This window comes from Streptomyces sp. NPDC019531 (assembly GCF_044903305.1).
In the GTDB taxonomy this organism is placed as follows: domain Bacteria; phylum Actinomycetota; class Actinomycetes; order Streptomycetales; family Streptomycetaceae; genus Streptomyces.
The window spans coordinates 1-106058 of the sequence record NZ_JBJDQL010000034.1 but is presented as its reverse complement, the minus strand read 5'-3'; the positions used below and the strand labels follow the sequence as shown (position 1 = coordinate 106058).

General features: G+C 70.4%; 92 protein-coding genes, 1 tRNA gene and 3 pseudogenes. 47 read left to right on the top strand and 49 right to left on the bottom strand.

Going from position 1 to position 106058, the window contains the following annotated elements; all coding sequences use genetic code 11:
* Together ACI2L1_RS32065 and ACI2L1_RS32060 are read left to right on the top strand one after the other, a co-directional pair.
* Positions 1-919: hypothetical protein (locus tag ACI2L1_RS32065; RefSeq protein ID WP_404742910.1), on the top strand; the 919-nt coding region annotated here is incomplete at its 5' end.
* A gap of 51 nt (positions 920-970) precedes the next feature.
* Positions 971-2428, top strand: a complete 1458-nt coding sequence (locus ACI2L1_RS32060; protein ID WP_404742909.1) for an arabinose isomerase — start codon at positions 971-973, stop codon at positions 2426-2428.
* A 325-nt stretch (positions 2429-2753) separates the two neighbouring features.
* Here ACI2L1_RS32060 and ACI2L1_RS32055 read toward each other — a convergent pair whose 3' ends face one another.
* A complete protein-coding gene (locus ACI2L1_RS32055) occupies positions 2754-2957 on the bottom strand; it encodes a hypothetical protein (RefSeq protein ID WP_404742908.1) in 204 nt (67 codons plus the stop codon).
* 538 nt (positions 2958-3495) lie between these two features.
* On the opposite strand from ACI2L1_RS32055, the gene ACI2L1_RS32050 reads away from it, so the two are divergent.
* Genes ACI2L1_RS32050 through ACI2L1_RS32040 form a run of 3 tightly spaced genes read left to right on the top strand, consistent with a single transcriptional unit; the run spans position 3496 to position 5674 of the window.
* Positions 3496-4569 carry a Rieske 2Fe-2S domain-containing protein gene (locus ACI2L1_RS32050; RefSeq protein WP_404742907.1) on the top strand — a complete coding sequence of 358 codons (1074 nt, stop codon included), beginning with the start codon at positions 3496-3498 and terminating at the stop codon, positions 4567-4569.
* Positions 4566-4739: a hypothetical protein gene (locus tag ACI2L1_RS32045; protein WP_404742906.1), complete on the top strand. Its 174-nt coding sequence runs from the start codon at positions 4566-4568 to the stop codon at positions 4737-4739. The genes ACI2L1_RS32050 and ACI2L1_RS32045 overlap by 4 nt, the downstream gene beginning before the upstream one ends.
* A complete protein-coding gene (locus ACI2L1_RS32040) occupies positions 4736-5674 on the top strand; it encodes a PDR/VanB family oxidoreductase (RefSeq protein WP_404742905.1) in 939 nt (312 codons plus the stop codon). Before ACI2L1_RS32045 ends, ACI2L1_RS32040 begins: the two co-directional genes overlap by 4 nt.
* Here ACI2L1_RS32040 and ACI2L1_RS32035 read toward each other — a convergent pair.
* Positions 5589-6458, bottom strand: coding sequence for an IclR family transcriptional regulator C-terminal domain-containing protein (locus ACI2L1_RS32035; RefSeq protein WP_404742904.1), 870 nt, complete (start codon positions 6456-6458; stop codon positions 5589-5591). The genes ACI2L1_RS32040 and ACI2L1_RS32035 overlap by 86 nt on opposite strands.
* Positions 6459-6663: 205 nt before the next feature.
* Here ACI2L1_RS32035 and ACI2L1_RS32030 point away from each other — a divergent pair, with 205 nt between their 5' ends.
* Genes ACI2L1_RS32030 through ACI2L1_RS32015 form a run of 4 tightly spaced genes read left to right on the top strand, consistent with a single transcriptional unit; the run spans position 6664 to position 10023 of the window.
* A complete protein-coding gene (locus ACI2L1_RS32030) occupies positions 6664-7635 on the top strand; it encodes an ABC transporter substrate-binding protein (RefSeq protein WP_404742903.1) in 972 nt (323 codons plus the stop codon).
* Positions 7632-8405, top strand: coding sequence for an ABC transporter permease (locus tag ACI2L1_RS32025; RefSeq protein WP_404742902.1), 774 nt, complete (start codon positions 7632-7634; stop codon positions 8403-8405). The genes ACI2L1_RS32030 and ACI2L1_RS32025 overlap by 4 nt, the downstream gene beginning before the upstream one ends.
* Positions 8402-9181 carry an ABC transporter permease gene (locus ACI2L1_RS32020; RefSeq protein ID WP_404742901.1) on the top strand — a complete coding sequence of 260 codons (780 nt, stop codon included), beginning with the start codon at positions 8402-8404 and terminating at the stop codon, positions 9179-9181. Before ACI2L1_RS32025 ends, ACI2L1_RS32020 begins: the two co-directional genes overlap by 4 nt.
* Positions 9182-9207: 26 nt before the next feature.
* Positions 9208-10023: an ABC transporter ATP-binding protein gene (locus tag ACI2L1_RS32015; RefSeq protein ID WP_404742900.1), complete on the top strand. Its 816-nt coding sequence runs from the start codon at positions 9208-9210 to the stop codon at positions 10021-10023.
* Here the strand turns inward: ACI2L1_RS32015 and ACI2L1_RS32010 are convergent.
* Together ACI2L1_RS32010 and ACI2L1_RS32005 are read right to left on the bottom strand one after the other, a co-directional pair.
* A pseudogene (locus tag ACI2L1_RS32010) lies at positions 9992-10290 on the bottom strand (hypothetical protein); the annotation flags it as partial. The gene ACI2L1_RS32015 and the pseudogene ACI2L1_RS32010 overlap by 32 nt on opposite strands.
* 191 nt (positions 10291-10481) lie before the next feature.
* Positions 10482-11132, bottom strand: coding sequence for a hypothetical protein (locus ACI2L1_RS32005; protein ID WP_404742899.1), 651 nt, complete (start codon positions 11130-11132; stop codon positions 10482-10484).
* Between the two features lie 224 nt (positions 11133-11356).
* Between ACI2L1_RS32005 and ACI2L1_RS32000 the strand changes: the two genes are divergently transcribed.
* Together ACI2L1_RS32000 and ACI2L1_RS31995 are read left to right on the top strand one after the other, a co-directional pair.
* A complete protein-coding gene (locus ACI2L1_RS32000; RefSeq protein WP_404742898.1) occupies positions 11357-12013 on the top strand; it encodes a helix-turn-helix domain-containing protein in 657 nt (218 codons plus the stop codon).
* Positions 12014-12045: 32 nt separating this feature from the next.
* On the top strand, positions 12046-12576 hold the full coding sequence (locus tag ACI2L1_RS31995) for a toxin-antitoxin system, toxin component (RefSeq protein WP_404742913.1): 531 nt from the start codon (positions 12046-12048) through the stop codon (positions 12574-12576).
* Positions 12577-12588: 12 nt separating this feature from the next.
* On the opposite strand, the gene ACI2L1_RS31990 is transcribed toward ACI2L1_RS31995, so the two are convergent.
* Positions 12589-13611 (bottom strand): alpha/beta fold hydrolase, encoded by a 1023-nt coding sequence (locus ACI2L1_RS31990; RefSeq protein ID WP_404742897.1) that lies wholly within the window; start codon positions 13609-13611, stop codon positions 12589-12591.
* 215 nt (positions 13612-13826) lie between these two features.
* Here ACI2L1_RS31990 and ACI2L1_RS31985 point away from each other — a divergent pair, with 215 nt between their 5' ends.
* Entirely contained in the window at positions 13827-14066 is a 240-nt protein-coding gene (locus ACI2L1_RS31985; protein WP_404742896.1) for a hypothetical protein, read from the top strand.
* Positions 14067-14086: 20 nt separating this feature from the next.
* Here ACI2L1_RS31985 and ACI2L1_RS31980 read toward each other — a convergent pair whose 3' ends face one another.
* Both ACI2L1_RS31980 and ACI2L1_RS31975 read right to left on the bottom strand, forming a co-directional pair.
* A complete protein-coding gene (locus ACI2L1_RS31980; RefSeq protein ID WP_404742895.1) occupies positions 14087-14767 on the bottom strand; it encodes a 4'-phosphopantetheinyl transferase in 681 nt (226 codons plus the stop codon).
* Entirely contained in the window at positions 14764-15624 is an 861-nt protein-coding gene (locus ACI2L1_RS31975; protein ID WP_404742894.1) for a metallophosphoesterase family protein, read from the bottom strand. Before ACI2L1_RS31975 ends, ACI2L1_RS31980 begins: the two co-directional genes overlap by 4 nt.
* A gap of 265 nt (positions 15625-15889) precedes the next feature.
* Between ACI2L1_RS31975 and ACI2L1_RS31970 the strand changes: the two genes are divergently transcribed.
* Positions 15890-17020, top strand: a complete 1131-nt coding sequence (locus ACI2L1_RS31970; RefSeq protein ID WP_404742893.1) for an ATP-grasp domain-containing protein — start codon at positions 15890-15892, stop codon at positions 17018-17020.
* A gap of 163 nt (positions 17021-17183) precedes the next feature.
* The gene (locus ACI2L1_RS31965) at positions 17184-18860 is read left to right on the top strand and encodes a carbohydrate binding domain-containing protein (RefSeq protein ID WP_404742892.1); all 1677 of its coding nucleotides are present in this window, start codon (positions 17184-17186) and stop codon (positions 18858-18860) included.
* Between the two features lies 1 nt (position 18861).
* On the opposite strand, the gene ACI2L1_RS31960 is transcribed toward ACI2L1_RS31965, so the two are convergent.
* The 5 genes from ACI2L1_RS31960 to ACI2L1_RS31940 form a co-directional block, all read right to left on the bottom strand.
* Complete coding sequence (locus ACI2L1_RS31960; RefSeq protein ID WP_404742891.1) at positions 18862-19737, bottom strand: sulfotransferase family protein; 876 nt, start codon at positions 19735-19737, stop codon at positions 18862-18864.
* Between the two features lie 154 nt (positions 19738-19891).
* The gene (locus tag ACI2L1_RS31955) at positions 19892-21142 is read right to left on the bottom strand and encodes an alpha-L-fucosidase (RefSeq protein WP_404742890.1); all 1251 of its coding nucleotides are present in this window, start codon (positions 21140-21142) and stop codon (positions 19892-19894) included.
* Between the two features lie 4 nt (positions 21143-21146).
* Positions 21147-24191, bottom strand: a complete 3045-nt coding sequence (locus ACI2L1_RS31950; RefSeq protein ID WP_404742889.1) for an alpha-mannosidase — start codon at positions 24189-24191, stop codon at positions 21147-21149.
* A 76-nt stretch (positions 24192-24267) separates the two neighbouring features.
* The gene (locus ACI2L1_RS31945) at positions 24268-25605 is read right to left on the bottom strand and encodes a 6-phospho-beta-glucosidase (RefSeq protein ID WP_404742888.1); all 1338 of its coding nucleotides are present in this window, start codon (positions 25603-25605) and stop codon (positions 24268-24270) included.
* A 151-nt stretch (positions 25606-25756) separates the two neighbouring features.
* Complete coding sequence (locus ACI2L1_RS31940) at positions 25757-26521, bottom strand: DeoR/GlpR family DNA-binding transcription regulator (protein WP_404742887.1); 765 nt, start codon at positions 26519-26521, stop codon at positions 25757-25759.
* A 127-nt stretch (positions 26522-26648) separates the two neighbouring features.
* On the opposite strand from ACI2L1_RS31940, the gene ACI2L1_RS31935 reads away from it, so the two are divergent.
* From ACI2L1_RS31935 to ACI2L1_RS31905, 7 genes are all read left to right on the top strand, one after another.
* Positions 26649-27686 (top strand): carbohydrate kinase family protein, encoded by a 1038-nt coding sequence (locus tag ACI2L1_RS31935; protein WP_404742886.1) that lies wholly within the window; start codon positions 26649-26651, stop codon positions 27684-27686.
* A gap of 66 nt (positions 27687-27752) precedes the next feature.
* Complete coding sequence (locus ACI2L1_RS31930; protein WP_404742885.1) at positions 27753-29039, top strand: ABC transporter substrate-binding protein; 1287 nt, start codon at positions 27753-27755, stop codon at positions 29037-29039.
* On the top strand, positions 29039-29989 hold the full coding sequence (locus ACI2L1_RS31925) for a carbohydrate ABC transporter permease (protein WP_404742884.1): 951 nt from the start codon (positions 29039-29041) through the stop codon (positions 29987-29989). The genes ACI2L1_RS31930 and ACI2L1_RS31925 overlap by 1 nt, the downstream gene beginning before the upstream one ends.
* 14 nt (positions 29990-30003) lie before the next feature.
* Entirely contained in the window at positions 30004-30843 is an 840-nt protein-coding gene (locus ACI2L1_RS31920; RefSeq protein WP_404742883.1) for a carbohydrate ABC transporter permease, read from the top strand.
* Complete coding sequence (locus ACI2L1_RS31915; protein WP_404742882.1) at positions 30840-33764, top strand: glycoside hydrolase family 2 TIM barrel-domain containing protein; 2925 nt, start codon at positions 30840-30842, stop codon at positions 33762-33764. The genes ACI2L1_RS31920 and ACI2L1_RS31915 overlap by 4 nt, the downstream gene beginning before the upstream one ends.
* Positions 33765-33795: 31 nt before the next feature.
* Complete coding sequence (locus ACI2L1_RS31910; RefSeq protein ID WP_404742881.1) at positions 33796-35619, top strand: LamG-like jellyroll fold domain-containing protein; 1824 nt, start codon at positions 33796-33798, stop codon at positions 35617-35619.
* A 22-nt stretch (positions 35620-35641) separates the two neighbouring features.
* On the top strand, positions 35642-37312 hold the full coding sequence (locus ACI2L1_RS31905) for a histidinol-phosphatase (protein WP_404742880.1): 1671 nt from the start codon (positions 35642-35644) through the stop codon (positions 37310-37312).
* 90 nt (positions 37313-37402) lie between these two features.
* Here the strand turns inward: ACI2L1_RS31905 and ACI2L1_RS31900 are convergent, their stop codons facing one another.
* From ACI2L1_RS31900 to ACI2L1_RS31885, 4 genes are read right to left on the bottom strand one after another with little or no spacing between them, the layout of a single operon-like run.
* Positions 37403-37858, bottom strand: coding sequence for a MaoC family dehydratase (locus ACI2L1_RS31900; RefSeq protein WP_404742879.1), 456 nt, complete (start codon positions 37856-37858; stop codon positions 37403-37405).
* A 14-nt stretch (positions 37859-37872) separates the two neighbouring features.
* Complete coding sequence (locus ACI2L1_RS31895) at positions 37873-39378, bottom strand: long-chain fatty acid--CoA ligase (RefSeq protein ID WP_404742878.1); 1506 nt, start codon at positions 39376-39378, stop codon at positions 37873-37875.
* Between the two features lie 10 nt (positions 39379-39388).
* Entirely contained in the window at positions 39389-40264 is an 876-nt protein-coding gene (locus ACI2L1_RS31890) for an amidohydrolase family protein (RefSeq protein ID WP_404742877.1), read from the bottom strand.
* Entirely contained in the window at positions 40264-41181 is a 918-nt protein-coding gene (locus tag ACI2L1_RS31885; protein ID WP_404742876.1) for an SDR family NAD(P)-dependent oxidoreductase, read from the bottom strand. Before ACI2L1_RS31885 ends, ACI2L1_RS31890 begins: the two co-directional genes overlap by 1 nt.
* 195 nt (positions 41182-41376) lie before the next feature.
* On the opposite strand from ACI2L1_RS31885, the gene ACI2L1_RS31880 reads away from it, so the two are divergent.
* Both ACI2L1_RS31880 and ACI2L1_RS31875 read left to right on the top strand, forming a co-directional pair.
* Positions 41377-41796, top strand: coding sequence for a MarR family winged helix-turn-helix transcriptional regulator (locus tag ACI2L1_RS31880; protein WP_404742875.1), 420 nt, complete (start codon positions 41377-41379; stop codon positions 41794-41796).
* Positions 41793-42545, top strand: coding sequence for an IclR family transcriptional regulator (locus ACI2L1_RS31875; protein ID WP_404742874.1), 753 nt, complete (start codon positions 41793-41795; stop codon positions 42543-42545). The genes ACI2L1_RS31880 and ACI2L1_RS31875 overlap by 4 nt, the downstream gene beginning before the upstream one ends.
* A 350-nt stretch (positions 42546-42895) precedes the next feature.
* Here the strand turns inward: ACI2L1_RS31875 and ACI2L1_RS31870 are convergent, their stop codons facing one another.
* Positions 42896-44656, bottom strand: coding sequence for a sulfatase-like hydrolase/transferase (locus ACI2L1_RS31870; RefSeq protein WP_404742873.1), 1761 nt, complete (start codon positions 44654-44656; stop codon positions 42896-42898).
* Between the two features lie 249 nt (positions 44657-44905).
* Between ACI2L1_RS31870 and ACI2L1_RS31865 the strand changes: the two genes are divergently transcribed.
* Positions 44906-46102 carry a sensor histidine kinase gene (locus ACI2L1_RS31865; protein WP_404742872.1) on the top strand — a complete coding sequence of 399 codons (1197 nt, stop codon included), beginning with the start codon at positions 44906-44908 and terminating at the stop codon, positions 46100-46102.
* Complete coding sequence (locus ACI2L1_RS31860) at positions 46099-46767, top strand: response regulator (RefSeq protein WP_404742871.1); 669 nt, start codon at positions 46099-46101, stop codon at positions 46765-46767. The genes ACI2L1_RS31865 and ACI2L1_RS31860 overlap by 4 nt, the downstream gene beginning before the upstream one ends.
* Here the strand turns inward: ACI2L1_RS31860 and ACI2L1_RS31855 are convergent.
* On the bottom strand, positions 46764-47171 hold the full coding sequence (locus ACI2L1_RS31855; protein ID WP_404742870.1) for a VOC family protein: 408 nt from the start codon (positions 47169-47171) through the stop codon (positions 46764-46766). The genes ACI2L1_RS31860 and ACI2L1_RS31855 overlap by 4 nt on opposite strands.
* Positions 47172-47366: 195 nt before the next feature.
* Between ACI2L1_RS31855 and ACI2L1_RS31850 the strand changes: the two genes are divergently transcribed.
* From ACI2L1_RS31850 to ACI2L1_RS31840, 3 genes are all read left to right on the top strand, one after another.
* On the top strand, positions 47367-49472 hold the full coding sequence (locus ACI2L1_RS31850) for an MMPL family transporter (protein ID WP_404742869.1): 2106 nt from the start codon (positions 47367-47369) through the stop codon (positions 49470-49472).
* Between the two features lie 179 nt (positions 49473-49651).
* Entirely contained in the window at positions 49652-50887 is a 1236-nt protein-coding gene (locus tag ACI2L1_RS31845; RefSeq protein ID WP_404742868.1) for an Ig-like domain-containing protein, read from the top strand.
* A gap of 449 nt (positions 50888-51336) precedes the next feature.
* A complete protein-coding gene (locus ACI2L1_RS31840; protein WP_404742867.1) occupies positions 51337-52722 on the top strand; it encodes a glycoside hydrolase family 16 protein in 1386 nt (461 codons plus the stop codon).
* Positions 52723-52778: 56 nt separating this feature from the next.
* Here the strand turns inward: ACI2L1_RS31840 and ACI2L1_RS31835 are convergent, their stop codons facing one another.
* The 4 genes from ACI2L1_RS31835 to ACI2L1_RS31820 all read right to left on the bottom strand — a co-directional run bounded on the left by ACI2L1_RS31835 (position 52779) and on the right by ACI2L1_RS31820 (position 57193).
* Complete coding sequence (locus ACI2L1_RS31835; protein WP_404742866.1) at positions 52779-53801, bottom strand: TolB family protein; 1023 nt, start codon at positions 53799-53801, stop codon at positions 52779-52781.
* Positions 53798-55108 carry an MFS transporter gene (locus ACI2L1_RS31830; RefSeq protein ID WP_404742865.1) on the bottom strand — a complete coding sequence of 437 codons (1311 nt, stop codon included), beginning with the start codon at positions 55106-55108 and terminating at the stop codon, positions 53798-53800. Before ACI2L1_RS31830 ends, ACI2L1_RS31835 begins: the two co-directional genes overlap by 4 nt.
* A 5-nt stretch (positions 55109-55113) precedes the next feature.
* Positions 55114-56004 carry an alkaline phosphatase family protein gene (locus ACI2L1_RS31825; RefSeq protein ID WP_404742864.1) on the bottom strand — a complete coding sequence of 297 codons (891 nt, stop codon included), beginning with the start codon at positions 56002-56004 and terminating at the stop codon, positions 55114-55116.
* 271 nt (positions 56005-56275) lie between these two features.
* On the bottom strand, positions 56276-57193 hold the full coding sequence (locus ACI2L1_RS31820) for a helix-turn-helix domain-containing protein (protein ID WP_404742863.1): 918 nt from the start codon (positions 57191-57193) through the stop codon (positions 56276-56278).
* A 146-nt stretch (positions 57194-57339) separates the two neighbouring features.
* On the opposite strand from ACI2L1_RS31820, the gene tkt reads away from it, so the two are divergent.
* The 8 genes from tkt (at position 57340) to ACI2L1_RS31780 (ending at position 67892) form a co-directional block, all read left to right on the top strand.
* The gene (tkt, locus tag ACI2L1_RS31815; RefSeq protein ID WP_404742862.1) at positions 57340-59415 is read left to right on the top strand and encodes a transketolase; all 2076 of its coding nucleotides are present in this window, start codon (positions 57340-57342) and stop codon (positions 59413-59415) included.
* A gap of 19 nt (positions 59416-59434) precedes the next feature.
* Positions 59435-60580 carry a transaldolase gene (tal, locus tag ACI2L1_RS31810; RefSeq protein WP_404742861.1) on the top strand — a complete coding sequence of 382 codons (1146 nt, stop codon included), beginning with the start codon at positions 59435-59437 and terminating at the stop codon, positions 60578-60580.
* Positions 60577-62112 carry a glucose-6-phosphate dehydrogenase gene (zwf, locus tag ACI2L1_RS31805; RefSeq protein WP_404742860.1) on the top strand — a complete coding sequence of 512 codons (1536 nt, stop codon included), beginning with the start codon at positions 60577-60579 and terminating at the stop codon, positions 62110-62112. The genes tal and zwf overlap by 4 nt, the downstream gene beginning before the upstream one ends.
* Positions 62109-63044: a glucose-6-phosphate dehydrogenase assembly protein OpcA gene (gene opcA / locus ACI2L1_RS31800; protein ID WP_404742859.1), complete on the top strand. Its 936-nt coding sequence runs from the start codon at positions 62109-62111 to the stop codon at positions 63042-63044. Before zwf ends, opcA begins: the two co-directional genes overlap by 4 nt.
* Before the next feature lie 161 nt (positions 63045-63205).
* The gene (pgi, locus tag ACI2L1_RS31795) at positions 63206-64852 is read left to right on the top strand and encodes a glucose-6-phosphate isomerase (RefSeq protein WP_404742858.1); all 1647 of its coding nucleotides are present in this window, start codon (positions 63206-63208) and stop codon (positions 64850-64852) included.
* A 1-nt stretch (position 64853) separates the two neighbouring features.
* Positions 64854-65732: a phosphogluconate dehydrogenase (NAD(+)-dependent, decarboxylating) gene (gnd, locus tag ACI2L1_RS31790; protein ID WP_404742857.1), complete on the top strand. Its 879-nt coding sequence runs from the start codon at positions 64854-64856 to the stop codon at positions 65730-65732.
* Between the two features lie 7 nt (positions 65733-65739).
* Positions 65740-66327 (top strand): histidine phosphatase family protein, encoded by a 588-nt coding sequence (locus ACI2L1_RS31785; protein WP_404742856.1) that lies wholly within the window; start codon positions 65740-65742, stop codon positions 66325-66327.
* 101 nt (positions 66328-66428) lie between these two features.
* Positions 66429-67892 carry a membrane-associated oxidoreductase gene (locus tag ACI2L1_RS31780; RefSeq protein ID WP_404742855.1) on the top strand — a complete coding sequence of 488 codons (1464 nt, stop codon included), beginning with the start codon at positions 66429-66431 and terminating at the stop codon, positions 67890-67892.
* A gap of 7 nt (positions 67893-67899) precedes the next feature.
* Here the strand turns inward: ACI2L1_RS31780 and ACI2L1_RS31775 are convergent, their stop codons facing one another.
* The gene (locus tag ACI2L1_RS31775; protein ID WP_404742854.1) at positions 67900-68775 is read right to left on the bottom strand and encodes a shikimate dehydrogenase; all 876 of its coding nucleotides are present in this window, start codon (positions 68773-68775) and stop codon (positions 67900-67902) included.
* Positions 68776-68903: 128 nt separating this feature from the next.
* Here ACI2L1_RS31775 and ACI2L1_RS31770 point away from each other — a divergent pair, with 128 nt between their 5' ends.
* Entirely contained in the window at positions 68904-69569 is a 666-nt protein-coding gene (locus ACI2L1_RS31770) for a TetR family transcriptional regulator (RefSeq protein WP_404742853.1), read from the top strand.
* A gap of 103 nt (positions 69570-69672) precedes the next feature.
* Here ACI2L1_RS31770 and ACI2L1_RS31765 read toward each other — a convergent pair.
* Positions 69673-69846: pseudogene (locus ACI2L1_RS31765) on the bottom strand (VOC family protein); the annotation flags it as partial.
* 336 nt (positions 69847-70182) lie between these two features.
* Here ACI2L1_RS31765 and ACI2L1_RS31760 point away from each other — a divergent pair.
* Both ACI2L1_RS31760 and ACI2L1_RS31755 read left to right on the top strand, forming a co-directional pair.
* On the top strand, positions 70183-70728 hold the full coding sequence (locus ACI2L1_RS31760) for a hypothetical protein (protein ID WP_404742852.1): 546 nt from the start codon (positions 70183-70185) through the stop codon (positions 70726-70728).
* A 293-nt stretch (positions 70729-71021) separates the two neighbouring features.
* On the top strand, positions 71022-71744 hold the full coding sequence (locus tag ACI2L1_RS31755) for a dienelactone hydrolase family protein (protein ID WP_404742851.1): 723 nt from the start codon (positions 71022-71024) through the stop codon (positions 71742-71744).
* Between the two features lie 139 nt (positions 71745-71883).
* Here ACI2L1_RS31755 and ACI2L1_RS31750 read toward each other — a convergent pair whose 3' ends face one another.
* The gene (locus ACI2L1_RS31750; RefSeq protein ID WP_404742850.1) at positions 71884-72333 is read right to left on the bottom strand and encodes a PPOX class F420-dependent oxidoreductase; all 450 of its coding nucleotides are present in this window, start codon (positions 72331-72333) and stop codon (positions 71884-71886) included.
* 156 nt (positions 72334-72489) lie between these two features.
* Here ACI2L1_RS31750 and ACI2L1_RS31745 point away from each other — a divergent pair, with 156 nt between their 5' ends.
* The gene (locus tag ACI2L1_RS31745) at positions 72490-73716 is read left to right on the top strand and encodes a serine hydrolase domain-containing protein (protein WP_404742849.1); all 1227 of its coding nucleotides are present in this window, start codon (positions 72490-72492) and stop codon (positions 73714-73716) included.
* Here ACI2L1_RS31745 and ACI2L1_RS31740 read toward each other — a convergent pair whose 3' ends face one another.
* From ACI2L1_RS31740 to ribA, 5 genes are read right to left on the bottom strand one after another with little or no spacing between them, the layout of a single operon-like run.
* Positions 73717-74877 (bottom strand): saccharopine dehydrogenase family protein, encoded by a 1161-nt coding sequence (locus tag ACI2L1_RS31740; protein WP_404742848.1) that lies wholly within the window; start codon positions 74875-74877, stop codon positions 73717-73719.
* On the bottom strand, positions 74870-75934 hold the full coding sequence (locus tag ACI2L1_RS31735) for a saccharopine dehydrogenase (RefSeq protein WP_404742847.1): 1065 nt from the start codon (positions 75932-75934) through the stop codon (positions 74870-74872). The genes ACI2L1_RS31740 and ACI2L1_RS31735 overlap by 8 nt, the downstream gene beginning before the upstream one ends.
* Positions 75931-77064 (bottom strand): NAD(P)/FAD-dependent oxidoreductase, encoded by a 1134-nt coding sequence (locus ACI2L1_RS31730; RefSeq protein WP_404742846.1) that lies wholly within the window; start codon positions 77062-77064, stop codon positions 75931-75933. The genes ACI2L1_RS31735 and ACI2L1_RS31730 overlap by 4 nt, the downstream gene beginning before the upstream one ends.
* A complete protein-coding gene (locus ACI2L1_RS31725; RefSeq protein ID WP_404742845.1) occupies positions 77061-78023 on the bottom strand; it encodes an ornithine cyclodeaminase family protein in 963 nt (320 codons plus the stop codon). Before ACI2L1_RS31725 ends, ACI2L1_RS31730 begins: the two co-directional genes overlap by 4 nt.
* Before the next feature lie 45 nt (positions 78024-78068).
* Positions 78069-78728: a GTP cyclohydrolase II gene (ribA, locus tag ACI2L1_RS31720; RefSeq protein WP_404742844.1), complete on the bottom strand. Its 660-nt coding sequence runs from the start codon at positions 78726-78728 to the stop codon at positions 78069-78071.
* Positions 78729-78766: 38 nt separating this feature from the next.
* Here ribA and ACI2L1_RS31715 point away from each other — a divergent pair, with 38 nt between their 5' ends.
* Positions 78767-79519, top strand: coding sequence for a creatininase family protein (locus tag ACI2L1_RS31715; protein ID WP_404742843.1), 753 nt, complete (start codon positions 78767-78769; stop codon positions 79517-79519).
* A 113-nt stretch (positions 79520-79632) separates the two neighbouring features.
* Here ACI2L1_RS31715 and ACI2L1_RS31710 read toward each other — a convergent pair.
* The 5 genes and pseudogenes from ACI2L1_RS31710 to ACI2L1_RS31690 all read right to left on the bottom strand — a co-directional run.
* Positions 79633-80808: pseudogene (locus ACI2L1_RS31710) on the bottom strand (YbhN family protein); the annotation flags it as partial.
* Positions 80805-81812, bottom strand: coding sequence for a class I SAM-dependent methyltransferase (locus ACI2L1_RS31705; RefSeq protein WP_404742842.1), 1008 nt, complete (start codon positions 81810-81812; stop codon positions 80805-80807). The gene ACI2L1_RS31705 and the pseudogene ACI2L1_RS31710, both read right to left, overlap by 4 nt.
* Entirely contained in the window at positions 81809-82993 is a 1185-nt protein-coding gene (locus ACI2L1_RS31700) for a glycosyltransferase family 4 protein (protein ID WP_404742841.1), read from the bottom strand. Before ACI2L1_RS31700 ends, ACI2L1_RS31705 begins: the two co-directional genes overlap by 4 nt.
* Positions 82990-83388, bottom strand: a complete 399-nt coding sequence (locus tag ACI2L1_RS31695; protein ID WP_404742840.1) for a 6-pyruvoyl trahydropterin synthase family protein — start codon at positions 83386-83388, stop codon at positions 82990-82992. The genes ACI2L1_RS31700 and ACI2L1_RS31695 overlap by 4 nt, the downstream gene beginning before the upstream one ends.
* Positions 83389-83504: 116 nt before the next feature.
* Positions 83505-84485, bottom strand: a complete 981-nt coding sequence (locus ACI2L1_RS31690) for a zinc-binding alcohol dehydrogenase (RefSeq protein ID WP_404742839.1) — start codon at positions 84483-84485, stop codon at positions 83505-83507.
* A gap of 122 nt (positions 84486-84607) precedes the next feature.
* Here ACI2L1_RS31690 and ACI2L1_RS31685 point away from each other — a divergent pair, with 122 nt between their 5' ends.
* Positions 84608-85399, top strand: a complete 792-nt coding sequence (locus ACI2L1_RS31685; RefSeq protein WP_404742912.1) for a CDP-alcohol phosphatidyltransferase family protein — start codon at positions 84608-84610, stop codon at positions 85397-85399.
* A gap of 65 nt (positions 85400-85464) precedes the next feature.
* Here the strand turns inward: ACI2L1_RS31685 and ACI2L1_RS31680 are convergent, their stop codons facing one another.
* Positions 85465-85914, bottom strand: a complete 450-nt coding sequence (locus ACI2L1_RS31680; protein ID WP_404742838.1) for a GNAT family N-acetyltransferase — start codon at positions 85912-85914, stop codon at positions 85465-85467.
* A gap of 83 nt (positions 85915-85997) precedes the next feature.
* Here ACI2L1_RS31680 and ACI2L1_RS31675 point away from each other — a divergent pair, with 83 nt between their 5' ends.
* The gene (locus ACI2L1_RS31675; protein WP_404742837.1) at positions 85998-86771 is read left to right on the top strand and encodes a tyrosine-type recombinase/integrase; all 774 of its coding nucleotides are present in this window, start codon (positions 85998-86000) and stop codon (positions 86769-86771) included.
* Between the two features lie 121 nt (positions 86772-86892).
* On the opposite strand, the gene fusA is transcribed toward ACI2L1_RS31675, so the two are convergent.
* From fusA to ACI2L1_RS31660, 3 genes are all read right to left on the bottom strand, one after another.
* Positions 86893-88929 (bottom strand): elongation factor G, encoded by a 2037-nt coding sequence (fusA, locus tag ACI2L1_RS31670; protein WP_404742836.1) that lies wholly within the window; start codon positions 88927-88929, stop codon positions 86893-86895.
* A gap of 336 nt (positions 88930-89265) precedes the next feature.
* Positions 89266-90375 carry a serine hydrolase domain-containing protein gene (locus tag ACI2L1_RS31665; RefSeq protein WP_404742835.1) on the bottom strand — a complete coding sequence of 370 codons (1110 nt, stop codon included), beginning with the start codon at positions 90373-90375 and terminating at the stop codon, positions 89266-89268.
* Between the two features lie 97 nt (positions 90376-90472).
* A tRNA-Leu gene (locus ACI2L1_RS31660) sits at positions 90473-90560 on the bottom strand.
* Positions 90561-90728: 168 nt separating this feature from the next.
* On the opposite strand from ACI2L1_RS31660, the gene ACI2L1_RS31655 reads away from it, so the two are divergent.
* Positions 90729-91163: a PAS domain S-box protein gene (locus tag ACI2L1_RS31655; RefSeq protein ID WP_404742834.1), complete on the top strand. Its 435-nt coding sequence runs from the start codon at positions 90729-90731 to the stop codon at positions 91161-91163.
* A gap of 60 nt (positions 91164-91223) precedes the next feature.
* Here ACI2L1_RS31655 and frc read toward each other — a convergent pair whose 3' ends face one another.
* Both frc and oxc read right to left on the bottom strand, forming a co-directional pair.
* Positions 91224-92480 carry a formyl-CoA transferase gene (gene frc / locus ACI2L1_RS31650; RefSeq protein ID WP_404742833.1) on the bottom strand — a complete coding sequence of 419 codons (1257 nt, stop codon included), beginning with the start codon at positions 92478-92480 and terminating at the stop codon, positions 91224-91226.
* A 79-nt stretch (positions 92481-92559) separates the two neighbouring features.
* Positions 92560-94308 (bottom strand): oxalyl-CoA decarboxylase, encoded by a 1749-nt coding sequence (gene oxc, locus ACI2L1_RS31645; RefSeq protein ID WP_404742832.1) that lies wholly within the window; start codon positions 94306-94308, stop codon positions 92560-92562.
* Positions 94309-94563: 255 nt separating this feature from the next.
* On the opposite strand from oxc, the gene ACI2L1_RS31640 reads away from it, so the two are divergent.
* On the top strand, positions 94564-96138 hold the full coding sequence (locus tag ACI2L1_RS31640) for a FadD7 family fatty acid--CoA ligase (RefSeq protein ID WP_404742831.1): 1575 nt from the start codon (positions 94564-94566) through the stop codon (positions 96136-96138).
* A gap of 88 nt (positions 96139-96226) precedes the next feature.
* Here the strand turns inward: ACI2L1_RS31640 and ACI2L1_RS31635 are convergent, their stop codons facing one another.
* The 5 genes from ACI2L1_RS31635 to ACI2L1_RS31615 all read right to left on the bottom strand — a co-directional run bounded on the left by ACI2L1_RS31635 (position 96227) and on the right by ACI2L1_RS31615 (position 102359).
* Complete coding sequence (locus ACI2L1_RS31635; RefSeq protein ID WP_404742911.1) at positions 96227-97159, bottom strand: LysR family transcriptional regulator; 933 nt, start codon at positions 97157-97159, stop codon at positions 96227-96229.
* 83 nt (positions 97160-97242) lie between these two features.
* Complete coding sequence (locus ACI2L1_RS31630) at positions 97243-97455, bottom strand: formate dehydrogenase subunit delta (RefSeq protein ID WP_404742830.1); 213 nt, start codon at positions 97453-97455, stop codon at positions 97243-97245.
* A gap of 1 nt (position 97456) precedes the next feature.
* A complete protein-coding gene (gene fdhF, locus ACI2L1_RS31625; protein ID WP_404742829.1) occupies positions 97457-100273 on the bottom strand; it encodes a formate dehydrogenase subunit alpha in 2817 nt (938 codons plus the stop codon).
* Positions 100270-101883, bottom strand: coding sequence for a formate dehydrogenase beta subunit (locus ACI2L1_RS31620; protein ID WP_404742828.1), 1614 nt, complete (start codon positions 101881-101883; stop codon positions 100270-100272). Before ACI2L1_RS31620 ends, fdhF begins: the two co-directional genes overlap by 4 nt.
* Positions 101880-102359: an NAD(P)H-dependent oxidoreductase subunit E gene (locus tag ACI2L1_RS31615; RefSeq protein WP_404742827.1), complete on the bottom strand. Its 480-nt coding sequence runs from the start codon at positions 102357-102359 to the stop codon at positions 101880-101882. Before ACI2L1_RS31615 ends, ACI2L1_RS31620 begins: the two co-directional genes overlap by 4 nt.
* A gap of 274 nt (positions 102360-102633) precedes the next feature.
* Between ACI2L1_RS31615 and ACI2L1_RS31610 the strand changes: the two genes are divergently transcribed.
* Positions 102634-103323: a GntR family transcriptional regulator gene (locus ACI2L1_RS31610; RefSeq protein ID WP_404742826.1), complete on the top strand. Its 690-nt coding sequence runs from the start codon at positions 102634-102636 to the stop codon at positions 103321-103323.
* 27 nt (positions 103324-103350) lie between these two features.
* On the opposite strand, the gene ACI2L1_RS31605 is transcribed toward ACI2L1_RS31610, so the two are convergent.
* Positions 103351-104199, bottom strand: coding sequence for an acyl-CoA dehydrogenase family protein (locus ACI2L1_RS31605; protein ID WP_404742825.1), 849 nt, complete (start codon positions 104197-104199; stop codon positions 103351-103353).
* A gap of 165 nt (positions 104200-104364) precedes the next feature.
* Between ACI2L1_RS31605 and ACI2L1_RS31600 the strand changes: the two genes are divergently transcribed.
* Entirely contained in the window at positions 104365-105057 is a 693-nt protein-coding gene (locus ACI2L1_RS31600) for a GntR family transcriptional regulator (RefSeq protein WP_404742824.1), read from the top strand.
* 39 nt (positions 105058-105096) lie between these two features.
* Here ACI2L1_RS31600 and ACI2L1_RS31595 read toward each other — a convergent pair whose 3' ends face one another.
* Positions 105097-105618 (bottom strand): beta-class carbonic anhydrase, encoded by a 522-nt coding sequence (locus tag ACI2L1_RS31595; RefSeq protein ID WP_404742823.1) that lies wholly within the window; start codon positions 105616-105618, stop codon positions 105097-105099.
* A 30-nt stretch (positions 105619-105648) separates the two neighbouring features.
* The coding region (locus ACI2L1_RS31590; RefSeq protein WP_404742822.1) for a CoA transferase at positions 105649-106058 on the bottom strand (410 nt) is incomplete at its 5' end.

The following is a 106058-nucleotide window of genomic DNA, read 5'->3' as shown; positions in this document are numbered from 1 at the left end:
GGACGGGGGTGAGCGCTCGGCCAACCCGTACTCCGCGGGACCGATGTTCACCCTCTCCGAGCAACCCATGGACTACCGCACGCTGGCCGCGATCTACCTGGCCATCCGCGCGGAGGCCTCGCGGCGCGGGCTCCAGGTGAACCTGCTGGAGTATCTGGAGCCCGGACCGGAGTTCTGCGTCAGCGAGTGGAAGACCGTACGGCACCCGGAGGTGGCCGCCGGCACCGCCGACGCCGGCGGCCACCTGGTGCCCGGCGTGATCGACGTGACGGCCCCGCTCCTCGCCGACGCCCGGCCTTACGCCGCCTTCCCCGGCGGCGTTCCGGGCGGGTTGCCGGCCGGGGACTTCGTCGCCGCCCAGACGGCCGCGTTCGTCGCCGACTTCGGGCTGGACGGGGTCATGCTCGGCAACCAGTTCGGCCTGGTCGGTTTCTGGCATCCGGACCAGGCCCCACCTCTCACTCCCCACCGGTCCGCCGGGATCGAACGGTTCTTCCTGCGCCTGCGCGAGGCCATGGGGAACGGGCTCGTCTACTGGATGGACACCTACTGGCGGGCCGAGGTGGAGCGGTCGGCCTGGGGCATGACCGACGCCGCCTACCGGACGCTCGACGCCATCCTGGTCAGCACCTTCGCCGTGCTGGTGGAACGTACCGAGATCGTGCCCAACCTGCTGAGCAAGGCCGCGCTCGGCGGACCGCGGTCGCTGCTCGGACTGGACTTCGTCGACCCCTGGTACTGGTACCGCACCTACCTCGACGACCGGCGCACCTACCTCTACCAGCGCGACGTGCTGACCGCGCACGCCGAGGCGATCGGCGGTGTCTCCTTCTTCGCCAACGACACCTTCGGCCACTTCGTACCGGAGCCCGAGCTGTCGCTGACGCTGGAGGTGGTGAGGAAGGCCGAGTACAGCTGAGCCGAGGTCCACGCCCGCTCTTTTTGAATCGCTACGAGACTGTGAGGCACGATGACTTCCCTGTTCGAGCCTGGGCCCGGCACCGGCGGTCTCCCCCGGATCACCCCCCGGCCGACCCGCGTCGGACTCGTCTCCGGCGGACTCGGCGCGTACTGGCCGCAGTTCCCCGACCTGCTGCCGCAGCTGCGGCGGTCGGCGGACCGGGTCGCCGAGCGGCTGGCCCAACTGGACTGTGAGGTCGTCGACGTCGGCTTCATCTCGGACGCCGAGGACGGTGCCCGCGCGGCGGAACGGCTCCGCGCCGCCGGCTGCGACATCATCCTCGGCTTCCTCACCACCTACATGACCGCGACCATGCTGGTCCCGGTCGCCCAGCGCAGCGGCGCCCCCGTGCTGTTGCTGAACCTCCAGCCGACCGAGGCGATGGACCACGAGACCTTCGACACCGGGCAGTGGCTCGCGTACTGCGGGGCATGTCCGCTGCCGGAGATGGCCAACGCGTTCCGCCGGTGCGGGGTGCCGTTCCGGTCGGTTTCCGGATACCTGGAGGAGGAGGCCGCCTGGACGAAGATCTCCTCCTGGGTCCGGGCCGCTGGGGTGCGTGCCGCGCTACGGCACGGGCGGCACGGCCTGCTCGGCCACCTCTACCCCGGCATGCTGGACGTGGCCACGGACCTCACGCTGGTCCCGGCCCAACTCGGCGGGCATGTCGAGGTGTTGGAGATCGACGACCTGCGGGTACGGGTCGAGAAGGTGAGCGACGCGGAGACGGATGCCCGGGTCGCGCTGGCCCGGGAGGTGTTCACCCTCGACGACTCCGTCCAGGAGGACGACCTGCGCTGGGGTGCGACCGTGTCCGTCGCACTCGACCGGCTGGTCGAGGACTTCTCCCTGGACAGTCTCGCGTACTACCACCGCGGTCTCGACGGCGAGACCCACGAGCGGGTGGCGGCCGGCTTCATCCTGGGTGCCTCGCTGCTGACCGCGCGCGGCATCCCGGCCTGTGGCGAGTACGAGCTGCGCACCTCGCTCGCCATGCTGGTGCTCGACCGGCTCGGCGCGGGCGGCTCGTTCACCGAGATCCAGGCGCTCAACTTCACCGACGACGTGGTCGAGATGGGCCACGACGGCCCCGGCCACCTCGCGATCAGCGACGGGCGCCCGATCCTGCGCGGACTCGGCGTGTACCACGGCAAGCGCGGCTGGGGGGTGTCCGTGGAGTTCGACGTCAGGCATGGCCCGGTCACCGCGTTCGGCATCGGGCAGGAACGCGACGGGACGTACCGGTTCATCGCCTCGGAGGGCAGGACCGTACCCGGACCGCTGCTGCGGATCGGAAACACCACGTCCCGGGTGGACTTCGGCTGCCATCCGGGCGAGTGGACCGACGCCTGGTCCGCGTCCGGGATCGCCCACCACTGGGCGCTGGGCACCGGGCACCGCATCGGCGAGCTGCGCGCGGTCGCCGACCTGCTCGGGCTCGACCTGGTCGACGTGAACCCGCGCTGACCGACTCAGGCCCGCCGCCGGCACCTCCCCTGCCGGCCGTCGATCGTGAGGCGTGTCGTACCAGCGGCTCCTCGACCCGCGGACACGGTCCACGGCCGGCGCAGGCGGCGGCACGATCGCCCCGTCCCCTCACGCGCGGTGCGGGGACGGGGCGATCGTGCGTTCTCAGCCGGCGGGCGCTGGACAGCCCATCCGGCTCATGCGGGGTCCCCGCCCTTGTTGAGCCAGGCGCGCACCGACCCGTCGCCCGAGACCACGAGGTAGTCGGCCTTGTTGTCGCGGTTGATGTCCGCCAGGCGAAGGCTCGCCCGGGACGCTCCGACCCCTACGGCGAAGACGCCCCGGTTGGTCCAACCGCCGCGGCCCTCACCGCCGTTGTTCTGATGGAGCCACTCAGCAGTTCATCGTCCTGGTGGAGCCCGTCGAGGAGCTGCTGGGTGTTGGTCGGGGCGAGCCCCTCGGCGTCATAGTTGATCACCACATCGCCTTCGGCGACGGTCACCGCCGCCACTTTGCCCGGCTTGTCCACGCATTCGATGCGGATGCTGGCGCACCCCCGGCGGCGGCCGGTTCCGGCTGCGTGCTCGTGGGTCCTGCCGGCGCACATGGCGCGGACTGGAACGCGGGGGCTGTCTTCATCTGCGCCGCGATCGTCAACGCGTTGAGGCTTCCACCCGTCAAGGCGCCCGCCGCGGCGAGGGAACACGCGAGCCCGACCGCGATCCATCGGATGGTTACGCCCAGACTTCGCAGCCTGGGTCTTCGTCTTCGCTTCAACAATGCCTTCTGCCTCTCATGAGGGCAGCGCGCCCGCGATCCGGATGCCCGGCCGACTGAGCCGCCGCCGCGGACACACGGCCGCCCACGATTCGCACCGGCCCTTGGCACTGACTCGTCCTCGGCTCGCAGGGCGGGCACAGCGACACAGCCTCCCCCCGTGAACGGCGATCAGCGCCAGTCCGAGCAGGTGATTCACCGAACTCCTTCCGTAAGACGGAAGAGGTCTTGCGGCGCTGTCCCGGCTCTCCGGACCATGACCTCACCGCAGACAGACGGGAGCCGCACGCATGCCTCACACCACCGCCTTCGCCAAAAACCAGTGGTACGTCGCCGCCTACAGCCATGAGGTCGGGCGCGAGGAACTGCTCGGCCGGACGATTCTCGGTGAGCCGCTCGTGTTCTACCGCACGGAGGAGGACGGCACACCCGTCGCGCTCGCCGACCGTTGTGTGCACCGGCGGTTCCCGCTGCACGAGAAGCCCAGCCGGCTCGACGGCGACCGGCTCGTGTGCGGGTACCACGGGTTCACGTACGACACGACGGGCACCTGTGTGTACGTGCCCGGTCAGAAGCGCGTGCCGCGTACCGCCCGCGTCGCCTCCTACCCCGTCGTCGAGCTGGACTCCCTGGTCTGGGTCTGGATCGGCGACCCGGCCCTCGCCGACGCCGACACCATCCCGCGGGCCAGGCACCTCGACTCCCCCGGCTGGGTCACCGTCCGCGGCATGGAGCCGATCGACGCCGACTACGGTCTGTTGGTCGACAACCTCCTCGATCTCTCCCACGAGACGTATCTGCACGGCGGCTACATCGGCACCCCCGAGGTCGCCGAGACGCCGATCACCACCGAGGTCGACGAGGGCGCCGGCATCGTACGGGTGAGCCGGCACATGGACGACGCCGAGTGCCCGCCGTTCTACGCCAAGTCCACCGGCATCGAGGGGCGGATCACCCGCTGGCAGGACATCGAGTACCACGCGCCCTGTCTGTACCTGCTGCACAGCCGCATCGCCCCGGTCGGTGTGCTGCCCGAGGCCGACGGCAGCGACCCGAACGGCTTCCACACCGAGATCACGTACGCCATCACGCCGTCCGCCGACGGCAAGGTGTACGACTTCTGGATGGTCTCCCGCGACTGGGCGACCGAGGACGCCGAGGTCACCGAGTTCCTGCGGGGCAACAACCACACCGTCGTCATGCAGGACGTCGACGCGCTCAATCTGCTGCAACGGACGCTCGGCACCGAGCGCACCGGCTACCAGGAGCTGAGCATCAACATCGACACCGGCGGTCTCGCCGCCCGCCGTATCCTCGCCCGTCTCGTCGAGGAGGGCGACAAGCCCGTGGAGAAGGTCCTGTGAGTGCCGCGCCCACCGGGGAGATCTACCGCATCGACTGGCTGCCGGGCACCGACACCCTGCACGGCACCTGTCACTGCGGCCGCGAGCACACCTCGCAGGACCCGATCGAGATGTGGGAGTGGATGCTCGCCCACCCCCAGGGACACGAACCGCGAGGAAACAGCTCATGAGTGACGCCTACGAAGCCGAACTCGTCGTCGACCGCACGGACTTCGCGGCGGATGGCGTGCTCGCCCTCACCCTGCGCCACCCGCTGGGCGAACAGCTCCCGGCATGGGAGCCCGGCGCCCATATCGACGTGCTGCTCGGGCCCGGCCTGGAGCGGCAGTACTCCCTGTGCGGCGACCCCGCCGATCGCACCGCCTGGCGGATAGCCGTGCTGCGCGAGCCGGACGGACGCGGTGGATCCGCCCATGTGCACGAGCAGTTGGAGCAGGGCGGCAAGGTCCGGGTGCGCGGGCCGCGCAACCACTTCGCTCTGCGGTCCGCGCCCCGCTACCGCTTCATCGCGGGCGGCATCGGCATCACCCCGATCCTCCCGATGCTCGCGGCGGCGGAGGACGAGGGCGCGGAGTGGACGCTGCTGTACGGCGGGCGGACGCGCAACTCCATGGCGTTCACCGGGGAGTTGAGCCGCTACGGCGACCGCGTCCGGGTCGCTCCGCAGGACGAGACCGGTCTCCTGGACCTCGCCTCGGTGCTGGACGGCGTCTCCGAGGGCACGCTCGTCTACTGCTGCGGTCCCGGTCCGCTGCTCGACGCGGTGGAGGAGCGCTGCCCGGCCGGACTGCTGCACGTGGAGCGGTTCACGCCGAAGGAGCAACCGGCGGGCGAGAACACGGAGTTCGAGGTCGAGCTGGCGCAGACCGGGACCACCGTCACCGTCCCCGCGGACGTCTCCGTGCTCGACGCCGTCCGGGCCTCCGGTGTGGAGGTGCTGTTCTCCTGTACCGAGGGCACCTGCGGCACCTGTGAGACCGATGTCCTCGAAGGCACCCCGGATCACCGGGACTCGGTGCTCACCGACGAGGAGCGGGAGGCCGGGGAGACGATGATGATCTGTGTGTCCCGGTGCCGGGGGAAGAAGCTCGTACTGGACCTGTAGTCGCGAGGCCTTGGGTCATCCCCAGGTCGGCCTCGATGCCGGCCACGGTCTCCAGCAGCGCCGGCAGCAGGTCCCGCCGGGCCGCGGCGAGTGTCGTACGGCCCGCCTGCACCGGGATGTTGACCGCCGCCACCACCTCGCCGTCCCGGTCCCGCACCGGGGCGGCGATCGAGCGCAGCCCCTCCTCCAACTCCTGGTCGACGACCGCGTATCCCTGCCGCCGCACCCGCTCCAGTTCCGCCCGCAGGAGGTCGGCGGAGACGATCGTGCGGGCGGTGAGCGGGACCCACTCGACGCGGGCGAGCCGCACTTCGAGCTCATCCGCCGACAGGTGCGCGAGGATCACCCGCCCGACCGAGGTGACATGGGCGGGGAAGCGGGTGCCGACGGTGATCGCCGCCGTCATGATGCGGTGCGCGGGCACCCTGGCCACGTACACGATGTCGTCGGCGTCGAGCACGCACAGGGACGACGACTCCCTTGTGTTCTCGACCAGTTGCTCCAGATGCGGTTCGGCGATCTGGGCCAGCGAGAAGCTCGACAGGTAGGAGTACCCGAGCTCCAGGACCCGCGGGGTGAGCCGGTAGGTGCGGCCGTCGGCGCGGACGTATCCGAGGTCGGCCAGCGTCAGCAGGAAGCGGCGGGCCGCCGCGCGGGTCAGTCCGCAGACGCGGGCGACCTCGCTGAGGGTGAGTTCCGGGCGGTCGGCGTCGAAGGCGCGGATGACGGCGAGGCCGCGCTCCAGGGACCGTACGAAATGGGGGGCGCGGTCCGCTCGTTGCATCGTCGCCTCCGGAGGGACGCACGAGGTGCGCTGAGCGCGTAGGCTAGGCGCACACTTCGATAACTGTCAACAATATTGTTAGCCAAAGGCATTGACCCTGCCTCGCCAGACCAATACCTTTCGCGCTGAGCACCACTGTGCGGTCTGCGCACAGCCTGTCGGAAGCACGGCCTGTCGGAACAACGAAGTCTGCACAGGAGGAGCCATGCGTCGTCTGCTCGCCGCCCTTGCGGCCGGAGCATTCCTGGTCACCGTGTCGGCCTGTGGCTCGTCCGGCGACTCGGGGGCCTCGGACGGGGGATCGTCGTCCGGCGGGACCACCACCGTCAAGCTCGGCCTCATTCCGATCGTCGATGTCGCGCCGGTCTATCTGGGCCAGAAGAAGGGCTTCTACAGCAAGCACGGACTGAAACTGGAGATATCGACCGCGTCGGGCGGCGCGGCGATCGTGCCCGGAGTGGCCAGCGGGCAGTTCCAGTTCGGGTTCTCCAACGTCACCTCCCTTCTCCTCGCCCAGTCGTCCGGGGTGCCGATCAAGGCGGTCTCCAACGGCATCGCCTCAACGGGCGTGGACGGCAAGGACTTTGCCGCGATCACCGTGAAGAAGGGCAGCTCGATCAAGTCCGCGAAGGACCTGGAGGGCAAGAAGGTCGCCATCAACACCCTGAAGAACATCAACGAGTCCGCGGTGCGCGAGTCGGTCCGCAAGGCCGGCGGCGACCCGGACAAGGTCAAGTTCGTGGAGCTGGCCTTCGACCAGATGCCCGCCGCCCTCGACAGCGGCCAGGTCGACGCGGCCTGCGCGGTCGAGCCCGCGCTGGCCACCATCAAGGGCCAGGGCGGCCAGGTGATCGCCTCCCCGATGGTGGACGTTGCCGCGAACACCACGGTCGCCATGTACTTCACCTCGACGCAGTACCAGCAGCAGCACGCCGACGTGGTGAAGCAGTTCCAGGAGGCCACCGCCGAGTCCCTCGCCTACGCCGACGCCCACCCGGACGAGGCACGCCAGATCATCACGACGTACACCAAGATCCCGGCGTCGGTGCTGGAGCAGGTGATCCTCCCGAAGTGGCCGGCCGAGCCGAACAAGGCCTCGATCGAGGCGCTGGCGAAGCTGGGCGAGGAGGACGGGTTCTTCAAGAAGACCCCCGACGTGGACGCGCTCCTTCCGTGAGGTTCCAGAACGCGGCGCTGGGCGCCGCCGGGCTCGCGGCCTTCCTCGCCCTGGGCGAGGCGGTGCCGCGGCTCGGTCTGGTGAAGGAGGAGTACTTCCCGCCGACCAGCCGGATCGCGCGCGCCTTCGCCGACGAGCTCTCCGACAACACCTTCTGGACGGCGCTCGGCGACACCCTCACCGGCTGGGCCCTGGGCCTGGCCATCGCCGCCTCGGCGGGGATCGTGGTCGGGGTGGTCGTGTCGGTCGTGCCGTATCTGCGCGAGGCGACGGCCTCCACGATCGAGTTCCTGCGCCCGATCCCCTCGGTCGCCCTCATCCCGCTGGCGGTGCTGTTGTACGGCAGCGAACTGCGCTCGGTGCTGCTGCTCGTGGTGTACGCCAGCTTCTGGCAGGTCCTCATCCAGACGCTCTACGGCGTCCAGGACGTCGACCCCGTCGCCGACGAGACGGCACGGTCGTACGGTCTCGGCACCTGGGCGCGGGTCCGGCACGTGCTGTGGCCGACCGCGCTGCCGTATGTGATGACCGGTGTCCGGCTGGCCGCCGCGGTCGCGCTGATCCTCGCCATCACCGGTGAACTCGTCATCGGGGCACCGGGGTTGGGCGCACGGATCGCGGTCGCACAGAACTCCCAGGCGGTGCCCGAGATGTACGCGCTGATCGTCGTGACCGGTCTTCTGGGGCTGCTCATCAACGTCGGCGCGCGTACCGTGGAGCGACGGGCGCTGGCCTGGCACCAGTCGGTGCGCGGGGAGGTGGCGGTGTGAAGCGCTTCGCACTCCAGTTGGCCTTCGTTCTCGCGCTGCCCGCGCTGCTGGTCGCGGGCTGGTGGCTGGCCTCGGCCGACAGCACCAACGTCTTCTGGCCGCCGCTGCGCACGATCATGCAGACCTTCCCGGACGTGTGGACCGGCGAGCGGCTGCGCGACGACGTCCTGCCGAGCATCTGGCGGCTGACGGCCGGCCTCGCCCTGGCCGCCGTGGTCGGGGTGGCCCTCGGCACGGTCATCGGCTCCTACCGGCGGGTGCGGGCGGTGTGCGAGCCGGTCCTGGAGTTCCTGCGCGCGGTCCCGCCACCGGTCCTTGTGCCGGTCATCATGCTGTTCGCGGGCATCGGCGACACCATGAAGGTCACGGTGATCGTGAGCGGCTGTGTGTGGCCGATCCTGCTCAACACGGTCGAGGGGGTCCGCGCGGTCGATCCGGTGATGGTGGAGACGGCCCGCTCCTACGGCATCACCGGGCAGTCGCGGCTGCGCCATCTGGTGCTGCGCTCGGCGAGTCCGCAGATCTTCGCGGGCCTGCGCCAGGCGCTGTCGATCGGCATCATCCTGATGGTGATCAGCGAGATGTTCGCGGCCAGCAACGGCATCGGCTTCACCATCGTCCAGTTCCAGCGCAGCTTCGCGGTCCCCGACATGTGGACCGGGATCATCGTGCTCGGTCTGCTCGGCTATCTGCTGTCCGTCGTCTTCCAGTTGGTCGAGCGGCGGGTCCTCGCCTGGTACCACGGCCTGCGCGCCTCGGCCCGGCGGTCCCCGTGAGTCACCCGAACGTGAAAGGGCGGTCCATGCTCGACGTACGCGGCCTGAAAAAGGTCTACGAAGGGTCAGGGCGCCGTGTGGAGGCGGTGCGGGACCTCACCTTCACCGTCGAGGCGGGCGAACTCGTGTGTCTCGTCGGCCCGTCGGGCTGCGGCAAGACGACCCTGCTGAAGTGCATGGGCGGTCTGCTCACCCCGACAAGCGGCGAAGTCCACCTGGGCGGGCGGAAGGTGAGCGGTCCCCCGCCCGGGATGGCGTTCGTCTTCCAGGAGTACGGGCGCAGCCTGTTCCCCTGGATGCGGGTCGCCGACAACGTCGAACTCCCTTTGAAACAGAAGGACTTGACCAAGTCGAGGCGACGGGAGCTGGTCACCGACGCGCTGGAGTCGGTGGGCCTGTCCGACGCCGCCGGGGCGTACCCCTGGCAACTCTCCGGCGGTATGCAGCAGCGTGTCGCGATCGCCCGCGCCCTGGCGTACGAGCCCGAAGTCCTGCTGATGGACGAGCCGTTCGCGGCGGTCGACGCACAGACCCGCGCCGACCTGGAGGATCTCGTACGACGGCTGTGGCGCGAGCGCGGCATCACGATCCTGTTCGTCACCCATGACATCGACGAGGCGGTGTACCTGGGTGAGCGGGTGATCGTGCTCTCGGCCTCCCCCACGGTCGTGCGGGAGCAGCTCAAGGTGGATCTGCCGGACGAGCGGGACCAGTTGCACACGCGTGTGGCTCCGCGCTTCGCCGAACTGCGCACCCATGTGTACGAACAGATCCAGGCGGCGAAGCGCGGAGTGGTTCAGGACGCCGCGGTCACGAAGTCCGATACGCCTCCACTTCGCTGAACTGCCCTCGGGCCAGCCGGTGTTGGCGCTGACGGTGAGGCGGAGACACCTCAGGCCGGTGTCACCGGGCAGGGAGACGGTGGCCGTGTTGCAGGGCGTGCAGACGCCCTGGGAGCCGGTCGCGGGCGTCGGGCGGCCCTTGGCGAGGTTGCGGTTCGGGTCCGGGTCGGGGTTGCCCTGCCCCGGCTGCGGACAGGTCGAGCAGTCCGACCATGTGCCGCTCCAGCCGGAGTTGCCGCCGCCGTCGACGACGGCGACAGACGGGCTTCCGTCACGCCCGACTGGCGGTCGCCAAGTCGATCGACGGCCGCTGCGCCACGTGGACACGCAGACACGTGGATCGGAATCACCGAGCGCAGAGCGAGCCGGGACGGCGGCCCCGTGGAACGACTCCGCTCCACGGGGGCCGACAACTACTGACGGAGCGCCGTCGGCGACCTGAACGCCGGCGGTGCCCGTCAGGACTGAGGGGTGGGTACCACGCTGAGGTGGGTCGCCGTGCGGCGCGGGCGACGGCGGGTGGCGGCCGGACGAAGGACCAGGGTAAGCCGTGAGTAGCCCAGGTCGCGCAGGGTGCGCGGGGTCTCGTCGACGACCCGGCAGTCCGTGGCGCCCCAGCGCGGATCGGGGTGCACCAGGGGGCGTACGGCGCCGTCGTGTTCCACGGCCTGCTCGCCGACCGCGCGGATCCAGTGCGGCAGTCCTTGCCGGTAGGCGGCGTCCATGATCGGGTCCTGGGCGATGTCCCGGCGGATCGCCTGGAGCCCGTGGTCGTGGCCGTGGCGTTCCACCGCGGCCGCGAAGTGCGCGAGCATCGGCAGGCACCAGCGCGACTCGTGCTCGCCGAGGACGGTGCTCGCGTCGGGATGGAAGAGGACGAACCTGAGGAAGTTGTCGCCCGGCATGGCGGTGGGATGCGGGCCCATGGCACGGAAAAGTGACGCGAAAGCGGTGTTGGCGAGGACGACGTCCCAGCGGTGGTCGAGGACGACGGACGGGAAGGGGACGGCTTCCAGGAGCGTGGCGTAGTCCTGCAGATACGCCTGGGCTTCGAGCCCTTCGGGGACGGGCCGCAGTTCCGACCACTGCCCGCCTGCCTGATATGCCATCGGGAGGTCACCCCTCTTGCCTATGCGGCCTTCACGCGGCGCCTTGATCCTGCTTCCCCGAAGCGAGGCGTGTCAACTATCGTGGCATTCCGTGCCTGTTGACGGCTGAAATTGGCCACAGTTGTGGCGAGACCTGGATGTGAGTTCGAACAACGGGCTACTCTCCGGGAAGTTCACGGCGACGGCCTGTGAGAAGTCGGGTGAGAGACGTAGGAGATCTGTCGGTGTCGGATGGCTTCGAGAGCCCGGACGACGCGGCAACGGTCGTACTGACGGCCGTCGTCGCCCGCGTCACCGCACTCGCCGACCGGCTCGGCGTGCCGCACGCGCAGGTCTTCGACACCGGGCGCCTGTCGGTCGCCTCCGGTGTCCCCGAGCCCGTGGTCAAAGCCCTGCTGAGCGGGCGCCCGGCTGGTGAACCGGATGTCCAGGCACGGTTCCTGCAGCGGCTCGACCTGCTGCGCCGCACCCGGCTCAAGCCCAACGGACGCAAGTACACCCAGCAGGAGATCGCCGACGGCGCGGGCATGTCCCGACAGCAGGCCGGCGCCCTCATCAACGGCGACCGGCGGCCCACCATGGAGCACTGCGACGCCATCCAGCGATTCTTCCGCGTCCACGCCGGTTTCCTCACGGCCGAGGACCCCGAGGCGCTCGCGGGCGCGCTCCAGCACACCGAGCAGGAGCTGCTGCACAAGCTCGCCGACCGGGAGCGGGAGGCCGCGGCGGCTGTCGGCGACCCCCTGGAGCGGCTGTTGCAGGACCACGGCGTCCGCGGGATCGCCTGGCGGGCCGCGCAGCTGCCCACCGACCAGCACCGTGACAAGGTCGCCGAGTGGCTGGACATGCTCCTGGAGAGCGTCAAGCGGCCCGAGTCCTGATCCAGGGGAGAACTGTGGGCATCGGTAAGCACATGCGCCGCCTCAGCGGCGAGTTGGTGGCCGAGCTGGAGCTGACCGCACCGGCGCGGCCCGAGGACCTGTACGGCGCCCTGTGCGACGCGATGAGCAGACGCCGCGGCCGCCCCGTCCACTTCCGTACGGCGCCCTTCCCGCCCGGCACGGCCAGTGGGCTGTGGCTCGACATGGCCGACCAGGACCTCGTGGTGATCGAGGAACGCACCGCCCCCGACCACCAGCTGGTCATCCTCGGCCACGAGCTGTGGCACATGAACGCCGGCCACTGCTCCCACCACGTGGAGGGCGCCGCGGTCGCCGCCCGCCTCCTCAACGACGACGCCGATCTCCAGGCCACGGTGCGCAAGGTGGCCGCCCGCAGCCGCTTCGAGCTCGACGACGAGCGGGAGGCGGAGAGCTTCGGTCTGCTGCTGGCCAGCAAGTGCCGGGCGCTGCTGGCCGGTTCGTCACTGCGAGGCCCGGTGCAACGGGACCACCTGGCCGGACGTATCGAGACGTCGCTGGGTTACCTGGGCCCGCAGGGCTGAGGCGCGCGGAGGTCAGGTCGCGCTGCGTTCGCTCGCCTCTCTCAGGTTCCGCTCCACGGCCAGGGTCCGCGCGTCGCCCGGCCGCCCCCCGCACAACAGGTCCCGCCAGTGCTCCCGGCTCCAGTCCGCCGGGGCGGTGGTGGCCGTGAACTCCTCGACCAGCGCGACGAACCGGGCCGGGTCGGTGTGGAACGGGAAGTGGCCCGCACCCCCGAAGATCTCCAGGCGGCTGCCGGGCATCGCCGCGTGCGCCCCGAAGGCGTGCCGGACCGGCACCACGCTGTCCCGGTCGCCCCACAGCAGCATGGTCGGCATGCCCTCGGTGAGATAGCAGCGGTCGAGCATGGTGACGACCTGGCCGCGCCAGTCGACGACCGCGCGCAGGGTGCGGATGAAGGCGTTGCGGGAGGTCTCGTCGGGGAGGGCGTCGACGAGGTTCAGCAAGTCCGGGGCGTCCTGGCCGAGGTCGGTGTCCAGGAGCTTCATCAGCCGTACGGCGAGGCCCACTTGGAGCCGCATGCCGGGCAGTCGCAGCGAGGACAGCATGAGGTGGGCGCCGGGCAGGGACACCAGCCGCAGCACGGGGTTGACCTCACGGCCCACCCCGCCCGCGCTGACCAGGATGAGCCGCTCGGTGCGCTCGGGGAACTGGTAGGCGAACTGCATCGCCACTCCCCCGCCCAGCGAGTGCCCGACCAGGGTGGCCGACTCGATGCCGAGAGTGGTGAGCAGATCGCGTACACCGTTGGCGTAGGCGGCCACCGAGTAGTCGGCGCGCGGCTTGTCGGAGTCGCCGTGGCCGAGGAGGTCGGGGGCGATCACGGTGTGGCTGCGGGCGAGGTCGGGGATCAGCTCGGCCCAGGTCGCGGAGGAGTCCCCGATGCCGTGGATGAGCACGAGCGGCGGCCCTTCGCCTGCCATGCGGAAGGCACGGCGGTAACCGTGCACCACGCGGTACCGCAGCTCCAGTTCTCCGTCGCCCACCGAGCGCAGCGGGACGGCGCGCACCGAGCGCCGATGCGGGTCGTCGACCATGTACCCGCCTCCCGTTCCCTTGGCCGTGACAAGGCGGCCGAAAGCCCTTCCTCCCAGCGTAGGACCGCATTCCCCACGGTGGTTTCGGTGAGGTTTCGCCTCCGCTAAGCGGGCGAACGGCTCGCCGTGGAAGCCGGATTGTCAGTGGCGGACGGCAAGCTGGAGACAGACACCCGTGTGGGGTGCGACCGACGCCGACTTGGGGAGAGCCGCCGATGCCCACCGCCGTACTGACCGACCGTGAGCGCACCGCCGTCCAGGCCTATCTGCGGCTGCTGCACACGGTCCGTGCCGCTTTCGACACCGCGTCAGGACCGCCCGACACCGCCAGGCCACCGGTTGTCCCGCCGGCGGTCCTCGCCGAGGCCGACCAGGCCCTCGCGGCCGCGGGCCTCGCGGGCAACGAGGAGGAGTTCTTCGGTCTGCTGCGGAGCTGGTGCCCGCCGGAGCCTTAAGCGGGGCGGGTGCCGTGCGCTCAGGCGTGCGGCACCGTCACCGAGGTCGCCACCAGGCCCTCCTGGACCCTCCAGCGACCATCGAAGACGCCGAGCCGCTCCCCGCCCACCAGCGGGCCGGGGACGAGGAGTTCGGCGCGCAGGGTGCCGCTGAGGGGCTTTCCCGGGTCGACGGCGATCTCGATGTCGGCCTCGGAGAAGTCCAGCCACTTGCCGGTGAGGGGGAACCACGCCTTGTAGACGGATTCCTTGGCGCTGAACAGCAGCCGGTCCCAGTGCACGGCGGGGTGTGCTTCGGCGAGTTCCCGCAGTCTGACCCGCTCGCCCGGCAGGGAGACGCTCTCCAGCACGCCCTCCGGGAGGGGCCCGTGGGGTTCGGCGTCGATGCCGAGGGAGGCGAGGTCGGTGGCGCGGACCAGGGCGGCGGCGCAGTAGCCGTCGCAGTGGGTCATGCTGCCGGTGATCCCGGCCGGCCACCGCGGGGCTCCGCGTTCGCCGGGCAGGATCGGCTGCGGCGGCACGCCGAGCTTCTCCATGGCCCGGCGGGCGCAGGCCCGTACGACGGTGAACTCGCGGCGCCGCTTGGCGACGGCCGGGGCGATGAGCGCCGCCTCCTCGGGGTAGAGCACCGCGTGCTCCGGCTCGTCGCCGCCGTACACCTCGACGGCCACCACAGAGTCCGGCAGGAGTTCCTCGATCACCGTGCGCCGACCTCCCTGGGCACGATCCGGCGCAGTCGTCCCGGCGGGTCCGGCCGCTGCCGCCACTCCCGTGGATAGCCCACCGACACCTCCTCGAACCGGACACCCTCGTGCCAGGTGGTCCGGGGGATGTGCAGATGACCGTAGACCATCGTCTCGACCCGGAACCTGCGGTGCCAGTCGGCGGTCAGTGTGGTGCCGCACCACATGGCGAACTCGGGGTGCCACAGGACGTCCGTGGGGTGCCGGTCGAGCGGGTAGTGGTTGACCAGGACGGTGGGCAGGTCGTCGGGGAGCTCGGCGAGTCTTCGCTCGGTCTCGGCGACCCGGGCCCGGCACCAGGCCTCGCGGGTCGGGTAGGGGTCGGGGTGCAGCAGGTGCTCGTCGGTGCAGACGATGCCTGTGCCGTGGGCGTACTCAAGGCCCTGTTCCTTGGTGGCGCAGCCGGCCGGGAGGAACGAGTAGTCGTACAGCAGGAAGAGCGGGGCGACGGCGACGGGGCCGCCGGGGCCGTCCCAGACGGGGTAGGGGTCCTCGGGGGTGAGGACGCCGAGCTCCCGGCACATCTCGACGAGGTGCTCGTAGCGGGCGACCCCGCGCAGGGTGACGGTGTCCTTCGGGTGGGTCCACAGTTCGTGGTTGCCGGGGGCCCAGACGACCTTGCGGAAGCGGCCGGCGAGGGTCCCCAGCGCCCAGCGGACGTCGGCGACGGTCTCGGCCACGTCGCCGGCCACGAGGAGCCAGTCGTCGTCGGTCCCGGGCCGCATCCCCTCGACCAGGGCACGGTTCTCGGGATAGCCGATGTGCAGGTCGCTGATGGCCACAAGCTGTGCGGCACCACCGGCCGTAGACGTCACTTCCCGCCCCTTCCGAGCACCCGGGTGTGACCACGAGAACACATTTGGTTTCCTGGTACAAGAGTGGATCGCGGCCGTGCGACTTCATGATCGGAAAATCCGTAACACGTGCGTTGCACGCGCACCCCCTTTGAAGCCGTATGATCGCCCCACCACCACCGCTCTGAACTTCCCTTCGCACGGGGCGGTTTGGTGACCCTCCAACCACCCTGCCCGGGCACGGGCCCACTCCGCCCTGCCCCAAAGCGCCCGAAAGGCGGCATGCATGCTCTCTCGCGTACGCGTCTGGCTCAACCGCACGTACGCGGAGAACGTGTTCTTCATGGATCAGCTGCGGCGAAATCCCAGCGATCGGGCCGTCGAGATCCACGCGACACACGGCGACGCCGACTCCCCTGTCCTGGCCGCCGCCGACACCGCCGAACTGGAGCCCGAGGGCCTGTCCCCGGCCGCCTACGTCGAGTTCGCCCTCGACCAGTGCCAGCGCCGCGGGATCGACGTGTTCGTGCCCCGGCTGCAGCAGGCCGCGATCGTGGCGCACCGGGCCGACTTCGCCGCGGTCGGTACGGCGCTGCTCGCGCCGCCGCCGGAGGGCGTGGCCGTCTTCCACGACAAGGTCATCGCCTACGAGGCGGTCCAGGCGGTCGGCGTCCCGGTGCCGCCGTGGTGGCGGGTGCGGACCGCGGACGAGCTGGTCGCGGCCGTGGAGGAGCTGGAGGCGGGCGGTCACCGCGCCTGCTTCAAGCCTGCGTCCGGCGCGGGCGGAGTGGGCTTCCGGGTCATCACGCGCGCCCCCTTCTCACTCATGCACCTCAACGGGTTCCCCAGCCCGTACGTCTCCCTCGACATGGTCGTCGAGGCGCTCGAACAGGCCGACGAGCAGGTGGACTGGCTGGTCATGCCGCGTCTTGAGCAGCCGGAGGTGTCGGTGGACACCCTCACCGGGCCCGACAACCGGGTGCGGCTGGCGATCGGCCGCACGAAGAACGGGCGCCGTCGGGGGTTCACGCTGCAGGATCAGTGGCTGGAGCCGGCGCGGCTGATCGCCGAGGAGTTCGGGCTGCACTATCTGTCCAACATCCAGTTCCGGATGTTCGGTGACCGGCCCGTGCTCATGGATGTCAACACGCGCCCCGCCGGGGGGTTGCACCAGCTGTCCCTCTGTGGGGTCAATGTGCCTTGGGCCGCTGTGCAGTTGGCGCTCGGGGAGGACCCCGGGGTGATCGAGCCGCCGTTCCTGGGACAGGACTACACCGTGGTGTCGGGGCCGAGGCAGTTGCGTCCGGTGTCGATTCCGGCCCAGCGGGAGGTTCCCGAGCCGTTGCCCGCGGCGCCGGCGCCTGCGGCCGCGGAGGCCGTTGCCGTCGAGGCCGCGGGACAGGTACTGCCGCTCTAGGTTGTCTGCCGGGTGCGGGTCGACTGTGGCTTGTCGCGCAGTCCCCCGCACCCCCGGGTAGGTCCAGATCCTGTCCGCTGTCTTGACAGGGTCATTGGTCCATACCAATCTGATGGCGCACCCCCTTCACTCCCGAACACCCCCATATCTTCAGGGAGATCGCGTGCGCAACCCACTCAGACGTTCCAGACTCCTCGCTGTCCTCGGCTCCGCCGCTCTCGCATTCGTCGGTGCCGTCGCTCTTCCCCAGACGGCCCAAGCGGCCAATGTCCTGACCAACCCCGGCTTCGAATCCGGAAGCCTCTCCCCCTGGACCTGCACCGGCAACCTCGGGTCCGTCGTCTCCTCTCCGGTCCACGGGGGCTCCAAGGCGCTGCAGGGCGCGGTGAGTTCCAGTGACAACGCGCAGTGCAGCCAGACCGTCGCCGTCCAGCCCAACACCACCTACAGCCTCAGCGGCTGGGTGCGCGGCTCCTATGTGTACCTCGGTGTCAACGGCGGAGCCTCGACGTGGACTTCGTCCCCTTCGGCGTACAGCCAGCTGACCACGTCCTTCACCACCGGCGCCGCGCAGACCAGCGCCACCATCTACGTCCACGGGTGGTACGGGCAGGGCACGTACTACGCGGACGACATCAGCCTCGACGGCCCCGGCGGCGGTGGTTCGGACACCCAGGCGCCGAGCGCGCCGACCGGGCTGGCCTCGACGGGCAAGACGTCGTCGAGCGTGTCACTGAAGTGGAACGCCGCGACGGACAACGTGGGTGTCACGGCGTACGACATCTACAGCGGCTCCAACAACGTCCTCACCGTCTCCGGTACATCCGCCACGGTCAGCGGGCTCTCGCCCAGCACGGCGTACACCTTCACCGTCAAGGCGCGGGACGCGGCCGGGAACACCTCCGGGGCCTCGGGCTCCGTGAGCGTGACGACGGACGCGGGCACTGGCGCCGACACCGGCTTCAAACAGGCCGCGCCCTATCTCTACGAGGGCTGGGGCGATCCCCCGAGCCCGAGCACGGTGATGAGCGCGACCGGCGTCAAGTGGTTCACGATGGCGTTCATGCTGGACTCCGGGGGCTGCAACCCCGCCTGGGACAGCACCCGGCCGCTGACCGGCGGTGTCGACCAGACCGCCATCAACCAGATCCGTGCCGCCGGCGGTGACATCGTGCCGTCGTTCGGCGGCTGGCTGGGCAGCAAGCTCGGCGCCAACTGCTCCTCGGCGAGCGCGCTCGCGGCCGCGCTCCAGAAGGTGATCGACGCCTACTCGCTCAAGGCGATCGACATGGACATCGAGAACACCGACGAGTTCGAGAACGAGGCCGTCCAGGCGAGGATCCTCACCGCCCTGAAGACGGTCAAGGCCAACAACCCCGGTCTGAAGACCATCGTCACCTTCGGCACGTCGACCACCGGCCCGAACTACTACGGCAACCGGCTCATCGAGCAGGCACAGTCGCTCGGCGCGAACATCGACGTCTTCACCATCATGCCGTTCGACTTCGGCGGCGGCTCCGACATGTACGGCAGCACCGTGAACGCCACGGAGGGGCTGAAGGCCAAGCTGAAGTCGACGTTCGGCTGGGACGACGCCACCGCCTACTCCCACATCGGCATCTCCGGCATGAACGGGCTCTCCGACCAGCAGGAGAACACGACTCCGGCGATCTGGACGCAGATCCGCGACTGGGCCAACTCCCATCACATCGCGCGCCTCGCGTTCTGGTCGGTCAACCGCGACCGGCCGTGCCCGGGCGGGGGCGTGGTCAGCAACTGCTCCGGCATCAGCCAGAACAACTGGCAGTTCACCTCGATCACGGCCGGATTCACCGGCTGAGTCACCCCTCCGGATACCCCCATGCCTTCGCCAACTCGGCGAGGCGTGGGGGCAGTTCCGCGTTCGGGTCGGCGGGCCTGGCGGGCTGGATGCGGCCCGACTTGATGGTGCTGGACCAGTCGCCGAGCTGCGGGCGGAAGTCGCCGTGGTCCTTGCTGCCGTAGTCGAGCATCGCGCTCTCCCACGGGAGGCCCAGGTAGTCGCACAGGGCGCGGGTGGCCCGTTCCGGCTCGGCGGTGAGGTCCTCGTACGTGATCACATGGCAGTCGAGGGCCTGGCGGGCCTCTTCCAGCTTCTCGGCGTACTCCAGGACCTCGGCCCGGATCGCCTCGTGGTCGGGGTCCGTGCGGCGGCTGGTGAGGGAGGTGATGACCGCGCCGGGGTGGCGCAGCAGGACGATGTACTTCGCGTTCGGCCAACATCGGTGCAGCCGGGGCCAGATGAGGGTGTTCGCCGGGGTCTTGTCGGCGATGACGTCCTTGCCGCTGCGGGCGAGTTCGAGGTGCAGGACCCGGTCCCACAGGACGTGTTCCAGCTCCTGCTTGTCCAGTTCGAGGGCCTTCATGGCCTCGGAGGAGAAGTCACGGCTCAACTCGACGTGCAGGGTGCGCAGATGCATCTCGTGCGGGGCGCGGATCCGGCTGTGGCTGTTCAGCAGCACCCGCAGCAGGGTCGAGCCGGAGCGCACGGACGACAGCACGAACACCGGGGACTCCACCAGGCGCGGCGCGCAGGGGGCGACGTACGACGACGTCCCGGTGGACCGGGGCGACGGTACGGCGTCCAGGTTGCGGCGCGGCGGGCTCACCGCCTCCTTCATCAGCCGCCCCCGGCGCCTCAGTCCCTTGCCGATCGCGGACATACGCGGGTCTCGCACGGTGTCACCTTTCCTTCGTGCCTCGGTTCCGCATCCCAGGGGCGAGACACGAATTTCAGGTATCCGAAAAGGAAACAGAAAGGGTCACGGCGGGCCAAAAACCCGCCGTGACCTGGAAACTTACCGCTCTCTTAATAATTGATGGGAATCACCCTCAGAACCGCCCCGAGCCGCGGTACAGCTCCGCTTCCCCGTCCAGCTCGACCTTGAGCACCGTGGCGTACGGGTCGAGGTCCGCCTCGGCCGGCGGATCGATCCACACGATGCCCACGGCCTCGTGGAGCCCGCCGACCAGTTTGTGTCCGAGTTCGGTCCCGGTGCCGAGGACGGTGACCTTGCGGACCGGGGTGACCAGCCCGCGCAGCCCGATCTCGGCGCGTGGCGCGTCGAAGAGGACCAGATAGAGCGTCCGGCCGTCCGCGGAGAGCGTGCTGGGCCCGTAGTGGTGCCCGGCGGGCAGCCCGCGCACGGTCCCGTACACGGCCTCGGAGTGCTTCCCGATCCACTCCCCCAGTCCTTCGAGCCGCTCGACCTGGGGCGCGGGGATGGTCCCGTCCTCCATCGGGCCGACGTCGAGCAGCAGGTTGCCGCCTCCACCGATGGTCTCGGTGAAGTAGCGGATCAGCTGGGCGAGCGACTTGTGGTTGTGGTCGTGGTGCTGGTAGCCCCATGAGTCGTTGATCGTCAGGCACAACTCCCAGGGACCCTCGGGGGGTTCGATGGGAGCACCCTGTTCGGGGGTGGCGTAGTCGCCCTCGCTGAGCATGCGGGCGTTGAAGACGACGTCCGGCGTGTACGACCGGATGAGCGCGGCGAGTCCGGGGATGCGCCACTGCTCCTCGCTGCGGTCCCACTCGCCGTCGAACCACATCAGGTCGGGCCGGTAGCGGGAGGCCAGCTCACGGATCTGGCCGTCCCGGTAGGCGATGAACCGTTCCCAGGCCGCCAGGTCCTCGTGCTCTGCGGCGACCTCGGAGTAGCGGTTGTCCTCCTGCTCCGATGGGCGGCCCGGCTTGCGCGTGGAGGCGTAGTCGGGGTGGTTCCAGTCGGAGTGGGAGTAGTAGAAGCCGACCTTGAGGTCCCTCTCACGCAGCGCCTCGGCGTAGGGGCCGATGTAGTCCTTGCCGAGGTTCAGGTCGCCGTACTCGGTGTCCCACAGCGCCACACCGTCGTGGTGACGGGTCGTCAGCACGGCGTACCTGGCCCCGGCCCGGGCGAACAGGTCGGCCCACGCACGCGGGTCGTACCTGGCGCCCGTGAACCGCTCCAGCTGGGACATGTACTGATCGTGCGGGACGATGTCGTCGTAGAACGACCAGGACTCCTGCACGCCGTCCACGGCGTAGATGCCCCAGTGGATGAAGATCCCCAACTTGGCGTCGGTGAACCAGGGTTGCATCGGCACCGGGTCAGCCCCTCTGCAACCGGAGTGTCAGCACCTGGAAGGGGCGCAGCGAGACCGACACCCCGCTCTCGGTGACCTCGGCCGTCTCCTCCAGCGGGCGCTCCAGCAGGTCGGTCACCTGGGCTCCGGCGAGCGGGAAACCGGTGCGCAGGACGCCCCGAGCGCGACCGCCGCCCGACTCGTACAGGCGGACCACGACGTCACCGGACCCGTCGTCGGCGAGCTTGACCGCCTCGACGGTCACGCCCTGGCCGTCGACCGAGACGACCGGCTCGGGAGCGCCCGCCGCGTCCGCCACCCGGAGCGGCAGGTTGAGGGAGTAGCCCTCGGCGACGGTGTCCTCGATGCTCGCGCCGGGCAGCAGCGAGTAGGTGAGGCGGTGCCTGCCCTGGTCGGCCTCCGGGTCCGGGATGCGCGGGGCGCGGACCAGGCTGAGCCGCACCGTGGTCGTCGTACCGCCGTCCTCGCGGACCGTGCGGGAGACGTCGTGGCCGTAGGTGGAGTCGTTGAGGACCGCGACGCCGTAGCCCGGTTCGCCGACGTGCACCCAGCGGTGGCCGGAGACCTCGAAGCGGGCCGCCTCCCAGCTGGTGTTGGTGTGCGTGGGCCGCTGGATGTGGCCGAACTGGATCTCCGCGGAGGAGTGCGCGGCCCGGACGTCCACCGGGAAGGCGGCCTTGAGGATCTTCTCGGCCTCGTGCCAGTCGATGTCGGTCTCGAAGTCGATGCGGGGGCTGTCGGCGCGCAGGGTGATGGTCTGGGTGATCGTGGAGCCCTTGCCGAAGGACCGGGTCACACGGATCGCCCCCAGCAGCGGGTCCTCGGAGACGACCTCGACCGAGGTGGGCTCCAGAAGGTCCGTGTACCGGTTCTGGTAATGCTTGTCGATGTCCCAGGCGTCCCAGTAGTTCGGGAGGTCGGTGTGCAGACGGAGCAGGTTGCCCTTGTCGCCCAGCACCTCCCGGCCGGCCCGCAGATCGAGGACGGAGGAGAGCGTGCCGTCCTCCGCCACCTCCACGCGCACCAGACCGTTGTCGAGGACGCGACCGGAGACACGCACCGGCTGCGCGGGCTCGGCGTCGGTCAGCGCCGCGCTGCCGTTCGCGGGCACCTCGACGTACGCCAGAGCCTCATCGCCCGTACGCACCACCTCGGCCCGGTCGAACGGGCTGGTGTTGAAGACCCGGGCGCCACCGGCACCCAGCGCGGCCACCGCCTCGGCGGTCAGCGCCTCCAGCTCCTCGGCGACCCGGGCGTACTCGGCCTCGGCCTCGCGGTGCACCCAGGCGATCGAGGAGCCCGGCAGGATGTCGTGGAACTGGTGCAGCAGGACCGTCTTCCACAGCCGGTCGAGCTTCTCGTACGGGTAGGAGTAGCCCGGCGCGTGCAGCGCGGCCGTCGTCGCCCACAGCTCGGCCTCGCGCAGCTTGTGCTCGGAGCGGCGGTTGCCCTGCTTGGTGCGGGCCTGTGAGGTGTAGGTGGCGCGGTGCAGCTCCAGGTAGAGCTCGCCGACCCAGACCGGGGCGTCCGGGTATTCGGCGCGGGCCTGGGCGAAGAAGTCGTCGGGGTGCTCGACGACGACCTTGGGCGAGCCCTCCAGGTCGGCGAGGCGCCGGGCGCGTTCCATGATCTCGCGGGTGGGGCCGCCACCGCCGTCGCCCCAGCCGAAGGGGGCCAGCGAGCGCGTGCCGCCGCCCTTCTCGCTGTAGTTGCGGACCGCGCGGTCCATCTCCACGCCGCTGAAGCGGGCGTTGTAGGTGTCGACCGGCGGGAAGTGGGTGAAGATCCGGGTGCCGTCGATGCCCTCCCACCAGAAGGTGTGGTGGGGGAACTTGTTGGTCTGGTTCCAGGAGATCTTCTGGGTGAGGAACCAGTCGTTTCCTGCCAGCTTGGCGAGCTGCGGGTAGGCGCCGGTGTAGCCGAAGGAGTCCGGCAGCCAGACGCCCTTGGTCTCGACGCCGAAGTGCTCGATGAAGAACCGCTTGCCGTGGACGAGCTGGCGGGCGATGGCCTCGCCGCCGGGCAGGTTGCCGTCGGCCTCCACCCACATGCCGCCGACCGGGACCCACTGGCCCTTCTTCACTGAGTCCTGGATGCGGGCCCACACGTGCGGGTAGTTGTCGCGGACCCACTCGTACTGCTGGGCCTGGGAGCAGGCGAAGATGAAGTCGTCGTACTCGTCGGCGAGCGCGGTGACGTTGGAGAAGGTGCGGGACGTCTTGCGCTTGGTCTCGCGGATCGGCCACAGCCAGGCGGAGTCGATATGGGCGTGGCCGACACCGGAGATGGTGTGTGCGCTGGCGTTGGCCGGCTTGGCCAGGACAGGCGCGAGCACCTCGCGGACGGCCGCCGCGCTGCCGGAGACGTCGTCCAGGTCGAGGACGTCCATGGCCCGGTCCAGGGCGTGCAGGATCTCGTGGCGGCGGGGCTCGTGGTCGGGGAGGTGGACCATCAGCTCGCTCAGCACCTGGATGTCCAGGTCGAGGTGGAAGACCTCCTCGTCGAGGATCGCGAGGTCGGCGCGCTGGAAGGTGTAGAGCGGCGCGGAGCCGGCCGTGAGCTTGTCGCCCATCGGCGTGACCTTGGAGAAGTCGTCCTTGAGGATGTCCGGGTTGGAGGCCGCTTCGACCAGGTAGTCGATCTGCTCGCCGCCGGTCGCCGGGTTGGCGATGGGGACGTACTGGTTGAGCGGGTTCACGGCCTTCAGGGGGCGGCCGTCGGGCAGGTGGACCAGGGCCTCGGCCTGGTTGCCGGGCCAGTCGCCGATGAAGCCGAGGTCGATGACCGCCTCGACGCGCTTTCCGGCCCACTCGGCGGGCACCTGGCCGCGCATCCGGAACCAGGTGGTGCCCCAGGGCGGACCCCACGGGGTGTCCATCGCGAAGGGCGTGTACCGGGCGGCGGCGGCCTCCTCGAAGGAGACGGGCTCGCCGGGCGCCTGCCAGGCCTCGACCTCGAAGGGGACGGTGGCCGCGTGGATGGCGGGCTTGATGCGCTGGTCGTGGGCGCGCTGGACGCGCTCCTCGATGCGGCGGCGTTCGTCGTGCATGAAAGGTCTCCAGGGAGGGAGAGGGCGAGCTGGTGGGGCCGGGAAGCGAGGGGAAAGCGCTTTCCAAAGACAGACGCTACTTAAGGTACGCCAGCCCCGGATGCACCGAGGTGTAGCCCTCGACCAGCTTGCGGGCGACATTGACGGAGTCGACGAGGGGGTGCAGCGCGAAGGCCTTCACCGCGGTCGCGCGCGAGGCGGACTCGGCGGCGGCGAGGACCTCCCGCTCGACCGCCTTGACCGAGCAGACCAGGCCGGTGGCGTGGTCGGGCAGCGGGGCGACGGTGACCGGGTGGGCGCCGTTGGCGTCGACGAGGCAGGGCACCTCGATGACGGCGTCGTTGTCGAGCACGGAGAGCGTGCTCTGGTTGCGGACGTTCAGGATCAGCGTGGTGCGCTCGTCCCGGGCGATGGCCCGCATCAGGGCGAGGGCGACCTTCTCGTAGCCGCCGGAGAGGTCGTCGGCTTCGCGTTCGCCGGCACCGGCGCTCTCCCGGTTCTCGGACATGTAGGTGGCCTCGCGCTCGGCGCGGGTGCGGTCCCACACGTCCAGCGCCTTCGCGCCGGGGGCGCCGACCTCGTCGTAGAACCGCGCCTGCTGGTCGTGCAGGAAGGCGCCGCGGGTGCGCTCGGCCTGCTGGTAGGCGCGGACGGCCTCGCGGTTGAAGTAGTAGTAGTGCAGGTACTCGTTGGGGATCGCGCCGAGGGACTGGAGCCAGTCGACGCCGAAGAGCTTGCCCTCCTCGAAGGAGCCGAGCAGGTCGGGGTCGGCGAGCAGGCGCGGGAGTTCGTCCCGGCCGGCGATCTTGAGGCCGCGGACCCAGCCGAGGTGGTTGAGGCCGACGTAGTCGATCCAGGCCTCATTGGGGTTGGCGCCGAGCACGCGCGCGATACGGCGGCCGAGGCCGACCGGGGAGTCGCAGATGCCGATGACGCGGTCGCCGAGGTGGCGGGACATGGCCTCGGTGACCAGGCCCGCCGGGTTGGTGAAGTTGATGACCCAGGCGTCGGGGGCGAGCCGGGCCACCCGCTGGGCGATGTCGACGGCGACCGGGACGGTGCGCAGGCCGTAGGCGATGCCGCCCGCGCCGACCGTCTCCTGGCCGAGGACGCCCTCGGCGAGGGCCACCCGCTCGTCGTTGGCACGGCCCTCCAGGCCGCCGACGCGGATCGCCGAGAAGATGAAGTCGGCGCCGCGCAGGGCCTCGTCGAGGTCGGTCGTGGTCGTCACCGTGGGGGCGTCCACGACCGCCGCGGCCTGCTCGGCGAGGACCCGGCCGACCGCGGAGAGCCGCCCGGCGTCCAGGTCGTGCAGGACGACCTCGGTCACCCGGCCCTCGGCGCGGTCCGTCAGCAGCGCGCCGTAGACGAGCGGGACCCTGAAGCCGCCGCCGCCGAGAATGGTCAGCTTCACCGGTGTCCTCCAGAGGTGCTCCGGCTGGCGGGCCGGGCATGGGTCGAGCCTTCGCCGAGCGCGTCGCGAGAACCGGACACGCGCGGTCTCCTTGCACTTGTCACACTGATCACACGTGCCGTTCTTGTCGTACGGGGCCGAGAGCGCGCCTTCACACCGGACCCTTTCCCGCCAGGACCACCTCGACGCCCGCCTCCTCCAGGGAGGAACAGGTCGCCGCGTCGACCGGCGCGTTCGTCACCACCACGTCCAGGTCCTCGGGACCGCAGACCTTCGCCATGCCCGTGCCCGGGAACTTGGCCGTGTCGGCGAGCAGGACGATCCTGTCGCTCGCCTTGATCATGGCCCGTTTGACCGGCACCTCGACGACCGTCGTGTCCATCACCTGCCCACCGGGGCGCACTCCACTGGTGCCCAGGAAGAGCCAGTCGGCGTGCAGCTGGCGCAGATTGTCCTCGGTGAGGAAGCCGACCAAGGAGCGGTACTCGCGGCGGACCATGCCGCCGAGCAGCACCAGCTCGATGCCCTCGTCGTCGGCGAGCTCCTCGTAGACCACCAGGTTGCTGGTGATCACGGTGAGCCGGCGGCCGTGCAGCTGCCGGGCCAGCCGGTAGGCGGTGGTGCCGATGTCGAGCAGCACCGACTGGCCGTCCTTGACCAGGGCCGCGGCCCTGGCGGCTATCGCGTCCTTCTCGGCCACCCGGACCTCGGCGACCTCGGCGAAGGGCTGGTCGCCCTCCTCGGCGCGCGCGCCGCCGTGCACCCGGGTGAGCAGCCCGTCGTCCTCCAGCTTGACGAGGTCACGCCGGATGGTGGCGGGGCTCACACCGAGTTGCTCGGAGAGGTCCGTCACGGCCGCGGGGCCGCCCGAGCGCAGGGCCCGCAGGATGAGTTGGTGTCGTCGTTCAGCCAGCACGCCGTGAACACTACTCGTCATCTTCAATCATTTCCATGCTCGGTTCTGCTTGGGTATTGACCAATGTCGCCGAGCGGCGCACGATTCCCGTCATCGAAATTGACGAGTTTTGACGAGAGGCGCTCACGTGGACGACGACCGGCCCGAGGTGCTGCTGACCGGGCTGCTCTTCTACGACCTCGTCCTGACGGGTCTGGGAAAGCCGCCGACGCCGGGTGAGGAGATCTGGACGGCCGGTATGGGCTGCGGCCCCGGCGGCATCGCCAACCTGGCGGTGGCCGCGTCCCGCTTCGGGCTGCGCACATCCCTGGCCACCGTCTTCGGCGACGACTTCTACGGCGCCTACTGCCGGGAGGTCCTCGCAGGCCAGGAAGGCGTCGACCTCTCGCTCTCCCGGGTCGCGGGCGGCTGGCACACCCCCGTCACCGTCGCCCTCGCGCACGGCCACGACCGAGCCCTGGTCACCCACGGCCAGGAGCCGCCGTACTCCCAGGACACGCTGATGGGCGACCCGCCCGAGGCCCGCACGGCCCTCGTGCACCTGGAGGCCGAACCGCGCGCCTGGCTCGCCAAGGCCGCCGCGAACGGCACCCGGATCTACGCGGACGTCGGCTGGGACCCCACCCAGGAATGGTCCACCGATCTCCTCGACCAGCTGGCCCTGTGCCACGCCTTCCTCCCCAACGAGACCGAGGCGATGGCCTACACCCGCACCGACAGCGCGGTCGCGGCTCTCGGCACGCTCTCCGAGCTGGTGCCGGTGGCCGTGGTCACCCGGGGCGGGGACGGCGCGGTCGCCGTCGACCAGATCACCGGTGAGTACGCGGATGTCCCGGCGCTCGCCGTGGACGTGCTCGACGCCACGGGCGCCGGTGATGTCTTCGGCGCTTCGTTCGTCGCCGCCTCGCTGGGCGGCTGGCCGCTGGAGGAACGGCTGCGGTTCGCCGTCCTGGCCGCGGGTCTTTCCGTACGGAATCACGGCGGGGCCCTGGCGGCCCCGGGCTGGTACGGAGTGGACCAGTGGTGGCGCTCACTGACGGACCCCGATCTGAAGCGCGCCTACGGCTTCCTGGCGGACCGCATCCCGGCGGACGTGGGACCACCGGTGCGGTACGCGCCGGTCACTCCATCCATCCCCCCGTGCGAGACCGCACGGCGGAACTGACCCCGCAAGCCCCCCACAAGCCCCTCGAATGCACGTCCCGAAAAGATCCGAAAGGCGGTGGGAGCTGTGCGGCTCTCACGAAGAGGCCTGCTCCGCGCGGGCCTGGCCGGTACGGCCGCCACGGCCCTCGGCGGCCTGGCGTCAGGCTGTGCCGTTCCGGCCGGTTCGACCGGCCGGAACATGGTCCTCTGGTACTGGAGCGGCGGTCTGAGCGACACCGTCGTGAAGAACGCCAAGGCCCGTTACGACAGTTCGGTGGACCTCCAGGCCATCCAGATCGGCGGTCAGTACCGCTCCAAGCTCATCACCACCATCACCGGCCGGGCCCACATCCCCGACATCGCGGGGCTCAAGGGCGAGGACATGGCCGCCTACCTGCCGAACGCGGACCAGTTCATCGACCTCAGGACACTGGGCGCGGAGAAGTACAAGGACCAGTACCTGTCCTGGAAGTGGGACCAGGGCATAGCCGACGACGGCACGATGGTCGGCTTCCCGATCGACTGCGGACCGGTCGCGCACTTCTACCAGTACGACGTGTTCCGCAAGGCGGGGCTGCCGTACGAGCCCGACGACGTCACGAGCGAGCTCGACACCTGGGAGAAGTTCTTCGACGCGGGCGTGCAGCTGGGCAAGCGCGTCTCGGGGGCCAAGCTGCTCACCGACGTCAACTCGGTCTTCGAAAACGTCGTGCAGCAGGGCGCGAAGCGGTACGTCGACAAGGACCGCCACTTCATCGGCGACCAGGAACATGTGCGCCGGGCCTGGGCGTTGGCCGTGGAGGCCAAGCAGCGGAAGATCGTCTCGGATCTGGTCAGCGGTACCCCGGACCAGTTGTCCGCCATCCAGGACGGCAAGCTCCCCAGCCAACTCAACGCCTCCTGGGCCTCGTTCGACATCAAGAACGGTGTGCCGAAGACCAAGGGCAGGTGGCGGGTGGCGCAGATGCCCGTCAGTCCCGCCAACAACGGCGGTTCGTTCCTGTCGGTCACAAAGGAGTGCCGGGAGCCCGAGCAGGCCTTCGAGATCATCACCTGGATCCTCAACGCGTCCAACCAGGCGCAGGGTTACGTCGACGCGGGCCTCTTCCCCTCCACGCCCGCCTCGTACGGCCTCAAGCAGATGCAGGAGCCCGACCCCTTCTTCGGCGGCCAGGTCACGACCGACGTCTTCGGTCCTGCCGCGCAGAAGATCGTGGTCGCCTACAACAGCCCGTTCGACATCGCGCTCGGGCAGCCCCTCAAGGACGAGATCAAGAACGTCGGCGTCCTCGGCAAGGACCCCAAGAAGGCCTGGAGTGACGCCATGAGCAAGTGCCGTCGCATCGCGAAGCACCTGGGGGTGAGCTACTGATGGCCGTCCTGGAGCAGACCCCGCCCGCGGTGGCGCAACCGTCCCCGACGCAGCCCAAGAAGGGCCTGCGCAAGTACTGGCACCTCTACGCCGCGATCTCCCCCTTCTACCTGATCTTCCTCGGCTTCGGCCTCTTCCCGGTCGGTTTCTCCCTCTACCTGTCCTTCCACCGCTGGGACGGCCTCGGCTCGATGGAGTGGGCCGGACTCTCGCAGTACCAGTACCTGCTGAGCGACAGCGACTTCTGGAACTCGATCGGCAACACGATCATCATCTGGGCCCTTGCCACCTTCCCCATGATCTTCCTGGCGATGGTCACGGCCGTGATGCTCAACTCCGCGGTCCGGTTCAAGGGCCTGTACCGCGTCGCGTACTTCCTGCCGAACGTCACCTCGGTCGTCGCGATCGCGATCGTCTTCGGCTCGATCTTCTCCACCAACGCCGGCATGGTGAACGCCGTCCTGCACGCGGTGGGCATCGACCAGGTGGCCTGGCTGAACACGCCCTGGGGCATCAAGGTCACCATCGCCGCGCTGATGACCTGGCAGTGGACCGGCTACAACGCCATCATCTTCCTCGCCGGGCTCCAGACCATCCCGAGCGACCTGTACGAGGCCGCGCGCATGGACGGCGCCGGTCCGATCCAGACCTTCTTCCGGATCACACTCCCGCTGCTGCGGCCGACGCTGCTGTTCGTGCTCGTCGTCTCGACGGTCACCGGTCTGCAGAGCTTCTCCGAACCACAGGTCCTGCTCCAGACCTCCTCCAACGACTCCACGTTCGCGGGCGGTCCGGGCCACTCGGGCCAGACGATGGTCCTCTACTTCTTCCAGCAGACCTTCGACAACAACGACTTCGGGTACGGAGCGGCGGTGGCCTGGGGCATCTTCCTCGTCGTCGTGCTCTTCTCGATCATCAACTGGCGCCTCGTGCAGCGCCGCGGCGACTAGGAAGGGCGCGCATCATGTCTTCCATCAAGGGATCCCGCCGCAGAGGGATCGCGCTGCACCTCCCGCTGATCCTCGGCACCCTGATCTCGGCCTTCCCGTTCTACTGGGCCGTCATCATGTCGACGCACAGCTCGTCGGAGATCTTCTCCTACCCGCCCAAGCTGCTGCCGGGCACGCACTTCCTGGAGAACGTCCGGGGCCTGTTCGACGCCGTCGACTTCTTCGGGTCGATGTGGAACTCGCTGATCGTCGCGGTCTCGGTGACGTTCCTGGTCCTGCTCTTCGACTCGCTCGCGGCCTTCGTCTTCGCCAAGTTCGAGTTCCCGGGCAAGAACGCGCTGTTCGGGCTGCTCATGGTCATCTTCATGGTGCCGGCGCAGCTGTCGGTCATCCCGCAGTTCGTGATCATGGCGAAGATCGGCTGGATCGGCTCGATGACCGCGCTGATCGTGCCGGCCGCGGCCAACGCCTTCGGCATCTTCTGGATGCGCCAGTACATGAAGTCGGCCATCCACGACGAACTGCTCGACGCCTCCAAGCTGGACGGCGCGGGCTTCCTGCGCCAGTACTGGCACGTGGCCCTCCCGGTGGTCCGGCCGGGTCTCGCGTTCCTCGGCATCTTCACCTTCATGGGCCAGTGGAACGACTTCGCCTGGCCCCTGATCTCCCTGACCAACCCGGGCAACGTGACCCTCCAGGTCGCGCTGTCCCAGCTCAACGGCACCCACGGCACCACCGACTACGGCATCGTGATGACCGGCGCCCTGCTCGCCCTCATCCCGCTGCTGATCGTGTTCGCGCTCGGCGCCAAGCAGATCATCGGCGACCTCGCGAAGGGGGCCGTCCGCGGATGACCAGCGATCCCCTGCTGGCCCTGCGCCCCTGGGAGGCACCCGAGGTGACCTCCTGGGGGCGGCTGCCCATGAACGCCGTCGACCGGCGCTCCGGAGCACTCCCCCTGGACGGCGACTGGCGCTTCCAGTTGCTGCCCGCTCCGGACGCGCCGGTCGGCGGCTCCTGGTCGACCTCCCACGTCCCCGGCGTCTGGACGATGCAGGGCACGGACGACCTGCCGCTGTACCTCAACGTCCGCATGCCGTTCCCCGAGTTCCCGCCCCACTCCCCCGCGGCCAACCCCACGGGCGTCCACGAGCGTGAGGTGGACGTGCCCGCCGAGTGGGCCGGACACCGGATCGTGCTCCAGGTCGGGGCCGCCGAGAGCGTGCTGCTCGTGCAGGTGGACGGGCGGCCCGTCGGGATCTCCAAGGACTCCCACCTGGCGGCCGAGTTCGACCTGACGGGGCTCGTGCGCGCCGGCGCGCGGAGCGTCGTACGACTGACGGTGATCAAGTGGTCGGACGCCTCGCACATCGAGGACCAGGACCAGTGGTGGCACGGCGGGATCACCCGGCCGGTGCTGCTGTACGCGACGGATCCGCTGTATCTGGCGGACGTGACCGTGCGCGCCTCCCACGGCGGCGAGTTGCGGGTCGACTGCCAGGTGCGGGACGCCGGCGGCGCGCTGCCCGAGGGGTGGTACGTCAGTGGGGAGCTGGAGGGGCAACCGCTCACCCAGGACGCGGAGTTCGACCGGTTCAACGCCGAGGACGAGCGGGTCTCCGACTTCCTCGGCGAGGCACGGCTGCGGACCGTCGTGGCGAACGTCCGGACCTGGAACGCCGAGACACCCGAGCTGTACTCGCTCACCGTCCGGCTGCACCGCGCCGACGGCACCGTGGCCGACACCTCACGGCACCGGATCGGCTTCCGGGACGTCGAGATCTCCGGCCGGGACCTGCTGGTCAACGGTGAGCGGGTGTTCATCCGGGGTGTGAACCGGCACGACTTCCACCCGCTGACCGGGCGGACGGTGTCGTACGACGACATGCGCGCGGATCTGATCACGCTGAAGCGCTTCGGGTTCAACGCGATCCGCACCTCCCACTACCCGAACGATCCGACGCTGTACGACCTCGCCGACGAGCTCGGGTTCTACGTCGTGGACGAGGCCGACATCGAGTCGCACGACCACGCCCACGAGATCGCCGACGACCCGCGCTATCTGAACGCCTTCGTGGACCGGGTCTCGCGGATGGTGCTGCGGGACAAGAACCATCCGTCGGTCATCGTGTGGTCGCTGGGCAACGAGTCGGACTACGGGGCCAACCACGACGCGGCCGCCGGCTGGGTACGGCGGCACGATCCGACACGGCCGATCCAGTACGAAGGAGCCGCGAAGCTGGACTGGGCGGCCACCGGCGACGCGTCCGACATCGCCTGCCCCATGTACGCCTCGCTGGAGGAGTGCGTGGAGCACGCGCTCTCCGGGCGGCAGACCAAGCCGCTGATCTGGTGCGAGTACTCCCACGCGATGGGCAACAGCAACGGCACGCTCGCGGACCATTGGGCGGCCATCGAGTCAACGCCGGGTCTTCAGGGCGGGTTCATCTGGGAGTTCTGGGACCACGGCATTCTCCAACGTGTGAACGACGGCAGACCGGTCGGGCGTGGGGGCGCCGGGCTCCATGACAACGGTGTCGCCGCGCCCGGGTACCGGTGGGCGTACGGCGGTGACTTCGGCGAGTCCCTCCACGACGGCGCCTTCATCGCCGACGGCGTGGTCTTCCCCGACCGCACGCCCAAGCCGGTGATGTACGAGCACCGGGAGATCGCGGCGCCGGTGCGGATCGAGTGCTTCAAGCACGAGGGCATCGTGCTCGGCAACCACCAGCACTTCCGCGGCCTGGCCTGGCTGGCCGGCGAGTGGGAGCTGTCCCTGGCCGACGGCCGTACCCTGACCGCACCCGCCGAACTGCCCGATCTGCGGCCCGGTGAGACGGCGACGGTGCCGCTCCCCTTCGAGCTGCCCGAGGAGGGCGGCGAGGCCTGGCTGACGCTGCGGGTGACGACCGCCGAGGACCAACCCTGGGCACCGCGCGGCACGGTGGTGTGCGTACCGCAGGTGCGGCTGCGGGAAGCCGCGCCCCAGGCTCCGGTCGCCGTACGGAACCGTTCCGTCGAGGTCGACGACGACGGCCTCCTTGTCCACCCCCTGCTCACCTCCGCGCCCACGCTCTCCCTGTGGCGGGCGCCCACCGACAACGACGAGCTGGGCGGCATGGCACCGCGCTGGCGCGCCTGGGGCCTCGACGCGCTGGTACGCAAGGTCGCGGACGTAGACCGGGCCGAAGGCCGCGTCACCGTGCACGCCGAGTACGCCTGCGAGGCGGGTGTCGTCCGCCACGCGCAGGTCTTCACCGCGGTCGAGGGCGGTGTGCACGTCGAGGAGTCGGCCGAACTGCCGGAGGCCCTCGTCGACGTGGCGCGGGTCGGCTCCGTGTTCGAGACGGTCGCCGGGCTCGACCTGATGGAGTGGTACGGACAGGGCCCCTGGGAGTCGTATCCGGACCGCGGCTTCGGGGCGCCCGTCGGCCATCACGCGGTGCCCGTGGACGAGTTGTTCACCCCCTATCTGCGTCCGCAGGAGAGCGGCGGCCGGCACGGTGTACGGCACTTCACTCTCTCCGCGCCCGACGCCACCGGCCTCTCCGTCCTTCTGGACGAGCCGCGCCAGGTCGGCGTGACCCGCTACCGCGCCGCGGACCTCACCGCCGTGGCCCATCACGACGAGCTCGTCCCGAGGGCGGGCTGTGTGGTGCACATCGACGCGGCCCACCGTGGCCTCGGCACCGCCTCGTGCGGCCCCGACACCTCTGCCTCCTACCTCGTCGCGCCGGGCGTCCATCGCTGGAGCTGGACCCTTCGCGCGCTCTGATCCCCCTCGACTTCCCCGCTACGGAGCACACGTGTGTACTTCGCATGACCAGAATCAGGGCGAGGCCGCGCAGGCCGGTGCCGGACGGCGCGGTTTCCTGCGGGCGACGGCGCTCCTTGGCGCGGCCGCCGCGGCGGGTGTCGCGGTGCCGACGGCGGCCGAGGCCACGACGTCCCGCCGTCGTCCCGACACCGAGAGCCGGCGTTTCACGCTGGCCGTGATGCCCGACACGCAGTACCTCTTCGACGGTCCGAGCATCGACAAGGCACCGGTCGAGGCCTCGCTGCGGTATCTGCTGGAGCAAGGCGAGGAGGAGAACATCGTCTTCCTGTCCCACCTCGGCGACCTCACCCAGAACGGCGCGGCGGCCGAGTTCGCCGCGATCGGCGACGCGTTCAGGCTGCTCGACCGGCGGGGCGTCGGCTACAGCGTCCTCGCCGGCAACCACGACGTGAAGTCGTCCACCACCGACCAGCGCGGCGCGACGCCGTACCTGGACGTGTTCGGCCCCGACCGGTTCAAGGGCCACAGGACCTTCGGCGGTGCCTCGCCCGACGGCTACAACACGTACCACCTCTTCAAGGCCGCGGGCCGCGAGTGGATGGTCCTCGCGCTGGACTGGCGCCTCTCGGACAAGGGGTACGCCTGGGCGAAGAGCGTCCTGGCCGCCCACCCGAGGACCCCGGTGGTCCTGACCACGCACGAGCTGGTCGTCGAGGACGACACCCTGTCGGGCTACGGTCAGCAGCTGTGGGACCAGCTGGTCAAGGACCACGACCAGATCTTCCTCACCCTCAACGGCCACTACTGGCCGGCCGGTCGGGCGACCCGCAGGAACACGGCGGGCAACGACGTCCATCTGCACCTGACGAACTACCAGAACCGGTACTTCGGCGGCGCGGCCATGATCCGCCTGTACCGCTTCGACCTCGACCGCGGTGTGATCGACGTGGAGACGGTGTCCCCGTGGATCCTGGGCCGGGCCGCGAAGGGGCTCAACGAGCTCGAACGGCAGGAGATCGAGCTGAGCGGGGACGCCGACCGGTTCTCGGTCGAGATCGACTTCGCGTCCCGCTTCGCCGGCTTCGCCCCGGTGCCGGAGCGCGCGGCCCGCCCCGCGTCGAAGATGCTGGTGCCCGGCACGGTCGCCTACTGGCGCTTCGAGAAGGCGGTCTCCGGCACCGTCCGTGACCTCTCCGGTCGCGGAAACGACCTGAGTGTCGTCAGCGTGGGCGGCGGTTCGCTGGGCTGGTCCTCGGACCACCACCCCGACCAGCCCGGCCACGGCAGCCTGGAGTTCCAGGGCTACAAGTCGCCGCTCAAGGGCGCGTACCTGAGGACGGTGGACGGGGCACCGCTCAACTCGGCGACCTTCAAGGACGGTTACACCATCGAGGCGTTCTACCGCCTGCCGGCGGACTGGGACCCGGACCACAACGCCTGGTCGGGCCTGGTCGGTCGGACCGGTACCGGCGGCGCCGCGGGCAAGACCGGCGACGACCCCGACGAACCGCTCGCCACGCTGTCCCTCTCCAACGACCGTGAGCCGCAGTGGGCCATGCGCCCGCTCAACCAGGAGGGCATCGCCACCAACTGGGGCCAGGAGACCCCACTGGAGACCTGGTGGCACCTCGCCGTCGTGAACGACGGACAGCACACCACGCTGTACGTCCAGAGCTGCCCGGTCGTCCGCAACCCGAAGGCGTCCGCCGTCGGGATCACCTCGGTCGGACTGCCGTGGCTGCTCGGCGGCTACACCTACGCCGACAAGATCGACCAGATCTTCCACGGGCGCCTCGGCGACGTCCGGATCGTCGGACGGGCGCTGCCTGTCTCCTCCTTCATGACCCACTGACTCCCTTCTTCCGAGGATCACCATGACCGAGCAGCAGTTGCCCTCCTGGGCCGACCCTTCCGTCTCACCCGCCGACCTCGACGCCCAGGGCGTGTCGAGACGCGGACTCCTGCGCCGCGCGGGCCTGTTCGGGGCCGCGTTCGCCCTCGGCTCGGCGGCGACCCCCGCCTTCGCCTCTTCCGGCCGGCGCGGCTTCGGCGGCGACGACCCGCGCCTCGCCTACCTGGTCGGCGACCACCACGTGCACTCCGTGTACAGCCACGACGCGAAGTACACGTTCTCCCAGCAGGCGAAGGCCGCCGCCAAGTACGGCCTCGACTGGATGGTGTTCAACGAGCACTCCAACTTCGGACACGCCTACTACGGCGCCAGGATGGAGCACGCGGAGATCGTCAAGGCCCGCGCGGAGAACCCACGTCAGCTGATCTTCCAGGGCCTGGAGTGGTACATCCCGGCCGCCGAGCACTGCACGGTGTTCGCGGCTCCGGGCCCCCACGAGACCGATCTGCTCACGCGGTTCGAGCTCGCCTACGACGGAAAGCTCCTCAACTACACCGAGGGTTCCGCGGGCGCGGCCGACACCGCCCGCAACGAGGCCCACGCGGTCAAGGCCCTCAAGTGGCTGGCCGAGCAGCGCCGTTCGGGCTACGTCGACGACGTCCTCGTCCTCGCCAACCACCCGCTGCGCCTCGGCATCGACTCCCCGCACGAGATACGCAACTGGCGGGACGCGGCCCCCGAGATCATGATCGGCATGGAGGGCGCACCGGGCGCCCAGGGCGCGGCGATCCCCGGCTGGCGCGGGACCACGTCGATCCGCGGCGAGTACGAGAACAAGCCGTCGGCGCAGTCGTGGTCGGGCTACCCGGCCGAGGCGTATGTGACGTACGGCGGCTTCGACTGGGCGACCGCGACCGTCGGCGGACTGTGGGACTCGATGCTGGCCGAAGGCAGCCTGTACTCGGTCACCACGAACTCCGACAACCACCGCACGGTCTTCGACACCTGGAAGAACGGCGACTGGGCGGCCGGGCAGAACTTCGACAACACCGGAAAGCTGCCCGACCCGGTCAACACCGACACCCCGCAGCCCGGCAGCGACTTCTGGCCGGGCGAGTTCAGCCGCACCCACGTCGGCGTGACCCGCTACGGCTACCGCTCGGTGATGGCGGGCCTGCGTGCGGGCCGGGTCTGGGTGGACCACGGGCATCTGCTCGACGGACTGGACGTCCGCGTGAAGCGGGACTGCGACTCCGGCCGCGGTGTCACGCTGGGCGGACGGCTGCGGGTCCGCAAGGGCGAGCGGATCACGCTGTACGTCACCGTCACGAGCGCCTCCCGGGCCAACCCCCAGGGAATCCTGCCGGAGTTGGCGCACGTGGACGTGATCCGGGGCGCGGTGCGCGGTCCGGTGACCGACCGGGACGACTGGAAGGCACCCGACACCAAGGTCGTACAGACGAAGGACGTGTCGGGCCGGAAGGGGACGTACACCCTGCGCGTCCCGCTGACCGCCGGGGACGAGTCCTTCTACGTCCGGCTGCGCGGCAGCGACGGCAACCGCCACGGTGCGGGGTATCTCGGTGCCGCCACCGACCCGCACGGCCCGATTCCGCACGAGCCGGGCAACGGTGACCCGTGGGCGGACACGTGGTTCTACTCCAACCCGGTCTTCGTCGACGTCACCGGCTGAGGCAAGCGCCCCGAAGGGGCGCGGGGAACTGCGCGACCGGCCGCAACGGTCCCGCGGTTCCCCACCGCCTCCGCAGGGGACTTCCTAGAACTAGGCGTAGAACCGGGAAAGACTCTGCAGCACCGCCGCCGGCTTGGCCCCGCCCTCGATCTCGATCGCCCCGTCGACGGTGACCTGGACACCGCCCGGGACCTCTTCGACGTCCGCGAGCTTGGCGACGAGGCGGATGCGTGAGCCCACCTTCACCGGGGAGGGGAAACGCACCTTGTTGAGGCCGTAGTTGACCTTGGTCGCGACGCCCTGGACGTCGAGGAGCTCGGTGAACAGGGGGATGAAGAGCGAGAGAGTGAGGTAGCCGTGGGCGATGGGGGCGCCGAACGGGCCCTCGGCCGCCTTCTCGGGGTCCACGTGGATCCACTGGTGGTCGCCCGTGGCGTCGGCGAAGGTGTTGATGCGCTCCTGGGTGACCTCGATCCACTCGCTGGTGCCGAGGTCGCTGCCGGCGAGCTTCTTCAGTTCGTCGAGGCCGTTGACGGTGACGCTCATGTAGCTTTCCTTAACTAGGAGTTGGAGCCGTAGCGCTTGCGCACCCGGGACTTGACGAGCTTTCCGGAGGCGGTGCGCGGGAGTTCGGCCGCGAGCACCACCGATTTGGGGATCTTGTACTTGGCGAGCCGTCCGGCGAGGGAGGCGAGCACCTCGTCGCCGTCGAGCCGCGCACCCTCGCGGGGCACGACGACCGCCCGCGGCACCTCGCCCCACTTGTCGTCGGGGACGCCGATGACCGCGCACTCGACGATGTCCGGGTGGGCGAGGAGCAGGTCCTCGATCTCGGCGGGGTAGATGTTCTCGCCGCCCGAGATGATCATGTCCTTGATGCGGTCGACGATGAAGACGTATCCGTCCTCGTCGACGCGGGCCGCGTCCCCGCTGCGGAACCAGCCGTCGGTGAAGGAGGCGGCGGTCTCCTCCGGCAGTCCCCAGTAGCCGGGCATGACGTGCGGGCCCCGGAGCACGACCTCACCGGTCTCGTCGACGTCGACGGGCGCCAGGTCGGGCCGTACCACCCGCACATCGCTGAAGAAGTGCGGCACACCCGCCGAACCCGCCTTGCTGACGGCGTGCTCGGCGTCCAGGAACAGGGTCCCCGGTGAGGCCTCCGTCATGCCGTAGCCCTGGAGGAAGGTGAGTCCGCGCTCCTGGTAGGCGGCGATGAGGGGGGTCGACACCGGGGAGCCGCCGCAGGTGAGGATCCGCAGCGACGACAGGTCCGCGTCCGGCCAGCGGGGGTGCCTCGCGACCTGCTCGAACATCGTCGGCACCCCGAACATGAAGGTGATCCGGTGCTGTTCGATCAGGTCGAAGGTCGCGGTCGGGTCGAAGGCCTCGACCAGGACGCAGGTGCCGCCCTTCAGCAGGACCGGCAGGGTCAGCATGTTCAGCCCGGCCGTGTGGAACAACGGGGCCGAGACCAGGGCGCGTTCGTCGGCGATCAGATCGGTGTCGACGAGGACGTTGATCGCGTTCCAGGTCAGGTTGCCGTGCGTGAGCATGGCGCCCTTGGGACGCCCTGTCGTGCCCGAGGTGTACATGATGATGCAGGTGTCGTCGGCGGTGACCGGCTCGTCGATCGGTTCGGCCGGTGACTCGGCGAGCAACTGCTCGTATTCGGCGCCGACTTCGACGTACGTGCGGACATCGGTGCTGCCCGGCAGTCCGGCGACCAGCGCTTGTGACGCGGGGCCGTAGATCAGCGCCCTGGCCCCGGAGTCGGACAGCTGGTAGCCGATCTCCGGTCCGGCGAGGCGGGTGTTGAGTGGGACGAAGACCGCGCCGAGCGTGCCGGCCGCGAACAGTGTCTCCAGGTAGGAGGGGTGGTTGGGGCCGAGGTAGGCCACCCGGTCGCCGCGCCGGATGCCCCGGGCGCGCAGGGCGTGCGCGAGGCGGGTGACGCGGGTGTGCAGTTCGGCGTAGGTGATCGTCGTGTCGGCGTGGATCAGGGCGGTGCGGTGCGGGGTCTTGCGGGCCCGGCGTGCGGGCCACGAACCCAGTCCCTCGTTGCGCATCTACGGCCCCTTATGGCTTCGTCAGCCCGAGCAGTCGGGCGGCGTTCTCCTTGAGGATCTTCGGCTTCACCTCGTCCTTGATCGACAGCTTCTCGAAGTCTGCGAGCCAGCGGTCGGGGGTGAGGACGGGGAAGTCGGAGCCGAAGAGGACCTTGTCCTTGAGCAGTGTGTTCGCGTACTGCACGAGCTGCGGCGGGAAGTACTTCGGCGACCAGCCGGACAGGTCGATGTGCACGCCCGGCTTGTGGGTGGCGACGGCGAGGGCCTCGTCCTGCCAGGGGAAGGACGGGTGCGCCAGGATGATCTTCAGATGCGGGAAGTCGGCGGCCACGTCGTCCACGTGCAGGGGATTGGAGTACTTCAGTCGGATGCCCCCGCCGCCCGGGACGCCGGCCCCGATGCCGGTCTGGCCCGTGTGGAAGAGGGCGATCGTGCCCGTCTCCTCGATCACCTCGTAGAGGTCGTACGCCACCGAGCGGTCGTTGGGGAAGAAGCCCTGGATGCTGGGGTGGAACTTGAAGCCCTTCACCCCGTACTCCTCGACCAGGCGGCGGGCCTGCCTGACGCCGGCCTTGCCGCGGAAGGGGTCGATGGAGGCGAAGGGGATCAGCACGTCGGAGTTGGCGGCCGCCGCCTCGGCGACCTCCTCGTTCGGGACCGGCGCGGTGCCGGTCGCGGACTCGGCGTCCACCGTGAAGATCACGGCGGCCATCTTCCGCTCGCGGTAGTAAGCGGCCGTCTCCTCCAGGGTCGGCTTGCGCTTGCCCTCGACCTTGAAGTAGGCGGAGGAGGCGTCGTGCAGGTCGTCGTCCAGCGAGGAGTGGCCCTTGGAGGAGACCTCCGCATGGGTGTGTACGTCGATGGCGACCAGCTCGTTGATGTCCATCAGGCCTCCGGGAACTTCGGCGCCGGGATGCCGACCGTCTGGAGCTCGGCGCCGACCGAGGTGGGGAAGGCGTCGGCCAGGGTCTCGGGGGTCCAGCCGCCGTCGGCGTACGCCGTCCTGATCTCCTGCGGATGGGACCAGAGTGCCACCTTGTCGCCGCCGATGCCGATCGCCTGTCCGGTGATGGAGCGGGCGGCCTCGGAGGCGAGGAAGGGGACGAGGGCGGCGCAGTCCTCGGGGGTGCCGAAGCCCTCGCCCTTGCGCAGGAAGTCCGGGAGCGCCTCGCCGTTCTTCATGGCCTCGACGTACGGGGCGAAGGCGGGGATGGTCTCGGTCATCGCGGTGGCCGCGACCGGCACGATCGCGTTGACGGTGATGCCCGCGCGGCCCAGTTCCATGGACCAGGTACGGGCGAAGGCGGCGATGCCGGCCTTGGCGGCGGCGTAGTTCGTCTGCCCGAAGTTGCCGCGCTGTCCTGCCGGGGAGCCGACCAGGATCAGGGTGCCGCCCTCGCCCTGCTCGCGCATGCGGACCGCGGCGGCGCGGGCGCAGGTGAAGGTGCCCTTGAGGTGGGTGGCGATCACCGCGTCGAAGTCGTCGTCGGTCATCTTCCACAGCACCTTGTCGCGCAGGATGCCCGCGTTGGTGACCAGGATGTCGAGCCGCCCGAACTCCTCGACGGCCCGGTTCACGAGCCGCTCGGCGGCCTCGGTGGTGCCGACCGGGACGACCTCGGCGACGGCGGTGCCGCCCGCCTCGGCGATGGACTTCACGGCCTGCTCGGCCACGGCCTCGTCGACGTCGTTGACGACCACGGAGGCGCCGTGGGCGGCCAGGGCGTGCGCGTAGGCGAGGCCGAGGCCCCGGCCACTGCCGGTGACGACGGCGACCTTGCCGGTGAGATCGATGCTGGGCACGAGGAGGTCCCTTCACGGACGGATGCTTGGTGCGGCTTCGAGATCGAAGCTAAGAGCAATAATTGGTGACGTCAATAGTTGTTGTTCACCTATGAGTGCGCCATGCTGGAATCTCCCTGACACACCGAGCCCGAGGAGCCCGCCATCACACGCCAGCACGCCACCCCGAAGCCCATCGACTCGGAGGAGCCGTGGATGCGCGGGCTGCACGCGGACACCGGTTATCTGCTGTACCGCCTGGGCCTGCGCTCGGGTCAGCTCTTCAACACGTTCCTCCAGGAGTCGGGGCTGCGACTGCGCCACTACGCGGTGCTGCGCTATCTCGCCGGGTCCGAGGGCGCCCTCCAGCGCGAGCTGAGCACCCGGCTCGGCTACGACCCCAGCGCGATCGTCGGCCTGGTCGACGACCTGGAGAAGCTGGGCCTGACCGAGCGCCGCCCCTCCCCCGACGACCGCCGCAGCAAGATCGTCGTGCTCACCGAGGACGGCCGCGGCTTCCTGCGCGGCACCGACGAGGCGGGCCGACGGGTGACCAACGACCTGCTCGCGCCGCTCGATGCCGCCGAACGCGAGACGCTCCAGGCCCTGCTGCTGCGGGTCGCCGACCAGCCATGACCGTCCGTTCGGCGCCGGACCGGCTGCTCTCCGTGCTCGCCGCGTTCGACCACGACCACGTGGCACTGTCCCTGACCGACATCAGCCGGCGGGCGGGGCTGACCCTGACCACCACACATCGGCTGGTCGGCGCGCTGACCGACTGGGGCGCCCTGGAGCGGGACGACGCCGGGGTCTACCACGTCGGGCTCCGGCTCTGGGAGATCGCCGCGCTCGCACCGCGCGGGGTCGCCCTGCGGCAGCTGGCGCTGCCGTATCTGGAGGACCTGTACGAAGCCACCCACGAGAACGTGCAGTTGGCGGTCCGGGACGGCGCCGACGTCGTCTACATCGAGTGGATCGCGGGGCGTTCGTCGGTCGGCGTGCACATCCGGGTCGGGGCGCGCTGGCCGCTGCACGCCACCGGGGTCGGCCTGGTGCTGCTGGCGCACTGCGCACCGCGGGAGCAGGAGGAGTACTGCGCGACCCCGCTCGCCGTCTTCACGCCGTACACGATCGCCGATCCGGCGAAGCTGCGCCGCGCCCTGGCCGAGGTCCGGCGCACCGGCGCGGCGGTGAGCAGCCGCCAGGTCACCGACGACGCCCTGTCGGTGGCGGCCCCCGTGTGCGGCCCGGACGGCACGGTCCTCGCGGCCGTGTCGGTCGTGGTGCCCCAGGAGGACGCCCAGGTACCGGTACTGATCCCGGCGGTACGGCTCGCGGCGCTCGGTATCTCGCGGGCGCTGGGCTGGCGACCGGAACCGCGCTGACGTCGGCCTCGGTTCCTGATGGCGGCGGACGCCGGCGGGGCTTCGGGGTGTCGGTGCACGTCGGCGGAGTGTCCGGGGCCCGGTGCACGTCAGCCGAGTGCCCGGGGGCCGGTGCACGTCAGCCAAGTCCCCAGGCCCGGTGCAATCAGCCAAGTGTCCGAGGGCCAGCACACGTCAGCCAAGCGCCCAGGGCCCGGTGCACATCAGCCGAGTGCCCGGGGGACGGTGAACCGTCAGCCAAGCGCCCAGGGCCCGGTGCACATCAGCCAAGTGTCCGAAAGCCGGCACACGTCAGCCGAGTGCCTGGGGGCCGGCACACGTCAGCCGAGTGCCCGGGGGACGGTGAACCGTCAGCGGAGTGTCCGGGTGGCGGTGAACGTCACCTCGTCGCCCGCGAGTCGTGCCGTGCCCCGGCAGACGAGACGCACGGACGGCGAGAGCCGGGCGCGGGTGACGCTCCAGCGGGCCGTGAGCCGCTCGCCGACGTCGAGCCGGGCCGCCGTGACCGGGTCCGTCGCACGTACCCGCCCGCCGCTGGGCGCCTCCAGGGTGAGCCGGGGCACGGTCCAGGGCTTCGCGGAGCTGTTGGAGAAGGTGGCGGTGACCGTGAACTCCGGTCCCTGACCGGTCACTTCGAGTGTCACGCCGAACGGCCTGCGCACATACGCCGGGGCCCACGCCGAGCGCATCAGCCGCACGAGCGCGGCGGCCTCGGCGGGCCTCGCGGTCGCCAGGTCGTCCCGCTCGCCGGGATCCCTGGCGAGGTCGTACAGCTCCACGTCCCACTGGTCGTCGGGGACACGGCGGTTCTGTCCCGGGGCGAACCGGACTGCCTTGAGGTCGCCGCGCCTGAGCGCCTCCGCGAGCCGGCGGCCCCGGCCGTGGTCGGTGGCGTCGGCGAGCGGGGTGACACCGGCGTGGTTGCGGTAGAAGTACAGGCTGTCGTGGCGGGCGACGTCCGTGCCGCCGCGCAGGAGCGGGGCGAGGGAAAGTCCGTCGACATCCGTCGGGGCGGGGGCGCCCGCGAGGTCGGCGAGGGTGGGCAGCAGATCGGTGAGCGGGGTGGGGCGGTCCGTGGTGCCGGCCGGGATGCGTCGCGGGGACCAGGCGATCAGGGGGACACGGATGCCGCCCTCGTACAGGTTGCGCTTGATCCCGCGCAACGGGCCGTTGCCGTCGAACACCTCCGGGTCGGTGCCGCCCTCCTCGTGCGGGCCGTTGTCGCTGGTGACGAGGACGATCGTGCGTTCGGCGAGGCCGAGGTCGGTGAGCCGGTCGGTGACCTTGCCGACGAGGGTGTCGAAGGAGGTGACCTGGGCGGCGTGCCGCCGGTCGGGCCCGCTCCAGGGCCGGTCGGCGTACTCGCCGACGTCCGGGTCCTGGCTGGGGGCGTGCGGCAGGGTCGGGGCGAGGTAGAGCAGGAACGGCTCGTTCCGGTGGGCGTCGACGAAGCTCAGCGCGCGTGCCTCGATGAGGTCGGGTGCGTAGACCTCGTGGGCGCCGCCCCTGTTGCCGGGGATCTCCTCGCGGGTGCCGTTGTGCCACAGGTACTCGGGGTAGTAGCCGTGGGCGTGGTGGTGGGTGAGGTAGCCGTAGAACTCCTCGAAACCACGGGAGTTGGGGTGGCTGGGCTGGTCCGGCGCCTCGGGGCCGAAGCCCCACTTGCCGATGGCACCGGTGCGGTAGCCGCGCGTCCGCAGCGCCTCGGCGAAGGTGAAGTCCCGTTCGGTCAGGGCGCCTTGGCCACCCGGCCCCCACGGATTCTCCCGCACTGTCGCGTGCCCGCTGTGCAGCCCGGTCAGCAGGGAACAGCGCGAGGGCGCGCACACCGGGGCGGCCGCGTAGGCGTCGGTGAAGCGCAGCCCGTCGGCGGCGAGGGCGTCCAGGCGCGGGGTGCGTATCAACTTCTGGCCGTAGGAGCCGAGTTCGCCGTAGCCGAGGTCGTCGGCAAGGATCACGACGACATTGGGCCTGCCCGACGCGGCCCGGGTGGCGGGCAGGGCGGCGGCCCGGCTGTCGTGCGACGCGTACGGCGCCGGGTCACCGGCATCGCAGGCGGAGGCCGCGACGAGTGCGGCGGCGCCGGTGAGCAGACGACGACGGCTGGGCATACGGGGTCCCCCGGTACGACGACGGATGCGGACTGCTGAACCGATGGTGATCGCCACCATCCGTCCAGGACCATGCACACCCTGTGAACGCTGTGTTTCGACTCCTGAGAGGTAATGCGGCGGCCGGCGGTTCCCGCTCCACGGCATCGGAACGCTCACGAAGGGAGACCCGATATCCCTCTCACCGGTGAGGTCATGGCCGCGCGGGCGTCGTGATACTGGAACGGCCCCGGCCCCGAGGAGCCGCTCATGTCCACTGCCCGGTCCTGGTACGCCCTCGTCGTGACCCGTCTCAGGACGACGAACCACTACGTCGTCGACAGCGCGCTCGCCGTGCTGGTGCTGTTCGCCGCGTCCCTGCAGTGGATGTTCCCGGACGAGGGCGACGACCCGCTGAGCCTGGTGGGCTGGCTGCTCGGGGCCGCCACCGCCGTCCCCCTGGTGTGGCGGCGCCGCTACCCCTACGCGTGCGCCCTCGCGGTCTCGGCGGCCACCACCGCGATGGCCTACTACCACGCGCCACCGCCGGACGTGCTCTACGCCGGGCTCGTCGTCCTCTACACCATGGCCGCCCAGGGCCTGCCCTGGCAGCGCCGTACGATGCTGGCGAGCTGGCTGCTCGGGGCCGTCCTGACCATGCGGGCCAAGGAGCACTCCGAGCCCTTCGAGTACGCCTTCCACCTGACCGGCATGATCTGCGCCTACGGCCTCGGGGTACTGGCCCGGCTGCAACGCGCGTACACCGCCGCCGTCGAGGACCGGGCCCGCCGCCTCGAACGGGAGAAGGCCGCGGAGACCGCGAAGGCCATCGCCCAGGAACGGGCCCGCATCGCCCGGGACATGCACGACATCCTCGCGCACGCGGTGAGCCTGATGGTCGTCCAGGCGGAGGCCGGACCGGTCGTGGTGCGCAGTGATCCGGCCCGTGCCGAGGCGGTGTTCGACGCGATCGCGGCGAGCGGCCGAGACGCCATGGCCCAACTGCGCCGCATTCTCGGAGTGCTGAAGGAGGAGGAACGCAGGGCCGGTGCCGTCAGGTTGCCCCAGCCGGATCTCTCGGGCCTGCCCTCCCTGGTCCGGCAGGTCTCCGACTCGACGGGCCTGCACGTCGAGTTGAGGGTCCTCGGCACCCCCCGCCCGCTTCCCCCGGACACCGAGGTCGCCGCCTACCGCGCGGTGCAGGAAGCCCTGACCAACACGGTGAAGCACGCGTACGCTTCCTGCGCACAGGTGGAACTCGACTGGGCGGAGGACGAGTTGACCCTCACGATGACCGACGACGGCGGAGGACCCGCACACCCGAACGGCGGGCACGGGCTGATCGGCCTCAGGGAGCGGGCGGCGGCCTGCGGGGGCAGCGCGGAGACCGGTCCGGGTCCGGAGGGGGGCTTCCGGGTCGTCGTACGGCTGCCCGCCACCGCGGGCCGGGAGGCGGCCCTCGGGTGAGCATCCGGGTGGTCGTCGCCGACGACCAGGAACTGGTCCGCAGCGGCTTCAGCATGATCCTGGAGGCGCAGCAGGACATCGAGGTGGTCGCCGAGGCCGGGGACGGCGCCGAGGCGGTCGACGCGGTGCGCCGGCACACGCCCGACGTGCTGCTCCTCGACATCCGGATGCCCGTCATGGACGGTCTGGAGGCGGCCCGGCGGGTGTGCGCCCAGTCGAGCTGCAAGGTGGTCATGCTGACCACGTTCGACCTCGACGAGTACGTGTACGACGCCCTGTACGCGGGCGCGAGCGGCTTCCTCCTCAAGGACGTCCGCCGGGACGACCTCGTGCACGCCGTCCGCGTGGTCGCGGGCGGCGACTCCCTGCTGGCCCCGACCGTCACCCGCCGCCTGGTCGCGGACATCGTCCGCCGCCGCCGCGAGGAGACGGCCACGGAGACCGCCCCCGACCGCCTGGACGTCCTGACCGCCCGGGAGGTGGAGACCCTTCGGATGCTGGCGCGGGGCCTGTCCAACGCGGAGATCGCGACGACGCTGTTCGTGAGCGAGCACACGGTGAAGACCCATGTCAGCAACGTGCTGAGCAAGTTGGGTCTGCGGGACCGGGTGCAGGCGGTGATCTGCGCGTACGAGACCGGCTTGGTGACGCCGGGTGCTGCCTAGTCCCCGAGTTCGGTGAAGAGGGTCAGCTGGAGCGAACCGGGTGCCTCCAACCGGGAGTTCAGCGAGTTCCACGGCGTACGGCTCGGCTCGGCGACCACCTCCGCCCCGGCCTGGGCCAGTTTCGCCGTGGTGGCGGTGGAGTCGTCCACCTCGAACGCCACCCGGATGTGCCCGGCGACCCGCCGCCCCACCTCGACGTCGTCGATGAACGCGGCATGGTTCGGATCGGTCAGCTCCAGCGTGGCCCTTCCGGCCTCCAGAATCGTGACTCTCCCGTGCGGCGAGGAGAACGCGGCTCGTTCGGGCAGGCCGAGGACGTCCCGGTAGAAGCGCAGGGCCTCGTCGTAGTCCTCCGCAGTGACCACGAGACGGAGTTCACGGACGGTGGGCGGTACCTCGGACATGGGGCCTCCTCGTTGGTGTCTCCCAGGTCAACTCCTTGACCGGTACCGGAGATTCCTCCCTCTCAGGAGTGAGGAACCGGCCCCACTCCCCCGTACGACGGAGCTCCCCAAACCGCTCGTCCCGGCGATCCGGTGATCACGCCCGCGGCAGGACTCTGAGGGCGTTGTCACTCCTCAACTCGCCGGGAGGCGACCGTGCTCTCCACACTGGCCCGGGCAGCGACCCGCCGCCCGCTGACCGTCATCGGCCTCTGGGCCGCCTTCCTGCTCCTCGGCTTCGGCCTCGGGACGGGTGTCTTCGCCGATCTCTCCGACGACGTGCCCGACGTACCCGGCACCGAGTCCGACATGGCCGACGACCATCTCTCCGGCGTGGACCCGACCGGCGAGTCCGTCACCGCGGTCGTCGCGGGCCAGGCCGTCTCCGACGCCGCACTGCGCGCCCAGGTCGAACGGACCGTCGCCGAGGTCCGCGAGATCGCCGGCGTGGCGGACGTTCCGGACCCGTACACCACGCCCGGCCTGACCGCCCGCGACGGACAGGCCCTGATCATCCCCGTCACCTTCGAAGGTGGTCTCAGCGACGACGCCGAGGAGAAGGCGACGGACACGGCCGTCGACACCATCAAGCGGATCGACGCGCCCGACGTCCATGTCAGCGGCGGCGAACTGCTCGGCAGGCAGCTCGGCGAACGCGCCCAGGAGGACGTGAAGAACGCCGAGTTGATCTCGCTGCCCGTCGTACTCGCCCTGCTGCTCGTCGTGTTCGGCGGACTGCGCGCCGCCGCGCTGCCGCTGGTGATCGCGGTGAGCGGGATCGCGGGCGCCTTCCTGTGCCTGTTCGCCTTCAGCCAGGTCACCGACATCTCGGTGTACGCGATTCAGGTGACCACCATGCTGGGGCTCGGACTGGCCATCGACTACGCCCTGTTGATGCTGGTCCGCTTCCGCGAGGAACGACGCCACACCGACGATGTGGTGGAAGCCGTGCAGCGCACGGTCGACGCAGCCGGGCGGACCGTCCTGTTCTCCGGGCTCACCGTGGCCGTCAGCCTGACCGGACTGCTGGTCTTCCCGAGCGTGTTCCTGCGCAGCATGGGCCTGGCCGTCGCCGCCGTCGTGGTCGTCGACATGCTGGCCGCGGTCACGCTGCTGCCCGCGCTGCTGACCAAGTTCGGCGGGAGGATCCGGCCCTCGAAGGCCCGCTCCGAGGACGAGGAAGGCCGCGTCTTCGCCCGCCTCGCCCGCTTCGCGCAGCGCCGCCGGATCGCCGTCCTGGTCACCGTCGTCCCCGCCCTGCTGGTCCTCGCCCTGCCCGTGACCGGCATGAGGATCGCCATCGGCGACGCCCAGCAGCTGCCCTCCAGCACGGAGGCACGCCGGTTGTACGACACGGTCGGCTCGCACTTCCCCAAGGGCACCGGCGTCTCCCCCGTGGTCGTCGTCCTGGGGCCCGGCACCGACGCCGAGACCGCCGGCCGGATCCGCGCCCTGGTCCCGAACGCCGAGTCCCGTGAACTGCCGGGCGGCAACACCGTCGTAGAGCTGCAGCCGCCCGGCGGCGTGGACGGCAGGGCGGCCACGGACCTGGTCGAGCGGGTACGGGACATACGCGGCGACGAGCCCGTCGAGGTGACCGGGATCGCGGCCCGGCTGGTCGACTTCCGCGCGATGCTCGGCGAGCGCGCGCCCTGGGCGGCCCTGACCGTCCTGGCCGCCATCTTCGTCCTGCTGTTCGCCTTCACCGGCTCGGTGCTGATCCCACTGCGCACGATCGCGACCACCATGCTGAGCCTGGGCGCGGCACTTGGTGTGGTGGTGTGGGTGTTCCAGGACGGGCACGGGGCCGGGCTGCTGGGCGGCGAGGGGCTGGGCGCGCTGAGCCTGACGGCACCGCCGCTGATCGTCTCGATCGCCTTCGGGCTCGCCATGGACTACGAGATCTTCATCCTCGCCAGGATGCGGGAGAGCCTGTCGGCGGACCCCGGGGACGACCAGGAGGCCGTGGTGACCGGGCTGCGCCGCTCCGGCCGGGTCGTGACCTGCGCCGCGCTGCTCCTCGCGGTCGTCTTCGGTGCCTTCATGACCGGCGGTTTCTCCCCGATCCTGCAGATCGGTCTCGGCCTGACCCTGGCCGTGCTGATCGACGCGACGGTCGTACGGATGCTGCTCGTCCCGGCGACCATGGCGCTGCTCGGCCGACGGGCCTGGTGGGCGCCGAAGCCGCTGCGCAGGGTGCACGACCGGTTCGGGCTGCGGGAGGCGGCGGCACCCGAGCGGACCGTGTCGACCAACGCCTGACGGCGAGGACGGCGGTCCCCCGGCGCGCACGGTCGGCGCCCGGGGGGGCCGTCGTTCGCGTGCCCTCTCGGCGTCTCCTCATCGGAATCTCAGCCAACGGCGCGACGATTCAAAGAATCACCCCAGGTACGAGGCGCAGGATGCACCCGCAATAGGTGGATATCTCAGGAAGGCCTGCCGTGGGCGTCTCGCACATATCGAACCGGTCCGAGCAGTCGCAGAGGTGGTCCCGGCGCGGGATCCTCGCCGCGCTCGGCGCCGTACCGGCCGCGACCCTGCTGACGGGGTGCAGCGGCGGTTCGGCGGACGCCTCGGAGGGCTCGGCGGCGACGGCGTCCGTCAAGGCCGCGACAAAGCAGGCGACCATCTCGGTCACCCCGGCCGCCGGCACCACCAAGGCCGACTTCTCCAGCCCCGTCGAGATCACTGTGACCGACGGCACCCTCGCCTCGGTGAAGGTCGCCGGCAACGACGGCTCCACGCTCGCCGGTGCCTTCAACGACGCCAGGACGAAATGGACCTCGTCGACGAACCCGTTCTCGGGCACCAAGTACACGGTGACGGCCCAGGCGGAGGGCGGCACCGCCGAGACGGCGACCTTCACCACGAAGTCCCCCGGCGAGACGTTCGTGGGCTACTTCACCCCCGAGGCGGACTCCACCTCCGGCGTCGGCATGCCAGTGTCGATCAACTTCTCGCACGCCGTGTCCGACAAGGCCACCGTCCAGAAGGCGATCACCGTGACCGCCGAACCCGCGGTCGACATCGTGGGCCACTGGTTCAGCGACACCCGGCTCGACTTCCGGCCGGAGACCTACTGGGCGGCCGGTACGACGATCACGCTCGGTCTTCGGCTCAAGGACGTCCAGGGCACGGACGGGGTCTACGGCGTGCAGTCCAAGGACGTCACCTTCCACATCGGCCGGGAGCAGATCAGCACGGTCGACCTGGCCACGAAGGAGATGGTCGTCAAGCGGGACGGCGCCACGACCGCCACCTACCCCGTCTCCGGCGGCGACTCCGACCACACCACCTGGTCCGGGATCATGGTGATCAGCGAGCGGTTCAAGCAGACCCGCATGGAGTCCTCGACGGTCGGGCTCGGCGACGAGTACGACATCTCCGACGTCCCGCACGCCCAGCGCCTGACCACGTCGGGCACCTTCGTGCACGGCAACTACTGGGCGTCCGCCTCGGTGTTCGGCAACCAGAACACCAGCCACGGCTGCGTCGGCCTGCACGACGCGAAGGGCGCGAACGACAGCTCCGTGGCCGGCTACAAGTTCTACGAGAGCTCCATGCTCGGCGACGTCGTGATCGTCAAGAACTCCGGCGAGAAGACCGTGGAGGCGTCGAACGGCCTCAACGGCTGGAACCTGTCCTGGGCGGACTGGAAGGCGGGCAGCGCGGTCTGAGCGGACGGGACGGTCACATCGGAAGGGTCTCCGGGCACCGCCCGACAGACGGCGATCACCTGCTGCTCGGCCCGCTGTGGGTGTCCCAGGCCGCCACCCAGGGGTCGACCCGCTCGGCATCCGCGTCGCGGTGCACGCCGGGCCGGCGCCTCCGCCCGGGCGCCCGAGGACCCGGCGGCCACCACCGCCGAGGTCGTCCGCGAACCGGCCGACACCGACGAACCGCCTCTGTGGCTGTTCCTCGCCGCGCAAGCGTCACCGTCGGCCCCGCCGGGTACCGATTCGCACCATTCACGGCGTGAACTCACCTGGGGCGCAACGACTTTCACTGTTTCACCTCTTGACGACCGGAGTGGCCGAGAGCACATTGGGCGCACTTTGAGAGCGCTCTCAGAGTGCGCTCGAAGGCTCCCGCACCCCCCAACTCCGTACCCGAGAGGCAGCACCCCATGAGTGAAACCTCCGGCATACCCAGACGGCGGCGCGTGCTCGTCGCCGTCCTCAGCACCCTCGGCCTGGCGGCCGCCCTCGCGACCTCCGCCGCCCTCCCCGCGAACGCCTCCGCCCCGACACCCCCGACGGGCTGGTCGCAGGTGTTCGTGGACGACTTCAACGGCACCGCGGGCACCGGCGTCAACACCTCCAACTGGCAGTACGCCACGGGGACTTCGTACCCCGGCGGCCCCGCCAACTGGGGCACGGGCGAGGTCGAGACGATGACCAACAGCACCAGCAACGTGGCGCTGGACGGCAACGGCAACCTGCGCATCACCCCGCTACGCGACTCGGCCGGGAACTGGACCTCGGGCCGTATCGAGACCAACCGCACCGACTTCCAGCCCCCGTCGGGCGGCAAGCTGCGCGTCGAGGCGCGCATCCAGATGCCCAACGTCACCGGCACCGCGGCCGAGGGCTACTGGCCTGCCTTCTGGATGCTGGGGGCGCCGTACCGGGGCAACTACCAGAACTGGCCGAGCGTCGGCGAGCTGGACATCATGGAGAACGTCCAGGGCATGAACCGCGTGTGGGCCACGATGCACTGCGGCACCAACCCGGGCGGACCGTGCAACGAGACGACGGGACTGGGCAACAACGTCGTCTGCCCCGGCTCGACCTGCCAGTCGGCGTTCCACACCTACACGATGGAGTGGGACCGCTCGGTGAGCCCCGAGACGATCCGCTTCTACGTCGACGGCACGCAGTTCCACTCGGTCAACGCGAGCCAGGTCGACGCGACGACCTGGGCCAACGCCACGAACCACGGCTTCTTCGTCATCCTCAACGTGGCGATGGGCGGCGCCTTCCCGGACGCGCTCGGCGGCGGACTGGACTCCGGCACCCAGTCCGGCGTGCCGATGACCGTCGACTACGTCCAGGTCCTCTCGGCCGGTGGGAGCGGTACCACGCCTCCGCCGTCTGGCGGTGTCGACGCCTACGGCACGATCCAGGCGGAGTCCTTCAACAGCCAGAGCGGTGTGACCACCGAGACCACGACCGACACCGGCGGCGGCCGGGACATCGGTTCCCTCGCCAACGGTGACTGGGCGCTCTACCAGAACGTCAACTTCGGCTCCACGGCCGCGACTCAGTTCGTCGCGCGCGTGGCCAGCGGCGCGGCGGGCGGCGTCAGCGGTCTGGTCCAGGTGCGCCTGGACAGCCCCACCGCCACTCCGGTCGGCAGCTTCTCGATCGCCAACACGGGCGGCTGGCAGTCCTGGAGAACGGTCCCGGCGAACATCAGCTCCGTCACCGGCACGCACAACGTCTATCTGACCTTCACCAGCGGCCAGCCGGCCGACTTCGTCAACGTGAACTGGTTCAACTTCGGTCACTGACAAGCGATATGAGGCTGCCCCGCCAGGCCCATGCGGTCTCGCGGGGCAGCGTCGTGTCACCCGAGATAGGCGGGAGCGACCGCGGAGGTCATCAGTCGGCGGGCCGTTCCCGTGCCGTCGGCCAAGACGGTCCACAGATCCGAGCCGTAGTCGCCCGGGAGGGCGTAGACGAGGGTGTCGTCGTCGGACCACAGCGCCTGGTCGTCGATGTTGCGGGACTCGGCGGTCGCGGTCTCCTTCATGGTCCGCAGGTTCAGGACGTACAGACGCCAAGGGGCATCGGGTGAGGCGCCCTTGACGCGCTTCTTGTAGGCGACGCGGGTGCCGTCGGGTGAGAGCGAGGGGCATTCGACGTTGCGGTGCAGGGTGGTGAGGGTGCGTGCGGTGACGTCGCCCCGCACGAGGTAGGTCCGGCCGCCCGTCGCCCGCGTGGCGTAGAAGCGGTTGTCGTCGGCGAAGGTGACGCCCCAGACGTTGGTGTCCGCGGCGTGGTAGATCCGGCCGTCCTTGATGACGTGGAAGGTCTCCAGGTTGTCGTCGACGGCCCAGGTGCGGGTGTCGACGATGGCCGTGCGGGTGGAGAAGTTCGTCCCGGCGTACGAGTCCCCGCTGACGAACACCGTCCAGGCGACCATGTGTCCGGAGGGCGAGACCCGGGCCCGGGTGGGGATGCCGGGCGCCGGGAAGCGGTGCCGCTCACGCAGGTGCGCGTCGAGCACCACCGCGCGGTAGGTGTCCTCCAGCGCTCCGTGCACGGCCTGGAGGCAGATGCCGGTACCGGCCGCCGCGTGGAAGCGCAGGCACTTCACCCCCGACGCGGTGCGCGGGCCCTGCGGATCGTCGGCGGGCACGGTCGCGATCTCGTCGCGGTGCGGGCCCCAGGCCAGGTTGCGGACCAGCAGGCGGCGCCCGGCCGTCGGGCGGAGCGAGACGGTACCCGCCCGCACGGCCGGACCGTCCGCCTGCTGCTCGTCCCGCATGCCCGACCGGTGGGCGGCGTACAGCACGGACCCGGTACCGACCGCGCCGAGCAGGACGACGGCGACAAGGAGGGTCACCAGGCGGGTGGTTCGGGTCATGCGGGCACCTCTTCGCTGGTTGCCGGGGCACCGTCGGCGGGCACGGCGGGCTCATCGGGGTTCCTCAGGACGAACGAGGCCACGACGGCGCTGACGGCCAGGGCGCCCGCGGTGACGGCGAGCGCGGTCCGCCCGCCCCACAGGCTCCAGGCCGCACCGAAGGCGAGCGAGCAGGCGAACCGGGCCAGCGCCTGGCCGGTGCCGACCAGGGCCTGTCCGGCGCCCTGGTGCCGGGCCGGGACGACTGAGGCGGTGGCGGCCGCGAGCACGCCGTCGGTGGCCGCGTAGAAGGTGCCGTGGAGGACGAGGACGGCGACCACGGCCGGGACACCGTGCCACGGGGAGAGCACCAGGCCGTAGCCGAGCAGCAGGACTCCGTGGCCGGCCAGGAAGAGCCTGCGGCGGCTGACGCGGTCGGCGAGTGCGCCGAGGGGGACGGCGAGCAGCAGGAAGAAGGCGGCGGTGCCCAGCGGCAGCAAGGGGAACAGCTGGGCCGGCAGGTCCCCTTCGCGCTGGAGCAGCAGATACAGGAAGGAGTCGCTGACGGTGGTGAGGCCGAGGAGGGTGGCGCACACGGTGAGCCGTCGCAGCTCGGGGCGGCGCAGCAGTCCGAGTGCGTCCCGCAGCGTCGGCCGCTCCTGCTCGGGTGGTCGTACGGGATCGGCGGGAGTACCGCGCCCGGGTACGAAGAGCACCAGCACCAGGACGCCGAGCACGGCGACGCAGCCGCTGACCGCGAAGACCGCGTCGTAGCCGTCGACGGTGGCCCGCAGTACGGCGAAGGCGACCAGCGGGCCGAGGAGCGCGCCGGTGGTGTCCATGGCGCGGTGCACCCCGAACGCCCTTCCCCGGTGCGCGGGTTCGGTGGACAGCGAGATCATCGCGTCCCGGGGGGCCGTACGCAGTCCTTTGCCGGTGCGGTCGACCGCGAGCACGGCGCTGAGTGCGGGGAGGGTGTGCGCGAGCAGCAACAGCGGCTTGCAGAGAGCCGAGAGGCCGTAGCCGAGGCCCGCCACGACCTTGTGCCGGCGGCCTCCCCGGTCGGCGAGGTGGCCGCCGGCCAGCCGGACCAGGGCGCCGACACCGTTGTTGATGCCGTCCAGCACGCCGAATCCGAGCGGGGACAGACCGAGACCGGCGACCACGTAGAGCGGGAGGACGGCGGTGACCATCTCCGAGGAGACGTCCGTGATCAGGCTGACCGCGCCCAGGGCCAGCACGGTGGCGGGCACGGCGGCCGACCGCCGCCCCGGACGGGTGTCCGGGACGACGGCGGCCTTGGTGCTGCGGGAGTCCGCGAGATACACGGGCGTCAGTTCCAGATGCCGGCGATGTCGGAGGCGGAGGCGGCGTTGCCCGCGTGCGCGGTCAGACCGGCCAGATCCTCCACCGTGCGCAGCACGTTGTAGTGGTTGTAGGTGGTGGAGCTGGAGCTTCCGGGCGTGACGTGCTGCCCGTAGAAGAGGGTGGGGATGCGGTTGCCGGAGAGCTTGTTGTCCTCGTCGAAGGTGACGGCGAGGATGCTGTTGTGGGTCTTGGCCCAGGTGGCGTAGGCGCCCAGGTTGTTCTTGATCCAGGTGTCGCCCGTGGAGACCGAGCAGTCGTGCATGTCGCTGCACAGGTTCGGGACGACGAAGGACACCTTGGGCAGGGTCGTGTAGTCGGTCGGGAATTGCGCGAAGGTCTTCGCGGTGCTGGTCGGCACGTTGGAGAAGCCGAACCACGGGTTGTGCTTCTGCGCGTAGTTGCCGCTGCTGCAGGTCGTCGAACCCTGGCTGGGCAGCGACTCGTTGTAGCTCGCCCAGGTCTTGCCGGCGGCGATCAGCTCGGAGGCCAGGTTGGGCTTGTTGATGGAACCGACGCCGACGCAACTGTCGTCGGTGCGGCCCTGGTTGGAGCCCGAGAACAGCATGTAGTAGTTCGGCTCACTGGGGTGGGTGAGGCCGTAGGACTGGGTGAGGTTGGCGCCACCCGCCTTGAGGGTGTTGTTGAGGTAGGGGGCGCTGGAGCTGCCGATGACCTGGGAGTACGCGTGGTTCTCCATCACCACGACGACCACGTGGTCGGGGGTGGGGAGAGCGGCGGCCTGAGCGGTGGAGGCCGTTGCGGCCCACACCCCGATCGAGGTGGCGGTGAGGGCGACGGCTCCGGCGAGCGCGGAGAGGGAACGCCGGTTGCGCTGGGGTGCCTTGACGGCGGCCATGACTGTCCTCCGGACAGAGGTGACGGACGTTCGGGGGGAGGCGGCGCCGCAACTTTAGGGATCCCCGGCCCAGTCCGGATGAAGGCCGGACGAACCGTGGGCCTCGCCCGGCAAAGATCACCCCACGCACAGGTCACGCACAGCAAAGGGCGAGTCAAGTGGGCGCCACACAGAACTCGTCTCGGCACATGTCTGCCCCGGATCGGCGACGCGCCCCTTCAGGGGCGCGGGGAACATCGCGACCAGCCCCCGCACAGCCGCGGACAACCAACTACCGCAACTCGGCCCGGAAGGCCGCCGGTGTCATCTCCGTGTGCTGCTGGAAGAACTTCGAGAAGTTGGCCGCGTCCGGAAACCCCACCGCCGCCCCCACCCGCCCGATCGGCATGTCGGTGTGGGCGAGCAACCGCTTCGCCTCCAGTACGACCCGCTTGTCGATGAAGCCCTTCGGCGTCTCCCCCGTGGCGGCCCGCACCGCCCGCACCAGTGTCCGCCGCGAGTACCCGAGCGCGTCGGCATACGCGCTGACACTGTGATTCGTGGCGAACCCCTTCTCCACCGCGTCCCGGAACAGCGTGAACGTGGTGTCCGACTGCCGCCGCTCCGCCTCCGCCGAACTGGCCGCCAGATGAGACAGGCGCAACAGGAACGCCGTCAGCGAGTGCCGCAGGACCGCGGTGTGCAGGCTCAACGGGAGCGTCGAGGTGTCCTCGTACTCCCGTCGGAGCTGGGCCAGGGACGATGTGAGGCCCGCGAGTTGCGGTCCGGAGGGGCGCAGCAGCGGCGGCAGGTCGTAGCGGTAGAGCTCCGTTGCCTCCACCGTCGCCCGGGGCAGAAACCCCGGCTGCATGGTCAGGACACTTCCGCGGTACTCGCTCGTCGGCGAGAAGCGGTGGACCTGGCCCGGGCGGATCCACACCAGGTCGCCCGCCGTCGCCTCGTACTCGGCGAAGTCGATCATGTGGCGGACGGGTCCGCCGTCGAAGAGCATCACGACATGGAAGTCGATGCGGTGCACGCGCTCCAGCGGAGCGTCCGCGTGCCAGGTGCGGCCACCGCGCATCGGGCCGACCTGCATGCCGACTCCGCACACACTGAGCTCGATGGGGAAGGGGAACGTTCTGATCCCGTCCACTCCGCCGTCACCGTCTCCACCTTGGATGGAGTCTTGGGATGTTCTGTCCGCCATGTCCTTCTCGTGCCGCCTGCCTGGAGCGTGTCGTGTCCCACTTTCACCACAGGCTGGCACACCGCGACCTTCCCCCACAAAAGTCAGACTTTTAGATTCGAACGCGTCAGACCAGCTACTTCGCTCCGATCGAGGACTTCTTGAAGATGAGCACGCAGACAGCGGACCGCTTCGAATGGACCGAACTCGACCGGCGTGCCGTCGACACCGCCCGGGTGCTCGCGGCCGACGCCGTGCAGAAGGTGGGCAACGGCCACCCCGGCACCGCGATGAGCCTGGCCCCCGCGGCATACACGATCTTTCAGAAGGTGATGCGCCACGATCCGTCCGACCCCGAGTGGACCGGACGTGACCGCTTCGTCCTCTCCCCCGGCCACACCTCACTGACGCTCTACACCCAGCTCTTCCTCTCCGGGTACGAGCTGGAGCTCGACGACCTGAAGGCGTTCCGGACCCACGGCTCCAAGACGCCCGGTCACCCCGAGTACGGGCACACGGCAGGAGTCGAGACCACCACCGGGCCGCTAGGGCAGGGCGTCGCCAACGCCGTCGGGATGGCCATGGCCGCCCGTTACGAGCGCGGCCTCTTCGACCCCGAGGCGCCCGAGGGCGAGTCCCCCTTCGACCACACCGTCTGGGCGATCGTCTCCGACGGCGACCTGGAAGAGGGCATCTCCGCCGAGGCCTCCTCACTCGCCGGCCACCAGAAGCTCGGCAACCTGGTCTTCGTCTACGACGACAACCACATCTCCATCGAGGGCGACACCGCGACCGCGTTCTCCGAGGACGTCCTGAAGCGGTACGAGGCCTACGGCTGGCACACCCAGCGCATCGAGCCCGGCGCCGACGGCGACATCGACGTACACGCCCTGTACGCGGCCCTGAAGGCGGCTCAGGCCGAGACCGAGCGGCCGTCGATCATCGTGATGCGCACGATCATCGCCTGGCCCGCCCCGAACGCGCAGAACACCGAGGCCGCCCACGGCTCCGCGCTCGGCGCCGACGAGGTCGCCGCCACCAAGCGGGTCCTCGGCTTCGACCCCTCGCGGACCTTCGAGGTGGACGACGAGGTCCTCGCCCACGCCCGCCGGGCCCTGGACCGGGGCGCCGAGGCGCACGCGGCCTGGGACAAGCGGATCGCCGTGTGGCGCGGTGAGCAGCCCGCGCGGGCGCAGCTCTTCGACCGGGTCGTGGCGGGTCAGCTGCCCGAGGGCTGGGAGTCCTCGATCCCCGTGTTCGAGGAGGGCAGGTCCGTCGCCACCCGGGCCGCCTCCGGCAAGGTGCTCCAGGCGCTCGGTGCGGTGCTCCCCGAGCTGTGGGGCGGCTCCGCCGACCTCGCGGGCTCGAACAACACGACGATCGACAAGACGTCGTCCTTCCTGCCGAAGGGCAACCCGCTGCCCGAGGCGGACCCGTACGGCCGTACCGTCCACTTCGGTATCCGCGAGCACTCGATGGCCGCGGAGATGAACGGCATCGCGCTGCACGGCAACACCCGCATCTACGGCGGCACCTTCCTGGTGTTCTCCGACTACATGCGCAACGCCGTCCGTCTGTCCGCGCTGATGCAGCTGCCCGTCACCTACGTCTGGACGCACGACTCCGTCGGCCTCGGCGAGGACGGTCCCACCCACCAGCCGGTCGAGCACCTCGCGTCCCTGCGCGCCATCCCGGGCCTGAACATCGTCCGCCCGGCCGACGCCAACGAGACGGCCGCCGCCTGGGCCGAGATCCTCAAGCGGCACGCCACGAACCCGGCCCCGCACGGTCTCGCCCTCACCCGCCAGGGTGTGCCGACGTACGCGCCGAACCCGGACGCGGCCAAGGGCGGTTACGTCCTGGCCGACTCGTCCACCACGACCCCCGATGTGGTCCTCATCGCCACCGGCTCCGAGGTCCAGCTGGCCGTCGCCGCGCGGGAGCAACTGGAGGCCGAGGGGGTCGGCACCCGGGTGGTGTCGATGCCGTCCGTGGAGTGGTTCGAGGAGCAGCCACGGGAGTACCGGGAGAGCGTCCTTCCGCCGTCCGTGCGAGCCCGCGTCGCAATCGAGGCCGGCATCGGTCTCACGTGGTACCGCTTCACAGGTGACGCAGGACGCATCGTCTCCCTCGAACACTTCGGCGCCTCCGCCGATGCGAAGACCCTGTTCGCCGAGTACGGCTTCACCGCCGAGAACGTCGCCGCCGCAGCCCGGGCATCCGTGGCCCACGCGCGCGGTTGATCCGATCGCCAGAAAGAAGATGATCACTGTGACCGAAGCGACCGCGCCCGCGGAAGCACTCAAGCGCCTGTCCGACGAGGGCGTCTCCATCTGGCTGGACGACCTGTCGCGCAGGCGGATCGAGTCCGGGAACCTCGCCGAACTCGTCGCCACGAAGCACGTGGTGGGAGTCACCACCAACCCCTCCATCTTCCAGGCCGCCATCGGCTCCGGAGAGGGCTACGAGGAGCAGCTGACCGACCTCGCCGTGCGCGGTGTGACGGTCGACGAGGCCGTACGGATGATGACCACGGCCGACGTCCGCGCCGCCGCCGACGTGCTGCGTCCGGTGTACGACGCCACCGGCGGCCGGGACGGCCGGGTCTCCATCGAGGTCGACCCGCGACTCGCCCACGACACCCGGGCCACCGTCGCCGAGGCCAAGCAGCTCTCCTGGCTCGTCGACCGCCCGAACGTCATGATCAAGATCCCGGCGACCAGGGCGGGGCTCCCGGCGATCACCGAGGTCATCGGTCTGGGCATCAGCGTCAACGTCACACTGATCTTCTCCCTGGAGCGCTATCGCGAGGTCATGGACGCCTACCTGGCGGGTCTGGAGAAGGCCGCCAGGAAGGGCCTCGACCTCTCCACGATCCACTCCGTCGCGTCCTTCTTCGTCTCCCGAGTCGACTCCGAGATCGACAAGCGGCTGACGGTCCTCGGCACGGACGCGGCACTCGCCCTCAAGGGGAAGGCCGCGCTCGCCAACGCGCGGCTCGCCTACGAGGCGTACGAGGAGGTCTTCGCGTCGGCTCGCTGGACCGCCCTCGGCGGTGCCCGCGCCAACAAGCAGCGCCCGCTGTGGGCCTCGACCGGCGTGAAGGACCCGGCCTACAAGTCCACCCTGTACGTCGACGACCTGGTCGCGCCCGGCACGGTCAACACCATGCCGGAGGCCACGCTGAACGCCACCGCCGAGCACGGCGAGATCACCGGCGACACGGTGACCGGCGGCTACGCGCAGGCCCGCGCCGACCTGGCCGCCGTGGAAGCGCTGGGGATCTCGTACGACGAGGTCGTGCAGCAGCTGGAGGACGAGGGCGTCGCCAAGTTCGAGGTGGCCTGGCAGGACCTGCTGGACGCCGTCACGAAGTCGCTGAACAGCAAGGGAGTTGACGCGGAATGACCATCACCGCTGACTGGGAGAACCCCCTGCGCGACGAGCGCGACCGGCGCCTGCCCCGGATCGCCGGACCCTCCGGGCTCGTCATCTTCGGTGTCACCGGCGACCTGTCCCGCAAGAAACTGATGCCCGCCGTCTACGACCTCGCCAACCGCGGCATGCTCCCGCCGGGCTTCTCGCTCGTCGGGTTCGCCCGCCGGGACTGGGAGGACGAGGACTTCGCGCAGATCGTGCACGACTCGGTGCGCGAGCACGCGCGGACCGAGTTCCGTGAGGAGGTCTGGCAGCAGCTCGCCGAGGGCATGCGCTTCATCCCGGGCGACTTCGACGACGACACGGCGTTCAAGCAGCTGCGCCAGACCGTCGAGGACCTGGACAAGGCGCGCGGCACCAGCGGCAACTACGCCTTCTACCTCTCCGTACCGCCGAAGTTCTTCCCGAAGGTCGTCCAGCAGCTGAAGAAGCACGGGCTGGCGAACGCGCCCGAGGGTTCCTGGCGCCGCGCGGTCATCGAGAAGCCGTTCGGCCGCGACCTGAAGAGCGCCCGCGAGCTCAACGCGCTGGTGCACGACGTGTTCGAGCCGGACCAGGTGTTCCGCATCGACCACTACCTCGGCAAGGAGACCGTCCAGAACATCCTGGCGCTCCGCTTCGCCAACCAGATGTACGAGCCCATCTGGAACCGTTCGTACGTCGACCACGTACAGATCACCATGGCCGAGGACATCGGCATCGGCGGCCGGGCCGGCTACTACGACGGCATCGGCGCGGCCCGTGACGTCATCCAGAACCACCTGCTCCAGCTGATGGCGCTCACGGCCATGGAGGAGCCCGCCGCGTTCGACGCCGAGTCGCTGCTGACCGAGAAGCTGAAGGTCCTCAGGGCCGTGAAGCTGCCGGAGGACATCGGCGCGCACGCCGTGCGGGGGCAGTACGCGGGCGCCTGGCAGGGTGGCGAGAAGGTGCTCGGCTATCTGGAGGAGGAGGGCATCGACCCCGCCTCCACGACGGACACGTTCGCGGCCATCAAGCTGAACGTCGACAACCGCCGCTGGGCGGGGGTGCCGTTCTACCTGAGGACGGGCAAGCGTCTCGGCCGTCGCGTGACCGAGATCGCGGTCGTCTTCCAGACCGCACCGCACTCCCCGTTCGACCACACGGCGACCGAGGAGCTCGGCAAGAACGCGATCGTCATCCGTGTCCAGCCCGATGAGGGCATGACGGTCCGGTTCGGGTCGAAGGTGCCGGGCACCTCGATGGAGATCCGGGACGTGACGATGGACTTCGCCTACGGCGAGTCGTTCACGGAGTCCAGCCCGGAGGCGTACGAGCGCCTCATCCTGGATGTCCTCCTCGGGGACGCCAACCTGTTCCCCCGTCACCAGGAAGTGGAAGAGTCCTGGAAGATCCTCGACCCGATCGAGGAGCACTGGGCGAACCACGGCCGGCCGGCGCAGTACGCGTCGGGCACCTGGGGACCCGAGGAAGCCGACGAGATGCTCGCACGAGACGGACGGAGCTGGCGCAGGCCATGAAGATCGACCTGACCGACACCACGGCAAGCAAGATCAACAAGGCGCTGGTGCAGGGTCGCCGCGCCATCGGAACCCCCGCGGTGGGCATGGTCCTGACGATGGTGATCGTCACGGACGAGGAGAACGCCTACGACGCGATCAAGGCGGCCGAGGAGGCCTCGCACGAGCACCCCTCGCGCACCCTGGTCGTCATCAAGCGGCACGCCCGGACCCCGCGCGACCGCACCAACTCGCACCTGGACGCCGAGGTGCGGGTGGGCGCCGACGCCGGCACCGGCGAGACGGTCATCCTGCGGACCTACGGCGAGGTGTCCGACCACGCCGACTCCGTGGTGCTGCCGCTGCTGCTGCCGGACGCCCCGGTCGTCGTGTGGTGGCCGGTGGACGCGCCGGAGATCCCCGCGAAGGACCCGCTGGGAGCGCTGGCCCAGCGCCGGATCACCGACCTGTACGCGGTGGAGAACCCCCTTGAGATGCTCCGCACCCGGGTGCGCTCCTACGCGCCGGGCGACACCGACCTCGCCTGGACCCGGCTGACGCCGTGGCGCTCGATGCTCGCGGCGGCCCTCGACCAGGCCCGCGCGGAGATCATCTCCGGGGCGGTGGAGGCCGAGCAGGACAACCCTGCCGCCGAACTGCTCGCGCGCTGGCTGGAGGCGCGGCTGAAGGTGAAGATCGACCGGGTCGTCACGGCGGGGCCGGTCGTCACGGCCGTCCGCCTGGGCACCGCGAACGGCGAGGTCGTCATCGACCGCCCCGAGGGCCCGCTGGCCACGCTCTCCCTCCCTGGCCAGCCCTCCCGCACCCTCGCGCTGAAGGTCCGCTCCACCTCCGAACTCATCGCCGAGGAGCTCCGTCGCCTCGACGCCGACGAGATGTACGCCGTGGCCCTGCGGGGCGAGGGGGGGTCTGATGGATCAGGCCGGCTCTGAGTGGCAGCACGTGTTGACCAAGCCGAGCGAGGTCATGGGGGTCCCCCGACGCGGAGCGTCGGCCACCGACGACAGCGCCTCTGGGGGCGTGCGTGCCAGACCCCGCGACGCCGGCAAGATCCATCAGACGCCCCCTCCGGGCACCAAGGAGACACCTGCTCATGTCTGATTCCCCTCTTCTGACGCGCCGCCCCGAGTGGACCGCGCTGGAGGACCACCGCGCCGAGTGGCACGCGCATCTGCGTGAGCTGTTCGCGACGGATCCGGGGCGCGCGGAGCGGTATGTCGTGCGCGTCGGTGATCTGCGTATCGACTACTCCAAGCACCTGATCAACGACGAGACCCTGGCCCTGCTCCAGGAACTGGCCGGCGCCACCGACGTGTTCGGGCTCCGCGACGCCATGTTCCGCGGCGAGCGGATCAACCTCACCGAGGACCGGGCGGCCCTGCACACCGCGCTGCGCGCGCCCGCCAACGCGGTGGTCGAGGTGGACGGGGAGAACGTCGTGCCGCGCGTGCACGCCGTGCTCGACAAGATGACCGACTTCGCGAACCGGGTCCGCTCCGGCGAGTGGACCGGCCACACCGGCAAGCGGATCAAGAACGTCGTCAACATCGGCATCGGCGGCTCCGACCTCGGTCCCGCGATGGCGTACGAGGCCCTGCGGGCCTACACGGCACGGGAGTTGACCTTCCGTTTCGTGTCCAACGTGGACGGCGCCGACCTCCACGAGGCGGTGCGGGACCTGGACCCGGCGGAGACGTTGTTCATCGTCGCGTCCAAGACCTTCACCACGATCGAGACGATCACCAACGCCACCTCGGCCCGTACCTGGCTCCTGAAGGGGCTGGGCGGCGAGGACAAGGCGGTCGCCCGGCACTTCGTCGCCCTGTCGACGAACGCCGAGAAGGTCACCGACTTCGGCATCGACCCGGACAACATGTTCGAGTTCTGGGACTGGGTCGGCGGCCGCTACTCCTACGACTCGGCGATCGGCCTCTCCCTGATGACCGCCATCGGCCCGGATCACTTCCGGGAGATGCTCGACGGCTTCCGGATCGTCGACGAGCACTTCCAGAACGCGTCCGCCGAGGACAACGCCCCGCTGATCCTGGGCCTGTTGGGCATCTGGTACGGCAACTTCCACGGCGCCCAGTCGCACGCGGTACTGCCGTACTCGCACTACCTGTCCAAGTTCACCGCATATCTCCAGCAGCTGGACATGGAGTCCAACGGCAAGTCGGTGGACCGTGACGGCAACCCGGTGCAGTGGCAGACCGGTCCGGTGGTGTGGGGCACGCCCGGCACCAACGGGCAGCACGCCTACTACCAGTTGATCCACCAGGGCACCAAGCTCATCCCGGCCGACCTGATCGGCTTCGCCCGCCCGATCGACGAGCTGAGCGACGAACTCAAGGCGCAGCACGACCTGTTGATGGCCAACCTGTTCGCGCAGGGACAGGCGCTCGCCTTCGGCAAGACCGCCGAGGAGGTCCGCGCGGAGGGCGTGGCCGAGGAGCAGGTGGCCCACCGCACCTTCCAGGGCAACCACCCCACGACCACCATCCTGGCGAAGGAACTCACCCCCTCCGTCCTCGGCCAACTGGTCGCCCTCTACGAGCACAAGGTGTTCGTCCAGGGCGCGGTCTGGAACATCGACTCCTTCGACCAGTGGGGCGTCGAGCTCGGCAAGGTCCTCGCCAAGCGTGTCGAGCCCGCCCTCACCGAAGGGGCCGAGGTCCCCGGTCTCGACTCCTCCACCACCGCCCTCGTGGCCGCCTACCGTGAACTGAAGGAAGTGCACTGACATGCAGTTGGGACTCATCGGCCTGGGCAAGATGGGCGGCAACATGCGCGAGCGGATCCGCCGCGCAGGCCACACCGTCACCGGCTACGACCGCAACCCCGAGGTCTCCGACGTGGCGAGCCTGTCCGAGCTGGTCGACAAGCTCGAAGCCCCGCGTGTGGTCTGGGTGATGGTTCCCGCCGGGGGCGCCACCCAGTCCGTCGTGGACGAACTCGGCGAGCTCCTCTCCCCCGGCGACACCGTGGTCGACGGCGGCAACTCCCGCTGGACGGACGACGAGAAGCACGCCGAGGAGCTCGGCGCCAAGGGCATCGGCTTCGTCGACGCCGGTGTCTCCGGCGGTGTGTGGGGCCTCCAGAACGGCTACGCGCTGATGGTCGGCGGCGACAAGGAGCACGTGGACCGGCTCCAGCCGATCTTCGAGGCGCTCAAGCCCGAGGGGCCGTACGGCTACGTCCACGCCGGCAAGGTCGGTGCCGGGCACTTCTCCAAGATGGTCCACAACGGCATCGAGTACGCCATGATGCAGGCGTACGCCGAGGGCTGGGAGCTCCTTGAGAAGGTCGAGTCGGTGGACAGCGTCCGGGAGGTGTTCCGCTCCTGGCAGGACGGGACCGTCATCCGCTCCTGGCTGCTCGACCTCGCGGTCAACGCCCTGGACGAGGACGAGCACCTGGACAAGCTGAAGGGCTTCGCCCAGGACTCCGGCGAGGGCCGCTGGACCGTGGAGGCGGCCGTGGACAACGCGGTGCCACTGCCCACGATCACCGCGTCGCTGTTCGCCCGGTTCGCGTCCCGTCAGGACGACTCACCGCAGATGAAGATGATCGCGGCACTGCGCAACCAGTTCGGCGGACACGCCGTCGAAGCGAAGAAGTAGGCGCACCGTGGGGGATCTTCTTCTGGTCCGCCACGGCGAGACGGAGTGGAGCGTGTCGGGACAGCACACCAGCTGGACCGACCTGCCCCTCACCCAGCACGGCGAGGAACAGGCCAAGTCCCTCGCTCCGCTCCTGACCGGCCGGACCTTCTCGCTCGCGCTGACCAGTGAGCTGGGCCGCGCGATACGCACCGCCGAACTGGCGGGCATCACCGGGGCCTTGACCGACCCCGACCTCCACGAGTGGGACTACGGCGCCTACGAGGGCGTCACCACCGTGGACATCCATCGCACCCGGCCCGACTGGTACCTCTGGACCGACGGCGTCCCACCCGGCCCGGACGGACACCCCGGGGAGTCGCCCGAGGAGGTGGGACAGCGCGCCGACCGCGTCCTGTCCCGCGTGGACACCGCCCTCCCCGACGGTGACGTGGTCCTCGTGGCCCACGCCCACTTCCTGCGGGTCCTGACGGCCCGTCGGCTGGGGCTCGCCCCGGCAAACGGGCGGCTGTTCCAGCTGGCGACCGGGACGGTGAGCAGGCTGTCGACGGAACACGGCCGGCCGGTGGTCGCGGAGTGGAACACCAGGGCATAGCACGCCGGTTGAGGTGGCGGCCCGGGAGCACATGCTCCCGGGCCGTCGTCGTGCACAGGGCCTGTTGACACCGTGACCCGTGCGTTGGAGAGTCACGGCTGATGGAGATCAACAACCTGACACCGGCCGAACTGAGGGTGTGGCGGGCCTTTCCCCGGGGCGAGGCCGTGGATTTCCGTGCGGCGGCGGACGAGGACGTGACGGGCGGTGCCGACTGGGGTGCCGAACGGACGGTTCGCGCCGTCGTGTTGCGGGCACTGCTGCTCAACGGGCCGCAGGAGGACGGGGAGATACCCGCACTGAAGCTGGCCGGTGCGCGGATCACCGGAGTGCTCGGTCTTCAGTACGGCACCGTCGACCACGCCGTACGCCTCAGCCAGTGCTTCTTCGAGGACGCACCGCTGCTGTACGGCTCCCGGCTGCGCCAGTTGAACCTCAGCGGCTCCGTACTGCCGGCGCTGACCGCCCCAACGATGCGCGTGGAGGCGATGCTTCGGATGACGGACGCCCGGGTGGGCGGGCCGGTGCGGCTCGGCGGGGCGCAGATCGCCGGGGCGCTGTTCATCGATCGCGTCGAGGTCACTGCGGTCGACGCCGGGGAACCCGCGCTCCAGCTCAACCATATGACCATCGGCGACGACCTGTGGGCGCCGGGCCTGCGCGCCCACGGCGAGGTCCGCCTCAACGGAGCCACCGTTGCCGGTTCCGTGAACCTCAACGACGCCCGGCTCAGCCACCCCGGAGACATCGTCCTCGACGCGCAGACCCTCGTCGTGGAGGGCGACTTCCATCTGCGCCGGGTGCACACCTTCGGCTGGATCGGCCTGCGCGGCGCACGGATCGCAGGCCGGCTCGACTTCTCGTACGCCCATCTGTCGAACCCGGGCGACGCGGCGCTCAGGGCGAACAGCTCCACCATCGGGGAACTCTGGCTGCGCAAGGGGCCGCCCATGCAGGGGACCCTCAGCCTTCGCCGCGCCCAGATCGACGACCTGTTCCTGGAACCCGAAGTGGTGCCGGAAGAGGTCCAGTTCAACAAACTCGTCTACACGTCGCTGACCCCGCAGGAGCCCGCTGAGCGCCGTCTGCCGATGCTGGAGCGCGACCGCGAGGGCTATGTCCCGCACGCCTACGAGCAGTTGACCGCCGCCTACCGCCGCATCGGCGACGACCGCGCCGCCCGACTGGTCCAACTCGCCAAGCAGCGACGCCACCGCGCCACCCTCGCCTGGTACGGACGACTGTGGGGCCACGTCCAGGACGCCACCGTCGGCTACGGCTTCCACCCGCTGCGCGCCTGCGTCTGGCTGGTCTCCCTGCTCGCCGTCGGCACGATCTCCTACGGCCTCCACCACCCGCCACCTCTCAAGGCGGACGAGGCCCCGCGCTTCAACGCCCTCTTCTACACCCTCGACCTGCTGCTGCCGGTGATCTCCTTCGGCCAGGAGAGCGCCTTCGCCCCACGAGGCTGGTACCAGTCGCTGTCGTACGCTCTGGTCATCGCGGGCTGGATCCTGGCCACGACCGTCTTCGCCGGTGTCACCCGTACCGTCAACCGCCAGTGATCCAGGGTCACTTGGGAGCGGCGACCACGCCCGCGAGCTCCGCGATGTCCGCCAGCATCCGCACCGCGTCCGGCTCCCTGCCCGTGAACAGCCGGAACGCGTCCACGGCCCGGAAGACGGCCATGCCGCCGCCGTCCAGGGTGGCGCAGCCCACCGCACGGGCGGTGCGCAGCAGCTCCGTCTCCAGCGGGCGGTAGACCACCTCGGCGACCCACAGCCCGGGGCGGAGCAGCTCGGCCGGGAAGGGCAGACCGGGGTGGGCGGCCATGCCGGTGGGGGTGGCGTGCACGATGCCGTCGGCGTCGGCGAGCAGGCCCGGCAGCCGGTCCGGCGTGGCCGCGGCCGCGCGTCCCGCTCCGAGGTGACGGTTCAGGGCGGCGGCGAGATCCGCGGCCCGGTCCGCGAGCGCGTCGACGACCGTGACCCGCCCGGCGCCCAGGGTGAGCATGGCGTGGGCGACGGCCGCGCCCGCGCCGCCCGCGCCCAGTTGCACGATCCGTTCCAGGGGCACGTCCGGCAGTCCGCGCGCGAAGGACGCGGCGAAGCCGGTGACGTCGGTGTTGTGTCCGGTCGTACGGCCGTCCTCGAAGACGACGGTGTTGACCGCGCCGAGCGCCTCGGCCTGCGGGGCGAGCGCGTCCAGGTGCTCGATGACCAGCTGCTTGCAGGGGTGTGTGATGTTCAGGCCGTCGAAGCCGAGGTCGCGGGCGGCCCGCACCAGCTCGCCGACCGCTTCGGGGCGTACACCGAGCACATCGATGTCGATGAGCCGGTACAGACAGCGCAGGCCCTGCCGGTCCGCCTCCCGCTCGTGCAGCGCCGGACTCAGCGAGGGGCCGATGCCCGCGCCGATCAGTCCGACGAGAAACGAGTCCTTGGCCACACGACCTCCTGAGCCGATCAGTAATGTACGAACCAGTACGTTAGCTATACCAGCCGTCCGCCCTACAGGGAACCCCGGCCGACGCCTTCTAGAATCTGCGACACCGGCCGTACTCCCGAAGGAACCCGATGACACGCGTCGACGAACCGGCACGACCGAACGGGCGGATCCGCGACGCCGCCCGTACCCAGGCCGAGATCCTCGACGTTGCGACCCAGGAGTTCGCGCGGGCCGGCTACGACGGCGCCCGCGTCGACGAGATCGCCGCCCGCACCCGCACCACCAAGCGGATGATCTACTACTACTTCGGCGGCAAGGAACAGCTGTTCACGGCCGTTCTGGAGCGGGCGTACACCGTGATCCGCGAGGCCGAGCAGGAGCTGGACGTCGAGCATCCGGATCCGGTCGCGGCGATCCGGCGCCTTGCCGAGCTGACCTTCGACCACCACGAGCAGCACCCCGACTTCATCCGTCTGGTCAGCATCGAGAACATCCATGGGGCCGAGCACATCGCCGCCTCCGAGAAGCTCGGCAAGATCGGCTCCCCCGCGCTCGACGTGATCCGCCGCATCCTGGCCACCGGGCAGGAGTCCGGCCTCTTCACGGCCGACGTGGACGCGGTCGACCTGCACGCGATGATCAGCTCGTTCTGCTTCTTCCGGGTGGCCAACCGGCACACCTTCGGCGCCCTCTTCGGCCGCGACCTGGTCGCCCCCGAGCAACGCGAGCACTACCGGACCATGCTGGGGGACATGGTGATCGCCTATCTGACGGCGGAGCGGTCCGCCGGCTGAGCCGTACGTCCGGACCTCTTGACAGCAGGGAAACGTGGGCGCAGCATCCGTGGCCGCTACTAACTACCCAGTGGGTTAATTAATTGGGTAGCTCCCCGGAGTCCCAGTCGGCGTCCGGCCAGCCGAGCATCAGGAGGTCGTGCTCCCCTGATTCGGGTCCGCCGACCGCGCGCCAGACGACACCCAGTCCGAGCCCCTCGACCCAGAACCGCTCGGCGGCGGCCAGGTCACGGGAAGGGCGGGCGATACGGATGTGGCTGCGGCCGTTGACCGGCATGGTGACCTCTTCCTCTGTTCCCTCTGCGCGCCGACCGCTTCTTTCGGCGTGCCGGTCAGCGTAGGCGGGGCTGATCGTCGACACATCGGCCCTCCGGCCGGCGCCCCCGGCCCTAGGACCTCCCCCGCCGCCCACACCCCGTTGACAGATGACGTTTTCAGCAAGAACATCGGCCGAAACAAGCAGAAAAGAACAGCACTGCGGCACGGCAACCCCATGACCCCCCGCCTTACGCCGAAGGACATGAGTGGTGCGCATTCTTTCCCGTAAGTTCGGCCGTCCCCTGGCCGACGCCCTGGCGATGGTGCTGCCCTGCCGACCATCGGCTACCCCTTCGTGGAGACCGACATGATCGGCGGCTCCGGCGGCCAACCCGCCCCGGCGAAGGAGGTGTTGGTGCGCTGGGCACAGTCGGCGTCGTACATGCCGCTGATGTACGCCTCCACCTCCCCTGTGGACACCACGGACGTGGCGACCGGTCAGAAGGTGGACTACGACCAGCAGACCGTCGACCTCTGCCGAGAGTCCGTCGCCCGCCACGAGCGGCTGGCCCCCTACATCTGGGACCAGGTGCGGCACACGCTGCGGACCGGCGACCCGATCGTGCGGCCGCTCTTCTTCGACTACCCGCAGGACAAGGCGAGTTACACGATCAGCGACGAGTGGCTGCTCGGCCCCGCGGTACTCGCGGCCCCCAACCTCACGGCGTCGGCCTCGCGGGACATCCATCTGCCGCCCGGCACGTGGTACGACGTCAACCGGGGTAGGACGATCAAGGGGCCGGTGACACTGGCGTCGTACGCCACGCCGCTCACCGTCACCCCCGCGTTCGTGAACCTCCGCGCGAAGGGCGCCCGCGAGGCTCTGAGCGCGCTGCGCTGACGCGCGCAGACCACCGCGCACTCCGGCCGGATTCAGGGGCGGCCGGGGTGCGCGGACCGCGCGCCCACGCTTCACCCGGCGAGCTTCGGCAGTCGACTCCGAGCCGCGGAACCGCCGCGAAAACCTGTGGGCGGGCCCCGGCGGCGCCTGCTACCTTTCCGGAGGCCGTGCAAGAGAACGAGGAGGTGGTACCCGTGAACGCAGTATCGACATGGGTGCTCCCCTCCGGGGTCGCGGTCGGACGATAGGTCGTCCGGGAGCGCCGTTCCAGCGCATTCCCGAAAGGCACGACCATGAAGTTCACCTCCGAGCAACGCCTCGACGACGGCGTCCTCGAACGCGAGTTCACCCTCGGCGAGATCCCCGGGACCCTGTGGACACCTGAGTCCGCGGCACCGGCCCCACTGGTCCTGATGGCCCACAACAACGGCCTGCCCAAGAGGGACTCCCGGCTGGTGGCCCGGGCCCGGATCACCGCGGCGTACGGCTACGCGGTGGCCACCATCGACGCCGCCGGATGCGGTGACCGGCCCCGTTCCGCCGCCGACGAGCAGGCCCGCACCGAGCTCCGCCGGGCGATGCGGGCCGGCGAGCCGGTCGACGAGATCTTCGAGTCCGTCGTCGGCCCGCTGGTCGAACAGGCGGCCCCGGAATGGCGGACCACCCTGGACGCCCTCCTCTCGCTGCCCGAGATCGGCGGCCCGGTCGGATACTCCGGGTGGATGGCCCTCGGTATCCGCCTCGCGGCGGTCGAGCCGCGCATCACGGCCGCCGGCTTCTTCGCCGGGGGCTACGTGCCCCGCGCCCAGCGTGAGGAGGCCCGGCAGGTCACCATTCCGCTGCTGATGCTGCTGCAGTGGGACGACGAAGGGAACCCCCGTCAGCGGGCCCTGGACCTGTTCGACGCCTTCGGCACCAAGGAGAAGACGCTGCACGCCAATATGGGCGGCCACACCGGCACCCCGTCGTTCGAGCTGACGGACGGGAACCGCTTCTTCGGCCGACACCTGAAGTAAGGCCGGCCGACAGCCGTCAGGCGCTGTCGGCCGGGCCACGGCTCATCGAGGACGGGTCCCGGCCCTCGTCGATGAGCCGTGGCCGGCAGGTGTTCCCGTGGAGCGCCGATGCTGCCCGTACAAGCACTGAGGTCTCCCTTCAGCCCCGGTCTCCACGCCCCGGAATCCCGTACGCCCGCTCCACCCTCAACCGCAGCACCAGCCGTCGGTCCCGGACCATCGCCGCCCGGAAGTCGTCCCAGTCGGGATGCTCCCCCAGGACGTCGCGGTACAGGCGGATCAGTTCCTCGACCGTGTCGTCGTGCGGGTCCTTCGCCACGGGCGTGAGGTCGGCCGTGCCCTCCGCGACCGTGTACGCCCATCGGTCCGGAGTCGTCACGTGGTACGACGCGCGGGGGTCCCGGCGCAGGTTGCGGGTCTTGGCGCGGTCGTCCGTGAGGGAGACCCGGATGATCCGTTCCTCAGGGGAGTAGGCGTGGTTGACGTTCGACAGCTGGGGCCGGCCGTCGTGCTTGAGGGTGACCAGCACCCCACCGTGGCCCTCGGAGAGCAGCCGGAGCAGTGCGTCCTGCGTCGCGTCCTGAGTCATGTCAGCGGCAACCTGTCGGCGGTGCCGCGCATTCCCGTGACCGCCGGTCTCGGCCGACCCGCAGACGATCACACTTTCCTGAGCGACGATGATGTCTGGGGTGGTCCGGGCCGGGTGTACCGGTCCGCACTTCGACGGACGCGACGGAGGAGAGCGATGGCACAGCTGCGACAAGAGGTCGACCCCGGTGAGGTGGGGCTGGACGCGAAGGCACTGGACCGCCTCGACCAGCACTTCGCCCACTACGTCGACGAGGGCCGGATGCCCGGCTTCCTGGTCTCCGTCGCCCGCGGCGGACGCGTCGCCCACCTCACCACGCACGGCCACCGCGACCTCGCGGCCGGGCTGCCGGTCGAGGCCGACACCCTGTGGCGGATCTACTCGATGACCAAGCCGGTCACCTCGGTGGCCGCCCTGCTGCTGGTGGAGGAGGGACGGCTGTCCCTTGACGACCCGATCGCCGACTACCTGCCGGCGTTCGCGGAACCCCGGGTCCATGTGGACGGTACCGGCGACACCCTCACGACCCGCCCCGCCGACGGTCCGATACTGGTCCGGCACCTCATGACCCACACCGCGGGCCTGACCTTCGCCTTCTACCACTCCCACCCCGTGGACGCCCTCTACCGCGAGGCCGGCCTGGAGTCGTCCGTGCTGCCGGGCTCGGACCTCGCCAGGACGGTCGCCGTGTACGCGAGCCTGCCCCTGCAGTTCGAGCCCGGCACGCAGTGGAACTACTCGGTCGCCTCCAACGTGCTGGGCCGGGTCATCGAAGTCGTGTCCGGCCAGGCCCTCGACACCTTCTTCGCGGAACGGATCTTCGCACCGCTCGGCATGCCCGACGCCGGCTTCTGCGTGCCGGACGAACAGGCCCACAGACTCTCCGAGTTGTACGGCGAGAAGGACGACGGCACGATCGAGCCGGTCCCCGGGCTGCCGCTCAGGGGCCGCCCCCGGCTGCTGTCCGGAAGCGGCGGCATGGCGGCGTCCGCGTACGACGTCCACCGCTTCACGGAACTCCTGCGCCGCCGCGGCGAACTCGACGGCACCCGCCTGCTGTCCGCCGAGACGGTGGACCTGATGACCTCCAACCACCTCCCCGGCGGCGCCGACCTGCGCGCCTTCGGCACCAAGCCCGCCCACGACGAGCCCGGCAACGACGGCGTCGGCTTCGGCCTCGGTGTCTCCGTGGTGATCGACCCCGCCCGCACCCTCGCCCCCTCGGGTCTCGGGTCCTACGGCTGGAGCGGGGTGGCCTCCACGACGTTCTGGGTCGACCCGGGCCGTGACCTGAGCGTCCAGTTCTTCACCCAGGTACGGCCCAGGACCCTGAAGCTCTTCCCGGACCTGAAGCGGCTGGTCCACGAGGCGGTCGTCGACTAGCTAGGCCCCGCGATCGACCCGGAGTGTGAAGTGGACGCCGTCACGGGCGAGTTCACGCAGCCACTCCTCGGACCTGGCCGCCGTCTCCGCCGCTCGGTTCAGGCCCGCCGGAAGGGTGCCGTCCAGGATGTGGCCGATGCCGAGGGCGAGGGTGCGGGAGACGCAGCGGGCCATGGCGCTGTCCTCCTCGTCGCCCACCAGGTCGAGGAGGTAGCCGCCGGACCAGGTGCGGCCGTCCTCCGCGCGCACGTCGAGGGAGACGGCGAGGACGACGCGGTCGCGGTCGGCGTCCGTCGTCGGATAACGGGCCGCCAACTCCTGGGCCAGGGCGGCGATCCGGGTGTCGTCGCCGGTCTTCAACTCCTCGAAGACCGGCTCCCAGGCCCGCAGCCAGCCGTCGAGGCGCAGGGTGCCGCGTACGAAGGTCCGCGGGGTCCAGGCAGCGGGCAGCCCGTACTGCTCGACGAAGGGGACGCTGTCGCGGTTGGGGTAGACCTCGAAGGTCTCGCCGTCCACGACATGGCGCCGGGTCGCCTCCCAGGGACGTTCGGCGGTGGTCGGGGTGCCGTTGTCGATGTACCGGGCGGGCGAGCGCAGGGCGCCCAGAACTCCGAGCGGGGCCCAGCTGAAGCGGTACCTGAAGTCGTTGGGAACGGCGGGGATTCCGCCGCAGTACGAGGTGAGGCCGTACGACGCCGGTGTCGTGTCGCCGATCGCCTCGCGGGCCCGTGCGACGAGGCTGTGCGCGAAGAGATGGTCGATGCCCGGGTCGAGACCGGCCTCGGTGAGGACGACGATCCCGGCCTTCTGCGCCTTTGGGACCTGTTCGAGGACAGCGTCGGAGACATAGCTGGAGCAGGCGAAATGGGCCCGTTCGCGCACACAGGCGGCCAGGATCGCGGCGTGCTCGGGTGCGGGCAGCATCGACACGACGACGTCGCCGGGGGCCAGTTCGGCCGCGAGCGCGGACAGCGTGTACGCGCGGGGTTCGGCCCGCCCGGTGAGTCCCAGACCTTCGAGGGCCTGTGCCGCGCGCTCCTCGGTGCGGTGCCACAGATGTACGCGGTCGGCCGTGTCGCACAGTTCTGCCAGGCCGCTGCCGGTGGAGAGTCCGGCGCCGATCCAGTGGACGGTGCCGGTCGCGGGTACGAGGTCAGACACGTCCGAACTCCCCTTCCCCGATGCCGAGTTCACGGCAGGCCTGATGGAAACGCTCCAGACAGCGTCCCCAGGGACCGCCGACCCCGAACTCCAGCAGCAGGGGCAGCAGGGAGCCCGAGAAGCCGACGCTGGACTCCTCCGGGAGCAGGGACGGCAGGTTGTCGATGGCGATGAGGTCCAGGGGAGGTTCCTTGTGCAGCCGGCGGACGGGCTCGGTCCACTCGGTGGTGCGGTCGTAGACCGGCAGGACGTTCAGGGGTGAGCCGACGTCGCAGGTGACGTCGGAGAGGGTGCGCAGCCGGCGGGACGGGTCGTCCAGGTCCGTCTCGCGGACGAACGGCGGGACGGGGGTGGTGGCCAGTACGCAGTTCACCAGCACGTCGTGGGCGAGCAGGGCGGGGCGGTCCAGGTCGCGGGTCTCGTCGAGGTCCCAGCAGGTCGGCTCGATCCCGGCCGCCCGGAGCGCGACCCGGGCGCCTCGGCCGCTGCGGCCGAGGGCCCCGATCACCAGGGCCGTGAACGCCTCGTCCCCGGCGCCGGGCCGCAGAAGCTCCTCCAGTTCCTCCTGCGAGGTGGGCGCGAGGGGCGCGGCCAGCGTGCCCCGGTGCTGGAGCACGGCCAGGGCGGAGCCCAGGTAACCGGCCCAGTAGCCGAACGCGGCGAGCCTGCGGCCCTGGTCGTCCACCAGGTACTCCAGGTCCAGGAGCGCCCCTCCCCCGGCGGCGAAGCGGCGCAACAGGGCGGCCGCGCCCGGCTGTTCCTTGTAGGCGTGCCCGAAGAAGACATGACGGTGCGTCAAGGTCGGGGGTTCGTCGGGGAGTTCCTTGAGGCCTACGACCACGGCGTCCCGGGGCGCCTGTGAGGTCCACGAACCCGCGGGCGCGACGGCGCAGCCAACCTCCTCGTACTCCTCGATCGGGAAGATCCGCTGCGGGGACTCCTCGACGGTCAGTGTCACGCCCCTGTCGACGAGCCGCCGGGCGTCGGACGGCACGATCGGCGTGCGTCGCTCGGTGGAACGGACCTCGTGGCGCAGCCACAGATGGAGCTCGGTCATACGCGGTTGGCCTCCGGGCGCGGGGCGTCGGCCGCGAACCGGCCGGCGCTGAGCGGGTTGACGTCCACGAAGGGTACGCGGCCCAGGTACAGGTCGCGGACGACCTCGCCGACGGCCGGACCCTGGAGGAATCCGTGGCCGGAGAAGCCGGTGGCGTAGAGGAAGCGGGAGACCGAAGTCGCCTCGCCGATGAGGGCGTTGTGGTCCGGGGTGATCTCGTAGAGGCCGGCCCAGCCGCCGGTGCGGCGCAGGTCGAGGAGAGCGGGGGCACGGTGCTGCATGGCCTCGGCGAGGCGGGGGATCCAGCGGTCGTGGGTGGTGGTGTCGAAGCCGGGGGTCTCGTCGGGGTCGGACATGCCGAGGAGGAGGCCGGGCCCCTCGCGGTGGTAGTAGAGGCTGCTGGTGAAGTCGATGGTCATGGGGAGGTGGGGTGGCAGTGCGTCGACCGGTTCGGTGACCGCGATCTGGCGGCGCAGTGGTTCGACCGGCAGGTCCACGCCGACCATCGCACCGACGGCCCGCGACCAGGCGCCGGCCGCGCAGATCACCGTGTCGGTGGCGATCCGGCCCTTGGTCGTCGCCACGGCGGTGATGTCGTCGCCGCGCAGTTCGATGTCGGTGACCTCGGTGTGCCGCAGGATCGTCGCGCCGTGGCGGCGGGCGTCGGCCGCGTAGCCGTGGACGACGGACTCGGGGGTGCAGTGTCCGTCCTCGGGCGAGAAGGCGGCGGCGAGCAGACCGTCGGTGGTGATGAGCGGGGAGAGCCGTTGTGCCTCGGCCGGGTCGATCATGCGGCTCGGGACGCCGAGGGAGTTCTGCAGCCGCACGCTCTCCTCGAAGGAGGCCACCTCGTCCGGGGTCGACAGGAGGAACAGATAGCCGACCCGGTGCAGCCCGATGTCCTGTCCGGTCTCGGTGGCGAACCGCCCGAACGCCTCCAGGCTGCGCGCCCCCAGCCGGATGTTGAGTTCGTCGGAGAACTGCGCCCGCACCCCGCCCGCGGCCTTGGATGTGGAGCCGGAGGCGAGTTCGTCCCGCTCGACCAGCACCACGTCCCGCACACCCGCCCGCGCCAGATGGCGGGCGATGCTCGTGCCCATGACCCCGCCGCCGATGACGACCGCACTCACGCGTGCTCCCCCTGAGCGGCCCGCACCACGGCCCAGGCCGCTGCCGCGTCCTGGATGCCGAGGCCGACGCTGTTGTAGTAGATGATGTCGGCGCGTCCCGTGCGGGCGGTGGCGCGTCCCGTCAGGACGTCTCCGAGTGCGACGAGGCCGGTCGGCTCGCCCGTCGCGAGCGCTTCCACGATCGGCCCGGCGTGCTCGGCCGCGGTCGCCGGGTCGTCCACGACAACGGCCGCGGATCGCCGTAGGACATCGGAATCCACCTCCCGGCGGGTGGGTTCGAAGGACCCCACGCTGGCCACCGTGCACCCGGGCGCCAGCCACTGCCCGTGCACCACCGGTGTCCTGCTCAGCGTGCAGGTCGCGACCAGGGAGGCGCCGGTCACCGCCTCCTCGGCGCTGCCGACGGCCTCGGCGGCGAACCCGAGGTCCGACAGGGTCTCGGCGGCGCGGGCGCGGTGGCGCGGGGTCGGGCTCCACAGCCGTACCGACTTCAGGTCCCGCACCCGGGAGATCGCCCGCACATGGGCCAGGGCCTGGGTGCCCGACCCCAGGACGGCGAGGTCGGCGCTGTCGGTTGTGGCCAGGGCGTCGACGGCGACGGCGCTCGCGGCGGCCGTGCGCAGGGTGGTCACCGCGGCACCGTCCATGACGGCGGCCAAGCGGCCGGTCACGGGGTCGAGCACCGTGACCACGGCGTGGTTGGTGGGCAGCCCGGCCGCCGTGTTGCCCGGGTTGACGCTGCCGAACTTCGCGACGGCCCCGGAGTCGGCGGAGAGCCGGGAGACGTACGCGAAGACCACGCTGTCGTCGAAGCGGCTCGGATGCATGATCTTCGCCGGCAGATCGGCCGCCCCGGAGCCGAGCGCGGTGAAGGCCGCGCGCTGCGAGGCGATGGCCGTGTCCATGTCGAGCAGGCGGGTGACCTGCTCTCCGGAGAGGAAGAGGACGTCGTCGGTCATTCCCTCTTCCTGTCCGGAATTCCCGTCCCGGAACCCGGCCCGCGATCAGGACAGGTGGGCCACCGCGTCCAGATGGGGGAGGACGTGGTCCAAGCGCTCCCGCTTGGTGCGCAGATAGGTGATGTTGCTCTCGCACGGGGTTATCAGCAGCGGCACCGTCTCGGCGACCTTGATGCCGTGCCGCTGCAGTGCCTCGCGCTTGCGCGGGTTGTTGGACATCAGACGGACCGAGTTCACGCCCAGGTCGTGGAAGATCTCGGCGGCGACGCCGTAGTCGCGGGAGTCCACCGGCAGGCCGAGCGCGAGGTTCGCCTCGACGGTGTCCAGACCCTCCGCCTGCAGCGCCATCGCGCGCAGCTTGGCGAGCAGGCCGATCCCCCGGCCCTCATGGCCACGCAGGTAGACGACGATCCCACTGCCCTCCTTCACCACGGCCCGCAGTGCGGCGTCCAACTGGTCGCCGCACTCACAGTGCTGGGAGCCGAACGCGTCACCGGTCAGGCACTCGGAATGCAGCCGGACGAGGACATCGTCCGAGGCGATGTCACCGTAGACCAGGGCCACTTGTTCGTCACCGCGGTCGTGATCGAGATAGCCGACGGCCTGGAATTTCCCGTACACGGTGGGCAGCGGCGCATTCACCACGCGCTCCACACCCGTACGCTGTGGTGCCTTCTTGCCGAGTACGCCAACTTTGTCTGTCATGATCTGGTTCCTAAGCAGAGACGAAAGGCCGTGAAAAGATGAGTGGTTCGGGAATACGGTCGGCTGCGTACGGTCTGATGCCGACGGACACTACGGAAGACGTACGGACACGGGGGGCGGACGTCTCAACACAGGTCGCCGTCCTTCCGGTCGGGAGCTTCGAACAACACGGTCCGTACCTCCCGTTGGCGACCGACACCCTCGTCGCCTGTGCCGTCGCGCGGGAGATCGCCGCGGCGTACCCGGTGCATCTCCTTCCGCCGGTGACGATCTCCTGCTCGCACGAGCACGCGGCCTGGCCGGGGACCGTCAGCATCTCCTCCGTCACCCTTCACTCGGTGGTACGGGACATCGCGGATTCGCTGCGCCGCTCGGGCGTCGAGGCGCTGGTCGTGGTCAACGGGCACGGCGGGAACTACGTGTTGGGCAACGTCGTCCAGGAGGCCTCCGCGCGCGGGGAGCGGATGGCGCTCTTCCCGGCCGTGGAGGACTGGGAGGCCGCGCGCGGAGACGCGGGGGTGGTCACCTCGCTGCTCACCGACATGCATGCGGGAGAAATCGAGACCTCCATTCTTCTGCACGCGCACCCGGAATGTCTCCGACCCGGTTACGAGACCTCCGATTTCGTCGCGGACGACCGTCGTCATCTCCTCACCCTCGGTATGTCCGGTTACACCGATTCCGGTGTCATCGGGCGCCCTTCGCTGGGCTCGGCGGAAAAAGGGAAAGCGTTGCTGGAGAGCCTCGCGGCTTCCTTCGGGGCGCATTTCTCGACGCTCACGGAGGGGTAGGACTTCGCCGGCCGCCGTAGTCCCTGGTACCAGCGGGCGACCAGGACGACCGCGCCCGGCAGGCTCGCGACGAAGCTGAGGACGCCGTAGACGATCGCGGTCGCGAGGCCGGCGCTCGCGCCGAGGCCCATCGCGGCGAACGCCCAGGCGGTGACACCCTCCCGGGGGCCGAATCCGCCGATGTTCAGGGGCAGTCCCATGGCGAGCAGCGCGAGCACGGCCAGGGGCAGCAGTATGGCGACGGAGGCGCCGGAGCCCGCGATGCGCGCGGCGAGCACGAACATCCCGAGGTGGCCGGCGAGGACGACGGCCGAAGAGAGCGCGACGCCGGGCCAGTTGCGGCGGGACAGCAGTCCCTCGCGCGCCTCGCCGAGGGTCGCGCGCAGGGCCGTGCCACGGCGGGAGGAGGGGGCGCGGTTCATGCGCAGGGCCACGACGACGGCGAGGGCGCCCAGGACGGCGAGGCCGACCGCGGGGGCAAGGTGACGGGCCTCGGCGAGGACCGGGGACGGCATGGTGAGCAGTACGGCACCGCCGACGAGCGCCAACGCGACCTGTCCGGCGGCGCGTTCGAGGACGACGGCCCGCACACCGCGGCCCATGTCCCCGGCGCTCTGCCCGTGCCGCACCGCGCGGTGCACGTCGCCGAGGACTCCGCCGGGCAGGGCCGCGTTCAGGAACAGGGCGCGGTAGTAGTCGGCCACGGCGGCGCCGAGCGGCAGCCGGATGCGCAGGCCGCGGGCCACCAACTGCCAGCGCCAGGCGCTGAACACGGTGGTCAGGACGCCGATGGCGAGCGCGGCCGCGAGCGCCGGGCCGTCGATCCGGCGCAGCCCGTCGAGGAAGACGCCGGTGCCGAGGCGCCACAGCAGTACGGCGAGGATGGTGACGCCGGCGACGGTGCCGAAGTGGGTGCGCAGGGCGCGGGAGTTGAGGATGCTCCGCAGGGCGGTACGCCACCGGGGGCGCCGGGCGGCCCGGGGCCGGGCCTTCGTCACGATGACGCCGATCCGGTCATGGGAGACGGCGGCGGCGGTGAGGTCCGGGGCGGGCACTCCGGCGGCCGCGAGCAGCTCGGCCCGGGCCACGAGAGCCTCGGTCCGCGCCACGAGGACCTCGTCGCGGGTCTGGAGCACCTCGGCCTGGAGCGTACGGGCCCGGTGGGAGGGTGTGCCCGCCTCGATGGGTGCTGCCGGACGGCGGACCGGGAGGGCGGCCTTGCCGTGGTCGTTGCTCCGCGTCTGGGGGCCCCGCCGCTCGGTCTCGGGGCGCACCGTCTCCACGCTCATGAGGCTCCGCCCGTCGGACGGGACAGCGCCAGCAGGTCGCTGTGGTGCACGACGGCCTTCAACTCGCCCGCGCGGCAGGCCTCCAGGCGGTCCCGGAGGTAGCGCTCGGCGCGCTCCTTCAGTTCGGGACGCTCCTCGACGGCCGCGCCGACCCAGCCGCGCAGCCACTGGGCGGTGAGCGCGGATTCCGCGGGGCCCAGGCGCCAGGCGCTCGGGTGCAGCCGTACCGTCGCGCCCCGCTCGGAGAACGCCTCGCAGGCGACGGTGATCGCGTCCGGGCCGAGCAGACCGCCGCGCCGCTGATGGGCGTTGAACGCCTCGGCGATCTCGTCGTCCAGCGGGTCGGACGAGGTGAGTTCGACCCGTCCGGCCACGGAGAGCGTGAGCAGGGCCGGGCAGCCGGCGCCGGTGCAGGCCGCGGCGAGGGTGTCGATCTCCTCGCGGGTGAGGACGTCGAGGAGCGCGGAGGCCGTCACCAGGGAGGCGCCGGCGAGGGCGTCCGGGGTGAGCAGGCCGACGTCGCCGCGGCGCGTCTCGACGGTGACCCGGCTGCCGTCGGCGGCGGAGCGCGGGGAGGCGACGGCCGCGAAATGCAGGAGGTAGGGGTCGCGGTCGTGCAGGACCCAGTGCTGCGGACCGTCCAGACGGGGCGCGAGCCAGCGGCCCATAGAGCCGGTGCCGCAGCCCAGGTCGTGGATGACGAGACCGGCCTTCCCGGGGAGGTTGGCCAGCCGGATCCGCAGTGGGTCGATCAGGTCGCCCGCCCGCGCCGCCGCGTCGGGTCCTTCCCGCAGCTCCAGCCACTCGGGCGCGTATCGGGGCGCGTCGTCCGGTCCGGCGTCCCGCAGCCGTACGGTGGGACGCTCGCCGGGGCGAATGCTGGGACCGGCACCGGGAATGACCGATTCCGGGTCGGCAGGGACACCGGACGTCATCGACGCCACCTCCCGCGGTCCCGGCTGGGCCGGGATCTTCCCGCTCTGCTTCGTCGCCGTCTTCCTCATACCGCCCTCCTGGGTTCGCTCGGCAGTCGGCCGAGTACTCCGGCCAGGCTGCGGGCCGTGGTCGCCCAGCCGTCCAGGGCGGCCCGCCGGCCCCGGGCAGCCGCCTTCAGTCGGCGTCGTACGTCCGCCTCGCCGAACCAGCCGCGCAGTTCCGCGGCGAGGGCGGCGGGGTCCTCCGGCGGCACGAGGATGCCGGGCACGCCGCCGTCGGGAGCGCGTCCGACCGCCTCCGGCAGTCCGCCGACGTCCGTGGCCAGCACCGGGATGCCCCGCGCGAGGGCCTCGGTGACCGCCATGCCGTAGGTCTCGGCGTAGGAGGTGAGGACCATCAGGTCGGCGGCGGCGTAGCTGGCGTCGAGTTCGGCCCCGGCCTGCGGTCCCGCCAGGTGCAGGCGGTCCTGGAGGCCGTACTTCCTGATGAGCACGCGCAGACCGGCGACGTACTCGGGGTCCTGGGTGATCCCGCCGACGCACACACAGCTCCACGGCAGGTCCTTCGCGCCGGCCAGTGCCTCGATCAGCCGGTGCTGGCCCTTGCGGGGGGTCACCGCGGCCACGCACAGCAGCCGGGAGACACCGTCGGTGCCGGAGGCGAGCGGGGCGATGTCGGCGCCGGGGGTGGCGACATGGACCCGCTCGGGGGCGAGGCCGTGGTGCGAGACGAGTCGGCGTACGGCCCAGTCGCTGGTGGCGATGACGGCGGGCACGGCCCGCAGCACCTCGCGCTCCTTGGCGTCCAGTTCGACGGCGAGACGCGGTTCGAGTCCGGTCTCGTCGCCGAGCGGCAGGTGGACGAGGACGGCGAGCCGCAGTCGCTCCGCCTCGGGGACGACGATCTCGGGGACCCCACAGGCGACCAGGCCGTCGATGAGGACGACGGTGTCATCGGGCAGGTCCCGCAGGGTACGGGCCAGTTCGGTACGGGCCGGCGCTCCCGGGCGCGGCCAGCTGCCGGCCACCGCGTGCCGCTCGACCTGCCAGCCGAAGCCGGGCAGATCCAGGCAGACCCGCCGGTCGTAGGCGTTGCCGCCGCTCGGCGCGGTCGGGTCGTCCACGCCGCCGGGCATCACGAAGTGCACGGAGCGCAGGGACATCGGGATGATCTCGGCCTTCTTGAGGACGGCGTGCTGCACGGGCACGTAGTCGAGCGTGGCCGCCCGCCCGGTGGTCAGGTCGGTCACAGGGCACGCTCGTAACTCGCCCAGGCGACATGCGACTCGTGCAGGGTGACCGTCAGGCCCGCGAGCCCCTTGGCACCCTCGCCGAGGGCCCCCTTCTCGATACGCTCGGCGAGCCGGTCCGCGATGACCTTCGCCAGGAACTCCGTGGAGGTGTTGACTCCGGCGAAGTCGGGTTCGTTGTCGAGGTTGCGGTAGTTCAGCTCGCTGACTACGGCACCGAGTTCCTGAGTGGCCAGTCCGATGTCGACGACGATGTTGTCGTCGTCCAGCTGTTCGCGCAGGAACGTGGCGTCCACCAGGAACGTCGCTCCGTGCAGACGCTGCGCGGGTCCGAAGACCTCGCCGCGGAAGCTGTGGGCGATCATGATGTGATCGCGGACGGTGATGCTGAACAACGGACGACCCTCCAGGTGCGGCGCGTCTGGTCCCCCGGCTGATCCCTGCCGGGGGATGCCGTGTAGTACGGCTCTTCACGTCCCCCTGTTCAGCCGTCTCTCACTCTTTTCTCAGGTCAGGCGCTCTTGCCGTACCTCACGAGATGACAGAGGGCCGGAATTTCCCCACTGGCCAGCTTCGGCATCACCTCCGGCAGTTCGTCGAACGCGCTTTCCCCCGTGACGAGGGCGTCGAGCGCCGGATCGGCGAGCAGCTTCAGCGCGAGGGCGAGCCGGTCACCGTAACTGCGATTCGCGCGCGCGGGCGACACTGTGCCGACCTGGCTGCTGCGGATGACCAGGCGCCGGGAGTGGAAGGCCTCGCCGAGCGGGAGGCTCACCTTCCGGTCGCCGTACCAGCTCAGTTCGAGGACCGAGCCCTCGGCGGTGAGCAGTTCCAGCGAGCGGGCGAGGCCCTGTTCGGTGGCGCTGGCGTGGACGACGAGGTCACAGTCGCCGAGGGCGTCCGCAGGGGACGCGAAGCCGACGCCGAGGGCCTCGGCGGTCCTGGCGCGGGCGGGGTCGGCGTCCACCAACTGGACCCGTACGCCGGGGAAGCGGGCCAGCAGCGCGGCCACCGAACAGCCGACCATGCCGCCGCCGACCACCGCGATCCGGTCGCCGACCAGTGGGGCCGCGTCCCAGAGGGCGTTCACGGCGGTCTCGACGGTACCGGCGAGGACGGCCCGTGCGGCGGGCACGTCGTCCGGTACGACCGTCACGGCGCTCGCCGGGACCACGTACCGCGTCTGATGCGGGTACAGGCAGAAGACCGTACGGCCCACCAGAGCGGCGGGCCCCTCCTCCACCACTCCGACGCTGAGGTATCCGTACTTCACGGGCCCCGGAAAGTCGCCCTCCTGGAACGGCGCCCGCATGGCCGCGTGTTGGCTCTCGGGCACCCCGCCACGGAACACGAGTGTCTCCGTTCCCCTGCTGACCCCGGAGTACAGCGCGCGGACCAGCACCTCGTCCTCGCGGGGGGCCGCAAGGGTGAACTCCCGTATCTCGCCCTCACCCGGAGAGCGGAGCCAGAACGCACGTGCGGCGGCCTTCATCGAGAACCTCCTGAACGATCGGGAACTCGGGCACGTACCTCGTTCACGTAACCGAGGTGTGCACAGGCCGCGCACAGTACGCGGCCTTGATCGACTCTGTCATCTGGCCGGAGGAATCTGCGGTGGCCCTGAACAACACTTACGACGCAAGGCTGGTCCAGCAGGAGACCGCGGTGGGAGCGGGTCTGCAGATCCTGTTGCTGGCCCTGCTCGGTACGGCGATCGGCATGGGGCCGGCGGGCTGGCTGACGGGTCTCGCCTTCGCCGTCGCCACCTGGGCCGTGCTCTCCAGGGCACTGCACCGCACCCGCCCGCGCTCCTTCGGACCGGCCAACCGGGTGACCCTCGGCCGGGCCACCCTGGTGGGCGGAGTGACCGCGCTGGTCGCGGACTCCTTCCAGGACTCCCCGCCGGTGACGCTGTTCGTCGGTCTGACCGCGGTGGCCCTGATCCTCGACGGCGTCGACGGCAAGGTGGCCCGCGCGACGGGCACCTCGACCCCGCTGGGCGCGCGGTTCGACATGGAGGTCGACGCGTTCCTGATCCTGGTGCTCAGCGTGTACGTGTCGATGTCCCAGGGCCCTTGGGTCCTGCTGATCGGTGCCATGCGCTACGGCTTCGTCGCGGCGGCCCGGGTGTGGTCGTGGCTGAACGCCCCGCTGCCGCCGAGCATGGCCCGCAAGACGGTGGCCGCGCTCCAGGGGATCCTGCTGCTGGTGGCAGCGTCCGGGTACCTGCCGCACACGGCGACCTTCGGGGTCGCCGCCCTGGCCCTCGCCACGCTGGTCTGGTCGTTCGGCCGGGACATCCTGTGGCTGTGGCGCACGCACCGGGCCGACGAGGCCGTGGTGGGCGAGCTGCTGCAGCTGGAGTTCGTGGCGGCGGAGCGGGAGCCGGAGGCAATGGCCTCCTGAACGTCTTGCCGATCGAAGGGTCGCCCGGGTCAAGAGGGGCAGTTGGGCCAAGTGGGTCGGCTGGGTCAGCTGCTGAGCGGCACCCGGTACACCCTCGACTCCCGTTGCCTGAACCCCTGCCGTTCGTACAGCCGGTTGGCCGCCGCCCGGTCCGGGCGTGAGGTGAGGTCGACGGTACGGGCCCCGGCCTCCCGGGCCAGCCGGATGGCCTCCCGGATCAGCAGCCCCGCGATCCCCTGACCGCGTGCCTCATGGTCGACGATCACGTCCTCGACACGGGCCCGCAGTCCCGCGGGCGCGGGGAACATGACCAGGGTGAGGGTGCCGACGACGGCCCCGGCCGACGTCCTCGCGATCAGCATGGTGTTGGCGTCACAGGCCAGGATGCGGTCGAGCGCCGCGAGGTCGAGGGGCACGGCCGTCGAGGACAACTGCGGCAGCATCCGAGCGAAGGCGTCGACGAGTTCCTGATCCGCCTCCCGGGCGATCTCCACCCGGGTCTCCTGGGTCTCCATGCCCGGACCCTATCGCCGCGGCGCGTGCTGCCTCCGACAGGTCCTCACCGCCGCGACGCCTGCTGAGCTCACCGCATGGGACCATGGGTGAGGAGGTACGGGTGGAGAACTGGAACCCCGGCGAGCTGCTCCGGGAATGGCTGGCGACGAGTTCGTACCCAGGACGCGTCCGCGAGAACTACCAACGTTCCGTGGAACGCTGGTTGGCCCACTGCACCGAAGAGGATCTCTCCTGGGACAAGGTCGCCGCCCAGCACATCGCCTTGTGGGCACACCGACCCGGTGCCCCGCACAGCGCGACGGCACGCCGGATCTCGGCGACCCGCTCCTTCTACGCCTACACCGGGCGTCACGACGCCGTCCCGTACAACCCGGCGGCGCGCCGCTCCCGCCCGGCCGACCGTGCCCACCTCACGCCGTCCGCACTGGACCCGTGGCAGACGGCGGTCCTGCTCGCCGCCCTCGACGAACGCGGACGGCCCGCCTCGCCCCAGCATCGCCTGGACCGCCTCTGCGGCTATCTGCAGCTCGGCCTGGGCCTGCGGTCCGCCGAGATCGTGCGTCTCAGCCTCGACGACCTCACCACCACCCGCGACCTCGGCCACGGCGTCGACACGCTGCGTCTGTACGACGCCGGCGGCCGGGCCCGACTGGTCCGGTTCCCGCCGCTGATCCGCGACGCCGTGGGCGCGTATCTTCCGCTACGGCGCCGTCCCCGCGATCTCACGGGTGGCGGGCCGCTGCTGACCAGTCGCGCGGGGATCCGGATCCCGCAGCGGTATCCGGGGGATCTGCTGCACGAGGTGGCCGCGGAATGCGGGCTGCTGCGTCGCCGGGCACAGCCCTTCGACGCCTGAGCGCGACAGGTGCCGAACCGCTCAGAGCCGCTGCGGATGCTGCCCGAGTGACGGAGGGGCCGTAGGGCGGGAGTGCGGTCCGCCCTACGACCCCGGGGTCACGGGACCTCCGTCCCGTGGGTCACCGTGCCGGTGTCACCGCCGGAGCCGGTGCGCAGCCCGTCGGCCGGGCCGTGAAGGTGCCTCGGCCCTGGGTCCGGCTGCGCAACCTCGTGGCGTAGCCGAAGAGTTCGGCCAGTGGCACGGTCGCCGTCACGACCGCCGCGCCACCGCGCGTGACCGAGCCGGAGACCCGGCCGCGGCGCGCGGCGAGGTCGCCGAGCACCGCGCCGACGGCGTCCTCGGGCACGGTGACCGTGACCTCGACGACCGGTTCCAGGAGGACCATCGCGCAGGCGCGCAGAGCCTCCCGGAGGCCGAACCTGCCCGCCGTACGGAAGGCCGTGTCCGAGGAGTCCTTCACATGGGTCGCCCCGTCGGTGAGGGTGACGCGCAGCCCGGTCACCGGGTGCCCGCCGAGCGGCCCCTCGGCCAGGGCATCCCGGCAGCCGGCCTCGACCGCGCGGACGTACTCCTGCGGAACGCGCCCGCCGACGACGGTCGAGCGGAACTCGAACCCCTCGGCCAGCGGCTCCACATCGAGCACGACATGCGCGAACTGCCCTGCCCCGCCATCCTGTTTGACGTGCCGGAAGACCAGGCCGGACACCCCGCGCCCGACCGTCTCGCGGTAACTCACCCTCGGACGGCCGACGTTGAGCGCCAGGCCGTGCTCGCGCCGCACCTTCTCCACCACGACCTCCAGATGCAGTTCGCCCATGCCGGACAACAGCGTCTGGCCGGTCTCGGCGTCGGTGCGGACGACGAGCGAGGGGTCCTCCTCGGCGAGCCGGGCGAGCGCCGAGGCCAACCGGTCGGTGTCGAGCGACCGTTGGGCTTCGACGGCCACGGACACGACCGGCTCGGCCACGCTCGGCGGTTCGAGCACCAGCGGGGCGTCCGGCGCGCACAGCGTCGAGCCCGCGCGGGCCGACTTCAGCCCGACGACGGCGACGATGTCACCGGCGACCGCGCGCTCCAGCCGGGCGTGCCGGTCGGCCTGTACGCGCAGGATCCGCCCGATGCGCTCGGTGCGCCGCGCGCCCGCGTCCCACACGGTGGCTCCCTTCTCGATCGTTCCCGAGTACACACGGAGGTAAGTCAGCCGCCCGGTCGCGGTGGCGTTCACCTTGAACGCCAGTGCCGCGAAGGGCGCCGACGGGTCACAGGCCCTCTCCTCGCCCTGCTCCCCGCGCACGGCGGGCACGTCCAACGGCGACGGCAGGTACGCCACGACGGCGTCCAGCAGCGGTTCGATGCCGCGGTTGCGATAGGCCGAGCCGCACAGGACGACCACGCCGTCGCCGCTGTGGGTGAGGTCGCGCAGGGCGGCGGCGAGGGTGCCTGCGGAGAGCATCTCCCGGTCGCAGAACTCCTCCAGGGCGGCCGGGTGCCGTTCGGCGACCGCTTCCTCCAGGAGCCGACGCCGCCGTAGGGCCTCCTCCCGCAGACCGTCCGGCACGGGCCCCTCCTCGACGGCGGTGTCGTCCGACCAGGTCAGCGCCCGCATCCCCAGCAGGTCGACGACTCCGGTGAAGCCGTCCTCGCTGCCGATGGGCAACTGCACGACCAGCGGGGCCGGATGCAGCCGCCGCCGGATCGACTCGACGGCCGTGTCCAGGTCGGCGCCCGAGCGGTCCAGCTTGTTGACGAACGCGATCCTGGGGACGCCGTGCCGGTCGGCCTGCCGCCACACCGACTCGCTCTGCGGCTCCACGCCGGCGACCGCGTCGAACACCGCGACGGCCCCGTCGAGCACCCTGAGCGAGCGCTCCACCTCGTCGGCGAAGTCGACATGGCCCGGGGTGTCGATCAGGTTGATCCGGTGCCCGTCCCATGCGCAGCTCACGGCCGCCGCGAAGATGGTGATCCCGCGGTCCCGCTCCTGCGGGTCGAAGTCGGTGACGGTGGTCCCGTCGTGAACTTCTCCACGCTTGTGCGTGGTTCCGGTGGCGAACAGGATCCGCTCGGTGACGGTGGTCTTGCCGGCGTCGACGTGGGCGAGGATGCCGAGGTTGCGGACGACGGCGAGCGGGTCGGGGTTGTGGGTGGTACGCACGGCCCATGGCCTTTCGGATGGTGTGATCACAGGGCGGCGCGATGGCCCGTACGACGGCATGTCGCAACGTCAGGACAGCTTGCTGTGGCGTGAGTTGCGAGGTCAGACAGTCGTCACGGGCGTCCGGTGCCGGCCGCGCAGCGGGCACCGGAGGGTCGAGGACACGAGGATCACGTCGTACGACGTCCGGGAAACGGCGACAGCGCTGCGCACACACACGGCCGTACTCCCCTCACGCGTCGTTCCTCTTCATGAACTGCGTGGTGAGTGTAGGGAAACGGGCAGGGGCGGGGCACGGTATTTTTCCGCGCCCCGCCCTGCCCGTGGTGGGCTCCGCTAGCGCAGGCCCTGGAGGCCGTCGTAGGCGGACATGACGAGGTCCAACCCCCGGGTGTCCTCGGCGGGTTCGCGCATCTGGTCGGTCGCGTACGCCACCACCATGCGGGCGTCGGGGTCGATCATGACGAGGGAGCCTCCCCACCCGCCCCAGCCGAAGGTGGTGCCGAAGAGTCCGTAGCCCAGGCCGTACCGCTGCGCCATGCCGATCACGCGGTCCTCGCCGCTGAACTGCTCCTCCGTGGCCCGCTCGGCGCCCGCAGCGGACAGCAGCCGTACGCCCCTGACCGTCCCTCCGCAGGCGAGCGCGGACTGGACGAGCGCGACCGAACGGGCGTTGCCGAAGCCGCTCGCGGCGGGAATCTGCCCGCGCCGCCATGCCACGCTGTTGGCGTCCCTGACTCGGAACGCGGTCCCGGAGGAGGGGGTCGCGTCGGGGCCGGGGGCGGCGGCGCCCGCGGTGTAGTCCTCGTCCCGGCCGGGCGGCGGGACGGTGGGGGCGACGCGGTGGTCGTGTTCGGCCAAGAGCCCGATGTGGAAGTCGGCACCGAGCGGCCCGGTCACTTCCCGGGCGAGGAACTCCCCGACGGTGCGGCCGGTGATCCGGCGCAGGACCTCGCCGACGAGGAATCCCTGGGTGAGCGAGTGGTAGCCGGCCGCGGTGCCCGGCTCCCACAGGGGCTGCTGGGCGGCCAGTCGGGCGGTGACGGCCTGCCAGTCGTAGATCTCCTCGACCGGACCCTCCCAGTGCGGCAGTCCCGCGGTGTGCGAGAGCAGATGCCGTACCAGCACCTTCTCCTTGCCCGCGGCGGCGAACTCCGGCCAGTACCGGGCGACCGGGGCGTCCAGGTCGAGCTCGCCGCGGTCGGCCAGGATCAGCGCGCACAGCGCCGTCATCGTCTTGGTGGTGGAGAAGACGTTGGTGATCGTGTCCCGTTCCCACGGTGTGGTCCGGCCGACGTCGGCGAAGCCGCCCCAGACGTCCACCACCGGTTCGCCGTCCACGAAGACGGCGACGGAACCACCCACGTCTCCCTCGTCCAGCAGCGCCGCCAACTTGTTGGGAACCGCGGAGAACAGATCGTCGTACGTGCCCTGGATGTCGGCCATGCCGGGTATTGAGCACCTTCCGCGCCGGTCCGGTCAACCGAATTAGCGCGCCCGTCACGCCGTAACGCGAAAGACCCCACTTGAAGTGGGGTCTTGCTGGTGTCCGAGGGGGGACTTGAACCCCCACGCCCGATAAAGGGCACTAGCACCTCAAGCTAGCGCGTCTGCCATTCCGCCACCCGGACCAGGTGTCTGCCGCCTGACCGGGGTGTTCCCCGCGGCGACATGGACAACAATACCAAGCTTTCGGACCGCCCTTCACCTGCATATCCGTCCCGCGCTGTCCCGTACGGAGGACATGAAGACTGTATTCTGTATACTGTTGTCACCAATGACTCCGGCTCGGAGGCGACATGGAAGATCTGGATTCCGCGGTGGTGCTGGGCATGGCGGCGCAGGCACCCGACGGCATGGTGATCATCGACGGCGAGGGGCTGATCCGTTACTGGAACCGGGGTGCGGAGCGCATCTTCGGGTTCCCGGCTGCCGACGTGGCGGGGCGCAGTCTGGACGTCATCATCCCCGAGAAGCATCGCAAGCGGCACCAGGAGGGCTTCGAGGCGGCCATGGAGCGGGGGTACAGCAAGTACGGGGACGCGGATCTGCTGGCCGTCCCCGCGCTGGCGGCGGACGGCCGCAAGCTGTCCATCGAGTTCAGCGTGGTGCTGCTGCCGGGCCCTGACGGCAGCACCTATGTCGGAGCGGTCATCCGGGATGTCACCGCGCGCCGCGAGCGGGAGCGGGAGCTGATGCGGCGGCGGGCCGAGGCTGCCGAGGCTTCGGTCTGATCACCGCTTCATGTTGAAGGGGCCGTGACCTCGAAGGTCACGGCCCCTTCAGCGTTTCGCTCAGACGATGACGCCGCTCTCCTTGAGCCGACCGATGGTCTCCTCGTCGTAGCCGAGCTCGACCAGAACCTCGGAGCTGTGCTCGCCGAGGAGCGGGGCGCCGACGACCTCCGGCTTGAAGGAGGAGAACTTCACCGGGCTGCCGACGGTCAGGTACGTGCCGCGGCCCTTCTGCTCCACCTCGACGACCGTGCCGCTCCTGCGCAGGTCCTCGTCGTAGGCGATCTCCTTCATGCTCATCACGGGGGCGCAGGGCACCTCCCACTCACGCAGGATGTTCACCGCCTCGTACTTGGTCTTGTCCGCGAGCCACTTCTCGATCTCCTCGAAGATCTCGAAGATGCGCGGCTGGCGGGCGCGCGCGGTGGCGTAGTCCGGGTCCTCGGCCCATTCGGGGCGGCCGATCGCCTCGGCGGTGCGCTTCCAGTTCTGTTCCTGGACGGTGAAGTAGATGTACGCGTTCGGGTCGGTCTCCCAGCCCTTGCACTTGAGCACCCAGCCGGGCTGGCCGCCGCCGCCCGCGTTGCCGCCGCGCGGCACCACGTCGGTGAACTCGCCGTTCGGGTACTGCGGGTACTCCTCCAGGTAGCCGACCCGCTCCAGGCGCTGCTGGTCGCGCAGCTTGACCCGGCAGAGGTTGAGGACAGCATCTTGCATGGACACGGAGACCTTCTGGCCCCGGTTGGTCTTCCCCCGGTCGATGATCGCGGTGAGGATGCCGATCGCCAGGTGCATCCCGGTGTTGGTGTCGCCGAGGGCGGCGCCGGAGATGGTGGGCGGGCCGTCCCAGAAGCCGGTGGTGGAGGCGGCGCCGCCCGCGCACTGGGCGACGTTCTCGTAGACCTTGAGGTCGTTCCAGGACGACTGGTCGTTGAAGCCCTTGACCGAGCCGAAGATCAGGCGCGGGTTGAGCTCCTGGATGCGCTCCCAGGAGAAGCCCATGCGGTCCAGGGCGCCCGGGGCGAAGTTCTCCACCAGGACGTCGGCGTCCCTGATGAGCTTCTCCAGGACCTCCTTGCCCTCGTCGGTCTTGGTGTTGATGGCGAGGGAGCGCTTGTTGCTGTTGAGCATCGTGAAGTACAGCGCGTCGAGGTCCTCGATGTCCCGCAGCTGCTTGCGGGTGACGTCGCCGCCGTTGGGGCGCTCCACCTTGAGGACGTCGGCGCCGAACCAGGCGAGCATCTGTGTGCAGGCGGGACCGGCCTGGACCCCGGTGAAGTCGATCACCTTGATTCCGGCGAGCGGCTTTTCACTCATGTGTGCTTCCTTTTCGTGAACGTGCGCGTACGCGGCGGGAGTTCGGGACGTGAGGGGAGGAAACGCGTGGTGCGGGCGGTCACTTCTTCGGCGGCGTGATGTTGCCGCCGGTGATGCCCTTGGGGTTGAGGTGCGCGATGTGGCCGCTCTCGGTGCCGGCCGAGGGGTCGATGACACAGTCGATGAGCGCCGGGCCGCCGGAGGCGAGGGCCTCGGTGAGGGCGGCGGTGACCTCGGCGGGGGTGGTGGCCCGGTAGCCCTTGCCGCCGAACGCCTCGATGAGCAGGTCGTGGCGAGCCGCCGACATGAGGGTCGTGGGCGAGGGGGCGTCGTCGTACGGGTTGGTGTCGTCGCCGCGGTAGACACCGCCGTTGTTCATGATCACGGTGACGACGGGCAGCTTGTAGCGGCAGATCGTCTCGATCTCGATACCGCTGAACCCGAACGCGCTGTCCCCCTCGATGGCCACGACCGGGGCGCCGCTCTCCACCGCGGCGGCGATGGCGTACCCCATGCCGATGCCCATGACGCCCCAGGTGCCGCTGTCGAGGCGGTGGCGCGGTACGTGCATGTCGATGACGTTGCGTGCGATGTCCAGGGCGTTGGCGCCCTCGTTGACGATGTACGTCTCCGGATGCGCATGCACGACGTCGCGTACGGCCTTCAGGGCGCCCATGAACTGCATGGGGTGCGGATCGGCCTCAAGACGCTTGGCCATCTTGGCCACGTTCTGCGCCGAGCGCGCCCCGAGTTCCTCGCGCCAGGCCGAAGGGGCCGCGATCTGACCGGGCTTGGTGCGCTCGGCGAGCGCGTCGAGCACGGACTCGATGTCACCGACGAGCGGCGCGGCGATGGGCTGGTTGCTGTCCATCTCCTTGGGGTCGATGTCGATCTGGACGAACTTGGCGTCCGGGTTCCACCCCGACTGGCCGTGGCCGAGCAGCCAGTTGAGGCGGGCGCCGATCAGCATCACGACGTCGGCCTTCTTCAGCGCCAGGGAACGGGCGGTGGCCGCCGACTGCGGGTGGTCGTCGGGCAGCAGGCCCTTCGCCATCGACATCGGTACGTAGGGGATGCCGGTCGACTCGATGAACTCCCTTACCTTGGCGTCCGCTTGGGCGTACGCCGCTCCCTTGCCCAGTACCACCAGCGGGCGTTCGGCGGAGGCGAGCAGCTCGATCGCGCGGTCCACGGCTTCCGGGGCCGGCAGTTGGCGTGGTGCGGGGTCGACGAGACGGCTGAGCGTCCTTTCGCCCTCCTCCTTGGGCATGATGGCGCCGAGCACCGCGGCGGGGATGTCCAGGTAGACACCGCCGGGTCGCCCGGAGATCGCGGTGCGCAGGGCGCGGGCGATACCGCGGCCGATGTCCTCCACCCGGCTCACCCGGTACGCGGCCTTCACGAAGGGCTGCGCGGCGGCGAGTTGGTCCATCTCCTCGTAGTCGCCCTGCTTGAGGTCAACCAGGTGGCGCTCGCTGGAGCCGGAGATCTGGACCATGGGGAAGCAGTTGGTGGTCGCGTTCGCCAGCGCGACCAGGCCGTTGAGGAAGCCCGGTGCCGAGACCGTGAGGGCCACGCCGGGCTTCTTGGTGAGGTAGCCGGCGATGGCCGCCGCGTGTCCGGCGTTGCTCTCGTGGCGGAAGCCGACGTAGCGGATGCCCTGCGCCTGGGCGAGGCGGGCCAGGTCGGTGATCGGAATGCCGACCACCCCGTAGATGGTGTCGACGTCGTTCAGCTTCAGAGCATCGACCACCAGGTGGTACCCGTCGGTGAGCTCGGTCGGAACGTCGGCTGCTGCCGCGGTCTCCATAGTCGAGGGGGCGGTCATGGTCCGAGGTCCTCCTTGGGCAGGTCCTGCCGGAGCGGCTACTTCTCTCACCATCCGCAGCGCGCTCGTCCGCGTCCAAGACCCATCGGCGACCAGCCGATAAACAGCGTCTATCGAGGGCTGGTCAGGGGCCCGTCAACTCCCTTGATAGACAGCTGCTATCGGCCGTTCGCCAGCGGATATTGGACGTGCCCCTGGTGTCACCGCACGCTCGCAGAGGATGTTCCATCGGACCTGGCGCGAGGGGGTGGGGTCATGGCCGTTCCGGCCGCGGCATCCGTGCGTGACGCGAACCGGTACCGGCCTCTGGAGGTCACGGGCCTGGTCGACCTCCTCGACCGGCAGGTGCGTGAACGCCCGTACGCCCGGGCCCTCGTGGTGACCGGTGAGCGCGTGCCGCTGTCGTACCGGGTCCTCGCAGGCCTTGCCGACGACGTGGCCGCGAGGCTCGCCGACGCGGGGCTGCGCCCCGGTGATGCCGTGGGGCTGATCGGCACCAACACCGCGGAGTTCGTCGTCGGACTGCTCGGCGCGGCGCGGGCCCGGCTGGTCGCGGCTCCCCTGGATCCCTCGCTGCCGGAACCCCAACTCATCGCACGACTTGAGGCGTTGGGCGCGCGGGCGGTGCTCCTCGATCCGTCGGCGTCCGATGCCGCGCCGCCCGTCGCCGCATGGCCCCTTCGCGTGGACGTCTCCCGTGCGGGAACCGCGGCGGTCGCTCTCGAACCCGGCACGTGCGCCGCCCCCCACGTCCGGCATCCGGCAAATGAGTTGTCGAGCCGTGACGCCCTTGTCCTGTTCACCGCCGGTACCACCGCCCGGGCGAAGATGGTCCCGCTGACCCACGCCAACGTGGCCGCCTCTCTCCAGAACATCTGCGCCACCTACGAGTTGGGGCCCGGGGACGCGACGGTCGCGGTGATGCCGTTCTTCCACGGCCACGGGCTGTTCGCGGCGCTGCTGGCGTCCCTGGCGAGCGGGGGCTGTGTGCTGCTGCCCGAGCGGGGCCGGTTCTCGGCGGGCACGTTCTGGGACGACATGCGGGCCGTGACCGCCACCTGGTTCACCGCGGTGCCGGCCATCCACGAGATCCTGCTGGAGCGGTCGGAGCGGGAGTACCCGGGCGGACAGGCTCTGAAGTTCATGCGCAGTTGCAGCGCACCCCTCAACACGGCGACGCAGCGGGCTTTGGAGCGCACGTTCGGGGCGCCGCTGCTGTCCGCGTACGGGATGACCGAGTCCTCGCACCAGGCGACCAGCGAACCGCTGCCGCAGCGGGGCGAGCTCAGGCAGGGCTCGGTGGGCCGGCCGACCGGGGTCGAGGTCCGGGTGGTCGACCGCAGCGGGCGTTCCTGTCCGGTGGGTGTGGAGGGCGAGGTGTGGGTGCAGGGGCCGACCGTGGCCCGCGGTTATCTGGACGACGGCGAGGAGTCGGCGCACACCTTCGTCGACGGATGGCTGCACACCGGCGATCTGGGGGTGCTGGACGCGGAGGGGTATCTGTCCCTGACCGGGCGGATCAAGAACCTCATCAACCGCGGCGGTGAGAAGATCTCACCCGAGCATGTCGAGGACATCCTCGCCGGGTGCCCGGGGGTGGCCGAGGCGGCGGTCTTCCCGATGCCCGACCCGGTCTACGGGCAGCGGGTCGGCGCGGCCGTGGTGGTGCGTGAGGGTGACGGCGTCGGGCGCGAGGAGATCCTGCGGTACTGCCGTGACCGGCTGGCCGCGTTCGAGGTGCCGGACCGGCTCGAACTGGTCCCGGGGCTGCCGTACACGGCCAAGGGCGGGTTGGACCGGAAGGCCGTCGTGGCTCGGTATGGAGCGTGAGCGAGGGTTTCGGCCAGGTCGAGCGCGAGGATGATGAGTGACGGGACTTGAACCCGCGACATCCTCGACCACAACCAGGGGGGGCGGCTCAGCGCACCCGGTGTTCCGGTGGCAGCGGCCGGGCGAAGAAGTCGTCCAGGGACAGGCAGGTCGCCGCGTTGACGAACGCCCGGGCGGCGACCGAGCCGGGGGTCGCCGCGTGGATCGCCACCGAGACCTGGGCGCCGGCCTCCGGGTCGACCAACGGCAGCGCTCTCGTCCGGCCGACCACCGGCATGGCGCGCAGCCAGGTGTGCGGCACGATGCTCGCCCAGCCACCGCCGCCCACGTGCGCGTAGAGGGAGGCGATCGAGTCCGTCTCGACCTGCGGGGTCACCACGAACCCCTTCTCGGCGAACACCGTGTCCACGATCTGCCGGATCCGCATGTCGGGTGTCAGCAGGGCGAGCGGCAACTGGGCGGCGTCCGCCCAGGTCACGGTGGCGGACTGGGCCACCAGCTGCTCGTCCGAGACCAGCAGCATGTACCGCTCCTGGTAGAGGGGGACGACCTGGAGACCTTCCTGGTCGTCCGGGTCGAAGTGGGCGATGGCCACGTCCAGTTCGTAGTCACGCAACTGGCGGTGGAGTTCTTTCGTCGACAGCCGGGAGCGGACCTGGACCTTGGCCAGCGGGTGCGCCGCGCAGAAGGCGGCCACGGGGAGGGCGAGGGTGGTGGACGCGGTGGGGTCGGTGCCGAGCCGCAGGGTCCCGGTGATGCCGGACTGCACGGCGGCCACCTCCGCCTTGAAGGCGTCCTGTTCGGCGAGGATCCGCTTGGCCCATACGACGAGCCGCTCACCCTCCGGGGTGAGGCCCTGGTAGTTGTGCCCGCGGTTGATGAGCGTGACGTTCAGCTCCCGCTCCAGCTTGGCGATCGCCGCCGAGAGGGCGGGCTGGGAGACGTAACAGGATTCCGCCGCCCGGGCGAAGTGCCGTTCTCTCGCCACCGCCACGAAGTATTCGAGCTGCCGGAACAGCATGAGCGGCTCCTCCCTGCCCATGGGATCACTGGCTCCATACTGTATGCAGTTCGGAGTGATGTACAGGGAGGGGACCGCACGGGTCAGTGCAGGAGCTTCACCGCGGCTACCACCAGCGGGTCCAGGCCGTCCGCTCCGGTGTCGACGAACTCGTGGAGCCGGGTGCGCATGCGCGGGTCCCAGAACCTGCCGATGTGTCCCGCGATGGCTTCGGCGGCCTTCTCCCCCGGCAGGTGTCCGAGGTTCCTGGCGATGTCGTTGGCCATCCTGCACTCGGACGGAACGGTCGCTGTCATCTCAGTCCACCACCGTCACGAGGTCGTTCCCGGCGGTCTCGGTGTCGCTCGACCGGTCCGGGCGGGCGAGTGCCACCTGTACGGCGGTCACCTTGTACTCGGGGCAGTTGGTCGCCCAGTCGGAGTTCTCGGTGGTCACCACGTTGGCGCCGGTGACGGGGTGGTGGAACGTGGTGTACACGACCCCGGTCGGCATGCGGTCGGAGATCTCCGCGCGCAGGGTGGTCTGCCCGACACGGCTGGCGAGGGTGACCATGTCGCCGTCGCTGATGCCGCGGTCCTCGGCGTCGTGCGGGTGCAGTTCGAGGATGTCCTCGGGGTGCCAGGCGACATTGCCGGTACGGCGGGTCTGCGCGCCGACGTTGTACTGGCTGAGGATGCGCCCGGTGGTGAGGACCAGCGGGAAGCGCCGGGTGCTGCGTTCGCTGGTCGGCACGTAGGAGGTGACCACGAACTTGCCCTTGCCGCGCACGAATTCGTCCACGTGCATGATGGGCGTGCCCTCGGGCGCCTGTTCGTTGCACGGCCACTGGACGCTGCCGAGCTTGTCGATGAGCTCGAAGGAGACACCCGTGAACGTCGGGGTGACCGAGGCGATCTCGTCCATGATCTGGCCGGGATGGTCGTAGGACATCGGGTAGCCCATGGCGGTGGCGATCTCGCTGACGATCTGCCACTCGTGCTTTCCCGTCTTGGGTTTCATCACAGAGCGCACCCGGTTGATGCGGCGTTCGGCGTTGGTGAAGGTGCCGTCCTTCTCCAGGAAGGAGGCTCCGGGCAGGAAGACGTGGGCGAACTTGGCCGTCTCGTTGAGGAACAGGTCCTGTACGACGACGAGTTCCATGGCTTCGAGGGCGGCGGTCACGTGCCCCAGGTTGGGGTCGGACTGGGCGATGTCCTCGCCGTGCACGAACAGGCCGCGGAAGGTGCCGTCGATGGCCGCGTCGAACATGTTGGGGATGCGAAGTCCCGGTTCGGCGAGGAGAGTTCCGCCCCAGAGGTTCTCGAAGACGGTGCGTACCGCGTCGTCGGAGACGTGCCGGTAGCCGGGGAGTTCGTGCGGGAAGGAGCCCATGTCGCAGGACCCCTGGACGTTGTTCTGGCCGCGCAGCGGGTTCACGCCGACGCCGTCCCGGCCGATGTTGCCGCACGCCATCGCGAGGTTGGCCATTCCCATGACCATGGTCGAGCCCTGGCTGTGCTCGGTGACGCCGAGGCCGTAGTAGATGGCGCCGTTGGGTGCGGTCGCGTACAGCCTTGCTGCGGCCCGGAGTTCGGCCGCAGGTACACCGGTGATCTCCTCGACGGCCTCCGGGCTGTTCTCCGGGCGGGCGATGAACTCGGCCCACTCGTCGAAGCCTTCGCACCGGACGTTCACGAAGTCCCTGTCCGTGAGGCCCTCGGTGACCACGACATGCGCCATCGCGTTGACGACTGCGACGTTCGTGCTCGGCCGCAGCTGGAGGTGGTACTGGGCCTCGATGTGCGGGGAGCGTACGAGGTCGATGCGACGCGGGTCGACCACGATCAACTTGGCGCCCTCGCGCAGCCGTCGCTTCATCCGGGAGGCGAACACCGGGTGCCCGTCGGTGGGGTTGGCGCCGATCACCATGATGACGTCGGCCTCGGCGACCGAGCGGAAGTCCTGGGTGCCGGCCGACTCGCCGAAGGTCTGCTTGAGGCCGTATCCCGTCGGGGAGTGGCAGACCCGCGCGCAGGTGTCGACGTTGTTGTTGCCGAAGGCGGCGCGGACCATCTTCTGTACGACGTAGACCTCTTCGTTGGTGCAGCGCGAGGAGGTGATGGCGCCGACGGACCTGGTGCCGTGACGGTCCTGGAGTTCGCGCATCCGCCGGGCGACCGTGCCGATCGCCTCGTCCCACTCGACCTCGCGCCAGGGGTCGGTGATCCGCTCACGGACCATCGGTTTGAGCATCCGGTCGGGGTGGGTGGCGTAGCCGAACGCGAAGCGGCCCTTGACGCAGGAGTGGCCCTCGTTGGCCCCGCCGTCCTTGTACGGCACCATGCGCACGAGTTCGTCGCCGCGCAGTTCGGCCTTGAAGGAGCAGCCGACACCGCAGTACGCGCACGTGGTCACAACCGACCTGGTGGGCACGCCGAGTTCGACGACCGAGCGTTCCTGGAGCGTGGACGTCGGGCAGGCCTGGACGCAGGCACCGCAGGAGACGCACTCGGAGTCCATGAACGTCTCCCCGGCGCCCGGCGAGACCTTGGAGTCGAAGCCTCGCCCCTCGATGGTGAGCGCGAACGTGCCCTGCACTTCGCCGCAGGCCCGTACGCAGCGGGAGCAGGCGATGCACTTGGCGGGGTCGAAGTCGAAGTAGGGGTTGGAGGTGTCCTTCTCTGCGTCGAGATGGTTGGCGCCCTCGTAGCCGTAGCGGACCTGCCTGAGGCCCACCACGCCTGCCATGTCCTGGAGTTCGCAGTCGCCGTTGGCCGGGCAGGTGAGGCAGTCCAGGGGGTGGTCGGAGATGTAGAGCTCCATGACGCCCTGGCGGAGTTTCTCCACCTTGGGTGTCTGAGTGCTGACCTTCATGCCGTCGGCGCAGGGGGTGGTACAGGACGCCGGGGTGCCGCGCCGGCCGTCGATCTCCACGACGCAGAGCCGGCAGGAGCCGAACGCCTCCAGGCTGTCTGTGGCGCACAACTTGGGTATGTCGACGCCCGCCTGTGCCGCGGCGCGCATCACCGAGGTGCCCTCGGGGACGGTCACCGGCAGACCGTCCACCTCGACGGACACCGTCGCCGGGCCGGGCCGTTCCGGGGTTCCGAAGTCTGGTTCCTTGAGCAGGCTCATGCCGAGCCCTCCGTCCTCACGCCGTTCGCCTGTACGGGTTGGATGTCCAGGAGTCGACGGCCGCCGAGGAAGTCGTCGGGGAAGTGGGTGAGGGCGCTGCGCACGGGCAGCGGGGTCAGTCCGCCCATCGCACACAGTGAGCCCTCGGTCATCAGGTCGCAGAGGTCTTCGAGCAGGGCGAGGTTCTCGTCCCGGTGCGTACCGGCGACGATCTTGTCGATCACCTCGACACCGCGCACCGCGCCGACCCGGCAGGGTGTGCACTTGCCGCAGGACTCCTCCGCGCAGAACTCCATCGCGAAGCGGGCCTGCGCGGCCATGTCGACGGTGTCGTCGAAGAGGACGATCCCGCCGTGGCCGACCATCGCCCCGGCCGCCGCGAACGCCTCGTAGTCCATGGGCAGATCGAACATCGACTCCGGCAGATACGCCCCCAGCGGGCCGCCGACCTGCGCGGTGCGCACGGGGCGTCCGGAGTGGGTCCCGCCGCCGTACTCCTCGATGAGCTCGCGCAGGGTGATGCCGAAGGCCGTCTCGACGATGCCGCCGTGGGCGATGTTGCCGCCGAGCTGGAACACCTGGGTGCCGCGGGAGCGTTCGACGCCGAGTTCCTGGTACGCCTTCGCGCCCTCGGCCATGACCACGGGCACGGTGGCGAGGGTGAGGACGTTGTTCACCACGGTCGGCTTGCCGAACAGGCCCTCGATCGCCGGGATCGGCGGTTTCGCGCGGACCATGCCGCGTTTGCCCTCCAGGCTCTCCAGCATCGAGGTCTCCTCGCCGCAGATGTACGCGCCGGCGCCGACGCGGACATGCAGGTCGAAGTCGAGGGCGGAGCCGAGGACGTTCCTGCCGAGCCAGCCGTGCTCGCGCGCGATGGCGACCGCCCGGCGCATCGTGGCGATGGCGTCGGGATACTCGGAGCGGATGTAGAAGTAGCCCTCGCTCGCGCCGACCGCGTGCGCGGCGATCGTCATGCCCTCGATGAGCATGAACGGATCGCCCTCCATGACCATCCGGTCGGCGAAGGTGCCGCTGTCGCCCTCGTCGGCGTTGCAGCAGACGAACTTCAGCTCGTCGGCGCAGTCGAGCACGGTCTTCCACTTGATGCCCGCCGGGAATCCGGCGCCGCCGCGGCCGCGCAGTCCGGACGCGGTGACCTCGGCGACCACGTCCGCGGGGGCGAGCGCCAGCGCGGCGCGCAGTCCGGCGAGGCCGCCGTGGGCTTCGTAGTCCTCGGCCGACAGGGGGTCGGTCACACCGACCCGGGCGAAGGTGACACGGTTCTGGCGGGCCAGCCACGGCAGTTCGTCCACGATGCCGAGGCGCAGCGGGTGGTCGGCCCCGTCGACCAGGCCGGCGGCGAGGAGTCCGTCCACGTCCTCGGGGGCCACCGGGCCGTAGCCGACCCGGCCCTGCGGGGTCACGACCTCGACGAGGGGCTCCAGCCACAGCAGGCCGCGCGAACCATTGCGTACGACGTCGAGGGCGAAGTCCCCGCGGGCGGCGGCGTGTTGCAGCGCCTGCGCGACCTCGTCGGCGCCGACGGACCGGGCCGCGGAGTCGCGGGGGACGTAGACCGTTGCCGCCGAGGGCGATGGAGTGTTCATGAGGAGACCGTCCCGTTGAGGATCGAGCCCAGCCGGGCGGGGCCAACTCGTCCGTACAGCCGTCCGTTCGCCTCCACGGACGGGCCGAGCGCGCAGTTGCCGAGGCAGAAGACCTGCTCGACGGTGACCGAGCCGTCCGGTGCCGTCTCCCCCAGGGGCAGTCCGGACTCGCGCGCGTAGCGCACCAGTCGGTCGGCGCCCAGGGCCTGGCAGGCCTCGGCGCGGCAGATGCGCACGGTGGTGCGGCCCGCGGGTTCGCGCCGGAAGTCGTGGTAGAAGGTCACCACTCCGTGGACGTCCGCCCGGGAGAGGTTGAACTCCTCGGCGAGCACCGGGACGGCCTCCTGCGGCACATGGCCCAACTCGGCCTGGACGGCGTGCAGTACGGGCAGCAGCGCACCTCGCTCGCCCCGGTGACGGGCCACCACTCTCCGGACCACGCTCTGGACCGTCACATCACTCCCGCTGGTCGTCATGATCGCTTCGCCTTCCGTCACACGGGTCCCCGGCGAGGGTTGCAGGAGACGCAGACAATACTCCATACAGACTTCTGTATACACAACCCTGCCGTACGACACGGCTGTGATCGCCAACGCCACGGCCGTGATCGTCAACCGGCGAGGACCCCGCGTCGGCGGCCGCCATGTTGCATACCAAAACCTGTATGCTGACGCGGCCGTCGGCAACGCTCCGGACGGCCCCCACTCGGCAACGGCGCCGCCGCGAGCCCGGCGGCAGAACGGGACAATCATGCGCGAGGCACTCACGGCCGCAGCGTCCCGGCGCGTCACCCGCCCGGCACCCCTGCGTCAGGCCGTGTACGACGCCCTGACCGAGCTGATCATCAACGGTTCCCTCCAGCCCGGCCAGCACCTGGTCGAGGCCGAGCTCGCCGAACATCTCGGCGTCAGCCGCCAGCCGGTGCGCGAGGCCCTGCAGCGGCTCCAGACGGCCGGCTGGGTCGACCTGCGGCCCGCACAGGGCGCCTTCGTGCACTCCCCCACGGAGGAGGAGGCCGCCCAACTCCTCGGTGTCCGCTCGGTCCTGGAGACCTACTCGGCCCAGCTCGCCGCCCGGAACGCCAAGCCCGAGGACATCACCCGTCTCGACGAACTCCAGCTGGAAGGCGTGGCCGCGCTCGCCGACGGTGACGTCGAACGCCTGGTCGCGGCCAACACCGCGCTGCACGACCACATCACCGCCGTCGCCGACAACGCCGTCCTGGCCGAACTGATCGCCCAGGTCGGCCAGAAGGTCCGCTGGTACTACACCCCGATCGCCAAACCCCGTGGCAGGGAAGCCTGGAACGAGCACACCCAGCTCATCAAGGCCATCGCCAAGGGCGACGCGGACCAGGCGGGCGAGGTCATGCGCAGGCACACCGAGCGCACGACCGACTTCTACCGCAGACAGATCGCCGCCAAGGCGAACCAGGACTGACCCGACGGGCCGCTCCCCGGGCACGGCTCAGGTCGCGGCGAGGGAGCCGGCGGGGCGATGGGCGCTCCCGAAGGAGACGCCGACGGCCGGTGGGCGCGGCGGCTCGGCGGCGACCCGCAGTTCGAGCAGCCAGGGCAGGACCGTGCGCAGCACGATGTCGAGTCCGCCGCCGTCCGTGCCGAGCATCGCCTCGGCGGGCACGAGGACCGGGTCGGCGAACACCGTGGACTTCGCGCTGCCGCGGGGTCCCGCGGGTCCGGTCCGGGCCGGGACGAACAGGTCCGGAGCGTGTGCCGGGACCGCCCAGAGGGTCAGTCCGTCGGGGGCGGCAAGGGGCCGGGAGGACCACAGGTAGGTGTCGGCCTCCCCCGCCGCGACCACCTGCCGCTTGCGGGCCCGAAGGGCGACCACGTCACCGGAACGGGTGGCGACGGAGCTTGGCGCGAGGAGCTGCGTCTCCGCTTCCGGTCCGTGGGGCGCCGCGTCCGGCTCCGGTTCCGGTTCCGCTTGGGACTCCGGCCCGGAGTCCTGCTCGGACTCCGCGAGCGCGAGGCTGGCGAGGTGGCGTCCGGCGGCGATCTCGCCCCGCACCCAGGGATTGCCGTACGCCTCGATGACGGCGACCGCAGTGTAGTGGGACTGGAGTACGGCCGCCGTCGCCGGGCAGACCCGCGCGGTCCGCACCACTACGTCGAGGGCTTCCGTCAACCCCAGTCCTCCGCCGCCGCATTCGGTGGAGACGGTGAGCCCCAGGAGTCCCGCGCGGCCGAGGGCCGTCACGGCGCCGCGGGGAAACCGGCCCTGGACGCGGGTCGTCTCGGCGGCGGGTCCGACGACGCTGGTCAGGACGTCGGAAAGAGCGGTGCGGTACGACACGGGGCGACCCCCTAGGGAGTGGCTGGTGGTCCACTGTCGGACAATGATTGCATACAGTATTCTGCATGTGCAGGTGCCCGCGCCAGGGGTCAAGCCGAGCAATTTCCGAGACAGGGCGATTGGCGGACGGCTCGACCCACCAGTCGAACGAGGGAGACAGGGCCCATGCCCGACACACCCGCCGTGACAATCCATGGCCCCATCAGCAGGCCCACCCCGCTCCGCCAGGCCGTTTACGAGGCCCTCACCGAACTGATCATCAACGGCTCACTCAAACCCGGCCGGCACCTCGTCGAGGCCGAGCTCGCCGAGAGCCTCGGGGTCAGCCGCCAGCCGATCCGCGAGGCGCTGCAACGGCTGCAGACCGCGGGCTGGGTCGATCTGCGGCCCTCCCAGGGGGCCTTCGTCCACTCCCCCACCCCGGACGAGTGCGCCCAACTCCTCAGTGTCCGGGCCCTCCTGGAAACCCACTCCGCGCACGGCGCCGCCCGGCACGCCACTCCCCGGGACGTCGCCCGACTGTGGGAGCTCCAGCAGAGCGGCCTGACGGCCCTGGCCGCCGGCGACGCCCGGGCCATCGTGGAGGCGAACGCCGCCCTCCACGGCCACATCACGCTCCTGTCCCGCAACGCGGTCCTCGCCGAACTCATCCCCCAGGTGGACCGGCGCGTGCGCTGGTACTACATGCCCATCGCCAAACCCCGCGGCAAGGACGCCTGGAACGAGCACGCGAGGATCATCGAGGCCATCGGTGAGGGCGCCCCGGCCCGTGCCGAGGAACTCATGCGCCGGCACACCCGGAACACCACCGACTTCTACTGCAAGCAGATCGCGGCGGTGGTCGGCCGGGAGAATTGACCCCGGCCGACCACCTACCGGTCAACGGGCGGAGCGGGATCAGGAGTTCGGGGCGATCTCCCGCAGCAGCCCCGTCGTCACGTCGAAGACGAAGCCCCGCACATCGTCGGTGTGCGGGAGGAACGGCGAGGTGCGTACCCGCTGGATGGACTGCCGTACGTCCTGGTCGGCGTCCCGGAACGCCTCGACCGCCCAGGCGGGGCGCTGGCCGACCTCCAGTTCCAGTTCGTGCCGGAAGTCCTCGGTCAGGGTCTGCAGACCGCAGCCGGTGTGATGGATGAGGACGACACTGCGGGTGCCGAGCGCACGCTGGCTGATCGTCAGGGAGCGGATCGTGTCGTCGGTGACGACGCCGCCGGCGTTGCGGATGGTGTGGCAGTCGCCGAGGTGCAGACCCAGTGCGGCGTGCAGGTCGATACGGGCGTCCATGCAAGCCACGACGGCGACGCCCAGGACGGGGCGGGCGCCCATGCCGGGATCGGTGAATCCAGCGGCGTAGACGCGGTTGGCTTCCACTAGTCGGTCGGTGACTGTCGCGGTTCGGGGTGCTGAAGGCGACATGGTGGGGCTACCTCTCTCCGGTCGGGTCGGTCAGATGACGCCCTGCTCCTTGAGCAGCGGCAACTCGTCGTGGGACAGGCCGAGTTCGCCGATGTAGATCTCTTGGTTGTGTTGGCCGAGGAGGGGTGGGGTGGTGATGGTGGTGGGGGAGTCGGAGAGTTTGAGGGGGTTGCCGACGGTGGTGAAGGTGCCGCGCTGGGGGTGTTCGACCTCGACGATCATGTCGTTGGCGGCCAGGGAGGCGTCCTCGATGATCTCTTTCGGGGACAGGATCGGCCCGCAGGGGATGCTGTGGGTGTTGAGGTGTTGAAGGACCTGCCATTTGGGCAGGGTGGTGGTCCATTCCTCGATCAGCTGGAACATCTTCGCCAGCTTCGGCAGCCGCGCCTGGGGGGTGGCCCATTCCGGATCGGTGGCCAGTTCGGGGCGGCCGATCAGGG

Coding starts and splice junctions, on each gene's coding strand:
- tkt (WP_404742862.1), top strand. CDS start 57,340: ATGAGCACGCAGACAGCGGACCGCTTCGAATGGACCGAACTCGACCGG.
- ACI2L1_RS31735 (WP_404742847.1), bottom strand. CDS start 75,934: ATGACCGAGCTCCATCTGTGGCTGCGCCACGAGGTCCGTTCCACCGAG.
- ACI2L1_RS31745 (WP_404742849.1), top strand. CDS start 72,490: ATGGCACAGCTGCGACAAGAGGTCGACCCCGGTGAGGTGGGGCTGGAC.
- ACI2L1_RS31985 (WP_404742896.1), top strand. CDS start 13,827: ATGCCCACCGCCGTACTGACCGACCGTGAGCGCACCGCCGTCCAGGCC.
- ACI2L1_RS31640 (WP_404742831.1), top strand. CDS start 94,564: ATGGCCGTTCCGGCCGCGGCATCCGTGCGTGACGCGAACCGGTACCGG.
- ACI2L1_RS32005 (WP_404742899.1), bottom strand. CDS start 11,132: ATGGCATATCAGGCAGGCGGGCAGTGGTCGGAACTGCGGCCCGTCCCC.
- zwf (WP_404742860.1), top strand. CDS start 60,577: ATGACCATCACCGCTGACTGGGAGAACCCCCTGCGCGACGAGCGCGAC.
- ACI2L1_RS32035 (WP_404742904.1), bottom strand. CDS start 6,458: ATGCAACGAGCGGACCGCGCCCCCCATTTCGTACGGTCCCTGGAGCGC.
- ACI2L1_RS31865 (WP_404742872.1), top strand. CDS start 44,906: ATGTCCACTGCCCGGTCCTGGTACGCCCTCGTCGTGACCCGTCTCAGG.
- oxc (WP_404742832.1), bottom strand. CDS start 94,308: ATGACCGCCCCCTCGACTATGGAGACCGCGGCAGCAGCCGACGTTCCG.
- frc (WP_404742833.1), bottom strand. CDS start 92,480: ATGAGTGAAAAGCCGCTCGCCGGAATCAAGGTGATCGACTTCACCGGG.
- ACI2L1_RS32015 (WP_404742900.1), top strand. CDS start 9,208: ATGCTCGACGTACGCGGCCTGAAAAAGGTCTACGAAGGGTCAGGGCGC.
- opcA (WP_404742859.1), top strand. CDS start 62,109: ATGAAGATCGACCTGACCGACACCACGGCAAGCAAGATCAACAAGGCG.
- ACI2L1_RS31875 (WP_404742874.1), top strand. CDS start 41,793: ATGACCGTCCGTTCGGCGCCGGACCGGCTGCTCTCCGTGCTCGCCGCG.
- ACI2L1_RS31820 (WP_404742863.1), bottom strand. CDS start 57,193: ATGGCGGACAGAACATCCCAAGACTCCATCCAAGGTGGAGACGGTGAC.
- ACI2L1_RS31900 (WP_404742879.1), bottom strand. CDS start 37,858: ATGAGCGTCACCGTCAACGGCCTCGACGAACTGAAGAAGCTCGCCGGC.
- ACI2L1_RS31610 (WP_404742826.1), top strand. CDS start 102,634: ATGCGCGAGGCACTCACGGCCGCAGCGTCCCGGCGCGTCACCCGCCCG.
- ACI2L1_RS31615 (WP_404742827.1), bottom strand. CDS start 102,359: ATGACGACCAGCGGGAGTGATGTGACGGTCCAGAGCGTGGTCCGGAGA.
- ACI2L1_RS31870 (WP_404742873.1), bottom strand. CDS start 44,656: ATGCCCAGCCGTCGTCGTCTGCTCACCGGCGCCGCCGCACTCGTCGCG.
- ACI2L1_RS31655 (WP_404742834.1), top strand. CDS start 90,729: ATGGAAGATCTGGATTCCGCGGTGGTGCTGGGCATGGCGGCGCAGGCA.
- ACI2L1_RS31920 (WP_404742883.1), top strand. CDS start 30,004: ATGTCTTCCATCAAGGGATCCCGCCGCAGAGGGATCGCGCTGCACCTC.
- ribA (WP_404742844.1), bottom strand. CDS start 78,728: ATGACAGACAAAGTTGGCGTACTCGGCAAGAAGGCACCACAGCGTACG.
- ACI2L1_RS31995 (WP_404742913.1), top strand. CDS start 12,046: ATGCGCCGCCTCAGCGGCGAGTTGGTGGCCGAGCTGGAGCTGACCGCA.
- ACI2L1_RS31950 (WP_404742889.1), bottom strand. CDS start 24,191: ATGCACGACGAACGCCGCCGCATCGAGGAGCGCGTCCAGCGCGCCCAC.
- ACI2L1_RS31705 (WP_404742842.1), bottom strand. CDS start 81,812: ATGAGGAAGACGGCGACGAAGCAGAGCGGGAAGATCCCGGCCCAGCCG.
- ACI2L1_RS31825 (WP_404742864.1), bottom strand. CDS start 56,004: ATGGCCGCCGTCAAGGCACCCCAGCGCAACCGGCGTTCCCTCTCCGCG.
- ACI2L1_RS31675 (WP_404742837.1), top strand. CDS start 85,998: ATGGGTGAGGAGGTACGGGTGGAGAACTGGAACCCCGGCGAGCTGCTC.
- ACI2L1_RS31905 (WP_404742880.1), top strand. CDS start 35,642: ATGACCGAGCAGCAGTTGCCCTCCTGGGCCGACCCTTCCGTCTCACCC.
- fdhF (WP_404742829.1), bottom strand. CDS start 100,273: ATGAGCCTGCTCAAGGAACCAGACTTCGGAACCCCGGAACGGCCCGGC.
- ACI2L1_RS31665 (WP_404742835.1), bottom strand. CDS start 90,375: ATGGCCGACATCCAGGGCACGTACGACGATCTGTTCTCCGCGGTTCCC.
- ACI2L1_RS32030 (WP_404742903.1), top strand. CDS start 6,664: ATGCGTCGTCTGCTCGCCGCCCTTGCGGCCGGAGCATTCCTGGTCACC.
- pgi (WP_404742858.1), top strand. CDS start 63,206: ATGTCTGATTCCCCTCTTCTGACGCGCCGCCCCGAGTGGACCGCGCTG.
- ACI2L1_RS31890 (WP_404742877.1), bottom strand. CDS start 40,264: ATGGACATCAACGAGCTGGTCGCCATCGACGTACACACCCATGCGGAG.
- ACI2L1_RS31755 (WP_404742851.1), top strand. CDS start 71,022: ATGAAGTTCACCTCCGAGCAACGCCTCGACGACGGCGTCCTCGAACGC.
- ACI2L1_RS31635 (WP_404742911.1), bottom strand. CDS start 97,159: ATGCTGTTCCGGCAGCTCGAATACTTCGTGGCGGTGGCGAGAGAACGG.
- ACI2L1_RS32060 (WP_404742909.1), top strand. CDS start 971: ATGACTTCCCTGTTCGAGCCTGGGCCCGGCACCGGCGGTCTCCCCCGG.
- ACI2L1_RS31750 (WP_404742850.1), bottom strand. CDS start 72,333: ATGACTCAGGACGCGACGCAGGACGCACTGCTCCGGCTGCTCTCCGAG.
- ACI2L1_RS31895 (WP_404742878.1), bottom strand. CDS start 39,378: ATGCGCAACGAGGGACTGGGTTCGTGGCCCGCACGCCGGGCCCGCAAG.
- ACI2L1_RS31915 (WP_404742882.1), top strand. CDS start 30,840: ATGACCAGCGATCCCCTGCTGGCCCTGCGCCCCTGGGAGGCACCCGAG.
- ACI2L1_RS32040 (WP_404742905.1), top strand. CDS start 4,736: ATGAGTGACGCCTACGAAGCCGAACTCGTCGTCGACCGCACGGACTTC.
- ACI2L1_RS31770 (WP_404742853.1), top strand. CDS start 68,904: ATGACACGCGTCGACGAACCGGCACGACCGAACGGGCGGATCCGCGAC.
- gnd (WP_404742857.1), top strand. CDS start 64,854: ATGCAGTTGGGACTCATCGGCCTGGGCAAGATGGGCGGCAACATGCGC.
- ACI2L1_RS31780 (WP_404742855.1), top strand. CDS start 66,429: ATGGAGATCAACAACCTGACACCGGCCGAACTGAGGGTGTGGCGGGCC.
- ACI2L1_RS31855 (WP_404742870.1), bottom strand. CDS start 47,171: ATGTCCGAGGTACCGCCCACCGTCCGTGAACTCCGTCTCGTGGTCACT.
- ACI2L1_RS31595 (WP_404742823.1), bottom strand. CDS start 105,618: ATGTCGCCTTCAGCACCCCGAACCGCGACAGTCACCGACCGACTAGTG.
- ACI2L1_RS31715 (WP_404742843.1), top strand. CDS start 78,767: ATGAGTGGTTCGGGAATACGGTCGGCTGCGTACGGTCTGATGCCGACG.
- ACI2L1_RS31680 (WP_404742838.1), bottom strand. CDS start 85,914: ATGGAGACCCAGGAGACCCGGGTGGAGATCGCCCGGGAGGCGGATCAG.
- ACI2L1_RS31925 (WP_404742884.1), top strand. CDS start 29,039: ATGGCCGTCCTGGAGCAGACCCCGCCCGCGGTGGCGCAACCGTCCCCG.
- ACI2L1_RS31600 (WP_404742824.1), top strand. CDS start 104,365: ATGCCCGACACACCCGCCGTGACAATCCATGGCCCCATCAGCAGGCCC.
- ACI2L1_RS31690 (WP_404742839.1), bottom strand. CDS start 84,485: ATGAAGGCCGCCGCACGTGCGTTCTGGCTCCGCTCTCCGGGTGAGGGC.
- ACI2L1_RS31840 (WP_404742867.1), top strand. CDS start 51,337: ATGAGTGAAACCTCCGGCATACCCAGACGGCGGCGCGTGCTCGTCGCC.
- ACI2L1_RS31620 (WP_404742828.1), bottom strand. CDS start 101,883: ATGAACACTCCATCGCCCTCGGCGGCAACGGTCTACGTCCCCCGCGAC.
- ACI2L1_RS31880 (WP_404742875.1), top strand. CDS start 41,377: ATGCGCGGGCTGCACGCGGACACCGGTTATCTGCTGTACCGCCTGGGC.
- ACI2L1_RS31990 (WP_404742897.1), bottom strand. CDS start 13,611: ATGGTCGACGACCCGCATCGGCGCTCGGTGCGCGCCGTCCCGCTGCGC.
- tal (WP_404742861.1), top strand. CDS start 59,435: ATGATCACTGTGACCGAAGCGACCGCGCCCGCGGAAGCACTCAAGCGC.
- ACI2L1_RS31970 (WP_404742893.1), top strand. CDS start 15,890: ATGCTCTCTCGCGTACGCGTCTGGCTCAACCGCACGTACGCGGAGAAC.
- ACI2L1_RS31725 (WP_404742845.1), bottom strand. CDS start 78,023: ATGACCGACGACGTCCTCTTCCTCTCCGGAGAGCAGGTCACCCGCCTG.
- ACI2L1_RS32050 (WP_404742907.1), top strand. CDS start 3,496: ATGCCTCACACCACCGCCTTCGCCAAAAACCAGTGGTACGTCGCCGCC.
- ACI2L1_RS31630 (WP_404742830.1), bottom strand. CDS start 97,455: ATGACAGCGACCGTTCCGTCCGAGTGCAGGATGGCCAACGACATCGCC.
- ACI2L1_RS31835 (WP_404742866.1), bottom strand. CDS start 53,801: ATGACCCGAACCACCCGCCTGGTGACCCTCCTTGTCGCCGTCGTCCTG.